The organism is Moraxella sp. TY6 (assembly GCF_048551375.1).
In the GTDB taxonomy this organism is placed as follows: domain Bacteria; phylum Pseudomonadota; class Gammaproteobacteria; order Pseudomonadales; family Moraxellaceae; genus Faucicola.
The window spans coordinates 57,672-173,014 of record NZ_JBLYZJ010000004.1 but is presented as its reverse complement, the minus strand read 5'-3'; the positions used below and the strand labels follow the sequence as shown (position 1 = coordinate 173,014).

General features: G+C 42.9%; 114 protein-coding genes, 1 other RNA gene and 2 riboswitches (2 of these 117 cut by a window edge). Of the genes, 47 read left to right on the top strand and 68 right to left on the bottom strand.

The features are described 5' to 3' along the window. Positions 1-308, bottom strand: the beginning of a protein-coding gene (dnaQ, locus tag ACK1U4_RS04675) for a DNA polymerase III subunit epsilon (protein ID WP_419400268.1). The gene continues 1,408 nt to the left of window position 1, outside the view; 308 of the gene's 1,716 nt are visible here — the first part of the coding sequence; its start codon is at positions 306-308; its stop codon lies beyond the left edge, outside the window. A gap of 121 nt (positions 309-429) precedes the next feature. Between dnaQ and ACK1U4_RS04670 the strand changes: the two genes are divergently transcribed. The 3 genes from ACK1U4_RS04670 (at position 430) to ACK1U4_RS04660 (ending at position 2,807) form a co-directional block, all read left to right on the top strand. Then, positions 430-1,023: a hypothetical protein gene (locus ACK1U4_RS04670; protein WP_419400269.1), complete on the top strand. Its 594-nt coding sequence runs from the start codon at positions 430-432 to the stop codon at positions 1,021-1,023. 129 nt (positions 1,024-1,152) lie between these two features. Further along, on the top strand, positions 1,153-1,437 hold the full coding sequence (locus ACK1U4_RS04665; RefSeq protein WP_419400270.1) for a hypothetical protein: 285 nt from the start codon (positions 1,153-1,155) through the stop codon (positions 1,435-1,437). Positions 1,438-1,574: 137 nt separating this feature from the next. Continuing rightward, positions 1,575-2,807: an LD-carboxypeptidase gene (locus ACK1U4_RS04660; RefSeq protein WP_419400271.1), complete on the top strand. Its 1,233-nt coding sequence runs from the start codon at positions 1,575-1,577 to the stop codon at positions 2,805-2,807. 274 nt (positions 2,808-3,081) lie between these two features. On the opposite strand, the gene apbC is transcribed toward ACK1U4_RS04660, so the two are convergent. Then, positions 3,082-4,290, bottom strand: a complete 1,209-nt coding sequence (gene apbC / locus ACK1U4_RS04655; RefSeq protein WP_419400272.1) for an iron-sulfur cluster carrier protein ApbC — start codon at positions 4,288-4,290, stop codon at positions 3,082-3,084. 224 nt (positions 4,291-4,514) lie between these two features. On the opposite strand from apbC, the gene metG reads away from it, so the two are divergent. Continuing rightward, the gene (metG, locus tag ACK1U4_RS04650; protein ID WP_419400273.1) at positions 4,515-6,596 is read left to right on the top strand and encodes a methionine--tRNA ligase; all 2,082 of its coding nucleotides are present in this window, start codon (positions 4,515-4,517) and stop codon (positions 6,594-6,596) included. A gap of 77 nt (positions 6,597-6,673) precedes the next feature. On the opposite strand, the gene rnpB is transcribed toward metG, so the two are convergent. The 7 genes from rnpB to ACK1U4_RS04615 form a co-directional block, all read right to left on the bottom strand. Further along, positions 6,674-7,023, bottom strand: an RNA gene (gene rnpB / locus ACK1U4_RS04645) — RNase P RNA component class A. A gap of 17 nt (positions 7,024-7,040) precedes the next feature. Continuing rightward, entirely contained in the window at positions 7,041-7,223 is a 183-nt protein-coding gene (locus ACK1U4_RS04640) for a PDDEXK nuclease domain-containing protein (protein WP_419400274.1), read from the bottom strand. Next, complete coding sequence (locus ACK1U4_RS04635) at positions 7,217-7,762, bottom strand: DUF1016 N-terminal domain-containing protein (protein ID WP_419400275.1); 546 nt, start codon at positions 7,760-7,762, stop codon at positions 7,217-7,219. Before ACK1U4_RS04635 ends, ACK1U4_RS04640 begins: the two co-directional genes overlap by 7 nt. A 19-nt stretch (positions 7,763-7,781) precedes the next feature. Continuing rightward, positions 7,782-8,039, bottom strand: coding sequence for a YfhL family 4Fe-4S dicluster ferredoxin (locus ACK1U4_RS04630; protein ID WP_419400276.1), 258 nt, complete (start codon positions 8,037-8,039; stop codon positions 7,782-7,784). 36 nt (positions 8,040-8,075) lie between these two features. Continuing rightward, positions 8,076-8,621 carry a pantetheine-phosphate adenylyltransferase gene (gene coaD, locus ACK1U4_RS04625; protein WP_419400277.1) on the bottom strand — a complete coding sequence of 182 codons (546 nt, stop codon included), beginning with the start codon at positions 8,619-8,621 and terminating at the stop codon, positions 8,076-8,078. A gap of 272 nt (positions 8,622-8,893) precedes the next feature. Continuing rightward, positions 8,894-10,093, bottom strand: coding sequence for a ribonuclease D (locus ACK1U4_RS04620; RefSeq protein WP_419400278.1), 1,200 nt, complete (start codon positions 10,091-10,093; stop codon positions 8,894-8,896). 180 nt (positions 10,094-10,273) lie between these two features. After that, positions 10,274-11,125 carry an NAD(P)H-binding protein gene (locus ACK1U4_RS04615; RefSeq protein WP_419400279.1) on the bottom strand — a complete coding sequence of 284 codons (852 nt, stop codon included), beginning with the start codon at positions 11,123-11,125 and terminating at the stop codon, positions 10,274-10,276. A 106-nt stretch (positions 11,126-11,231) separates the two neighbouring features. Here ACK1U4_RS04615 and ACK1U4_RS04610 point away from each other — a divergent pair, with 106 nt between their 5' ends. Then, entirely contained in the window at positions 11,232-12,152 is a 921-nt protein-coding gene (locus ACK1U4_RS04610) for a LysR family transcriptional regulator (RefSeq protein WP_419400280.1), read from the top strand. 3 nt (positions 12,153-12,155) lie between these two features. Here the strand turns inward: ACK1U4_RS04610 and recR are convergent, their stop codons facing one another. The 3 genes from recR to ACK1U4_RS04595 all read right to left on the bottom strand — a co-directional run bounded on the left by recR (position 12,156) and on the right by ACK1U4_RS04595 (position 14,479). Beyond that, a complete protein-coding gene (gene recR, locus ACK1U4_RS04605) occupies positions 12,156-12,764 on the bottom strand; it encodes a recombination mediator RecR (protein ID WP_419400409.1) in 609 nt (202 codons plus the stop codon). Between the two features lie 113 nt (positions 12,765-12,877). After that, complete coding sequence (locus ACK1U4_RS04600; RefSeq protein ID WP_419400281.1) at positions 12,878-13,207, bottom strand: YbaB/EbfC family nucleoid-associated protein; 330 nt, start codon at positions 13,205-13,207, stop codon at positions 12,878-12,880. 33 nt (positions 13,208-13,240) lie between these two features. Then, entirely contained in the window at positions 13,241-14,479 is a 1,239-nt protein-coding gene (locus ACK1U4_RS04595; protein ID WP_419400282.1) for an O-succinylhomoserine sulfhydrylase, read from the bottom strand. Positions 14,480-14,875: 396 nt separating this feature from the next. Between ACK1U4_RS04595 and ACK1U4_RS04590 the strand changes: the two genes are divergently transcribed. From ACK1U4_RS04590 to dusA, 3 genes are all read left to right on the top strand, one after another. Next, the gene (locus ACK1U4_RS04590) at positions 14,876-16,624 is read left to right on the top strand and encodes a phospholipase D family protein (RefSeq protein WP_419400283.1); all 1,749 of its coding nucleotides are present in this window, start codon (positions 14,876-14,878) and stop codon (positions 16,622-16,624) included. Positions 16,625-16,757: 133 nt separating this feature from the next. Continuing rightward, a complete protein-coding gene (locus ACK1U4_RS04585) occupies positions 16,758-18,086 on the top strand; it encodes an MFS transporter (protein WP_419400284.1) in 1,329 nt (442 codons plus the stop codon). A gap of 2 nt (positions 18,087-18,088) precedes the next feature. Continuing rightward, complete coding sequence (gene dusA / locus ACK1U4_RS04580) at positions 18,089-19,066, top strand: tRNA dihydrouridine(20/20a) synthase DusA (RefSeq protein ID WP_419400285.1); 978 nt, start codon at positions 18,089-18,091, stop codon at positions 19,064-19,066. Between the two features lie 327 nt (positions 19,067-19,393). Here the strand turns inward: dusA and ACK1U4_RS04575 are convergent, their stop codons facing one another. The 15 genes from ACK1U4_RS04575 to ACK1U4_RS04505 form a co-directional block, all read right to left on the bottom strand. Beyond that, positions 19,394-20,032 carry a hypothetical protein gene (locus tag ACK1U4_RS04575; RefSeq protein ID WP_419400286.1) on the bottom strand — a complete coding sequence of 213 codons (639 nt, stop codon included), beginning with the start codon at positions 20,030-20,032 and terminating at the stop codon, positions 19,394-19,396. Positions 20,033-20,166: 134 nt separating this feature from the next. Then, on the bottom strand, positions 20,167-20,919 hold the full coding sequence (locus tag ACK1U4_RS04570; protein WP_419400287.1) for a CPBP family intramembrane glutamic endopeptidase: 753 nt from the start codon (positions 20,917-20,919) through the stop codon (positions 20,167-20,169). A gap of 177 nt (positions 20,920-21,096) precedes the next feature. Continuing rightward, positions 21,097-21,921 carry an alpha/beta fold hydrolase gene (locus ACK1U4_RS04565; RefSeq protein ID WP_419400288.1) on the bottom strand — a complete coding sequence of 275 codons (825 nt, stop codon included), beginning with the start codon at positions 21,919-21,921 and terminating at the stop codon, positions 21,097-21,099. A 181-nt stretch (positions 21,922-22,102) separates the two neighbouring features. Further along, positions 22,103-22,852 (bottom strand): phosphoesterase, encoded by a 750-nt coding sequence (locus ACK1U4_RS04560; RefSeq protein WP_419400289.1) that lies wholly within the window; start codon positions 22,850-22,852, stop codon positions 22,103-22,105. Between the two features lie 13 nt (positions 22,853-22,865). Further along, the gene (locus tag ACK1U4_RS04555; protein WP_419400290.1) at positions 22,866-23,654 is read right to left on the bottom strand and encodes a hypothetical protein; all 789 of its coding nucleotides are present in this window, start codon (positions 23,652-23,654) and stop codon (positions 22,866-22,868) included. A gap of 26 nt (positions 23,655-23,680) precedes the next feature. Beyond that, positions 23,681-25,174: an RNA ligase gene (locus ACK1U4_RS04550; RefSeq protein WP_419400291.1), complete on the bottom strand. Its 1,494-nt coding sequence runs from the start codon at positions 25,172-25,174 to the stop codon at positions 23,681-23,683. A gap of 581 nt (positions 25,175-25,755) precedes the next feature. Further along, on the bottom strand, positions 25,756-27,435 hold the full coding sequence (locus ACK1U4_RS04545) for a formate--tetrahydrofolate ligase (protein WP_419400292.1): 1,680 nt from the start codon (positions 27,433-27,435) through the stop codon (positions 25,756-25,758). Between the two features lie 37 nt (positions 27,436-27,472). Then, a complete protein-coding gene (locus ACK1U4_RS04540) occupies positions 27,473-27,826 on the bottom strand; it encodes a gamma-glutamylcyclotransferase family protein (RefSeq protein WP_419400293.1) in 354 nt (117 codons plus the stop codon). Next, a complete protein-coding gene (gene hisG / locus ACK1U4_RS04535) occupies positions 27,826-28,470 on the bottom strand; it encodes an ATP phosphoribosyltransferase (protein WP_419400294.1) in 645 nt (214 codons plus the stop codon). The genes ACK1U4_RS04540 and hisG overlap by 1 nt, the downstream gene beginning before the upstream one ends. 12 nt (positions 28,471-28,482) lie before the next feature. Next, a complete protein-coding gene (locus ACK1U4_RS04530) occupies positions 28,483-28,884 on the bottom strand; it encodes a PIN domain-containing protein (RefSeq protein ID WP_419400295.1) in 402 nt (133 codons plus the stop codon). Then, positions 28,881-29,234, bottom strand: a complete 354-nt coding sequence (locus ACK1U4_RS04525; protein WP_419400296.1) for a hypothetical protein — start codon at positions 29,232-29,234, stop codon at positions 28,881-28,883. The genes ACK1U4_RS04530 and ACK1U4_RS04525 overlap by 4 nt, the downstream gene beginning before the upstream one ends. Positions 29,235-29,346: 112 nt before the next feature. Further along, positions 29,347-30,624, bottom strand: a complete 1,278-nt coding sequence (gene murA / locus ACK1U4_RS04520; protein ID WP_419400297.1) for a UDP-N-acetylglucosamine 1-carboxyvinyltransferase — start codon at positions 30,622-30,624, stop codon at positions 29,347-29,349. A gap of 10 nt (positions 30,625-30,634) precedes the next feature. Next, positions 30,635-30,880 carry a BolA family protein gene (locus tag ACK1U4_RS04515; protein WP_419400298.1) on the bottom strand — a complete coding sequence of 82 codons (246 nt, stop codon included), beginning with the start codon at positions 30,878-30,880 and terminating at the stop codon, positions 30,635-30,637. A 131-nt stretch (positions 30,881-31,011) separates the two neighbouring features. Beyond that, positions 31,012-31,416, bottom strand: coding sequence for a YraN family protein (locus ACK1U4_RS04510; RefSeq protein WP_419400299.1), 405 nt, complete (start codon positions 31,414-31,416; stop codon positions 31,012-31,014). Positions 31,417-31,419: 3 nt separating this feature from the next. Beyond that, entirely contained in the window at positions 31,420-31,977 is a 558-nt protein-coding gene (locus ACK1U4_RS04505; protein ID WP_419400300.1) for a hypothetical protein, read from the bottom strand. A 68-nt stretch (positions 31,978-32,045) separates the two neighbouring features. Here ACK1U4_RS04505 and rsmI point away from each other — a divergent pair, with 68 nt between their 5' ends. Both rsmI and rsfS read left to right on the top strand, forming a co-directional pair. Continuing rightward, on the top strand, positions 32,046-32,915 hold the full coding sequence (gene rsmI, locus ACK1U4_RS04500) for a 16S rRNA (cytidine(1402)-2'-O)-methyltransferase (RefSeq protein ID WP_419400301.1): 870 nt from the start codon (positions 32,046-32,048) through the stop codon (positions 32,913-32,915). 89 nt (positions 32,916-33,004) lie between these two features. Next, positions 33,005-33,355: a ribosome silencing factor gene (gene rsfS / locus ACK1U4_RS04495; RefSeq protein ID WP_419400410.1), complete on the top strand. Its 351-nt coding sequence runs from the start codon at positions 33,005-33,007 to the stop codon at positions 33,353-33,355. 140 nt (positions 33,356-33,495) lie between these two features. On the opposite strand, the gene ACK1U4_RS04490 is transcribed toward rsfS, so the two are convergent. Further along, positions 33,496-33,732, bottom strand: a complete 237-nt coding sequence (locus tag ACK1U4_RS04490; RefSeq protein ID WP_419400302.1) for a hypothetical protein — start codon at positions 33,730-33,732, stop codon at positions 33,496-33,498. A gap of 3 nt (positions 33,733-33,735) precedes the next feature. Further along, positions 33,736-34,947 carry an RtcB family protein gene (locus tag ACK1U4_RS04485; RefSeq protein ID WP_419400303.1) on the bottom strand — a complete coding sequence of 404 codons (1,212 nt, stop codon included), beginning with the start codon at positions 34,945-34,947 and terminating at the stop codon, positions 33,736-33,738. Positions 34,948-35,413: 466 nt separating this feature from the next. Here ACK1U4_RS04485 and ACK1U4_RS04480 point away from each other — a divergent pair, with 466 nt between their 5' ends. Then, the gene (locus tag ACK1U4_RS04480; protein WP_419400304.1) at positions 35,414-35,548 is read left to right on the top strand and encodes a hypothetical protein; all 135 of its coding nucleotides are present in this window, start codon (positions 35,414-35,416) and stop codon (positions 35,546-35,548) included. A 722-nt stretch (positions 35,549-36,270) separates the two neighbouring features. Here ACK1U4_RS04480 and lysM read toward each other — a convergent pair. The 8 genes from lysM to ruvC form a co-directional block, all read right to left on the bottom strand. Beyond that, entirely contained in the window at positions 36,271-36,759 is a 489-nt protein-coding gene (gene lysM, locus ACK1U4_RS04475; protein ID WP_419400305.1) for a peptidoglycan-binding protein LysM, read from the bottom strand. A gap of 237 nt (positions 36,760-36,996) precedes the next feature. After that, on the bottom strand, positions 36,997-38,100 hold the full coding sequence (locus ACK1U4_RS04470; protein WP_419400306.1) for a calcium:proton antiporter: 1,104 nt from the start codon (positions 38,098-38,100) through the stop codon (positions 36,997-36,999). 125 nt (positions 38,101-38,225) lie between these two features. After that, positions 38,226-39,653, bottom strand: coding sequence for an MFS transporter (locus tag ACK1U4_RS04465; protein ID WP_419400307.1), 1,428 nt, complete (start codon positions 39,651-39,653; stop codon positions 38,226-38,228). 162 nt (positions 39,654-39,815) lie between these two features. Next, entirely contained in the window at positions 39,816-40,175 is a 360-nt protein-coding gene (locus ACK1U4_RS04460) for an MmcQ/YjbR family DNA-binding protein (protein ID WP_419400308.1), read from the bottom strand. A gap of 9 nt (positions 40,176-40,184) precedes the next feature. Continuing rightward, a complete protein-coding gene (gene purU, locus ACK1U4_RS04455) occupies positions 40,185-41,045 on the bottom strand; it encodes a formyltetrahydrofolate deformylase (RefSeq protein WP_419400309.1) in 861 nt (286 codons plus the stop codon). Positions 41,046-41,303: 258 nt separating this feature from the next. Next, positions 41,304-41,573 (bottom strand): hypothetical protein, encoded by a 270-nt coding sequence (locus tag ACK1U4_RS04450; RefSeq protein WP_419400310.1) that lies wholly within the window; start codon positions 41,571-41,573, stop codon positions 41,304-41,306. 11 nt (positions 41,574-41,584) lie between these two features. Beyond that, entirely contained in the window at positions 41,585-42,196 is a 612-nt protein-coding gene (locus ACK1U4_RS04445) for a hypothetical protein (RefSeq protein WP_419400311.1), read from the bottom strand. 195 nt (positions 42,197-42,391) lie between these two features. Beyond that, on the bottom strand, positions 42,392-42,994 hold the full coding sequence (gene ruvC / locus ACK1U4_RS04440; RefSeq protein ID WP_419400312.1) for a crossover junction endodeoxyribonuclease RuvC: 603 nt from the start codon (positions 42,992-42,994) through the stop codon (positions 42,392-42,394). Between the two features lie 308 nt (positions 42,995-43,302). On the opposite strand from ruvC, the gene ACK1U4_RS04435 reads away from it, so the two are divergent. From ACK1U4_RS04435 to ACK1U4_RS04420, 4 genes are all read left to right on the top strand, one after another. Beyond that, positions 43,303-43,980 (top strand): FxsA family protein, encoded by a 678-nt coding sequence (locus tag ACK1U4_RS04435; protein ID WP_419400313.1) that lies wholly within the window; start codon positions 43,303-43,305, stop codon positions 43,978-43,980. 228 nt (positions 43,981-44,208) lie between these two features. Next, positions 44,209-44,916, top strand: coding sequence for a CoA transferase subunit A (locus ACK1U4_RS04430; RefSeq protein WP_419400314.1), 708 nt, complete (start codon positions 44,209-44,211; stop codon positions 44,914-44,916). Positions 44,917-44,926: 10 nt separating this feature from the next. Next, positions 44,927-45,556 (top strand): 3-oxoacid CoA-transferase subunit B, encoded by a 630-nt coding sequence (locus tag ACK1U4_RS04425; protein ID WP_419400315.1) that lies wholly within the window; start codon positions 44,927-44,929, stop codon positions 45,554-45,556. A 116-nt stretch (positions 45,557-45,672) separates the two neighbouring features. Beyond that, entirely contained in the window at positions 45,673-46,908 is a 1,236-nt protein-coding gene (locus ACK1U4_RS04420) for a tetratricopeptide repeat protein (protein ID WP_419421663.1), read from the top strand. Between the two features lie 120 nt (positions 46,909-47,028). On the opposite strand, the gene rnt is transcribed toward ACK1U4_RS04420, so the two are convergent. The 3 genes from rnt to ACK1U4_RS04405 all read right to left on the bottom strand — a co-directional run bounded on the left by rnt (position 47,029) and on the right by ACK1U4_RS04405 (position 50,763). Continuing rightward, positions 47,029-47,736, bottom strand: coding sequence for a ribonuclease T (rnt, locus tag ACK1U4_RS04415; RefSeq protein ID WP_419421662.1), 708 nt, complete (start codon positions 47,734-47,736; stop codon positions 47,029-47,031). 88 nt (positions 47,737-47,824) lie between these two features. After that, positions 47,825-48,907 carry a dihydroorotase gene (gene pyrC, locus ACK1U4_RS04410; protein ID WP_419400318.1) on the bottom strand — a complete coding sequence of 361 codons (1,083 nt, stop codon included), beginning with the start codon at positions 48,905-48,907 and terminating at the stop codon, positions 47,825-47,827. A 350-nt stretch (positions 48,908-49,257) separates the two neighbouring features. Continuing rightward, positions 49,258-50,763: a hypothetical protein gene (locus ACK1U4_RS04405; RefSeq protein WP_419400319.1), complete on the bottom strand. Its 1,506-nt coding sequence runs from the start codon at positions 50,761-50,763 to the stop codon at positions 49,258-49,260. A 323-nt stretch (positions 50,764-51,086) separates the two neighbouring features. Between ACK1U4_RS04405 and ACK1U4_RS04400 the strand changes: the two genes are divergently transcribed. Next, positions 51,087-53,369, top strand: coding sequence for a hypothetical protein (locus ACK1U4_RS04400; protein ID WP_419400320.1), 2,283 nt, complete (start codon positions 51,087-51,089; stop codon positions 53,367-53,369). A 61-nt stretch (positions 53,370-53,430) separates the two neighbouring features. On the opposite strand, the gene ruvB is transcribed toward ACK1U4_RS04400, so the two are convergent. Together ruvB and ACK1U4_RS04390 are read right to left on the bottom strand one after the other, a co-directional pair. Further along, positions 53,431-54,471: a Holliday junction branch migration DNA helicase RuvB gene (gene ruvB / locus ACK1U4_RS04395; protein WP_419400321.1), complete on the bottom strand. Its 1,041-nt coding sequence runs from the start codon at positions 54,469-54,471 to the stop codon at positions 53,431-53,433. A 110-nt stretch (positions 54,472-54,581) separates the two neighbouring features. Next, entirely contained in the window at positions 54,582-55,034 is a 453-nt protein-coding gene (locus tag ACK1U4_RS04390; protein ID WP_419400322.1) for a hypothetical protein, read from the bottom strand. A 213-nt stretch (positions 55,035-55,247) separates the two neighbouring features. Then, a riboswitch (glycine riboswitch) is annotated at positions 55,248-55,355 on the top strand. 15 nt (positions 55,356-55,370) lie between these two features. Beyond that, positions 55,371-55,581: riboswitch (glycine riboswitch) on the top strand. Positions 55,582-55,655: 74 nt separating this feature from the next. Here ACK1U4_RS04390 and gcvT point away from each other — a divergent pair. The 9 genes from gcvT to ACK1U4_RS04345 all read left to right on the top strand — a co-directional run bounded on the left by gcvT (position 55,656) and on the right by ACK1U4_RS04345 (position 64,725). After that, positions 55,656-56,786, top strand: coding sequence for a glycine cleavage system aminomethyltransferase GcvT (gene gcvT, locus ACK1U4_RS04385; protein WP_419400323.1), 1,131 nt, complete (start codon positions 55,656-55,658; stop codon positions 56,784-56,786). A gap of 353 nt (positions 56,787-57,139) precedes the next feature. After that, positions 57,140-57,523, top strand: a complete 384-nt coding sequence (locus tag ACK1U4_RS04380; RefSeq protein ID WP_419400324.1) for an MliC family protein — start codon at positions 57,140-57,142, stop codon at positions 57,521-57,523. Positions 57,524-57,541: 18 nt separating this feature from the next. Beyond that, positions 57,542-57,922 (top strand): glycine cleavage system protein GcvH, encoded by a 381-nt coding sequence (gene gcvH / locus ACK1U4_RS04375; protein WP_419400325.1) that lies wholly within the window; start codon positions 57,542-57,544, stop codon positions 57,920-57,922. A gap of 101 nt (positions 57,923-58,023) precedes the next feature. Next, entirely contained in the window at positions 58,024-58,758 is a 735-nt protein-coding gene (locus tag ACK1U4_RS04370; protein WP_419400326.1) for a nitroreductase family protein, read from the top strand. A gap of 32 nt (positions 58,759-58,790) precedes the next feature. Beyond that, positions 58,791-59,072 carry a hypothetical protein gene (locus tag ACK1U4_RS04365; protein ID WP_419400327.1) on the top strand — a complete coding sequence of 94 codons (282 nt, stop codon included), beginning with the start codon at positions 58,791-58,793 and terminating at the stop codon, positions 59,070-59,072. 101 nt (positions 59,073-59,173) lie between these two features. Beyond that, on the top strand, positions 59,174-62,035 hold the full coding sequence (gene gcvP, locus ACK1U4_RS04360; protein WP_419400328.1) for an aminomethyl-transferring glycine dehydrogenase: 2,862 nt from the start codon (positions 59,174-59,176) through the stop codon (positions 62,033-62,035). Between the two features lie 250 nt (positions 62,036-62,285). Next, positions 62,286-63,230 (top strand): transporter substrate-binding domain-containing protein, encoded by a 945-nt coding sequence (locus ACK1U4_RS04355; protein WP_419400329.1) that lies wholly within the window; start codon positions 62,286-62,288, stop codon positions 63,228-63,230. A 230-nt stretch (positions 63,231-63,460) separates the two neighbouring features. After that, on the top strand, positions 63,461-63,934 hold the full coding sequence (gene smpB, locus ACK1U4_RS04350; RefSeq protein WP_419400330.1) for an SsrA-binding protein SmpB: 474 nt from the start codon (positions 63,461-63,463) through the stop codon (positions 63,932-63,934). Next, complete coding sequence (locus ACK1U4_RS04345) at positions 63,931-64,725, top strand: methyltransferase domain-containing protein (protein ID WP_419400331.1); 795 nt, start codon at positions 63,931-63,933, stop codon at positions 64,723-64,725. Before smpB ends, ACK1U4_RS04345 begins: the two co-directional genes overlap by 4 nt. Here ACK1U4_RS04345 and ACK1U4_RS04340 read toward each other — a convergent pair. Continuing rightward, on the bottom strand, positions 64,712-65,899 hold the full coding sequence (locus ACK1U4_RS04340) for an extracellular solute-binding protein (RefSeq protein WP_419400332.1): 1,188 nt from the start codon (positions 65,897-65,899) through the stop codon (positions 64,712-64,714). The genes ACK1U4_RS04345 and ACK1U4_RS04340 overlap by 14 nt on opposite strands. Positions 65,900-66,013: 114 nt before the next feature. Beyond that, positions 66,014-66,772: an esterase/lipase family protein gene (locus ACK1U4_RS04335; protein WP_419400333.1), complete on the bottom strand. Its 759-nt coding sequence runs from the start codon at positions 66,770-66,772 to the stop codon at positions 66,014-66,016. Between the two features lie 83 nt (positions 66,773-66,855). Between ACK1U4_RS04335 and ACK1U4_RS04330 the strand changes: the two genes are divergently transcribed. Beyond that, complete coding sequence (locus ACK1U4_RS04330) at positions 66,856-67,668, top strand: rhomboid family intramembrane serine protease (protein WP_419400334.1); 813 nt, start codon at positions 66,856-66,858, stop codon at positions 67,666-67,668. 291 nt (positions 67,669-67,959) lie between these two features. On the opposite strand, the gene ACK1U4_RS04325 is transcribed toward ACK1U4_RS04330, so the two are convergent. After that, positions 67,960-68,310 carry a DUF4298 domain-containing protein gene (locus ACK1U4_RS04325; RefSeq protein WP_419400335.1) on the bottom strand — a complete coding sequence of 117 codons (351 nt, stop codon included), beginning with the start codon at positions 68,308-68,310 and terminating at the stop codon, positions 67,960-67,962. 137 nt (positions 68,311-68,447) lie between these two features. On the opposite strand from ACK1U4_RS04325, the gene ACK1U4_RS04320 reads away from it, so the two are divergent. Continuing rightward, a complete protein-coding gene (locus tag ACK1U4_RS04320; protein WP_419400336.1) occupies positions 68,448-69,977 on the top strand; it encodes a fumarate hydratase in 1,530 nt (509 codons plus the stop codon). A gap of 383 nt (positions 69,978-70,360) precedes the next feature. On the opposite strand, the gene ACK1U4_RS04315 is transcribed toward ACK1U4_RS04320, so the two are convergent. Beyond that, a complete protein-coding gene (locus tag ACK1U4_RS04315) occupies positions 70,361-70,582 on the bottom strand; it encodes a PspC domain-containing protein (protein WP_419400337.1) in 222 nt (73 codons plus the stop codon). A gap of 244 nt (positions 70,583-70,826) precedes the next feature. Here ACK1U4_RS04315 and nadR point away from each other — a divergent pair, with 244 nt between their 5' ends. The 3 genes from nadR to ACK1U4_RS04300 all read left to right on the top strand — a co-directional run bounded on the left by nadR (position 70,827) and on the right by ACK1U4_RS04300 (position 74,277). Then, positions 70,827-71,882 carry a multifunctional transcriptional regulator/nicotinamide-nucleotide adenylyltransferase/ribosylnicotinamide kinase NadR gene (gene nadR, locus ACK1U4_RS04310; RefSeq protein WP_419400338.1) on the top strand — a complete coding sequence of 352 codons (1,056 nt, stop codon included), beginning with the start codon at positions 70,827-70,829 and terminating at the stop codon, positions 71,880-71,882. 319 nt (positions 71,883-72,201) lie between these two features. Then, positions 72,202-72,975: a nicotinamide riboside transporter PnuC gene (gene pnuC, locus ACK1U4_RS04305; protein ID WP_419400339.1), complete on the top strand. Its 774-nt coding sequence runs from the start codon at positions 72,202-72,204 to the stop codon at positions 72,973-72,975. A 162-nt stretch (positions 72,976-73,137) separates the two neighbouring features. After that, positions 73,138-74,277 (top strand): Fic family protein, encoded by a 1,140-nt coding sequence (locus tag ACK1U4_RS04300; protein WP_419400340.1) that lies wholly within the window; start codon positions 73,138-73,140, stop codon positions 74,275-74,277. On the opposite strand, the gene ACK1U4_RS04295 is transcribed toward ACK1U4_RS04300, so the two are convergent. The 3 genes from ACK1U4_RS04295 to ACK1U4_RS04285 all read right to left on the bottom strand — a co-directional run bounded on the left by ACK1U4_RS04295 (position 74,251) and on the right by ACK1U4_RS04285 (position 77,728). After that, complete coding sequence (locus ACK1U4_RS04295; protein ID WP_419400341.1) at positions 74,251-76,467, bottom strand: heavy metal translocating P-type ATPase; 2,217 nt, start codon at positions 76,465-76,467, stop codon at positions 74,251-74,253. The genes ACK1U4_RS04300 and ACK1U4_RS04295 overlap by 27 nt on opposite strands. Positions 76,468-76,637: 170 nt before the next feature. Beyond that, entirely contained in the window at positions 76,638-76,844 is a 207-nt protein-coding gene (locus ACK1U4_RS04290) for a heavy-metal-associated domain-containing protein (RefSeq protein ID WP_419400342.1), read from the bottom strand. Between the two features lie 137 nt (positions 76,845-76,981). Continuing rightward, complete coding sequence (locus ACK1U4_RS04285; protein WP_419400343.1) at positions 76,982-77,728, bottom strand: DUF305 domain-containing protein; 747 nt, start codon at positions 77,726-77,728, stop codon at positions 76,982-76,984. Positions 77,729-77,820: 92 nt separating this feature from the next. Here ACK1U4_RS04285 and ACK1U4_RS04280 point away from each other — a divergent pair, with 92 nt between their 5' ends. Continuing rightward, positions 77,821-78,228: a MerR family DNA-binding protein gene (locus ACK1U4_RS04280; protein ID WP_419400344.1), complete on the top strand. Its 408-nt coding sequence runs from the start codon at positions 77,821-77,823 to the stop codon at positions 78,226-78,228. Positions 78,229-78,268: 40 nt separating this feature from the next. Here the strand turns inward: ACK1U4_RS04280 and kdsA are convergent, their stop codons facing one another. The 8 genes from kdsA to rlmE form a co-directional block, all read right to left on the bottom strand. Next, positions 78,269-79,132: a 3-deoxy-8-phosphooctulonate synthase gene (gene kdsA, locus ACK1U4_RS04275; protein ID WP_419400345.1), complete on the bottom strand. Its 864-nt coding sequence runs from the start codon at positions 79,130-79,132 to the stop codon at positions 78,269-78,271. A gap of 143 nt (positions 79,133-79,275) precedes the next feature. After that, positions 79,276-79,530, bottom strand: coding sequence for a hypothetical protein (locus ACK1U4_RS04270; RefSeq protein ID WP_419400346.1), 255 nt, complete (start codon positions 79,528-79,530; stop codon positions 79,276-79,278). Between the two features lie 110 nt (positions 79,531-79,640). Beyond that, the gene (locus tag ACK1U4_RS04265; RefSeq protein WP_419400347.1) at positions 79,641-81,269 is read right to left on the bottom strand and encodes a CTP synthase; all 1,629 of its coding nucleotides are present in this window, start codon (positions 81,267-81,269) and stop codon (positions 79,641-79,643) included. Positions 81,270-81,381: 112 nt separating this feature from the next. Then, positions 81,382-82,347, bottom strand: coding sequence for a porin (locus ACK1U4_RS04260; RefSeq protein WP_419400348.1), 966 nt, complete (start codon positions 82,345-82,347; stop codon positions 81,382-81,384). A 324-nt stretch (positions 82,348-82,671) separates the two neighbouring features. Then, positions 82,672-83,730 (bottom strand): porin, encoded by a 1,059-nt coding sequence (locus ACK1U4_RS04255; RefSeq protein WP_419400349.1) that lies wholly within the window; start codon positions 83,728-83,730, stop codon positions 82,672-82,674. A gap of 194 nt (positions 83,731-83,924) precedes the next feature. Then, entirely contained in the window at positions 83,925-84,797 is an 873-nt protein-coding gene (folP, locus tag ACK1U4_RS04250; protein ID WP_419400350.1) for a dihydropteroate synthase, read from the bottom strand. A gap of 64 nt (positions 84,798-84,861) precedes the next feature. Then, complete coding sequence (gene ftsH, locus ACK1U4_RS04245) at positions 84,862-86,763, bottom strand: ATP-dependent zinc metalloprotease FtsH (RefSeq protein ID WP_419400411.1); 1,902 nt, start codon at positions 86,761-86,763, stop codon at positions 84,862-84,864. 405 nt (positions 86,764-87,168) lie between these two features. Continuing rightward, positions 87,169-87,801 (bottom strand): 23S rRNA (uridine(2552)-2'-O)-methyltransferase RlmE, encoded by a 633-nt coding sequence (rlmE, locus tag ACK1U4_RS04240; RefSeq protein WP_419400351.1) that lies wholly within the window; start codon positions 87,799-87,801, stop codon positions 87,169-87,171. A 127-nt stretch (positions 87,802-87,928) separates the two neighbouring features. On the opposite strand from rlmE, the gene ACK1U4_RS04235 reads away from it, so the two are divergent. From ACK1U4_RS04235 to ACK1U4_RS04225, 3 genes are all read left to right on the top strand, one after another. Next, the gene (locus tag ACK1U4_RS04235; protein WP_419400352.1) at positions 87,929-88,246 is read left to right on the top strand and encodes a YhbY family RNA-binding protein; all 318 of its coding nucleotides are present in this window, start codon (positions 87,929-87,931) and stop codon (positions 88,244-88,246) included. A gap of 91 nt (positions 88,247-88,337) precedes the next feature. Continuing rightward, entirely contained in the window at positions 88,338-89,525 is a 1,188-nt protein-coding gene (locus ACK1U4_RS04230; RefSeq protein ID WP_419400353.1) for an AI-2E family transporter, read from the top strand. Positions 89,526-89,617: 92 nt separating this feature from the next. Next, complete coding sequence (locus ACK1U4_RS04225) at positions 89,618-90,103, top strand: FKBP-type peptidyl-prolyl cis-trans isomerase (protein WP_419400354.1); 486 nt, start codon at positions 89,618-89,620, stop codon at positions 90,101-90,103. A 462-nt stretch (positions 90,104-90,565) separates the two neighbouring features. Here the strand turns inward: ACK1U4_RS04225 and ACK1U4_RS04220 are convergent, their stop codons facing one another. Further along, positions 90,566-92,746: a carboxy terminal-processing peptidase gene (locus ACK1U4_RS04220; RefSeq protein ID WP_419400355.1), complete on the bottom strand. Its 2,181-nt coding sequence runs from the start codon at positions 92,744-92,746 to the stop codon at positions 90,566-90,568. 249 nt (positions 92,747-92,995) lie between these two features. After that, positions 92,996-94,756, bottom strand: a complete 1,761-nt coding sequence (locus ACK1U4_RS04215) for a proline--tRNA ligase (protein WP_419400356.1) — start codon at positions 94,754-94,756, stop codon at positions 92,996-92,998. Positions 94,757-95,020: 264 nt separating this feature from the next. Here ACK1U4_RS04215 and ACK1U4_RS04210 point away from each other — a divergent pair, with 264 nt between their 5' ends. The 6 genes from ACK1U4_RS04210 to ACK1U4_RS04185 all read left to right on the top strand — a co-directional run bounded on the left by ACK1U4_RS04210 (position 95,021) and on the right by ACK1U4_RS04185 (position 102,147). Then, the gene (locus ACK1U4_RS04210; protein ID WP_419400357.1) at positions 95,021-95,719 is read left to right on the top strand and encodes a DUF4230 domain-containing protein; all 699 of its coding nucleotides are present in this window, start codon (positions 95,021-95,023) and stop codon (positions 95,717-95,719) included. A gap of 206 nt (positions 95,720-95,925) precedes the next feature. Next, a complete protein-coding gene (locus tag ACK1U4_RS04205; RefSeq protein WP_419400358.1) occupies positions 95,926-97,311 on the top strand; it encodes a hypothetical protein in 1,386 nt (461 codons plus the stop codon). Between the two features lie 121 nt (positions 97,312-97,432). Beyond that, the gene (locus tag ACK1U4_RS04200; protein ID WP_419400412.1) at positions 97,433-97,966 is read left to right on the top strand and encodes a GTP-binding protein; all 534 of its coding nucleotides are present in this window, start codon (positions 97,433-97,435) and stop codon (positions 97,964-97,966) included. Between the two features lie 100 nt (positions 97,967-98,066). Continuing rightward, positions 98,067-98,477, top strand: coding sequence for a roadblock/LC7 domain-containing protein (locus ACK1U4_RS04195; RefSeq protein WP_419421661.1), 411 nt, complete (start codon positions 98,067-98,069; stop codon positions 98,475-98,477). Between the two features lie 261 nt (positions 98,478-98,738). Further along, a complete protein-coding gene (locus ACK1U4_RS04190; RefSeq protein WP_419400360.1) occupies positions 98,739-101,177 on the top strand; it encodes an ATP-binding protein in 2,439 nt (812 codons plus the stop codon). A gap of 7 nt (positions 101,178-101,184) precedes the next feature. Further along, complete coding sequence (locus tag ACK1U4_RS04185; protein WP_419400361.1) at positions 101,185-102,147, top strand: response regulator; 963 nt, start codon at positions 101,185-101,187, stop codon at positions 102,145-102,147. Positions 102,148-102,388: 241 nt separating this feature from the next. Here ACK1U4_RS04185 and glyA read toward each other — a convergent pair whose 3' ends face one another. The 3 genes from glyA to ACK1U4_RS04170 form a co-directional block, all read right to left on the bottom strand. Continuing rightward, entirely contained in the window at positions 102,389-103,642 is a 1,254-nt protein-coding gene (glyA, locus tag ACK1U4_RS04180) for a serine hydroxymethyltransferase (protein ID WP_419400362.1), read from the bottom strand. A gap of 217 nt (positions 103,643-103,859) precedes the next feature. Continuing rightward, the gene (locus ACK1U4_RS04175; protein ID WP_419400363.1) at positions 103,860-104,294 is read right to left on the bottom strand and encodes a hypothetical protein; all 435 of its coding nucleotides are present in this window, start codon (positions 104,292-104,294) and stop codon (positions 103,860-103,862) included. A gap of 136 nt (positions 104,295-104,430) precedes the next feature. Further along, on the bottom strand, positions 104,431-104,964 hold the full coding sequence (locus ACK1U4_RS04170; protein ID WP_419400364.1) for a chorismate--pyruvate lyase family protein: 534 nt from the start codon (positions 104,962-104,964) through the stop codon (positions 104,431-104,433). Between the two features lie 122 nt (positions 104,965-105,086). Here ACK1U4_RS04170 and ACK1U4_RS04165 point away from each other — a divergent pair, with 122 nt between their 5' ends. Together ACK1U4_RS04165 and ACK1U4_RS04160 are read left to right on the top strand one after the other, a co-directional pair. Then, a complete protein-coding gene (locus ACK1U4_RS04165) occupies positions 105,087-105,710 on the top strand; it encodes a pseudouridine synthase (protein WP_419400365.1) in 624 nt (207 codons plus the stop codon). 219 nt (positions 105,711-105,929) lie between these two features. Further along, positions 105,930-106,430 carry a YfbM family protein gene (locus ACK1U4_RS04160; protein ID WP_419400366.1) on the top strand — a complete coding sequence of 167 codons (501 nt, stop codon included), beginning with the start codon at positions 105,930-105,932 and terminating at the stop codon, positions 106,428-106,430. On the opposite strand, the gene ACK1U4_RS04155 is transcribed toward ACK1U4_RS04160, so the two are convergent. Beyond that, entirely contained in the window at positions 106,431-106,811 is a 381-nt protein-coding gene (locus ACK1U4_RS04155) for a DUF333 domain-containing protein (protein ID WP_419400367.1), read from the bottom strand. A 255-nt stretch (positions 106,812-107,066) separates the two neighbouring features. Further along, positions 107,067-107,711 (bottom strand): OmpA family protein, encoded by a 645-nt coding sequence (locus ACK1U4_RS04150; protein WP_419400368.1) that lies wholly within the window; start codon positions 107,709-107,711, stop codon positions 107,067-107,069. A gap of 351 nt (positions 107,712-108,062) precedes the next feature. Here ACK1U4_RS04150 and ACK1U4_RS04145 point away from each other — a divergent pair, with 351 nt between their 5' ends. From ACK1U4_RS04145 to minE, 5 genes are all read left to right on the top strand, one after another. Beyond that, positions 108,063-109,040, top strand: a complete 978-nt coding sequence (locus tag ACK1U4_RS04145; protein WP_419400369.1) for an acyltransferase — start codon at positions 108,063-108,065, stop codon at positions 109,038-109,040. Between the two features lie 37 nt (positions 109,041-109,077). Then, entirely contained in the window at positions 109,078-110,151 is a 1,074-nt protein-coding gene (locus tag ACK1U4_RS04140; protein ID WP_419400370.1) for a hypothetical protein, read from the top strand. Beyond that, positions 110,148-111,101 (top strand): septum site-determining protein MinC, encoded by a 954-nt coding sequence (minC, locus tag ACK1U4_RS04135; protein ID WP_419400371.1) that lies wholly within the window; start codon positions 110,148-110,150, stop codon positions 111,099-111,101. Before ACK1U4_RS04140 ends, minC begins: the two co-directional genes overlap by 4 nt. Positions 111,102-111,180: 79 nt before the next feature. Then, complete coding sequence (minD, locus tag ACK1U4_RS04130) at positions 111,181-111,993, top strand: septum site-determining protein MinD (RefSeq protein WP_419400372.1); 813 nt, start codon at positions 111,181-111,183, stop codon at positions 111,991-111,993. A 3-nt stretch (positions 111,994-111,996) separates the two neighbouring features. Beyond that, a complete protein-coding gene (minE, locus tag ACK1U4_RS04125; RefSeq protein WP_419400373.1) occupies positions 111,997-112,272 on the top strand; it encodes a cell division topological specificity factor MinE in 276 nt (91 codons plus the stop codon). A 331-nt stretch (positions 112,273-112,603) separates the two neighbouring features. Here minE and ACK1U4_RS04120 read toward each other — a convergent pair whose 3' ends face one another. The 4 genes in view from ACK1U4_RS04120 to ACK1U4_RS04105 are tightly spaced (at most 36 nt apart) and all read right to left on the bottom strand, a layout consistent with a single transcriptional unit that may run on beyond the window. Further along, complete coding sequence (locus tag ACK1U4_RS04120) at positions 112,604-113,167, bottom strand: cytochrome b (protein ID WP_419400374.1); 564 nt, start codon at positions 113,165-113,167, stop codon at positions 112,604-112,606. A gap of 36 nt (positions 113,168-113,203) precedes the next feature. Further along, positions 113,204-113,752, bottom strand: coding sequence for a hypothetical protein (locus tag ACK1U4_RS04115; RefSeq protein WP_419400375.1), 549 nt, complete (start codon positions 113,750-113,752; stop codon positions 113,204-113,206). 32 nt (positions 113,753-113,784) lie between these two features. Continuing rightward, complete coding sequence (locus tag ACK1U4_RS04110; protein WP_419400376.1) at positions 113,785-114,789, bottom strand: chemotaxis protein CheB; 1,005 nt, start codon at positions 114,787-114,789, stop codon at positions 113,785-113,787. Positions 114,790-114,809: 20 nt separating this feature from the next. Next, positions 114,810-115,343, bottom strand: the final stretch of a protein-coding gene (locus tag ACK1U4_RS04105) for an Hpt domain-containing protein (RefSeq protein ID WP_419400377.1). Its footprint extends 6,351 nt past the window's final position; 534 of the gene's 6,885 nt are visible here — the last part of the coding sequence; its start codon lies beyond the right edge, outside the window; its stop codon occupies positions 114,810-114,812.

Here is a 115,343-nt window from a genome sequence, read left to right as displayed (position 1 = left end):
TTGACATTTTTCCAATTTTTGGCTTTCCAACCTGTCATCCATTCAGTAATGCCTTTGATGACATAACTGGAATCTGACCAAATTTGAATTGGCATATCAGTTGGGCTATTTTCCAAAGCAACAATCGCCCCCAACAGCTCCATACGGTTATTGGTGGTATTGGCTTCACCACCGCTCATGTCGATTTGGTCGCCATTCGGCAAGATAATCACCGCCCCAAATCCACCTTTTCCGGGGTTGCCTCGGCACGCCCCATCGGTATAGGCAAGCACAAAATTGGGCTGGGGTTGTAACAGATGTTTGGGCATAAATAGACTGATAAAGAAATAGCGAAAATTACGGTTAGTATAAGAAAAAAACCCAAAAAAATCCACGTCAAAGCGATTATAATAGCCCAACTGACTGATAAAGCTATGTTAATGGAAAAATATGATGTCGATTGCCGATTTGCCTAAAAATTCACTGCCTACCCCACGCCAACGAGCCTTGGCAAAGCGATTGCCGATAATGCTAATCAGTTTTATGGGCGTGGGCGGTTTGGTCGGCTGTCAACAAGCCAAACAACCCTCACAAACCGCTGAAAGCTCGGCTCAAAGCCAAAATACCAATGCTAATATCGCTAACAATGATAACCTTGTCGGTTGCTATACGGTCAGCCATAGCGAGCCTGCACAAATCAAAATCAGCAAAGCAACTACCAATGGTGACAACAATAATACTGACGGCTATGCCATGCAGATGCGACAATTTAACGACCCTAGCAAAGACTGGGACAAGCCAGAACCGATGCAAGTCTTAGCAAATAACAATAGCGACATCCAAAAATACTTTGACATCAAAGCTGACGAAAATAAATATTTGGAAAAGGTCATCGCTCGCCCAGACCGTATGTTTGTATTGGCAAAAGTCACTGAAGGTTTTGCCAATTTAAACCCACAATTTGACAGCCCTTACCTTGGCTACATTTATAAAGGTAGCAATACCGTATATAAAGTCAGTTGTGATAATACACAGCAGTTGTAATACATAATAATTTTGCTAAACCCCCTCTAACTCCCCCTTAACAGGGGGAGAACAGTTCCCTCCCCTGTTAAGGGGAGGGCTAGGGTGGGGTTATAAATATTGGTAGTTTGAACCTTATTAGGAAAAACAATGAGTTTTATTCAATGGTTAATACTAGGATTGGTGGCGTATGCCAGTGGGTTTGGTGTGCGTCATTACCGCTATGACGGCAAAACCCCCAGTCGTGAACGTGTGATACAATTTAGCCTAGCGTGTTTTGCGGTGGCTGTGGTGGTATTTACCGCCATCAATTTATTGGGGTTAAAAAAAGCCCTTGACCTTGCGTTTATTGGCGTGTCGAGCCTTGTTGCCACAGGGATTTTTTATTATGGCTTGACCACCGATACCAATAACACCATGCAATTGCCTGATTGATGGCTTTAAGGCTTATCGTAGGGTGTGTTAGCCGTCTTTTTAGCGTAACCCACCGAAGCCTTATTAAATTTAAATGTGGGGTTACGCATTTGCTAACCCACCCTACAAAATAAAAAACAATAATAAGGAACACCGCCATGCCAACCTCTTTATCTCGCCGTGGTTTACTCAAATCCAGCCTTGCCTTGACCGCTTTGGCAACCCTTAACAGCCGTGCCGATTTAAGTATCGGTGGGCAGACCATCAGCCAACCGCCCATGACCACTGGTGATAGTTTTGGCGAGGTGACAGGCAACAGCACAGGCGAAGCCAGTTGGGGTGAGCCGAGTGTACCAACTTTTGACTTTGCTACCATCAAAGCCAACTGCGAGGCATTAAATGGGCGTGGCGTGCCAGTCCATTTACTTGCTCCGTCTGGGTTTGGCAGTGATGAACAACGCAATCTATTGGCTATCCATCGCCTTACCCAAGCAGGGTTTTATATTTACAATCCAGAAGTGATTAGTCGGCGTTATTTACGCTTTGCAGGGTCAGATGCCGAACGCTTGGGCGATATCACTGCCCTACTCCATCAGCCTGTGGCGGATTTGCCCAAAATCTTGCTCGGGGTACGAGGGGGTTATGGGGCAATGCGATTACTGAACCGTCTATCCGACAGCCAATGGTATACCTTGACCCAAAAGCTAAAACAACGTGGCACACTGTTGATGGGGTTTAGTGATTTTACGGCGGTGCAGTTGGCGATGTTTGCTCAAGGCGGTTTGCCGTATGTGGCAGGATGTATGCTCGGCAGTGATTTTGGTAAAGCCACGGTCAATAGAGACACTATCCAAAGTTTTATCAATTTATGTCAACAAAATCAACTCACCATCCAAATCCCCGAAACGCAAAATTATGGTATTAAGCCACGTCTGACAGGCAAGCTATGGGGCGGTAATTTAAGCGTATTATCGGCAATGGTCGGCTCGCCCTATATGCCAAAAGTGGATAATGGGATTTTGTTTTTGGAAGACACAGGCGAACAGCCATACCGCATTGAGCGGATGCTTCAGACCCTGTCACTGTCTGGAGTATTAGCAAAACAGCAAGCAATTGTGTTGGGTAAGTTTAATTTTAGTGGCATTAGTGATGCTTACAATGGCGATTATACCTTTGATACGGTGCTAAGGGCGATACATGAGGCGACTCGCCTGCCGATTTATACGGATTTTCCATTTGGTCATGTGGCAAGGCGAATCAATGTGCCGTTGGGCGTGCCTGTGACGCTTGAGGCGATTGGTAATGGCTATCAAGCGACTTTTAATGAATTTTATAATTTGAAAAATGAAAAAAACTTTGGGAATTTGGATTTTTCAAAATTATTGATGTAAAAAACTTAGGACTTACGCAAAAGAGCTATCTGTAGGTTGGGTGGAAGAATGACACCCAACATAAACGATTGAAAATGTTGGGTTTCGCAAACTCAACCCAACCTACAATACTTTTGATTTTAAACACTGGGCTTATGCAATAAGCCCCTACAACATCACAAACAATAGACCTCTTTCCAAACCACAAAGTAGCGTGGGTTAGCAAAGCGTTACCCACGATATATTGTGTTAAAAATCAGATACGGAAAGAACTTTAACAGGCTATTTTTTGGCTTTAAAATATTCTATTGTTATCATGTGATTTCGCAAATTTCCCAATATTCGCTTCAATATTTTTAGCAATATTCAGATAATATTCGGCAAATTCATCATTTACTAACACAGACGGCTCGCCCTTGTCCGCTTGCTCACGAATCCCTTTAGCAAGTGGCAACTGCCCCAATAACGGCACTTGATAATTTTCTGCCATTTTTTCACCACCGCCCTCACCAAAAATCGCTTCGGTATGACCGCAGTTGCTACAAGTATGCAACGCCATATTTTCCACCACGCCCAGCACAGGAATGGCAGTTTTGCGGAACATCTCAATGCCTTTTTGTGCATCCAACAACGCAATGTGCTGTGGGGTCGTCACCACCACCGCCCCAGTCACAGGAATGCGTTGGGCTAGGGTCAGTTGAATATCGCCCGTCCCTGGTGGCATATCAATCACCAAATAATCAAGGTTTGGCCAGTTAGTTTGGTTATACAGTTGCATCAACGCTCCAGTGGCTTTCGCCCCACGCCATGCAATCGGCGTATTGTCATCGGTCAGCAAACTACCAATCGACAGCATCGGCATGCCTTGTGCATCAATCGGCACAAACTGCTCATTTTCTAACGTGGGTTGCACGCCTGCCACGCCTAGCATGGTTGGTATGCTAGGGCCATAAATATCGGCATCCAGTACGCCGACTTTTTTGCCAAGTTTTTGCAAGGCTAAAGCGATATTCACGGTCGTCGTGGACTTGCCAACACCGCCTTTACCAGAGGCGACCACGATAATGTGCTGAATACGTGGGTGTGGTGTTAAGTCACTTTGAGCGGTGGCTTTTTTGGTGATTGGTGGTTCGTCTGTTTCGGTGGTGTGGGCTTGGGCTTGAGCTTGAACTTTTTTGGGTTGGGGCATGGCGTTGGTAGTTTTTGGTAAAGTTTTGCTATCGCCTTTTTGAGGATTTTCTGTTTTGAGTTCTGCTTTGAATAACGTCACGTTCATGTTAATTTCGGACACGCCCAATAAATGCAAGCGTTGGCTTAATTCGTGGTGGATTTGCTCGGCATTGCAGTCGTCTGGTAGGCGTAAATCAAGGGTTAAAACCGTGCCGTTTTGCGTGGTTTTAGTCAAAAACTCACTCAAGGGCGTGCCATTGACAAGGTGGTTTTGTAGCACGTTGTCAATTTCGGCTTGATTTAAGGTAGGTTTATTTTTTTTAAAGTTAAACATGGGAATCTCTTTTTTTGGCAAACATTTTATCAAACGTAGGCTTAACTTTAGCCCAGCAAATTTGGCAGTGTTGTTGAAAGCTGGGCTAAAGCCACAGCCTACAACGAAAATCTTGTTTAACAGTATAACACAGCCCATTTTTATCCATGCAAAAAAAGCCAAATTAGGCTATCATAGCCCATAAATTTGATGAATAGCTATTTTAGAAATTGAAAAGGTCAGCCATGAGAAAAATCCTTGTTACCAGTGCATTACCCTACGCCAACGGCCCTATCCATTTGGGGCATTTGGTCGAATATATCCAAACCGATATTTGGGTACGAGCCATGAAATCCTTGGGTCACAAAGTCACCTATGTGTGTGCCGATGACGCCCACGGCACGGCAATTATGCTCAAAGCCGAAGCCAATGGCGTGACCCCAGAACAACAAATCGCTGATGTCAAAGCCTCACACGAAAAGGACTTTGCAGGGTTTTATGTGGGTTTTGACAACTACTACTCGACCCACAGCCCAGAGAATGAGCAGTATTCACAATTTATTTATCAACGCCTGTATGAAAACGGACATATTTCGACCAAAGACGTTGAGCAGTTATTTGACCCAGAAAAAGGGTTATTTTTGGCAGACCGCTTTGTCAAAGGTGAATGTCCAAAATGTGGGGCAAAAGACCAGTATGGTGACAACTGCGAAGTATGTGGCACGACCTACAATGCGACCGAGTTAAAGAACCCTTACTCAACCTTATCTGGGGCGACACCAATTCTCAAGACATCGACCCATTATTTCTTTAATTTGCCGAATTTCAGCGAGTTTTTACAAGACTGGACACGCAAAGAAGGACGTTTACAAAGTTCAATCGCCAATAAATTGCAAGAATGGTTTGATGCAGGGCTTGCCAACTGGGATATCAGCCGTGATGCCCCGTATTTTGGCTTTAAAATCCCCAACACGGACGACAAATATTTTTATGTGTGGCTCGATGCCCCAGTCGGCTATATGGCAAGTTTCAAAAACCTGTGCGACCAACGTGGTGCGGAATTGGGCTTAAACTTTGATGAATACTGGGCAAAAGACAGCCACCACAATACCGAAGTTTATCATTTTATTGGCAAAGATATCGTGTATTTCCATGCCCTATTTTGGCCTGCGATGCTTGAGGGAGCAGGTTTCCGCACACCGACTGCGGTCAATGCTCACGGTTTCTTAATGGTGAATGGCGAAAAAATGAGTAAATCTCGTGGCACATTTATCAAAGCCGAAACCTACCTTGAACAGCTAAATCCTGAGTATTTACGCTATTATTTTGCCAGTAAATTGTCTGATGGTGTCGAGGATATCAACCTTGACCTTGACGATTTTATGCAAAAAGTCAATTCGGATTTGGTCGGCAAAGTGGTGAATATTGCCAGTCGTTGTGCAGGTTTTATCCATAAAAATCATGGCGGTAAACTTGCCCTTGAACTTGCCGAACCAGAACTGGTGCAAGACATCATCAACGCAGGGGACGAAATCGCCCAAGCGTATGAGGCACGAGAGTTTAGCAAAGCCATGCGTCTGATTATGGCGTGTGCCGACAAAGCCAACGAATACATTGATGATAAAAAACCGTGGTCGCTCAATAAAGAAGACGGCAAACAAGCCGAAGTGCAAGCCGTGTGTACCGTGGCATTGAATATCTTCCGTCAGCTGATGGTATATCTCGCCCCTGTGTTGCCGATGATGAGTGAAAAGGCTCGCATTTTCTTAAACATTGATAGCCTTGACTTTGATAGCCGTCACGAATTGCTACTGGGTCATACTATCAATGCCTTTAGCCCACTGATGCAACGTGTGGAAAAAGACAAAATTGATGCTATGGTAAATAGCTCAAAAGAAGATTTGGTAAAACAGCCACAGGTTACAACAGACAAAAAATCTGACGCTAAAAAAGTGGCAACTGCCGAAACCGCTCAAACTGGCGAATTTATCGGTATTGATGATTTTGCCAAAGTCACCATGACGGTGGCAAAAGTGCTGGAATGTAACAAGGTTGAGGGAGCGGATAAACTGCTACAATTTACCCTTGATGTTGGTGAAAAGGATGAAAATGGTAACGCCAAAACTCGCAATGTGTTTAGTGGCATTGCCAAGTTTTATCAGCCAGAGCAGTTACAGGGCAAAACCGTGGTATGCGTCACCAACCTCGCCCCACGCAAGATGAAGTTTGGTATTTCTGAAGGCATGATTTTATCAGCAGAAAAAGACGGACAGCTTACCGTTGTGATGTTGGATGATAACATCCCTGCAGGGGCGACTTTGGCGTAACTGCTTGATGGGCTTCATATGACATAAAAAAGGGCGTAAAATTACGCCTTTTTTTATGCTATTGCAAAGTGTAAAAATAAAATGGCAAACCGATAAGCCGGGTTCTGTCGAGGACGAACATTCATCTAGGCGTATCATCGCTAATACGCTCAAGCAACCTACCCGTGTCCAATGCGGGCCGCACCGTGTGGACACCTATTTGGTCTTGCTACGAGTGGAGTTTACCATGCCATGAACTGTTGCCAGTCATGCGGTAGGCTCTTACCCTACCCTTTCACCCTTACCATTTAACAAGTTAAATGGCGGTCTGCTCTCTGTTGCACTGGTCGTAGGCTTACGCCCCCCAGCCGTTAGCTGGCACTCTGCCCTGTGTAGCCCGGACTTTCCTCCCTCCACTAATGTGGACAGCGTTCGTCTGGTCTGCCAAGGGCGTATTATAAATGATTATGGCAATAAAATCATGCGTTTTTGTGCGATAAGAGTTGTTTGGCGAGCAATAAAACTAAACCCTGCTCCCATTTCAAGCAAAAACTGTTCAATTTCTCGTAAAATTGCATCTTCTAAATCTTTTTCGAGATAACGGTCATTAAGTTGCAGAAAGTCCAAAATATAGGGGTCTTTTAACAACAAAATCGGCTGATAATCCCTGTTTCACGCAATTGAGCCAACTCTGCGACAATCATCTCATCAGGTTTTTTTGACAGTGCGGTACGTTCAAACAATAATGACCCAATCCGCTCATCAAGCGTGCGTGTTGACCAACGCTCTTGGCTTGCTAAGGTCGCATAAAAATCTCGTTTAATTGGGTCTTCAATGTAAGCCAAAAGTTTAAAATGTGTCCAACTCAATTTTTCACGCAGTGCGTGAACAATGTTGATATCACAAAATTGTTGGTAAAATTTAACACAATAATTCAGATGGTTTTTACTCCACCCTTTACCAAATTGCATTGTTAATGATTCAGATAAATTCGCAATGACTTGCTTGCCATAATCCGCTCGCTCACCTTGCAAAATGGCATTATGAATCCGTTCACCAACGTGCCAATATAGCAGGGTTAGCTCGGCATTTACTGTGGTCGCAACACGGCTTTTGGCTTGCTGAATTAAAGCAATAACCTCGGTGACAAAACCTTGATTAACTTCACAAACAGAGGCGTTATCCATTAGTTTTATCCACTTAGTCTTAGTTTTGCTTACCTATTAACCGCTCAAACTTCGCCATCAATTCATCTTGTGTTTCGGCATGATTGGGGTCTTTGGGAATACAATCAGGCACAGGGCAAAATAGCGAACATTGCGGTTCATCAAAATGCCCCACGCATTCCGTGCATAAACTGGGGTCAATTTCATAAATCAACTCACCCACATAAATCGCCTCATTGGGACACAACGGCTCGCACACATCGCAATTGATACATTCGTCAGTAATTTTTAATGCCATAATATTTTAACAAGTCAAAAAAACCTATTTTACCACTTATTGCCAACCATTTTGGCGTTTTTGCTCAAATGCTTCTAACACACAATGCGGTACAAACTTGGTCACATCACCATCAAGCTTGGCAATTTCTCGGACTAAAGTCGATGAAATAAATGAGTATTGTTGTGAAGGGGTCAAAAATACCGCTTCAAAATTGGGGTCAAGCTCTCGATTAATATTGGCAAGCTGAAATTCATACTCAAAATCGGACATCGCACGCAAGCCACGTAACACGCCTGTGGCTTGATGGGTTTTTGCCAAATCTACCAATAATCCCTCAAAACCTATCACTGTCAAATTCGTCAAGCCTTGAGCTTGAGTCGATGCCTCGACCAAATGAATGCGTTCTTCTAACGTAAATAAGGGTTTTTTATGATGCCCAAGTGCCACCGCCACCACGACTTCATCAAATAATCGGCACGCACGTTTGATTAAATCCAAATGTCCACGAGTGATGGGGTCAAATGTACCGGGGTACAGAATTTTGGTATAAGTCGCATGGGTATGGGGTTGGTCAGTAGGAGTCGCTGGGGTCAATGACATGGCTATCGGCTCATTTGAAATAAGAAGATTATTAAAATGATATAGTAAAACGCTTTCCATATCTAGTTTTTCACGCAATATATCGTGGGTAACGCTTGGCTACCCCACGCTATTAAATATAGGACTTACGCAAAAATGCCATTTGTAGGTTGGGTGGAAGCATGACACCCAACATAAACCATTGAAATTGTTGGGTATCGCAAGCTCTACCCAACCTACGATTTGGTTAAATGCGTAAGTCCTAAAATAGTTTGGCAAGATGTCTAATGGCTCTATGACTCATCTTCACTGATTTCTTGGTTTTTATCAATCACTTGCACCAAAATCGGCACAAGCTCTGCCACGACCCATTCATACCGCCAGCCCATCAGATACTTTGGTAATGGATACGCATTATCAAGGCTATAGGCATACAGCTCGGACAGCCATTTTTTACGGATTAAAATATTTTCGCCAATGCCCAATATTTCCGCTTTGGCATTGGTCGCTTGTTGTAGCTGATTTTGCACCGAATCGGATAGGCTACGATACGGTAACGGCAACACAGGCGGATAACTGCTTGGCTCGGCTTTTCGCACCCCATCAATTAGGCTTAAAATCTCTTGCCCATACATCCGAATGACATTGGGCTTGGTCGAGGTAAAACCCAGTTGCTTCATGCTATGTGGTGGTTTTTCGATAATCTCACGCAAGGCTTGCGGACGCAAAATCTGCGTGCGTGGGCGATTAATCGACTTTGCCAACTGCTCACGCCATTCACACAGCACCTGCAACATGGCTAACTGCTCTGGCGTATCCCGAAAATCCGCCACATTCAGATATTGTTCATCATCAGGTGTGACAAAATGGGCATACAGCTCTTGGGTATAGCTTTGGCAATCTTCCACCGCCAACTCCCAAAGATTTTGGGCTTGTAACTGGCGTTTGATTTCATCAAACATGGGTAGTAAATACCGCACATCATCAATGGCGTATTGCTCTTGCTCGTGGGTCAAGGGGCGTTGTAACCAGTCGGATTGACTTTCGCCTTTATCGACATGAATATCAAGGGTTTGATTGAGCGATTTTTGGTAGCCAAGCGACCCCTCACCTGTCAAAAACCCTAAGCCGATTTGGGTGTCAAAGACATTGGTCAAGGCAGGCAGGTTTGATAGTAAATAATAAATCCCCAAATCCTCACCGCAGGCGTGTAGCACCATCATTGGTACATCGGCGATGACTTCCCAAAATTCCTCAAGGTAGAGTTTGGGTGCATCAAGTAAGTAGATGGCGTTGCCTGTGTTGATTTGGATAAGGGCGAGAATGGGAAAAAAGGTATCTCGTTTAATAAACTCGGTATCAAGGGTGATGGTGTCAACGCTTTCGATTTCGTCCAATAAGGCGAATAAATCGTCTTGGGTTTTGACCCATTTGACAGGTAAATCTTTGAGGGCTTGTAATTGGGGCGGTGATAAGGGTTGTTGGGTGAGCATTTTATTTCCAAAATTTTTTTGTTTATTGTATGTCAAATTTGGAAATGTTACACGCATTTTTACTTATTTAGGACTTACGCATTATATAGAATGGCTAGGTTTCAAGACTGAGAAAAACTTAACATAAAAAAATGCCGTTTTACCTTCATGTTGGCAAACGACATCTAAAACAATCACTTATCACCCAAGCAAAACTTGACGCATCGCATCCGCCAAACTCGGCAATTTCCGACCCAAAATTTCTTCAAATTCAGCAGGTTCAGCCTCATCTTCGCCATTATTTCCTTTAGCTGTAATGTTTTGATAAGTCGTCACAATAAAGCGTGGCAAACCTTGTACTTGTTCATCATCAAGCCATTGTTCCACCGCTTCACGGCTCATGGTTTGAATATCAAGCGGTTGATTATAGACTTCGCTTAATGCTTGACCAAATTCGGCATAAGTATAAGGCTTACCTGTTAAATTGATGATTTCACGGTTAGATTCGCCCAAAATCACCTTTGCCCCAACTTCGGCATAATCGGTTTTTAACGCCCCAGAAATCAGCTTATCGCCTGCGTAATGGTACAACTTGCCAGTTCTATGGGCGAGTTTTGCCAATTCTTCATGCACTTCAAAATACCAGTTATTGCGTAAAAAAGTATGGGCAATGCCTGACGCTTTAATCCATTGTTCGGTTTGTTTATGATTGATTTCTAGCCCACCTTTTTCACCGTCCACGCCAAAAATACTGGTGTAAGCGATGAATTTTACGCCATTGATTTTGGCAGATTCGACCACGTTTTGTTGAACATTCGGTGTCGGTACGGACACGAACAATAAGCGGTCAATGCCTTGCAAGGTTTTTACCATTGAATCGAAATCGGCATAATCACCAATACGAACTTCCACGCCTTGTTCACGCCACTGGCTCGCATATTCTTCTTTACGCACCAATGCGAATAATTTGACTTCTTTGGGGGCAAGTTTTAACAAATGTTGTAATGCCAATTTGCCGTAACCGCCGTTTGCACCTGTTACCATGATGTTCATAATTAATTACCTTGTTTGTTTAAATGATGAAGCTATTTTATACCTTTGAAAAATAAAAATTAATAGCGTAAAATGGGAATATATTTTCCAAATATGAGAATCATAAATGTCAAATATGGACTTAAACGCCGTCCGCTTATTTGTCGCCACCGTGCAAGCAGGCAGTTTATCAAAGGCGAGCAATGAGCTAAATGTACCGATTGCCACTATCAGTCGACAAATCAAACTCTTGGAACAATCCTTAAATATCCAACTGTTCGACCGCCACAAAACAGGGGTAAAACCCACCGCCCAAGGGCAACAGTTTTATGAGCAAGTATATTTGGATATTGATAATCTACTCCATACTGAGCGTAATTTGCAAACCGATAAACAGACGTTAAACGGTGTTTTGCGGATTTCGACCATCATTGGGGCTGACCATATTTGGAATTTGCTGACAGCGTTTCAAAATCAATTCCCAGATGTACAAGTCTATGTACAAGCCACCGAGCGTGTGGTGGATTTGGTAGCAGATGGGATTGATATTGCGTTTCGTACAGGGGATTTGCAGACGGATAATGTCATTGCCATGCCTTTGATGGCGATGGGTGGGGCGTGGGTGGCAAGCACAAACTTTGTGGCAAAGTTTGGTGAACCCAAAACCCCGCAAGATTTACTGACCATGCCTTGTGCCAGTTTTGGACGTTTGGGGCAAAAAAGCATTGGTTTTACATGGCAAAATAAGCAGGGTAAAAACCAGTCGCTGGATGTGCCATGCGTGTTGTTATCCAATGATAATTCAGCGATTTTGCATCTTGCTAAAACAGGGCGAGCGGTATGTTTTATTTCAGCATATACCGCCAAAGATTTGATTGAAAAAGGTGAAGTTGTGCCGATTTTGGCGGATTTTCCATCAGTGGATATTTATACCACTTATGCGTTATATCTGTCACACCGTCATCAATCGGCTGTGGTGAAGGCTTTCATAGAATTTTTAAAAGGTACAAAATACCCTACACATCATCTACTTATAAAAGAATTGTAAAAATTACAGTCGTCCACGATTTTGCAAAGCTTGCCCCAACGTCATGCTATCAAGATACTCAATCTCGCCCCCCATCGGTATCCCTTGAGCAATCCGAGTGATACTCCCCACATACGGCTTGACTGCCTCACTGACAAAATGAGCCGTGGTCTGCCCCTCAACCGTGGTCGAAGTCGCCAAAATCACCTCTGCCACAGGCTCGCCTGCCTCGTGATGACGCTTTAACAGCCCCACCAATTGCCCAATGCCCAACTGCTCCGCCCCAATCCCATCAATCGGCGACAGATGTCCACCTAGCACAAAATATTTACCATTAAAACTGGCAGTCTGCTCAATCGCCATCATATCCGAAGCGGTTTCGACAATGCACAGCACGCTATCATTACGGCGTGGGTCGCTACAAATCGGGCAGATATCATCATCCGATAATCCTCGGCAGATTTGGCATTGCTTAATCTCAAGCATCGCCGTCATCAAGGCTTCGGCAAGTTGTTGCCCTTGTTGGCGTTTGTAGGTGAGTAGATGCAGTGCCATACGTTGGGCGGTTTTGTTGCCGACACTGGGTAGGACTTTGAGTTGTTTGACCAATTCGTCAAATTTTGGGGTCAGCATGGTGGTGGCTCTATTTTGCACATAAAAACTGTTTTTCACATAAAAATAAGGGCGTATGCAATACGCCCCTACCAAAATGGGTTATGGTAAGACTAGAATCAACCTTTCAACGCTTAGAACAAGCCTTGCATGCTTGGTGGTAAGCCCATGCCACTGGTTGATTTTGCCATTTCAGTTTCGTATAGTTCATCGGCTTGACGCACGGCATCATTGACAGCGGCAGCGATTAAGTCTTCGACCATATCAGCTTCGTCTTGTAGTAGTGATGGGTCGATTGAGATACGTTTGACCACACGGCGACCAGACATGGTAACTTTTACCAAGCCATTACCTGCTTCGGCATACACTTCTTTATTTGCCAAGTCTTTTTTGGTTTTTTCGACATTTTGTTCGACTTGTTTTTGCATCATTTGGGCTTGTTGCATGAGGGCTTGAATGTTCATGTTTTTTCCTTTTTTAAGTTTAACGTCAGTTTATTATAAACTATCCAACCCATTTTTTAAATCATTGATGATGTCATCAACATCTTCTAGCCCCACCGACAACCGAATCAAGCCATCATTGACACCTGCCTCTGCCCTCGCCTCTGCCGTCATGCGAAAATGCGTGGTCGTGGCTGGGTGGGTAATCGTGCTTTTGGCATCGCCTAAGTTATTAGTAATCGAAATCAGCCGAGTATTGTCAATAACGTGCCATGCCTCGGCTTGATTGGCAACTTCAAAGCCGATAATCGCCCCAAAACTTCCGCCTTGTACATTTTTGAGGTCGGTATGTTGGCGTTTTGCAAGCTCATGTTGCGGATTATCCGCCAAACCCGAAAAATACACTCGCCTAACTTTTGGATGATTTGCCAAAAATTCGGCGACTTGATTGGCATTTTCGCAATGGGCTTTCATACGTAGGCTCAAGGTTTCTAGCCCTTTTAGTAGCACCCACGCATTAAATGGCGATAGGCTAATGCCCCCTGTGCGAATCACGGTAAAGGCTTTTTCCATCAATTCATTGTTGCCGACCAACGCACCGCCCAACATCCGCCCTTGTCCGTCAATGTATTTACTGGCGGAATGAATCACGATATCCGCCCCCAATGTCAACGGCTTTTGAATCGCAGGGGTGGCAAAGCAGTTATCCACTGCCAACAACGCCCCATGCTGATGGGCAAGCTGTGCCAAAAAGCTAATATCTGCTAATTGAGCCAATGGATTGCTTGGACTTTCACAATATAAAACTTTAGTATTCGTCTGAATGGCATTTTGCCACGCCGTGTTATCAAAACAATCGACATAGCTGACTTCAATACCCAGTGGTTTAAAATAAGTATCAAACAACGCTACCGATGAGCCAAAAAGCTGTTTGGCACAGAGCAGATGGTCGCCTGCCTTAAGAAATGCCAAACACATGGTCAAAATCGCCCCCATACCAGAGGCAGTCGCCACGCAACGCTCACCACCTTCTAGCACCGCAAGCCGTCTTTCAAACGCTCGCACAGTAGGGTTGGTATGGCGAGAATACACATTGCCAAAAGTCGTGCCGTTAAAGTGGTCGGCAGCGTCTTTGGCATTTTTATAAACGTAGGAACTGGTGGCAAAAATCGCCTCGTTATGCTCGCCCTCATCAGTGCGGTGGTAGCCTGCACGCACGGCAAGGGTTTGGTCGGTGTAGCCTTGGGTAAGGTCAAGATAATCATTGGTAAAATTGGGGTCGAATTGGGGCATGGGTTACCTACTACAAGCTATTATTTCTAAAAATTTGATAAGTCCCTCCATGATAACACAGTGACATGGGTTTTGATTGACCCAAATTGGCATAAGGTTATTTTTAAAGTCCAAATATTAGAACCTGTATTCATAACGTCTTTGCGTTGAAAAATGTGATAAATCGCCAGCTTTTCAAGGCAAAAGCTTGGATGATAGTCATTCTATCAGACAGGTTTTTAACGCAGAAAAGCAAGATTTAGCCATTTTTCATGCAAAAGTATAAACAAAAAACTATTAATTATGCTTAACTTTATGAACGTGATGTTGTGAATACAGGTTCTTAGGTTTAATTTGGCTAAAATATGCTAAAATTGGACGTTAAAACATAAAAATCATTTCACGGACTTTCAAGGCATGACAGCGTTTTCCCTTTATCCTTGGTTATTTCAAATAAGGCAAATCACGACCCTTCGGCAAGCTCAAGGTAAACGATTGTCTGTTAGCCTAATATTGCTATGTTTAGCCCTGTGGTTGACTGCCTGTCAAAGCCTACCGCCCAATCCTCGTTTTAGCCACGCCCAACCGATGACGACTGTTCATTCAGCAACGGCTAACGCCCATTTAGCTAACAATTCAACTGGCAATTTAACTGGCAATAAAGCCATTTTCCAACCGATAAAAACTGATTTGATTGAGCGTATCAGCCGTAGCAATAATCCCAATCCAAAAACGTTATCAGGTTATTATCCGCTACTGGATAGCACGGATGCGTTTGCCTCACGCAGTATTTTGAGCCAAATGGCGACCCAAAGCATTGATATTCAATATTATATTTGGCATAACGATGCCTCTGGGCAGTTATTACTCAAGGATTTATACGACTCTGCCAATCGTGGGGTGAAGGTACGGTTATTGCTCGATGACTTGAACACCAACCCTGCCCTTGACCAACAACTACTGGCATTTGCCAGTCATCCCAACATTCAAGTGCGATTGATAAATCCCAAAGCGGTTCGCTCGTTCACGCCTGCCAATTTTGTGTTGGCATTACCACGTTACCAACACCGCATGCACAATAAAAGCATGACCTTTGACCATCAATTATCCATCATTGGCGGTCGCAATATTGGTGATGAGTATTTGAGAAACGATACTGATAACGAGTTTGCCGACCTTGACGTATTATTGGCAGGCAAGATGGTGGGCGATGTTGAGGCGAGTTTTGAGCAATATTGGCAAAGTGAATTGGCGTATGATATCGAAAATTTGGTTAAGCCGATTGACCCCAATGAGCCTGTATCGCCCATCCGCAGTGCGTTTTTACGTCAACTCAATAAACTTGCTCCCAATTACGGTAGCCAACTGGTCAATAGTTCGCAACTGTACCGAGTCACTAATGGTGCAGTAATTGACCAAAAGTTACTGCATAAAAAAGTAAATTTTCGTTGGCAACCCATCTATTTTTTTGCCGATGATGTCAAAAAACTGCGTAATCAAGATGTCAAATCTAGCCGTTTGGTCAACCAATTACGCACGAAATTAGGCACGCCCAAACACGAATTTAGCATTATTTCCTCGTATTTTGTTCCCAGTCCATTAGGCGTGGCTCAGTTGCAACAACTGGCAAACGATGGGGTGAAAATCCGTATTTTGACCAATTCATTTGATGCCACGGATGTGCCTATTGTGCATGCAGGTTATAGTGAGTCAAGACCCGCTTTACTCAAATCTGGGATTGATTTATACGAATTAAAATCCGATGCTAATCCAGACTTTAGGGAAAAGAAGCGGAATTTCACCCGTGATACAGGCAATACCAGCCTGCATACCAAAGCCTTTGCGGTGGATGATAAATATACCTTTATCGGCTCATATAATGTTGACCCACGCTCTGCCAATATCAATACCGAGCTTGGTGTGGTGATTGCCGACCCTGTATTGGCGAATGCGGTGCATCGAGCTTTTGACGATGATTTGTTAAAAATCAGTTATCGCTTATCGCTCACCGATAACCAACATCTGAATTGGCATACGTATCCCAGTCCTTCTGCCTCACAATCTAACCCAACGCTTCAAACAAAAACCAAAGAACCCCGAATATCACGTCTAAATGCGTTATGGATTAAAGTATTTGCTGGCTTACCGATTGATTGGTTACTGTAATTAAAAAAACTCAATAATTAACAAAAATCAAACATTGTAACCCTCCTTTTTCGTAAAGTTTTATTTATAGTATGCTATTTTTTATAATATAAAGAGGAAGTTAACCTCTACAACGGCAAGTAAGTGAGACATCATGCCTTTTTTTAATCCTGCCTCTGAAGAACTACGTTATCTCAATTCGCATGAAAGAACCATTATCAAACTAACGGTGTTTGGGGCATTTTTTACTTGCTTTGATTTTGTGATTTATTTTTTCTTTAAAGATGCTATTTTAGAAAGTTTGTTTTCTCCCACTGTGTCTAAAGAGATGCAAGCCTTTAGTTTTTTAGTGTTAGTGTTAGTTGGTTATGTTTCTCGCCCATTAGGTGGGCAGATTTTGGCGGATATTGGTGACCGTCATGGACGTAAGCCCGTGTTATTATTCAGTTTATTCCTAGTAGCTTTGTCGACTCTGTGTATTGGCGTGTTACCAAGCTATGCCCAAATTGGTATATTTGCCCCTTTGCTATTAATGGCATTACGTTTTGCTCAAGGGCTTGGCATGGGAGCTGAAGTACCTGCATCATGGAGCTATTTGGCAGAGCATATGCCAGGGCGACAGATTGGAGCAGTCTGCGGTACGTTGATTGCGGTGCAAATTTTATCTGTATTATTAGCCAATATTATGAGCAGTTTACTTGCGAATAGCCTAACACCTAATCAAATGATGAGCTATGGCTGGCGAATCCCCTTTATTTTAGGTGGTGTATTCACCCTATTCGCTATTATCATGCGATACCGTTTATCTGAAACACCGATTTTTTTATATGCCCAAGCCAAAAATCAGTTGATTCCTCGTTTACCACTGCTTCACGCTTTTCATCATCATCGTTATGGCTTAACCATGACCTTTGGGTTATCTTGGTTCGTTTCTAGTGTATTTTTGATTGTTTATCTATTAATGCCTGCATTTAGCATACAGATGTTTGAAATTGATATTAATTGGATTATGATTGCCAATGGTATTGGACTATTATTTGCTAGTCTTGGGGCATTAATGTATGGCTATTTGGCAGATCGTTTTAATTCTGGTAAGGTATTTTCGATTGGTTGTATTACATTAGCATTGGCAACCCTCCTATTTTATACCATTATTAAAAATACCCATGAATTGTTAATGTTAGGCTATGCAATTTTGGGATTCTGCTCAGGTATCATTGGTATCGTGCCTAGTATGTGTGTGCGACTATTGCCAGCGAATGTTCGCATGAGTGGGATGGCCTTTAGTTATAATGTAGCATATGCGATTACAGGTGCAATTACGCCGATATTATTATTAAATTTCTCTAGTAACATCTCATCTATTCCTGTGCTATATTTAGTTTTTTTATGTATTTTGGGTGTGATTATGGGATTGTTTTTGACCAATTTACATGGTTTATACCGCATAGAAGAAAAACCCCATCACACTGAAATGGTTTAATAATGTCTATCCTTACCTCTACTATCATGCGTAATAAACGCCTGTCTACCGCCCCCATGATTGACTGGTCGACACGTCATTATTGTACCTTTGCAAGGCTATTTAATCCGCACACCTACCTGTATACGGAGATGATTAGTACGTCAGCGATTTTGCAAGGCGATACTGATTATCAGTTAAAATACTATCCCAACGAACACCCCATCGTACTGCAACTGGGCGGTGCTAACCCCAGTGAGCTTGCCCAATGTGCCAAAATCGGACAAGACTACGGCTATGATGAAATTAATCTTAATGTCGGCTGTCCGTCTGACCGTGTGCAACATTATAAAATCGGTGCGTGCCTGATGGCAGAGCCTGCATTGGTTGGTGAGTGTGTCACAGCCATGCGTGAGGCGGTGGATGTGCCTGTGACGGTGAAGCACCGTATTGGTATTGATAATTTTGACAGTTATGAATTTATGCGTGACTTTGTGGGGGCGGTGGTCGAGGCTGGCTGTCGTCATGTCATCGTCCATGCTCGCACCGCTTGGTTACAGGGTTTAAGTCCTAAGCAAAACCGTGAAATCCCCCCACTTCGCTATGAGGACGTATATCGACTGAAACAAGAATTTAGCGATATTTTTGTCGAAATTAATGGCGGTATTACCACACTTGAGCAAATCCAAAGCCATTTGCAATTTGTGGATGGTGTGATGATAGGGCGTGAGGCGTATCATAATCCGTATATTTTGGCAGAAAGTTTGGCGTTATGGGGTGAAGTGCCGAAAACTCGTGAGCAGATTTTTGTAGAATTATTGGACTTATTGGCAAGTTTTGAGGCGGAGGGTGTGCCGTTGACGTTGGTGATGCGTCATTATTTGGGGCTATTTCATGGGTTGGCAGGTAGTCGGCAATGGCGACAGGCGATGAGTGGGCAGAAGTCGATTTCGATTGAGCAAGTCAAAAAGGCAGGGGAAGCGGTATTAGAGATGAATTGACTATTGATAACAACAGATAAAAAATTACCACAAACCACCAAACCAGCCTAGTGGAAACTTTGGGTTTAACTTGCTACCCATTAACCATTTTTCTAGGATTTTATCAACTTTTGGCTTTTAATGCTAAACTTTAATGCGTTAAACTTTGAACTTTAAATTTTTAGCTTTGAACTTTTAGCCACGGTTATATACCTATACAGTGCGTACTTCAACGGTTCACTGTCCTTAGTAATATAAGATGATAGCTTAAAAGGCTATTCTTAAATTCAAATCAAGTTAATTACAAGTTATTCGGTTGGGATTTGTGGTAAAAAACGCTAAAAACACTTAATCAAAATTAATCGTGGTTACGGCATTACTTTCACTTAGCACATAATCCACTTCTTCTAAAAAGCTAGTTACCATTTGTTCATAAAACTCTACTGATTTATCAGCGGTTTGGCTAGGGTCAAAAGATAAGATGGTTAATTCTTTGGTCAAACGCACGGTTTCAATTGAGGATTTTACCCGCTCATCAATTTGTGTTTGGGTCAATTCCACGCCTGCATTTGATAAAGTTTTGATAGTTTCTTCTTGGGCTTTCTCAATTTCTTGATTGGCTTTATTTTGTTTATCTTTGGCTTTATGCAATTGGTTTTGCATGATTGAAGCAATATCTTTAAGATAAGTTTGATATAAATACTTTAATTCAATCGCTTCACGAACACTGTAATTCTTCCCATTAATTACCACCTGTGTCGTCAAATTTGACTGCTCAACCGCCAGTTTGATTTTTAAAATTTCATTGACAATATCACGGTTTGCTTGGGCATTGGCAAGTAGTTTCTTTTGCAAATCCATACCGTCAGCACTCTCAATTTTAATGCTATTGATAGTGGCAACATACTCATTTGTGCGAGATTTGGCTAGTTTATCTTTTAAGGCATTAATGCGAGATAATGCACGAGTAATAGTATAAGTGGTCATAAAAATCCTTGTATAACGTATTTATCTAATTTTAGATGATTTTCATTAGTTGTATTAAATATTAATACTTAACATTACAGTATAATTTATTTTAAAATTTTATTATGGCTAAATTACACTTTTTAACAAAATAATTAACCTGCCAAATACTGCCACATTGCCAAACCATTGTTAATAATATGAAGCACAATCGGCAACAGTAGCGACCCCGACACAATCCGAGCCGAACTAAACAACATCGCCAGCACCACAATCGCCCCAAGCTCCACCGCCCCATACTGCCCATGAATCATAGCAAACACAAGGCTTGTCAAAATACTCGCTCCCCAAACGCCCAATTTGGAACTTGCCAGCCCAGTCCACATAAAGCCACGAAACATCAACTCCTCATAAATCGGTGCAAACACCACCATCGCAAGCACCAACAACCACAACGGATTAGCCGTCTTGGCAAGCTCATCCATAAACGCCATCGGCTCACGTTCAAGCCACACAGTAATGCCATTAATCGCCACATTCAGCAACAGCAATAGCCCCACAAAGCCCAAAAACTGTCGCCAACGAAAACCTTTGATTGCCAAATATTCGCCAATACTTGCCTGTTTAGCACGAATCATCAAAGCGATAAAACTCGCCACCGTAACCAACGTAAACACCACCGCCCACGCCATCAATGTGCCGTTATGACTGCCCTGTTGAATTTTATCAGTGATGGTAAAATCTGCCATGTTAGGAAAAACCCAAGAGGCAAACAACGCCACACCTATCAGTTGACTGGCTAAAAATACAATCAGTAATAGCACGGATAACACCAGCGTCATGGGTAAGCCATACACAGGCGTGGGTAATTGTAGGCGAGGATTGGTCAATAACGTTAATTTTGGCATAAGGGCGATGGCTTAAAAGTGGTAAGTTTGAAAAAATCAATCAAAGGTAAGGTGCGTCTAATGTACCGTTATATCGTGAATTAAATCAGAAATGAAACTTTGAAATTTTGGGCGTATGCAATAAGCCCCTAAAAAACTGTCTTATTTCCAGTTTAAACAACTTTACTATTCTGAATATTACTCACTATAAATCCGTTCCTTTATCAAAGCTTTAATGCGATTAACCGTACTAACAGGGTGTTCTAGCGGAAACATATGCCCCCCTTTATGCACTTCAAAATCAATGCCCATGCGTTTTTTCACCAGTTGCGGAAAGCCTCGCTTCATAAATAAACTGTCGTGACCGATGATTTGTTTAGTAGGCATCATGGGTGGATGATTGGGTTTTCGCCAAAACAATGACGGATTGGTGCGAAATACTGCCACTTCCGCCGCTTTGGGAATGGTGAGCGTCACTTTTCCGTCAGCCGTATCCGTCAAACCGTACTGGATAAAATCCGCAAAACAGCGTTCATCAAAGTTTTTATAAAACGCCTTGTGGTGTAGATGGGCGTAGGCTTGCTCACGGCTGTCCCATGTATCACGGCGGCGGTTTGACAACCCTGCTGGGGTCAGTCTATCGACCAGACTTGGGCTAAAACGCTTTGCCCAATGCAACGCCATCGCATAATGCCCATGAATCAGCGGTGGGTCAAGGGTGATGACTTGGCTAAATAATTGTGGTTCACGATAGCTGGCTTGCAAGGTACATAACGCTCCCAGCGAATGCCCTAGCCCAATTACTTGGCTTTGCCCACGTTCGGCTAAATTTTGTTTAATACTATCAATAACTTGCTGAGTCAACGCTTGCCAATGGTTATCGACAGGATAGCGAGGGTCTGTTCCCAATTGGGGAATAAACACCACATCAAACTCATCACTTAGCAGTTCAAACAGGTAGCTGTAAGTTTTTGAGGGAATGCCATTAGCATGGGCAAAGTGGATAAGCGGTTTTGTGGGCATGGCAATCGTCATAGGTCAATTCAAATTGTGGTTTATTGGCAATACTACCATTAGGCGTAGCTAAAATATATAGTCGTTTACATTAGAAATAAGACAGGTTGGTAGGGGCGTATTGCATACGCCCAAAATGGTAAATGATCATTTCTGATTTAATTCACTATCGTGTCGATACACCCAGTTTTCAATCTTGAGATACATTACCCTGTGACATCAAATAATCCAACCGTTGTTTTATCAATGCCTGAATATCCACCACGTTTTGCTGAATCTGCTCATCGGCTTTTGCTACCGCAAAGCTTGGCGAAGTCGCCAACACACTCGGCACAGCCAAATCCGCCACAGGACTATCATCGCTAAAGTGGTCAAGGGTCGGCAAATCCTGCAAATACCCCACCACATCATCAAGGGTCAAAAACCGCCCATGCAAATCAAAGCCAGCATTCAAAATCCGTCCGCCAATCTCTGCCATACGGTCATGAATATGCCCATGTAGATGGTAATAGCCTTTATGACAGCCGTCCCATTCGGCAATCGGATAATGAAATAAAATCAAAGTCTTATCTTCAAGTTTTAGCTTGAGATAACTTTGAGCAGAAGCCAAAATGGGATGTCCATCATGCTTTGTGGTGGTAAGGAATTTATCCACGTTTTGCATGATGATGTCATCATGATTACCAAAAATCAGATGGTGGCGACCGTTTAACTGGCTCAATACTTTTTTGATATGGCGAAGGTTATGCGAAAAACTCAAATCGCCCAAGTTATAGACATCATCATCCACGCCAACGGTGTCATTCCACAGTTCAATCATATAGCGGTCGAGCGTGTCGATATCGCCTGTTTGGGTGGGCTGTGGGCGGGTGTGGGGGCAGAATTTTGCAATATTTCGGTGCGAAAAATGCAAATCTGACGTAAAGAAAGTTTTTTTCATTTATATTCTCTTTTTAATCTGTTAAATCATAAGTCATTAAATCAAACAAATTTTCAACCAAGCCATATCTACCATTCCAAGCATAAAACTCTTCAATCACTTGGCTATCTAAATTTAAAATTTGCTCAATAAAATAACCCTTGTTACTTTCATCATTTAGCCAATCGTCCATAACTTCACGAAATTTTGGCAAATCATCAGCAAATGGGTTTTTGTATCCACCATCACACCAAAAATCCCAATAACTTTCATGAATATAATTAACAATGGCTTGTGGTGTCTGTGTATTTCGCCAACGTTGCAAAAACGGCTGAATATCGATATTTCCTTTATAAAACATCAGCAACACATCAAAAATACTGCTATGCCATTTATAAATCGTTGAATACTCCCAACAATACACCTTTAACATCTCATCCAAATACGCATCGGCAAATTGTTGCCAAACCGCTTGCTCCTTTGGACTAAAGCTATCAGCAGGACAATTGCCCACTCGCTCAAAATACAATTCGGTTGAGTGGTGTAAATATTCACCTTGTACAAATAACTCAATCATTCTTGGTAAGAAATATTTGATTTCATTGGCATTTTGCACTTTATTTAGTGGCGAAGAATTATATCGATAAAAGTGCTTTGCCGTTATTTGTGCTAAAGGTAGCGTTTTCATTTCTTGCTCAAGTTTTGGGTCAAGACACATTGGGCAAGTACAGGCATTTAATGGCTGTGTGGGGCGTAAACATTTACCAAAAACATCATAACAACGGTTAATTTCTTGCCGTAACGTCATTGAAATATCAGTCATTTACTGCCCCTTTTTTATGTTTATTATTAGTCGAGTTTTTCCAAAAATGCTTGCACAAAGGCAATTTTTTGCAATTCATCAAGCTCATTAAACACCTGCTGATTCGCCTTAATATAATCCACCAACGGATAATATTCCTCATCCACATTTTGCTTATTCAGCTTACCGCCCAAACTCTTCGCCTGACTACGCCCAAAAAACTTCGACACCAAATAATACGGCGATTTTAACTTAAACAACAAATGCCCATCGGTATCAAACACCATAAAACCCTCATGTTTTACCGTTTTTAGCAAGGCTTTCAACTCGCCAAAGGCGATATTTTCAAGCGTTTCAGGGCGTTTTAACCCAAATTCCAAGCCGATTTCATCAAGGCGTGCCTCGCTAAACATCTCGCCTGTCTGCACATCGACCACGCCAATCAAAGTTTCGCCAAAATCCTCGGTGATAATATGCACATCGCTAGGGTCAGTGACTTCAAACAAAAACGTATGATTGGGAAACTGCTGAAACACGCTGGTGTACTGCTCGCAGTGGGCTTTGGTCATCTCGGCAAATGAGCTATCGAGTGAGCCTGTGGTTGAGTACAACACTTGTTTATCAAAATCCGCCCCAAGACTGGGATGATTCTCGCCCAAAGCAGTCTTAGCCAAGTCCACATAGGTACATACGCCCAAAAATCCGTTGACTTTTACCACCGCATTGACCAATTTATCATCGGCAATGCTGATGGGATACGGACTGTTTTTGGCGATACGTTCGGAGTAATTGAACACTTTTTTAAACGGACGCACGATGATTTGGTTGTGTTTATCAATCACCAACCCACGCATTTCCAGCAACGCATGGTCAAAACGGTTTTCATAAAACACCTTGCGAGCGTACTTCAACACATACAAATCTGGGTACGTTTTGCTTTGTTTTTTGACAAAGTTTTTACGAGCAAAGTTGAGATAATCCTCGGTCACAAAGGTTTGTTGCACCTCGTCAAACGGCAATTTCCCTTTGGCAAAGGTGTGCATTTTATCGACCAATTTTTGGGTTACCTCATCAATCGGCTTGGTCGCAGGGACGTGGATTTCTTCTCGTAACTTGCTGTTATTTAAGTTGATATAGGCGGTCAGCACATCGGCTTGTTTGACGTTATGATGATTGTCAAAAAAGTTATGTAGGCGATACACTTCGACCTCAAAGCCGAATTTTCTTGCCATTTGCATCAGATGAATACACGCCGAGCCTTTTTGATTGGTGTTGGAGTTGACAATCAACATATCTTGGCTAGGGTTTTGTTGCCCTTGCTTGAGTAGGTTTTTAAAGGTGGTAAGATTTTGGCGTTGGGCTTTATTGACAGCGTCGCCAGACCAACGATATACACCATTATCATCGGTCAAAAGTTTGTCATTTTCGAGATGTACGCAAGTGGCATTGGGATAGTCGTTGGCGAATTCTGCCAGTTTTTGTTGGGCAAAAGTGGTTTTGCCAGAGCCTTGATGACCACGGATTAAGATAAATTTTTGCATATACGTCCTTAACCAAATTTTTCACAAAATTTGATAGATAAAAAGTTGTGACGTGCAAAATTTATGGAATAACTTATTGATTTATAATCGTTTAAATTAGAAACAACACCAAACCAAAAATGTAAAACCGTAGGGGCGTATTGAATACGCCCAACATACCAATATTTAAAATTTCGATGGGGTAAAAATTGTAAGTGCTAATCACGTTGCAAGTCGTAGGGTGCGTTCCACGCACCTTTAACACAAAGTATCTCAATGGTGCGTAAAACGCACCCTACAAGCCGTAGAACTTACCAATTAAACATACCAAAATTTCAAACAGGGCGTAAGCATTACGCCCCTACAGTTGTAGGTTTGGCACTAGTTATAAAATAAATTTTGCAAATAAAACACCAACAATTTAGCCAAAAGCACTAAATTGGGCGTGGGGGCGGGGTCGTAGCTCAGGTATGTTGCGACTATCAATCTTTTATAGTCCAACACTGTAGGATAAAACAAGGGTAAAACAATCACCATTGACAAAAGTAGATACGCTTTTGTCAATGGTCAGATTCTACGCTAAAGGCTCAACGAATGCAAGCCTAAAATAAACCAACAATATTACCATTATCATCCACGTCAATCTGATTGGCGGATGGCACTTTGGGCAAACCAGGCATTCTCATGATATCGCCACAGACTGCCACGATAAAACCAGCCCCTGCGGACAGGGTAATATCACGCACTTGCAAGCGAAAATCGGTTGGACTGCCCAATAATTTTGGGTTGTCACTGAAAGAATATTGGGTTTTTGCCACGCAAATCGGCAATTTATCCATGCCAATTTTTTGCAATTTTTTGATGGTGGCTTGAGCTGTGGTGCTAAAATCCACGCCAGTTGCCCCATACAGTTGGGTGGCAATGGTCGTCATTTTCTGCTCAATCGTATCATTCACATCGTACAAAAATTGGAAATTGTTGGCTTGTTGGTCGATGGCATCAAGCACTTGTTGGGCAAGGTCTTCACCGCCTGCACCACCTTTTTCCCATACTTCGGTCATGGCGACTGATACGCCAAGTTTTGCACAGGCTTCGGTGACTGCCTGTAGCTCGGCATCGCTATCGCTGACAAAGCGGTTCATCGCTACCACCACAGGCAAGCCAAAATGGGTTTTTAAATTGTGAATGTGGCGTTCAAGGTTGCATAAGCCTTGTTGCACGGCGGTAACGTTTTCGGCTTTTAGCTCGTCTTTTGCCACGCCACCGTTGTATTTTAACGCTCGAATGGTCGCCACAATCACCGCCACATCAGGGCGAAGGTCGGCAAGACGGCATTTGATATCGCAGAATTTTTCTGCCCCCAAATCCGCCCCAAAACCTGCCTCGGTCACCACATAATCCGCCAAATGCCGTGCGGTACGAGTGGCGATAACCGAGTTACAGCCGTGGGCGATATTGGCGAAAGGACCACCATGAATTAAGGCAGGCGTTCCCTCGATGCTCTGTACTAGATTGGGTTTTAACGCATCTTTGAGCAAGGCAGTCATCGCCCCATGAGCTTGTAAATCACGAGCATAGACAGGCGTGTTGTCGTAGCGATACGCCACCAACATATTGCCAAGGCGTTGTTTGAGGTCCGCCAAATCTTTGGCAAGACAAAACACTGCCATCACTTCACTGGCAACCGTGATATCAAAACCATCTGGACGCATCACACCATCACTAGGCTTGCCCAATCCACCAATGATATTGCGAAGTTGGCGGTCGTTCATGTCCATCGCTCGCCGCCATAGCACTCGCTTGGGGTCGATTTGTTGTTGATTACCTTGATAAATATGATTGTCAATCAATGCCGATAATAAATTATTGGCAGAACCAATGGCATGAAAATCGCCTGTAAAATGCAAGTTGATGTCTTCCATCGGCAACACTTGGGCATAACCGCCCCCTGTCGCACCGCCTTTCATACCAAATACAGGCCCTAGTGATGGCTCACGCAAGGCAACAACGGTTTGTTTACCCAGTCGATTCAAACCGTCCGCCAACCCAATTGTCACAGTGGTTTTACCCTCACCTGCTGGGGTGGGATTGATGGCGGTGACCAAAATCAGCTTGCCGTTTTTATTGGGCAATTGCTTAATATTGTTAGAATTGATTTTGGCTTTGGTATGTCCGTAGGGAATCACGGCATCATTTGCCAAGCCTAGCTTTTGGGCAATCGCAGTGATGGGTTGCATGGTGGCATTTTGGGCGATTTCAGCATCGGTTAAGGGATGGAACATGGGATAACTCGCTATTTGGCATAAAATTTAGGCTCTATTAATCATTGAGAAACGCATAAACAAAGGTCGTTAAAATCTCACCTGTAGCCAATGTGACATCGACCAAAATCCGCTGATAGCCATCACCTTCAAAGTCATCAATACGTTGCCAATGCTCGCTTAACGCATCGGAACTAAATACCAAGCCTTGAATTACATCGCCCTCTGTCTGACTAAAAGACGGCTCAAGAGCAGGATAGCCCAGACTTTTGCCAATACCATTGGGATATAGCTTGCCACGCACCGAAGCCGATTGCCATGTGCCATTGATAGGGGCGAGAATATGGGCATTCGACTGGTTGGGGGCAAGCGTACCATACACAAACAGATGTTCCATTTGCTTTGTTGACATCAAATGGCTTCCACACTGGTTTTTAGGCTATTCAAAATCGGCTCAAGTAAGGCAAATTTGCGTTTGTAGCTGACTTGATTGACAATCAAACGAGAAGAAATTTGGGCGATTTCTTCCAATGGCTCAAGCCCATTGGCTCGTAAGGTATTGCCTGTATCGACCACATCGACAATCAAATCCCCTAGCCCAACCAATGGAGCAAGTTCCATTGAGCCGTATAGCTTGATGACATCAACCTGCTCACCTCGACTGGCAAAAAATGCCCGAGTGACATTGACATATTTGGTGGCAATGCGTAAACGGCGATTAGGCAAGGTCAAACCGACTTTACCTGCTGTCATCAAACGGCAATTGGCGATTTGCAAATCCAACAGTTCGTAAAGATTGCTAGAACCATGCTCCATCAAAACATCTTTACCTGCAATACCAAAGTCCGCCGCCCCATGCTCGACATAGGTCGGTACGTCCGAAGCTCGCAATATCAACACTCGCACATCTGGATGCGTGGTGGGAAAAATCAGTTTGCGTGATTTATCCACATCTTCAAGCAGTTCAATCCCTGCTTTGGCAAGCATTGGCATGGTTTCTTTGAGGATTCGCCCTTTGGATAAGGCTAGGGTCAAGCCGTTATAGGTTTCGGTCATAAGGCAATAACGTCACGTTAGTAAGGTAAAATAATCGGATTTTGAGGCTTTTTTATCAAAAGTTAAAGTGGTATCGCAGTCATTGGCTTGGGCGATTGCTCCAATCAGCAAATCAGATAAATCATAAGTGTTGGTTTGGGCATAACTTAAACAGCGATGAATCACTGTTGTATATTCTATGTCTAAAACATCCAATGACATGAGTTCTAAAAATAGCTTTACAATGCTTGTTCTGTCTAAATTGAATACGTTATACAATATCCAATTGGTTTCCAAGATGACAACCGCTGGGACAAATAATCGTGTATTTTGTAAAATCGTGTCTTCAAATAATTTTAAGACAATTTTTGTTTGGCGTTCATCATCTTGCATAAGGTAGCGTACTAAGATATTGGTATCAATCGCCTTTTTCATGGTGCATCGCTTCTATTTAGCCTATCATTGGCAATCCACTCTTTTGCAAATTCTTCTTGAACAATCCTATTCATATCTTCAACACTAAACGGTCCTTGATTTTTTGCGAATTTTCTATATTTGCCAGACAAAGCCCGAATCGCAAGTAAATCCTGCTGTTGCTTCTCAGTAAGTAGAGGCGTTTGTGCAATATCAGTACCATTACTAGATAATGAGTGGTTGTTTTTACCCAATAATTGCCTGATATAATCTTTAAGTATTTCACCAATATTGGCATTGTTGCTGTTAGAAAATTTTTCAAGGTCTTGATAAGTTATATCACTTGGTAATTCAAAGGTATAAGTCGCCATAATTTTTCCTTATTATTCGTGAAAAAGTCCAAGCCACTTTACGAAAATGTCATTCAACAAATAAAAGGGACAAGTTTACGTTTGCCCCCTATCTATTTTAACAAGGGTTTATTTAGTCCCCTTTAATCCGCTCGATTTTCACACCCAAGCCACGTAGTTTTTCTTCGACATTTTCATAGCCACGGTCAATGTGATAAATCTGCTCCATCGTGGTATCGCCCTCGGCTGACACCGCCGCCATCACCAATGACATTGACGCACGTAAGTCGGTCGCCATCACAGGGGCAGAGTTTAGTTTTTCTACGCCTTTCACAATCGCCATATGTCCATCAACCTTGATATTTGCCCCCATGCGTTGTAACTCTGGGACGTGCATATAGCGGTTTTCAAAGATATTTTCAATAATGCTACTCGTGCCATCCGCAATACAAGCGACCGTCATCAATTGGGCTTGCATATCCGTTGGGAATGCAGGGTGCGGTTGGGTGCGGATATCCACGGCTTTTGGGCGACCGTTCATTTGTAGGCGAATCCAGTCGTCACCTGTGGTGATGGTTGCACCCATTTCGGTCATTTTGGCAAGTACAGATTGCATGATACTGGCATCGGTGTTATGAGCGGTGATATCACCCTCAGTCATCATCGCAAGGGCAAGGTATGAGCCAGTTTCGATACGGTCAGGTACAACCGAATAGTCACAGCCGTGCAGTTTATCCACGCCTGTGATGGTCATGTAGGCTGTACCGATACCCTCGATTTTTGCCCCCATTTTGACCAGCATATTTGCTAAATCCACCACTTCTGGCTCTCTGGCACAGTTTTCAAGGCGGGTTACGCCCTCCGCCAAAGCTGCCGCCATGATGGTGTTTTCTGTACCACCGACTGTTACCATATCAAAAGTAAAGTCACAGCCTTTTAGACGAGGTACGCCTTTGTCATTTTTTGGGGCTTTGGCTTTAACATAGCCATTTTCGACCACGATTTCTGCACCCATCGCTTCTAACGCTTTAAGGTGTTGGTCAACAGGACGTGAACCAATCGCACAGCCCCCCGGAAGTGACACTTCAGCTTCACCAAAACGAGCAAGTAGCGGACCTAGTACCAAAATTGAAGCACGCATGGTTTTTACCAAATCATATGGGGCGTAGTAGCTGTTAATAGTAGCAGTATCACATTTGACGGTATCGCCATTTTTTTCGATTTGAATACCCATACCTGCAATCAATTTGACCAACGTTTTGACATCTTCAAGCGTAGGAACATTGGTGAGTGTAGTCGGTGTTTCTGCCAAAATCATAGCAGCAAGCAACGGCAATGCAGCGTTTTTTGCCCCAGAAATGATGACTTCGCCCTGTACTTTTGTACCGCCTGTAATTACAAATTTATCCATCATTTTCCCCTTATGCATCTTGCTTGGCTTGCCATTCGGTGGTGGTCAAGGCTTGAATGTTTAACGCATGAATTTCGCCACTAGCAAATTTATCATTGACCAATGCCAATACCGCTTGTTGGCGTTGTACTGGGCGTTTGCCGTCAAAACTATCATCAATGACACGCACGTCAAATTTGTTGCCTTGATTATTGGCTTCGATAGTGGCGTTGGGGAAATGGGGTTGTAAAATGGCGATTAAATCTTGTGCGTTCATGCAGATTACCTAATTATTAAACAATGAGTTATTAAAAAACGAATTGGAATACTGGAATAAAAGAAAATTACTATTAGCATAGCATAAATTTTGTGATTTTTACATGCTAGCTTGTGGGGAATGGGTTTGGGCTAACTGCCGTCAAACGCCCCTTGTAGCCAACTGGGAATCGGCTCGCCTGTGGCGGTGGTGGGGTTGTCGTGGTCAAAACTGACGACATCAAAGCGGATTTCGTGGTTGTCAAATTGCGGATGGGTTTGTAAAAAGGCTTGGGTGGCTTTGAGGATTTTGCGTTGTTTGGCGGTGGTAATGCTGTCAAGGCTTGAGCCATAGTCAATGGTTTTTCGCTGACGCACTTCGACTATGATTAGGCAGGGGGTTTTTGCATTTTCATCTAACATGATAAGGTCAAGCTCGCCGATATTTTTGTAATGCCAGTTTTTGGCAAAAAATGTCAAGCCGTTAGCCTCAAGATAAAGCCTTGCAAGGTTTTCGTAGTGGTCGCCTTGGCGTTGTTTGGGGGCGGTGAGTTTCATGCGTTATTTGGTTTTAGGAAAAGCATTTTCTAATGCACGACAAGTTGGGTATTTTTGTTGCAATTTTGCCAAATAATACGCTTGGTCATTATCCATAAACCCATCCAATATCCCTGCATAGTTTTTACCAATCCCACAACGCCCTTTCTCCCTATTCCAACTTAAAGGCACTACCACAGGCTTTTGCAAAAGTAATTTATCATTTTGACAAGTCAATTTTGCCATTGTATAGACGGTATAATCATGCGGTTTGCCACCGTTTTGATAATCTGCTAATGCTACAATAATATCATTGGGGGCAAAGTTTTTTGTTGCAAAATTCCCCACAAAACTGTTCGCTAACGGTAGCATTAGCCATTGTTTCCAAGTACGAAACACCCATGAATAATCCGTCAATTTTAGTGTAAAAGTATTGGGTGATTGATTGGGTGTTGGCAATTTTCCACCTTGCTGAATGTTTGCAATCCGCCCAACCAAAGCACTGGCAGGTGACAACGGTAAACACGCATTGACATTAATAGCAAAACAACTTATTGCTATTAATAAAATTTTTATTCTCATTGCCATTGCCTTTTTTAGTTTTAAAATAGCTTATAATAGCATTAAACTTTATCAAAATTGAGAAAAAAATGACCCCATCTTTTAGCCAAAATCAAGGTACTTTATATATAGTCGCCACGCCCATCGGCAATTTATCCGACATCACCGCCCACGCCATCGACTGCCTAAAAACTGTCGATATCATCGCCTGTGAAGACACACGCACCTCTGGCAAACTGCTCAACCACTTTAACATCCCCACCAAAACATGGGCGTACCACGACCACAATGCCGACATCCAAACCCCAAAACTTATCGAAGTCCTACAATCGGGCAAAAACATCGCCCTTATCTCGGACGCAGGCACGCCCCTTATCAGCGACCCCGGATTTCGTCTTGTCAAAGCCTGCCATGATGTCGGTATCAGAGTGTCGCCTGTGGTCGGTGCGTGTGCAGGGATTGCAGGGCTATCTGTGGCAGGGTTGCCGTCAGATAAGTTTTATTTTTATGGCTTTTTGCCTGCCAAAACCCACGCCCGCCAAAGCGAATTGGCGTTGGTCAAAGACTTGACTGCGACACTGATTTTTTATGAAGCACCGCACCGCATTGTGGACACGGTAGCGGATATGGCAAGCGTATTGGGCGAAGATAGAAAGGTGACCTTTTGCCGAGAAATTACCAAGACCTTTGAAACCATTTATCCCTCAACTTTAGGGGCGTTAAAGGCGTTTATCGAGTCCGACCACAATCAGCAAAAAGGCGAAATCGTGCTAGTGGTGGGCGGTACGGTGGCGAATGAAGATGATATTGGCAAGCATGATGAATTGCTTAAGCGGTTGTTGCAGGATTTATCGGTAAAAAAAGCCTCACAATTGGCAAGTGATATTACAGGGGTGAAAAAAAATGCCTTGTATGATAGGGCGTTATACTTACAAAAATTGGCAGAAACGACTGTATAAGTTTTACGGTGATTCATGGTATCATGGTAAGTCAATAAGTCAATTATTTAGGAAAAGATTCGCCTATGAATTATGTTGTACCAGAAGTGATGAACACCGAGCGTTTAGATCAATGCCTTACCGTGGTGAATGATGCTCTCGAAGACGTAAAAGCCAAAAATATCACCGTACTTGATGTGGCAGAGTTGACAGACGTGATGGAACGTATCGTGATTGCGGAAGGTACGTCCAATCGCCACCTTAAAGCCCTAGCCGACCATGTGGCTGTCAAAGCCAAAGCCTCAGGTTTTATGCCGATTGGCGTAGAAGGTCAAGGCACAAGCGACTGGACGCTGATTGATTTGGGTTCGGTCGTGGTACATGTAATGATGCCACAAGCTCGCCAGTTTTATGACCTTGAAGGGCTATGGCAAGCCGAAGCACAGCGACAAAGTGCGTAGTCATCTCCTCAATAAAATTGAGGTTGTTGGCGGTTGGTCATTGTTAAGACTCCTGTGTTGGGATTATCTTAACAATGTTTGTTGTGAAAATTGGGCAAATTTTATGGAAAATTGATGGAAAAATTTGCCCTTATTGATGGTTAATCGTGACTGGAGGTCAGCCAATCTTGTTTACGCAGACTTTGTTTGGTTTGACGGCGTTGGCGTTTGCGGGCTTGGTCAAGGTCGTCTTTGTCGTGTAGTCCGCCTTTTTGTAGTAGTGGATTTAACGCCAAATAATTGCGTGATTTGATTGGGGTGTTGGATTGGCTGACAATCGGATTTTTCTCAAGTTGCTCGCCAAGTTTTATTAACTGTTTTTGGTTTTTTGGTTTCATATTTTACCCCTTAATACACATGACTTGTTTAAGCGTATGCACCACTTCCACTAGGTCAGACTGATTCGCCATCACCGCATCAATATCCTTATACGCCTGTGGAATCTCATCCATCACGCCCTTATCCTTACGACATTCTACCCCAGCCGTCTGTGCCTTCAAATCATCAATATCAAAATAACGAATCGCCTTACCACGGCTCATCCGCCGACCTGCCCCATGCGAACACGAACACAACGACTCACTATTACCACGCCCTTTGACGATATACGACTTTGCCCCCATCGACCCTGGGATAATGCCAAACTCGCCCTCATAAGCCGAAATCGCCCCTTTGCGAGTGACATACACATCTTCGCCATAGTGATGTTCTTGACTGACATAATTGTGATGACAATTAATTGCCTCTTTGGTCACAGTAAAATGCGGTAACTCACGTTGTAGCACATTGATAATCAGTCGCATCATCTCACGGCGATTTTCAAGGGCGTAATCCTGCCCCCATTGCACCGCCTCAAGGTAATCATCAAAGCTGTTTGACCCCACCGCAAAATACGCCAAATCACGGTCAGGCACATGACCGAATCGGCTTTGCTGTTCCTTTTTGGCAAGGGTAATAAAATACTCGCCAATACAGTTGCCAATGCCACGACTGCCCGAATGGAGCATCACCCACACGTCATCATTTTCATCTACGCATAGCTCGATAAAATGATTACCACCGCCCAACGTACCAAGCTGTTTCGCCCAAGTACGGTCAAAGTTGCGGAGCATTTTGAGCAAGCCTTTATGCTTATCGGTAATGCGTTTTAGGCGTTTTGCCAATGGGTCAAGCGTGGTCATTTTCACCGTGATTGACTGGTGCTGATTAAAGCCAACTGGGACTTTCGCCTCGATTGCCGAGCGGATTTTGGCAAGGCTATCGGGCAGTTGGTGAGCCTTTAGCGACAGTCGCACCGCATTCATGCCACAGCCGATATCCACACCCACCGCTGATGGAATAATCGCATCTTTGGTCGGAATCACGCTCCCCACAGTCGCCCCTTTGCCGACATGAACATCAGGCATCACCGCAATATGGGAATGGATAAAGGTTAATTGCGATAGTGTACGCAACTGGCGAATTGCCTCATCTTCAATGTCATTAGTAAAGATTTTGACAGGCACGCCTTTTCCTGCTTTTGCATTTTTATTTAATGTTAATTGAACACTCATATATTTTTCTCTTTTAAGGTTTGTGTGTAATGTAAGGTGCGTTCCACGCACCATTTGGGGAAAATCTCTTATTAAATACCGAAAAGACACTGGATTCCTGCATTCGCAGGATGAGAGCCGTTAAAGTAAAACACTGTTTTGCAGGCTCGCAAGACGAGGGCTATGTCCGAAGTAACGAATTTTTAATTACTCGTCACCCCTGCGTAGGCAGGGGTCTAGCGTCTTTCCAAAGAAATGCAAGCTTAAAATTTGCGTAAGTCCTACAACCAAATTCACTCCATTACATACAAAGTATTTTTATTAAAAAATGTTTACTTTTATTAAATTTTAACCAAATAAATCCCTGCCAAAAAACGGTTAATTTTTTCGGAAAAATTTGGCTAAAATTCGTTATTTTGATTAGAAAATTTAAACAATAACAAGCCGTCCAATCTTTAACAAGACTGGATAAAATGACTGACTGTGAATGCGTTTTAAAATGGAAAAATGGTATGCAGGAATTTTAGACAACAAAAAACCCAAAACAGTTTCCATTATCATCGCCAAACAGACGACCGCACACACGCAAAAGCTGATTCGCTTTCAGTCATGGCTTGGTTAATGGATTTGCTTTGGGTTTTCGCTGACAATCAATGATAGTTTCATTATTCTACCTTCTAAATCGCTAATGTTTAAACCGCTTGGTAGTGTGGTTTAGCAAAGCGTTACCCACGAAAGATAGTTTAAAAATTGAGCTTTAAAAGTAGTTTAATGGTGGGTTACGCCATAAAAGATTGGCTAACCCACCCTACGAATTTATCAAAAATTGTATTAGTTGTGACGGCAAGCAGACACATTAACCATATTGTTTAAGTTGTGAGTTAGTACGGACATAATGTATCTCCTTGTTTCCCTGCTAATTAGCATTGTGGGATTTGTGGTTTTGGCGATGGTACTAAACATCGTGATTCCAAAACAGGTTGATGGGATTTTAATTGGGTTCAATTTGCTAAATTTTTATTATTTATTAAAACTTAGTAATTGATGTGCGTAATATAATCCTTTATTTTGGGTTTTGCAAGTATTTTTTCGATTTTTAAGATAACTTTTGTTTTTTATTTTTGATAATTTTACATGGTTATTGAATTATAGTGAATTAAATTAAGAATAATATCTTGAGATTTTGGGCGTATTCAATACGCCCCTACAAAAAAATATCTTATTTCTAGTTTAAAAGACTATACAAAAATTTTAAGCATAAAAAAGGTGGGTTACGCTTTCGCTAACCCACCCTACTGATTTATATCAGTTTATACCACAGCTGGTATCAAGCTTAACCGAAAATTAAGCAGGAATACGAAGCATTTGACCTGGATAGATTTTATTTGGGTCAGATAGCAATGGTTTGTTAGCTTCAAAGATTTTGTTGTATTGGTTGGCATCACCATACATCTCTTTAGCAATGTGCGACAATGTATCGCCTGATTTTACGGTGTACATACGTGATTCTGGCTCTGGTGCATCAACGGTGATGTTGTCTTCTACTTGAGCTACGTGCTGTACGTTACCTGCTGCCAAGATTGCTTTTTCACGGTCAGCTTGGGTCGGTGCAGAACCATTGATAGTTACGGTATCTGTATCGCCATTGTAGTTAACGCTTAGGTTGTTGATAGTAGCGTTTTGTTGGATGCGAGCCAATAGCAAGTTAGCGATTTCTTGAGCTGATGGTTCAGCAGGGGCAGTTGGTGCTGGGGTAGAAGCAGGTGCTTCTTCGGTTTTGTTGCGGTGAAAGATTTTATCGCCGATGTCTTTTGCAAAGCTAAATAGTCCCATTTTTTATTCCTTAATCATTAATTATCGCTGATAAGCGAGTGTTTATATCACTTTTATGGTCAATATTCACGCTAAAACACACCGTCAATCTTGACCCCTCAAAACCTAAAACAGATGATTTAGAGCCATTGCTTTAGTTAGTATTAGATTAACAAAAAGCCTTGTGAGTTGGCATTGATATTTGGTTAAAGATTGTTACCAACTGCAAGGCGATTTTACTACTCTATTGCTAAAAAGCTAAGGTACGATTGAGAAGAAAATAAAGGTGGCAAGCATCACCAAATGAATCACCCCGTGCAAAAATGTCGTTCTGCCTGTACTTAACGTATTCATGGTAATCAGCAAGGTAATGACTAACATAACACTTTCTTTGGCAGACAATCCAAACACCACAGGCGTACCTGTTGCCACTGCCATCATAGCAATCACAGGAATGGTCAATGAGATAGAGGCTAATGCCGAGCCAAGTCCAAGGTTTAGGCTATTTTGGAGTTGGTCATTATACGCTGCTTTCACAGCCGCAATTGACTCAGGTAATAACACCAAGCCAGCAATAATAATACCTAATACAATTTTTGGTAATCCCATAGCGATTAAGGCAGACTCAATTGCAGGCGACAGCATTTTGGCAAGACCGACTACCACGATAAGACTCACGAACAATAATCCAACACTGGTAGTTGTGGTTAATGCATTATCAATATGATGCTCATCATCTTCACCATCCGCAATAAAATAATCACGATGTCGAATGGTTTGGGTAAAGATAAATGCTACATACAAAATCAAGCAACTCACTGCCACAAAGATAAGCTGTGAATTAATCATCCCACCCCCTGCCATTGAGGTGGTGAAATTTGGTAACGTGAAAACCAATAGAGCAATAGCAAATAACACGCTAATCGCAGCTTTGCTACCATGAAGACTGTAACGCTGGACGTAGTTTTTCATACCCCCAATCAGCAAACAAATACCAATAATCCCATTACAAATCAACATCACTGCTGCAAATACCGTATCACGGGCTAACACAGCCGCATCTGCTGGGGGGCTACTACTCATCAAAGCGACAATCAACGCTACTTCAATCACAGTGACTGCCAATGCCAGTACCAATGTACCAAAGGGCTCACCAACTTTATGGGCAATCACCTCTGCATGATGCACTGCGGAAAAAACAGCACCCATCAAAAAAACGCCTGTAAATGTATTGCTTAAGATACCCGATGGATGCCATAGCAAATGCCCTGCCAATAACACCATTGACAATAAAGGGACTAACACAGTCCATAAGGGTAAATTAATTTTAAATCTTCTTTTTAACCAAACTGCTTTTCCCATCGCCCCTCCTACTAATCTGCCATTATAAGTGAAAAATTCTTAAGTTTAAAAATAAAAAATCTCTAATTTATATATAAATTGGTATTATATTATCAATTTTCAAATGTTTGTAGAAAATATTTTTCTTATTTTTGTAATTTATGCCAAAAAGCAATTGGTAGTAAACATATAAAACCAATCAACATACTGATACCAAAATGCCCCACATAACCCAAATAATGTGCCATATAACCACTGGCAAAATGTGCCGAACCGCCCAACACCGTGAGCAAACACACCTGCACGGTAAAGTCACTGCCTGCCTGCTCATGGCGTGCGTAGTGCATGATGGTGGTAAGCATGGCAATCAATGCCAATGAAGCACAAAAATGCTCCAACGCATTGATGGCATATAACCATGCAAAATTGCTCAATAGATGGTGGTAAAACCCATACGCCACCAAGCCATATAGCCCAGTGGTAATGGCTTGGCAAAAGTTAAATAATAGCAACGCTCGAAAACGGCTTAACCGCTTCATCAATACCGTTGCCACGCCTGCCCCCAATAGCGAAGCCCCAGACCCCAAAATAGTCGCCCAAAAACCAATTTGCTGTAAATTCACACCGATATCCACCATCATCGGCTTGACCATACCGCTCGAAATACCGTCAGCGACTTTAAACACTAACAGCACCATAAGCCATGCTTGCATTTCTCGGTTTGACCAAAAATAGCTGTAATGGTGGTTGATATAATTTTTAACCGTTTGAAAATTAACGGAAATCTTTTCGGTAGTATTTGGTAATCTTGGTAAAACGGTTTGCGATTTTGCCAATGTTGGCTCTTTTAACTTTGGTTCTTTAAAAAGTAAAATTGGTATGGTATTTAACACAACTAGCCCTGCCATCGCCAAAAAACTGGTTTGCCAACCAAGTTTATCCAAAAACATCAACAGCACCCCACCGCCAATAATCAAGCCCATCCGATAACCGATGACTTGGATGGCATTGCCTTGGCTTTGGCGGTGTTGATGATTGATAGTTTGTGTAGCTGATGAGGAAGATGAGGGTTGCGTGGTTAAAGTCGGTTCAATAGCGTGTGCGACTTCGTGGGTGAGTGGTTCTTTGGGGTCAAGTGGGGCTTTTAGCAGGCGAGTTGCCAAGCCATCGGTAGCGACATCATGGGTCGCCCCAATCAGACTTAGGCAAAATAATAAACTGTATAAAGTCACAACGGCATGAAATTCGCTGAGATTGTGTGGCTCAAAAAACGCCACCGCCACCAATACCGCAATGGACAACATCTGCATTGGCAAAATCCAACTGCGAGAACGCCCCACCCTATCTGAGTACAACCCATCAACGAAGGTCGCCCACAGGAACTTTAGCCCCCACGGTATCAAAATCAGACCAGACCAACCAATCGCTACCAACGACACTTGATATTGTCGCAAAATCGCAGGCAAAGCTTGAGTGATAAACCCTGCGGGCAAGCCTTGAGCGAAGTATAGGGTTAATAGTAAACCGAGGGTTTTATAATGGGAAATGCTATCTTTAGCTAATTCATTGCTCATCTTTTGCCCATGATATCCCAATTAGGACTTATTCAAAAGACACTGGGTTCCTGCATTCGCAGGAATGACGACAAATTTTAATACCTCGTCACCCCTGCGTAGGCAGGGGTCTAGCGTCTTAATTCAGCTAGTTGAATGCAAAATTGCATAAATCTTACTATTTTATTTAACGGTTAAATCAAAACTCCAATCAACATATTTTGCCAATTCATCATTATCAAAGCGATTATCCAATATTAAGGTAAACCAATGCTCTTTATTCATGTGATAGGCAGGGAGGATTTTGCCCTCTTGTTTGAGCAAATCAATGATATGCGGTTGGCATTTTAGGTTGACAAATTCCACCAGTGTTGGCTCGGATAGCCCTAGTTTATCAGCTTGGATTTCCCCTGCTAAGGCAAACCATTTTTGCTGGCGATTTTGATGGCGAAATACCGCAAAACTGGGGCTTTTTTGCCATAAATACTGTGGCGCAACCCCATATTGATTGGCGATATAAGCCTCTAAAAACTGTCTTTGCATTCGCAGTCCCTAGTTAAAAACCACCGTTTTATTACCAGTGACAATCACTCGATTTTGCAAATGCCACGTCACGGCACGGGTTAGCACGCTACGCTCGACATCTTGCCCAATCGCTCGCAACTCTGGCACGTGTTGACGATGGGTGACACGATGTACGTCCTGCTCGATAATTGGACCTTGGTCGAGGTCAGCCGTGACATAGTGAGCGGTCGCCCCAATTAGCTTCACGCCTTTTTCGTAGGCTTGGCGGTATGGGTCTGCCCCAACAAAAGCAGGCAAGAATGAATGATGAATATTGATGATTTTCATGTGCCATGCCGTGGTAAATTCTGGTGATAAAATCTGCATATAGCGAGCCAATACTAGCAAATCACAGTCTTTTACCAGTGCTTGAATCTCAGCTTCAGCCTCGACTTTGTTGTTCTTGGTCACACTGACTTGATGGAACGGTACGCCAAAGTTTTCGACCGATTGGCGTAAATCATTGTGATTACTCACCACGCAAGTGATGTCGCAGTCAAGCTGACCTTGTTGCCAACGCCATAGTAAATCAAGCAACGCATGGTCGTATTTTGATACCAAAATAGCGACTTTTTTACGCTTACTATTGTCAAATAATTGCCACTCCATGTCGTAGCGTTTTGCCACGGTATGCTCAAAACTGGCGGTGAGATTGTCGATGATGGTAGCTAGGTCGTTGATGGCAAATTCAAGACGCATAAAGTATTGACCGCCCTCTGGCTCAGTGGAATACTGGTCGAGGGTGACGATATTCGCCCCATACCGATAGATAAATTCGGATACGGCTTGGACAATGCCTGCTCGGTCTTGGCATTTGATAAGTAGTGTAGCGTTGGATAATTGAGTCATATTTGGTTCTTATTGATAAAAATTTGAGGCGGTTATTGTAGCGATTTTTACTTTAACAAAGAAGTGTTAAAATTTAAACCTAATTGATTTTGAGTAGAAATAGTGTTATCAGTAAATTAAAATTAAAGGGAAAGTTTCTTTCAAAGTTAAAGCAATCTAAAATTCAATACGTTTTTATTGTTAGGATTTTCATGGATTTGAGTATAAACAGGTTTTAATATTTCCATAAAACCAATCTCGCCAATCGGTTGGTTCTGCTCAAGCATAGCTAATGACGATTTCGTTGTTCGTTGTGTTTTTAAATACTCTAGCGGTGAAACCATCTAATTCTGGGTGAGTCTGTCGCATTGAGCCTGACCCACTTTGGTCATATTTGCCTATAACTGTCCAGCCGTCAGGGACTGGTGTCCAGTTTGAATTGGTGAAGTCGGGGTTGTTAAAATCCCCATCAAAACCTTTTCTTACGTCCCAATAGACGTTATCTGCTAGAATGGCATAAATTGCTTTTTGTTCATTTGATAAATTCATATTAAAATTCCTTAAAATACTGGTCGAACTACTGATTGAGGGTTAGTTTTTTGAATAGTTAATTTATCAGACCAAGATAATTTATTTATACTCATGGTTAAACTATCCCAATCATTTACTTTTTCAGGAGATAAAATGTTATGCTGAATATTTTTCGGCAAATCATTTAAGCTTGCATTCAACTCAAAGTTACCAAGATTATTAATAACTGCTAGCGATCCTACAGCATTCAGTTTTATATAACTATCCTTGATGCAAGGACTTTTGCATTGCGGTGTAAAGCCACCTACATACCATTTGTTATTTACTTTATCAATTAAAGAAATATTTTTAGTAAATTCTAGTGACTTTCTCCCCACATTCGGAAAGCCCGTATCCCAACTAATCTCTACCTCCTTTGCTCCCCAGCCTTTCTCATAGCCTTGAAACCAATTCGATATTTCACGACCATTACTACGCTCATAATGCCGTTTGATATGCACCCATATCATACTGCCATCATGTAGCTTGACCTCCTCATCGTACTCAATCACCTTTGTCTGTGGCTGAAACACAGAACAAGACCCCAATAGTGGTATCATCGCCACTATCGGTATAATCTGCTTGAACAAACTTCTTATCATACAAACTCCTTTTTTATGATACTGATAAAATAAAACCTTACATTAAACAACTATGTAAATTGGCTAATGTAAGGTTTTAAGCGACTTTTGATAGGATATCCTGCTAGAGTAGCTAAATCTCTACCCTCGCTTGATAGCGGATTTCAATAAATGCTAATTGCATCAATCGAAGGATTTTTTGTTGAGAGTTCTCCATCATTTCACATTCCCAAAATCCGCCTCAGTCAATCGCCAGCGTCCTTTTTTCTTACTACGACCGCCACCACTATTTTGCACTAGCCCAGCTTGCCCACCCAACAACTTATTTAATGTCAAACTATGATACGCATGACAAATCGCACAAGCCAAGCCATCCGCCGCATCCGCTTGGGGATGAAATTGCAAACTCAATAACCGTATGACCATCGCTTGAACTTGCTCTTTGTCCGCCGCCCCATAGCCACACACCGCTTGCTTAATCTGCCGTGCGGTATATTCCGCCACCGAGATATCTTTGGCGACCAATGCCGAAATTGCCGACCCCCTCGCCTGCCCTAGCTTTAAGGCGGTATCTGGATTACTTGCCAAAAATACCTGTTCGATACTTGCCATCATCGGCTCATCGGTGTATTTTTGATAATGCTCGACAATATTACTAATGCCTGTAAAAATCCGCTTAAGTCGCTCGGGCATGGTTTCGCCTTGGCTATAGGCATGAATCGTCCCAGCATCCAAAAACTCAAGCTTATCACCCGTATGGCGGATAATGCCGTAGCCTGTCAGCCGAGAACCAGGGTCAATCCCAATAAAAATACTCATAAGCCCCTGTTCCAATTTAACAATGCCAATTTCAAAATAAGTAGCTGGACAAATTTAAACGATAAAAACCGTTCGTGGTGAGCTTGTCGAACCATAACGGTTTTCCTACCCTTCGACAAGCTCAGGGTGAACGGAAAACCATTGATAATTTTGTCGCTTTACTTACCAATAAAAAGGTCAAAAATCCTGCAATTATACCATATCCAAAAAATTACGAAAATTCATGCAAAAATAATTTGATACTTCCCAACATTAACCCCATTATATAAAGTATATTTTCAGAAATTTTATTGAGGAAATCGTCCGTCATGGGAAATATTGTTGGTATTGCCATTGTTTGGCTCATCATCGAAATGTTAGTTTGGTACTTAATCGCCCAATTCGTCAGCGGTTGGTGGGTATTTGGCTGGTTTATCTTGGCTGGCATTATTGGCATGACCTTGATAAAAAAAGGCATCGCCACCCTCAAACCAATGGCAGGTCAAGCCCAAATGGCAATGATGAACCCTGCCATGCGCCCCAACGAAAACAAAGTCGTCAAGGCGGTGGGCTTTAGTATCGCAGGTATCTTGCTGGTATTACCCGGAATTTTGAGCGATATTGTCGCCCTGCTTGTGCTATTGCCAGCGGTACAAACTAAATTCAAAAACTTCGCCACTGACTATGCCAAAAAGAACCCAGAAAAAATCATGCAAATGGTCGCCAGTAAAATGGGCGGTATCGACCCTTCACAAATGGGTGGCATGGCAGGGATGGGCGGTTTAGGTGGACTGGGTGGCATGATGGGTGGTATGGGAAATATGGGTGGCAATCAAAACCCATTTGGCACAAACAACCCATTTGGTAATATGGGTGGGCAAAATCCGTTTGGTAATGCCAATCCCAACCCAATGGCAAAACGTAAATTTGGTGGTACAACGGTGGACGGACAAGCCAAAACCGTCAATCCGAATGTCAAAAAAATCAAATCAGCAAATGATGATTAAGCCAAACAAAATTTTTTTCTAAAAAATATTGTGCTATGATTTATTAAACTTTACACTGTAATCATTTGCTAAATCGATACGCCTTGTCTTATTTTAGGTGTATCAGTTTTAAATTCATTGATAGTAATTTAACATAGCAACAAGATAGGTAGGGGCGTTTGCATATGCCCTTTAACAAGGGTCTTGTTTCTAAATTAAACACGTTGGTTAACAACAAGGAGCGATTGAATGACCAATAAAGTATATAACGATGCCCATTCTGCCCTAGCGGATGTGGTAAAGGATGGACAAACCCTTGCAGTCGGTGGTTTTGGCTTATGTGGGATTCCAGAAGCCCTTATCGAAGCCTTGCGTGACAGCGGTGTCAAAGACTTGACTTGTATCAGCAATAACGCTGGCGTGGATGATTTTGGTCTAGGCTTATTATTACAAACTCGCCAAATCAAAAAAATGATTGCCTCGTATGTGGGTGAAAATAAAGAATTTGAACGCCAATATCTGTCTGGTGAGCTAGAAGTAGAGCTTACCCCTCAAGGCACATTGGCAGAAAAATTGCGTGCTGGTGGTGCTGGGATTCCTGCCTTTTTTACCGCAACTGGTGTGGGTACACAAATCGCAGAAGGCAAAGAAGAACGTGAATTTGATGGACGCAAATACATTCTTGAGCCGTCATTGACTGCTGATGTCGCCTTGGTAAAAGCCCAAAAAGCCGACAAAGCAGGCAATTTGGTATTTAACAAAACCGCTCGCAACTTTAATCCAGATGTCGCTACTGCAGGTAAAATCACCATTGTGGAAGTGGAAGAATTGGTGGAAGTCGGTCAAATTGACCCAGACCAAATCCATTTACCGGGCATTTATGTGCATCGCATCGTGGTAAATGCCAACCCACAAAAACGCATCGAAAAAGTAACCACCAAAGAAAATCAAGGATAAGGATAGCATCATGGCATGGACTCGTGAACAAATGGCTCAAAAAGCCTCACAAGAATTACAAGATGGTTTTTATGTCAATCTTGGCATTGGTTTACCAACATTGGTTGCCAACTATATCCCTGAAGGCGTCAATGTATGGCTTCAATCCGAAAATGGCTTGCTAGGGATTGGTGAATTTCCAACCGCTGACAAAGTTGACCCAGACCTTATCAATGCAGGAAAACAAACCGTAACCACCACCACTGGGGCAAGCTTTTTCTCAAGCTCACAATCATTTGCCATGATTCGTGGTGGCAAAGTGAATTTAGCGATTTTGGGGGCGATGGAAGTCTCTGAAAAAGGTGACCTTGCCAACTGGATGATTCCCGGAAAAATGGTCAAAGGCATGGGTGGTGCGATGGACTTGGTCGCAGGTGTACAGCGTGTGATTGTATTGATGGAACACACCAACAAACATGGCGACCCAAAAGTATTGGCTGAATGTAGCTTACCTTTGACAGGGCAAAAAGTAGTCAATCGTATCATCAGTGAACTTGCGATTATGGACGTAACCGAAAATGGTCTAAAACTGGTCGAACTTGCCGATGGCGTGACCTTTGAAGAATTACAAGCCAAAACGCCTGTGACCATTCAACGTTAAGATTGTTTGATATAACAATTACTTTGGTTTGCATGAATTTGGTAAAAATTCACGTCATAGGGTGGATTAGCCTGTATAATTCACCCTAACGAATATTACCATAATCCGTATTGCCCATGATGTCAGACCAAACCCCTTCACCTCGCCAATCCGTCCATCATTTTTTGGAAACCCCTTTGCCGATGGCTAATTGGGTCACGGATTTGGACAATCCGCTGATAGAACGCCGATACAAGGATGACCAGCCTTTATCCACCCATCACAAAAGCAATGCCGTAAATACCTTTGCACCTGTGGCATATTGGCAAAGTTACGACATACCAAACTTTGACCATCTCAGTATGGCAGAAGATGAGCCAACGCCTGTTAATCTGATGGTTGAAAATACGACTGTTAATAATCAACTAACATCTGATATCAACTTAGCGACTGACTTAACGACTGATAGTGCAAACGCCAATCCTTTACATACGAATAACTTAAACCCTAATAGCTCAAATTCGGCAAATCCATCAAGCCCCAAAGCCACCAACAAACAACGCAACCAAAAACTCAATACCAAATCCTTATCCAGTCGCCAAGCGATTGCCGAAGCCAAACGCCAACAAAAACAACTTGCCCAACAGCAAGCCGAACAACAAGCCCAACTGGCAAAAGAAGCCGAAGCCAAGCGTCAAGCCGAAATTGCCGAAGCCCTTGCCAATCCTCGGATTCACGAAAGTCTACTCAATCAGCGTCATTCCATGGTCGAAACAGGGCGTATTCAGCAAGATACCTTTAGCGAACTTGAGCATGACTTGTTAACGATTGATGTTACAAATATGCTCCAACCGTTACCGCCAAAAGCCCTTGCGACTTATGAAAAAGCAGTCGGACTGTTAAATGAACTCAAAAATGCACAAATTGACAGTGCCGATATTAGCAATTATCAAAAAGCCTATGCTGTCGTGCAAAAGATTGCTGAACATCAATCAAGCGATGCCATGTTACGTCAAGCCTTATACTTATTACGTGGTAATGCGATTTTGGATATTGCTCAATCGCCACAACAAGCCATTGAACTGGTCAAAAATGCAACCAAGTTTCAAGATAATCGAGCCGAAAAACTACTCAGCAAGCTATATTTTAGTGGGGAAATCGTAGGCATGGACAGCGAACAAGCCAAGTTTTGGCTAGCCCAGTCTGCCTCACACGGACACGCCGAAGCCCAACGATTACAACAATCGTTTGCGTTGGTCAATGAACTCAAAGACACTCGCTTGGATGAGGATAATTATTTACAAAAATTGGCAATTGGGGTAGGTGTTTTGGTGGTTTTTGCGTTGATTATTATTTTTGCGGTGAAAATTTAGGGTAATAAAAAATGCAAGTACCGAAACAAAATTATAGTGAATTAAATCAAAAATCAGACTGTAAAATTTTGGGCGTATGCAATACGCCCCTACAGTTTTGCCAACTTGATTGACAATAATTTAATCCTGCTCATCACTCACTGATTCGCTTTCCAAGTCATCATGTTCTACATCATCGCCATCTTCTGCTAACACGGCTTTTGCCAACATAGGATAACTATTTAAAATGTAGCAAAACAATTCAGCAGTCTTTTGGGTATCATACAGGGCAGAATGGGCTTCACTGCCATCAAAGGCTATCCCTGCATATTGACACGCTCTTGCCAATACGGTTTGACCAAATGCCAATGCCGATAAACTCACGGTATCTAGCACTGAGAATTGGTGAAATTGGCTTTGGTTTTTGGTATGGGTGCGTTCGATGACGGCATTTAAAAAACTCAAATCAAACCCTGCATTATGCCCCACCAAAATACACTTGGTACAACCTGCTTGCTGACGCACAGTTTTTAGGTGTTTAAAAATCCGCTTCATGGCGGTTTTTTCGTCTTCGGCAATGGCTTTTCGCATGGGGCTACTGGGATTAATGCCTGTAAATTGCAACGCCCTCGCCTCAAGGTTTGCCCCCTCGAATGGCTCGATATGAGCGTTTACGGCTTCCCCTGCATAAAATTTACCTGTTTCATCCATCAAAATCGGAATACAGGCAATTTCAAGCAAGGCATCGGTTTTGGCATTAAAGCCTGCGGTTTCGACATCCACCACCACGGGCAGATAATTGCGAAAACGTTGGGCAATGCTGGTTATTTCTGTCAATTCAGTCATCATTTGCTCTTATCAATATGACACATTTTTTACCACTATCAAACTGGACGTATTCAATACGCCCCTACCGCTTGTCAAATTAGCTTTGGCATTACACCACAAACCCAAACGGCATGACTTTCCAGTCAATCATTTGCCCTGCTTGCAATGGGGTAATGGTTTTATCACCCAAATAACCATAGCTATCAGGTACTTGCCAAGGGTCACGCACCAAGGTGACTTTATCGCTATTCACAGGTAAGCCATAAAACTTCGCCCCATGCAGACTGGCAAAGCCCTCAAGTTTATCCAGTTTACCTACACTATCAAAGGCTTGGGCATATAAGGCTAAAGCGATTGGGGCAGAATAACACCCTGCACAGCCACAGGCATTTTCTTTGGTATGGGTGGCGTGAGGGGCGGAGTCCGTCCCTAAGAAAAACTTAGGATTACCACTGGTCGCCACATCCAATAGCACTTGCTGATGGCTTTGGCGTTTTAGCACTGGCAGGCAATAAAAGTGCGGTTTAATCCCACCCACCAACATATGATTACGGTTAAATAATAAATGTTGTGGTGTGATGGTCGCACCGACATTTTTGCCCTGAGAAAGCACAAAGTCAGCCGCGTCACTGGTGGTGATATGTTCAAACACGACTTTTAGCTTAGGAAATTTACCAATTAGGCTGACCATGACATCATCAATAAACTTTTTTTCACGGTCAAAAATATCAATATGATTGTGCGTCACTTCGCCATGCACCAATAATGGCAAGCCTAGGCTTTCCATTTTGACAAACACATCCACACAATTATTGATATTGACCACGCCATCAGCAGAATTGGTGGTTGCCCCTGCTGGGTACAGCTTCACGCCTTTGACAATACCGCTATCATAAGCTTGTTGGATATCGTCTGGGGTGGTGGATTCGGTGAGATACAAGGTCATCAATGGTTCAAATTGCTGACTAATACTGTCCTTGGGTACACTTGCCACAATCCGCTCACGGTACGCCATCGCATCAGCTAAGTTTTTGACAGGGGGGACAAGATTCGGCATCACCATACCACGGCGAAACTGGCTAGAGGCATGGGGGACGGTGGTTGTCAGAGCCTCGCCATCACGCAAATGAATATGCCAGTCATCGGGGGCAGTGATGGTCAATGTGTGAATGGATGATGGGGCTTGGCTCATAAGTTCCTCGCAATTTTCTTATCAATGGCTTTACATAAATTAAAACCGAACTATACACCATAAGGTCGTTCGTGGTGAGCCTGTCGAACCTGAGAAGCACTGCTTCGCAAGACGAGCCTAGCGAAGTGGAAGACCGTAACCCTTCGACAAGCTCATGGCAAAAGGTTTGTAAATTTCGGATTAATTCAATGCGGATAAATCGTCATAAAACTTGTGCATGATACCAGTTTTGCGAATAAAACAACATGAAAAAAATGCTCAATCCTCGTGATTTTACACAATAAACGACATTTGGTGTCGTATTATTCGGTTTTAGGGCTTATACAAAACATGCTCTGCTAAAGTCTATCTTATTTTTTAGGGCTATCATTGGTTGAGCTATGGTCTTTATCACTGGTTTTATTGGTCTGTTTATGGCTAGGTTTATCCGTTTTTTTGGTGGGGCTTGTGGCTTTGTTTTTGACAGGGTTATCAGTGGGTTTAGGGGCTTTTTTAGCCGTGGTTTTATCATCCGCTTTTTTTAGCTGAACCTCTTTTGCCTTAACATCTTTTGCCTTAACATCTTTTACCTTAACCTCTTTCGGTTTTTTGGCATCCTCTGTTTTGGCAGTTTTTACCAAAGGCTTGGTGGTAGTGGTAGGCTTTGAAACAGGTTTTGACGCAGATTTTTCAGCAACTTTTTCAACGGTTTTTTGCTTAGGTTTTGATGAAGGCATAGCAGATACAGAAGCGGTGGCTTGATGCTTTGCGGTGCTAGCAGTTGGCTCAATGACTGAGGCAGTAGAAGCCACTCGAACAATCGCAACATCTTGATAAATCGGTGATTGAGTGGCGTCATTAGCAGTTTGTGTTGGGGTTTTTGTGGGGCTATTATTTTTGACCAATAACCCAATACCGCCTAACACAATGGTAGAAAGCAAAATTGCCGTGGCTATCCAATAACGCTGTAAAATATCTATCCAAGTATGCGATGGCTTGGCAACGGGTTGAAAAATATCCTGCGTCATCATCGACTTTGTCTGAGGTGTGGCAGGTGTAGGTTTGCTAGATTTCGCTAGTTGACGCAACTGACGAGGTACAATCGCCATAGGCTGACTAGCAACAAATGCCTGTAATGCTTGACTAAAGGCTTGTAATAACGCTCGTTGTTTGGTTTCGTCATACCCTGTAAATAATGGCAGGATTTGCTGTTTTGCCCAATCTTGCCGTTGTGCCACCAAAGCACGCAATCCCATAGGTGACTGATAGCCCAATGCAGTCGCAATCGCTTGATGCTCCATGTCCGCCAATAACGGTGGTTGAAGCCCAAGCCATGCCGACAAAGCTGGCACAGTAGGCAATGGTAGTTGGGGAAGCGACTGATATAATTTGTGCAACGCCAACACGCTCAAAGTCGTGCCCCATTGCGTGACTGCGACCAGTTGAGCCAAATCTAACGAAGTTTTCGCCATCAGCACGCCCATCAAGGCATAAAACCTTGAGGTATCGTCAAACACCCCTTGCATAATCTCATTCACATAGGGCTGTAGCTGGTGTATCACTTTTAAGTCCAACCCTTGACTCATCGCTAATAATTCGGTTGGTATCGGTGCGAATAACTCGTCAAAAAATAGTGGATAATTGGCAGATGAATGCGAATATTCATCACTTTTTGGGTTTTGAATAGTCAACAATAACTGATAAGTCACCCCCCTTGCTACTAAAGGTAACACCTGCTGTACGGCTGTGATAGGCAAGTGACAATTATCTGCAATTAGCGGTAACGTTGGTTGTAAGGTTTGCTGTAAAAACTCAACGCTATTTAGACGCTGAGTCAGCAAAAGTGGCTCATCGGAAAAATATGAAGAATAAGTCATAACGGATAATTTTACTAAAGTATTAACGGTTTATATGAATTAGGTAATTGATAATGTGTAATATTTGTAACAATCCACGATATGCCAATCATTTTAACACCCTTTCAGTCGTTATTTTTACTTTTTGTTAAAATTGGGTATATAAAAGGTTGTAAGTTGTTTGCAAAATAGGTAAAGTTAGCATAGCAAAATAGTCTAAGTTTTGAGTTTTTTCTACAATTACAGTTTATAACATCAATAGATTTTAGTTTAGCGAGTTGTTGTTTCTCAATTTTGTTGGTTGCAACATCTGTTTTAAATATCTATCACATAGGAAGATAGCTATGGCAATTTCTACATTGTTTGCAAAACCATTTCAATTATCAGCATTGGCATTAGCCGTCACATTGGCTGGCTGTGGCGGTGGTGGTAATGATACTTTAGCACCGCCTATTAATGGTGGGAATGGTGAAAGTGGCAACTCAACAACAACTGCTTCCTCAAAACTTAATATCACTGCCGTTAGTCTAAAAGATCCTACTGGTAATAATACCACTACTATTGATAGTACAGGTGCAAATGCGTCTGTTAAAGTAACAGATGGCGAAGGTAAACCTGTAAGTGGTACGATTGTGACATTTAATGCAACAGGTGGTGTCAGCTTTGGCACAACAAATGGTTCAGTCCTTACAGATGCCAATGGTTTAGCAACGATTTCTGTTAAACCCACAAATGGGACGGATACAGGGGCTTACTCATTATCTGCTACAACTACTTATAATGAGGTAACTGCTACCTCACCGAACTATAACTTTTCATTACAAGCCCTAAATCTGACATTATCAGATATCACATTAGCAACGAGTCAGTTAGAAGTAGGTGGTTCTACCAACGTTACCCTTATTACCAAAGATGCAAATGGTACAGTCCAACCAAATATTCCAATCACTTTTACTGCCTCATGTGGTACATTTACCAATACTTCTGCAACTTCTAATACTTCAGGGGAAGTATCAACTACCTATAAAGCCATTGATGCCAATGGCAATTTATGTACAGGTGGTTCAGCAAAAATCACTGCTTCTACGACCACAGGCACGACTAAATCTGCAACTGTAACCATTGCTTCAATACAAGCAAGTTCAGTCGTATATACATCAACGGGTGAAGTTAAACTGGGTGCAAGCAATAGTGGTTCATCCTCCTCTGGACAAATTGAATTTACGGTATATGCCAATGGCAAACCTGCTGCCAACCAAGAAGTTATTGTTAGTCGAGTGTATGCACCAAACGACTTTAGCTTCATTTCTTTGGGTAACAATCAACCCAAAACCTTAAAGAGTGACTCTGAAGGTAAAATCAGCGTAACCTTATATCCCGGTGCATTACCTGGACCTGTAGAATTAAAAGCAACATTAGTCGCTGATGCCAATGTCACAGCTTTATCTAAGGATGTGTCTGTTGCTACAGGTCGTGCTACTCAAAATGGCATGAGTGTATCACTAGGCAAAAACACCCTTGCGATTGGCGTAGATGGTGATTCTACCAGTGTCAAAGTGATGTTGGTTGACCGTGTTGGTAATGCTGTTCCTGATGGTACTGTCGTAAGCTTCGTATCAGAAGGTGGTAAAATTACACCAAATTGCTCAACAAAAAATGGTGAATGTGAAGTAACCTTTACCACCCAAAACCCACGAAGTGATGGTAGACTATCAGTGGTTGCGTATGTAGAAGGTGATAAATCCTACATTGATAGTAATGGCAATAACAAATTTGATATTGGCGAGCCATTACAAAATAATATTGGTAGTTTTTATCGTGATGATAATGAAAATGGGCAACATGATTTTGGTGAATATGTTTATATTCGTCCAATCACTGGCTCACCAATGGCTTGCTCTACATCAAATTATGCTCAACCTAATTTGATTACACAAATATTAAGTACCAATCCACTACAAACCGTTACCCATCAATGCGATAATCAATTAGCTGCAATATTACGTTATGAATTTGTATTGGGTCTTGCGGGCAATGTTCCTGTATTTGTACCGCCATTTACAACACTAACCCCTAATACTATCAAAGATACGCCTATAGAATACGAGTTCAAAATGTATGGCAATGGCAGTAAGACTGTTTCAATGCCAGCTGGAACAACGATTAGTGTATCTACCAAAGATAACACCAACTTTACACCAACCGCAACCCTCGTAGACATTAAAGAGACACAAAAAAACACTACAACAGGTGAGTCAACTGAGGTTGTAGTAGCGAAAAGATTAGATATAGCCAATGCTGAACCAAATAGTGTTGTCAAGGTAAATGTCGGAGGAACAATAAAATCAATCGCTGTAAACTCAAATGGAGTAGCTTCTGAAACAGTTGATAAATCAGTAGCTTCTGTTACGCTTGTTGATACTAACCTTGCATGTACCGCAGAATTTACTAGTGGTAACTTAACCGTTCCGGCACTAGTAGATTTAAGCAATGGTAGAGTTTCGGATAATGATGTTTCCTACATCCTTAGTTATAAAAACTGCCAACCTAAAGATGAAATCCGTATAACAACCAATGCTCCTGCTCCTGCTGCAAATACCGTGACTAAAATCGTTTATGTCAAATAATCTTAACCAAAAAATAAAAACCCCTTACGCAATGTAAGGGGTTTTTATTTGGCTTAAAATTTTATTTAGCAAGCTGAGCTTTAGACATCTCCGTCAACATCCGCCCCCTTGCTGTCCTTACAATAAACCCTTGCTGTATCAAATACGGCTCAATCACATCTTCAAGCGTACCACGGTCTTCCGCCAAGGCAGCCGCTATCGACTCGACCCCTGCAGGTCCACCATCAAACCGCTCTGCCAATACCTCAAGATATCGCCTATCCAAATTATCCAGCCCTCGTCTATCCACCGCCAACATATCCAACGCACTGTGAGCAATCTCAGCCGTCACCGTGCCATCGCCCTTGACTTGGGCATAATCACGCACACGCCGAAGCAAGCGATTGGCAATTCGTGGCGTACCACGAGAACGCCTTGCCACCTCCACTGCACCCTCTTGGGTCATGGGGACATTCAGTAACCTTGCCGAACGAACGACAATAGTCGTCAAATCCTCAACGCTATAAAACTCAAGGCGTTGCACAATGCCAAAACGGTCACGCAAAGGGGAGGTCAACAGTCCAGCACGAGTGGTTGCTGCGACTAATGTAAAAGGTGGTAAATCCAACTTAATCGAACGTGCCGCAGGGCCTTCACCTATCATAATATCAAGCTGAAAATCTTCCATCGCAGGGTATAAAATTTCCTCAATCATAGGGCTAAGTCGATGAATTTCATCAATAAATAGCACATCCCCTGCTTCAAGGTTGGTGAGCATGGCTGCCAAATCCCCTGCCCGTTCTAGCACAGGGCCTGAAGTCGAGCGAAGATTACCGCCCATCTCTCGAGCGATAATATTGGCGAGCGTGGTCTTGCCCAAACCGGGTGGCCCGAAAATCAAGGTATGGTCAAGGGCTTCTTGGCGAGTGCGAGCCGCATGGATAAACACCTGCATTTGCTCTTTGACCACAGGCTGTCCGATATATTCACTGAGCAGACTGGGACGAATTTTATTATCGCTATGGTCTTCTGGTCGACCAACAGGGCTGATAAGGCGTTGCTCACCGATAGAGCTGGCTTGACTATGATTAAGCGGTTGAGATTTTGAAAAAGTAGGTATCATAATTTTATCAATATTATCCGTCATAGGCATTACGCAAGCATCATACAAACGTTCGCCCTGAGCCTGTCGAAGGAAACGTTAAGCTTGCTGATATACTACATTATTTATAGTTAAGGCAACACTCGGTGTAGGGTCATATCGCATTTTTTACCCTCACCATCGGCACACCATTGCATGGTATTGCCTGTTTGTTTGACATACGCTACCAAAATATCGCCTGCTTGGTCGATTTTTTTACCAGAACAGTCTTCGGCATTGTTATCGTATTTGGTCTGAATTGCCAAAGCAGGCAAGCCCTCACTGACCACACTATACAGGTATTTACCATAGGTCAATTCTTCACCACTTGACCCCAAAAATAGTTGGTCACGCCCAAAGTTATAGCGTTCTTGACAGCCTGCTTTCGCCTCGGCTAAATCCAACTGCCATTGTCCTGCAATCGGTGGCAAGGTATAGGTCGAAATTTTGGCGACTTGTTCGGGTTCGGCATTCGCACCGCCTAGCCCCTCGGTCATCGCCAACATGGATAAAATACTGGCAAAGCTCACACTCATAAAATCCATGATGTATCCTTATTATTGATTTTAAAGTTATTGGTTTAAACAAGATTGTGTTACAACTAGGGCTAGTTTAGCATATCTTGTCGTTCAAAGTTTTGTAAAAATATTGCATAGATTGTTTTGTCAAAACAACTATCATGCCATTTTATCCAAGCCATTTTTTAGCAAAATATGGCAAAAAATCCTTGTCAAAAATACCAAAACACCGCATAATAGCCTTTCATTTCAGGAGAGTATTAGCCGTTTTAACACCCTTAAAACCGACTAATCACCGAAGGCGTAAAAACCCTATAATCGCTCAGGTAACAGGACTGGAATCGACATTTGATACCACTATCAAATAACAAATCTGGAGAGCGTGTTTTTTATTATAGCCATTTAATATAGCAATAAATAGATTTTGTAGGGGCGTATTGCATACACCCTTTGATAAAAATTTTATTGTTAATTAAATTACCTATAAAAAACACCACCGAAGGGGAAAAGGTTTATTTACTTTTATTTTAGTAAATTAACTGAAAATCTCAGGTAACAGGACAGATGGGGCAAATAAATCATCAGTATCGCACTGATTTTTTGTTGTGGCTATGTTGGTCGCAACGCTTTGCCTATCAAGGATTTGTTATGTCAACTACCCTACAACGCACCCCATTTTACCAATCTCATGTCGATAATAACGGCAAAATCGTGGATTTTTCAGGTTGGGAATTACCCATTCATTACGGCTCACAAATTGCCGAACACGAAGCCGTGCGTACTGACGCAGGGATGTTTGACGTATCGCACATGGTCGTCACTGACATCGAAGGCGTAGATGCCAAAGCATGGTTACAAAAACTCCTTGCCAATGACATCGCTAAAGCCAAATTTGTCGGTAAAGCCATCTATTCTGCCATGCTCAATGACAATGGTGGCGTGATTGACGACCTTATCGCCTACCGCATGAACGAAGCCGAAACCGAGTATCGTATCGTATCAAACGCTGCGACTCGTGATAAAGACTTAGCACAATTTAACAAAGTTGCCAAAGATTTTAACTTCACTGTCACCATCACCGAACGCCCAGAACTTGCCATGCTTGCCGTACAAGGCCCGAAAGCCATTGAAAAACTCGCCAAAGCCAAACCAACGTGGGCGGATAGCTTATCGGCGTTAAAACCGTTTGTTGGTAAAGATTTGACCGAGATTGAAGGTCAAGATTGGTTTGTTGCCAAAACTGGCTATACAGGCGAAGATGGCGTGGAAGTGATATTACCTGCCGATAGTGCTTCAGCATTTTTTGATTTGTTAAAAAATAACGGTATCGTGCCAACGGGTCTTGGGGCAAGGGATACGCTACGCCTAGAAGCAGGTATGAACTTATACGGTCACGAAATGGACGAAACCATCAATCCGTATGAGTGCGGTATGGCGTGGACATTGGCGGTGAAAGATGAGCGTGACTTCGTTGGTCGTCAAGCGATGCAAGATAAACAAGCCACAGCCGTTGCCGATGGTAGCGATGTCATGCAAGTGGGCTTGGTGTTAGAAACTCGAGGCGTACTGCGTGATGGCATGACAGTAACCTTGGCGAATGGCAAAACAGGCGTGATTACTAGCGGGACATTTAGCCCAAGCTTGAAACAATCGATTGCTATTGCTCGCATTCCAAAAACCGAAGATACCACTGCTAATGTTGATTTGCGTGGTACAGCAACGCCTGTGCGTATCATTGCATTGCCATTTGTACGAAATGGTCAAAAACAATTTGACTAAAATTGAATGTTGTTACTATTAAACCTGTTTCCAAATTATAAAATATCATTAAAATTTGTTGTTTAACCCCTCCCCAGCCCTCCCCTTAACAGGGGAGGGAGCAGTTCTCCCCCTGCAAAGGGGGAGCTAGAGGGGGTATGGAAAGAGGTTTAGTGTTAAACGTATTTTGGCATGACTGGTTAGACAAATTTTTAACTAAACGATAATGTAATTGACGCTTTATCGGTGCTATCATGCCATTAACGCCAAAAAGCTGTTTTAACCATATATTAATTCTCATTAACGTGGGCGTTTTGCCAATGATTATCAAGGCAATGCGTTAATTACAACAACATCCATAAAAAGGTATTATTATGAAAACATTATTAGCCCTTGTGCCTGCATTTGCCGTATTAACTGCCTGTACTTCAGCTCCAATTGCCCAACCTACCCCTGCTCAAGTACAAGCCGTACAAGCCAATTCACAAGTTTATAAATGCGACAATGACACTCAAGTCAGTGCATTTTATGCCACACAATCACAAGACAACGTGGCAAATGTCAAAATCACCTCGCCAATGCTTGGCTTAAACCAAGTGGCAATGGTGCTAAAACAAGATGTCGCCGCCTCTGGCGAACGCTACACCTTGACTACCCCTGCAAAAACCACTTACGAGTGGCACGTTAAAGGTAACGAAGGCGTGTTGTCAGTCAGCACCCAAGGCAAAGAATACAACTTTGTCTGTAACTCACTATAATTTTGAGAGGAATTTCACATGAGCAATATCCCAGCCGAACTAAAATATGTCGCAAGCCACGAATGGTTACGCCAAGAAGCTGACGGCACAATCACCGTGGGTATTACCCACCATGCCCAAGATTTGTTGGGTGACATCGTATTCGTTGAGCTACCTGAAGTGGGCGAAACAGTGGAAGTGGATGCTGAAGTTGCCGTGGTAGAATCAGTTAAAGCCGCCTCTGACGTGTACGCACCGATTGAAGGCGAAATTGTCGAAATCAACGAAGCCTTGGTTGATGCCCCAGAAATCATCAACGAAGACCCATATGGCGAAGGTTGGTTCTTCAAAATCAAACCAACCAATGCGTCTGATTACGACAGCTTGATGGACGCTGACGAATATCAAGATTCTTTGTAATTGATATTTAGTTAATTTGATTTTAATAAGATAAGGGCGTATTGATTACGCCCTCATCTTTCAAACCGCATTAAATTTTAAAAAATTTATCGAGAAACACCATGCCGACCCTATCACCGATTGCCAACCCAAAACAAGTGAGTTTCCATGACGTTGTCACCAGTCGCCGTGCGGTACGGCGTTTTACCGATACCCCGATTCCTGATAACGTGCTAAACGCTTGCCTTGATATGGCGATGCTTGCACCGAGTTCGAGTAATTTACAGCCGTGGCAATTTTTTGTGATTGATTCCAAAGAAAAACGCCAAAAAGCCAATCAATATTGCATGAACCAAAACGCCTGTCGTACTGCCAATCGCTTGATTGTGGTAGTCGCTCGCACCGATACTTGGCAACAAAACGCCAAAGATAATATCAACCACTACCCTGTCAAACCTGTACCCAAAGCCGTCAAAGATTATTATGGCAAACTGATTCCTGTGACCATGACTCGTGGGGCGATGAATGTGTTTGCCCCTGCCAAATGGGCATTGACCCAAGCCGTGCGTCAAGTCAAAGGGGCGATGGTTGAGCCGATTTATAACGCCGAAGACCTTAAAAATTGGGCGTTAGTGAGTACGTCATTGGCGTGTCAAAACTTGATGCTCGCTTTTCGTGCGTATGGCTTTGATAGCTGTCCGATGGGTGGGTTTGACGAACCACAGATGAAGAAGCTATTGGGACTCAATGAGCATCAGCATATTTGTATGGTGATTGGGGCAGGTGAACGTGATGAGCGTGGCATTTATAGCGAACAATATCGCTTTGAACGTGAGCGTTTTATCAAAACGGTTTAAATTTATTGGCAAAATATGGGGAGATAGACGATATGACCACGTTAAATCTTAATCAAACCTTTAAAGATATTCAATCACTACCCTATTCGCAACAAAGCCAAGTTGCTAATTTTGTTAATTTTTTAAAAAGCGACTACCAAGATAACCCTATTGCCAAAAAGAAGCCAAAAAGTACAACAAATAAAGCATCATCTGCAAAAATTATTAATGACATTACGGCTAGTTTTGGCATTATTAAAGCAAAAAAAAGCGTCAGTTTGGAAGAAATGCAACTTGGACGTTTGATAAAAAGCTCAGTAAATCGAATGATGTGAACCTACTAACCAAAGAAAACCTGCTGTTATATATGCTTTAAAATTTTGTTCAACACACTTCTCACCTTTTTTGGCACTTGTCATTGATTAAGGAAACACAGATGACCCAAAACTTTTCAACTTTCACTGATGTCTTTAACCCATCAGAATTTATCAACCGCCATGTTGGCATTGACAGCCAAGAGCGTGATGCCATGCTAAAAACGGTTGGGGCAAAAGATATGGCAGATTTTATCAGCCAAACCGTCCCTGCCTCGGTGCGTTTAAACAAAGAACTGGACTTGCCACTTAGTATGCCAGAACACGAAGCCATCGCCAAATTGCGTGGCTTGGCGGACAAAATTAAAGTCAACAAAAGCTATATCGGCATGGGCTACTACCCTACTCGTGTGCCTGCGGTCATTCAACGTAACGTCCTTGAAAACCCAGGTTGGTACACGGCTTACACCCCTTACCAAGCCGAAATCGCCCAAGGTCGCCTTGAAGCCTTGCTAAACTTCCAACAAGTATGTATCGACCTGTCAGGCTTAGAAATGGCAGGTGCTTCACTACTTGACGAAGCGACCGCTGCCGCCGAAGCGATGGCAATGGCAAAACGCATTAGCAAAAGCAAATCCAACCAATTCTTTGTTGATAGCCGTATCTACCCACAAACCCTAGATGTGATTCGCACTCGTGCCAAATACTTTGGTTGGGATGTTGTAGTCGGTGATTTTGACGTAGCCAAAAATGGTGATTTCTTTGGGGCGATTTTCCAATATGTCGGCACAAATGGCGATGTCGTTGATTTAACAGACATTATCAGTGCGGTAAAAGCCAACGGTGCGATGGCGATTGTGGTCGCTGATGTGATGAGCTTGGTATTGCTAAAATCACCTGCTGACATGGGTGCGGATGTGGCTTTGGGTAATACCCAACGCTTTGGCGTACCGATGGGCTTTGGTGGCCCGCACGCTGCTTACTTTGCCTTTAAAGACAGTGCCAAACGCTCTGCCCCCGGTCGTATCATTGGTGTATCGGTCGATGCCCAAGGTAAGCCTGCCCTGCGTATGGCGTTGCAAACTCGTGAACAGCATATCCGCCGTGAAAAAGCCAATTCAAACATTTGTACTTCGCAAGTCTTGTTGGCAAATATGGCAGGTATGTATGCCGTGTATCATGGGGCAACAGGGGTAAAACGTATTGCTACTCGTATTCATGCGTTGGCGACTGCTTTTGCTAAAGCAGTACAAAATGCTGGTATGACAGTTGTTCATTCACAATTTTTTGATACGGTATTGGTAAAAACGGACGGTCAAACTGAACAGCTTTATCAAAATGCGTTAAATGTTGGTTTTAACTTGCGTAAAGTCGATGACAGCCATTTGGCAGTTGCCTTTAGTGAAGTCAGCGATAGCCAAGATTTTGCCATTTTGACCCAACTTTTTACAGGTTCTTCAGTCGAATTGGGCGATACTTTGACCTTGTCATTGGGTGACAGCTTATTGCGTAAAGATGCGATTTTAAGCCATCCTGTGTTTAACAGTCACCACACTGAACACGAAATGTTACGCTACTTGAAAAAGTTAGAAAACAAAGACTTAGCGATGAATCACAGCATGATTTCATTGGGTTCTTGTACCATGAAATTGAACGCTACTAGCGAAATGTTGCCGATTACTTGGAATGAATTTGCCAATGTCCATCCATTTGCCCCTCGTGACCAAGTCGGTGGCTACCTTGAGATGATTGAAGGCTTGCAAGACCAACTCAAAGCAATCACAGGTTTTGATGCCATCTCAATGCAACCTAACTCAGGTGCGTCAGGCGAATATGCAGGACTATTGGCAATTCGCCGTTACCATGAAAGCTTGGGTCAAACCGACCGCAATATCTGCTTAATCCCACGTTCGGCACACGGTACCAACCCTGCGACCGCCCACATGATGGGTATGGATGTTGTCGTTGTGGCGACTGATGAACAAGGTAACGTGGACTTTGCCGATTTGACCGAAAAAGCCGAAAAACACAGTGCCAACCTCGGTGCATTGATGATTACTTACCCATCAACACATGGCGTGTTTGAAGAAGGGATTCGTGATATTTGTGATTTGATTCACAAACATGGCGGTCAAGTGTATATGGACGGTGCGAACATGAACGCCCAAGTTGCCATGATGCAGCCTGCGGACGTGGGTGCGGATGTGCTACACATGAACTTGCACAAAACCTTCTGTATCCCACATGGCGGTGGTGGTCCTGGTATGGGTCCTATCGGCATGAAGTCGCACCTTGCCCCATTTATCGCTAACCACTCGGTTGCCGAAGTGCCAAATGGCGGTAAAGGTATGTCAGCGGTATCGGCCGCACCGTTTGGTTCGGCAAGTATTTTGCCAATTTCATGGATGTACATCACCATGATGGGTAAAGATGGCTTAAAACAAGCCACCGAATCAGCCTTGCTAAACGCCAACTACATGGCAAATCAGCTAAAAGATGATTACCCTGTGCTATACAGTGGCAAAAACGGTCGTGTCGCCCATGAGTGTATCATAGACATTCGCCCACTCAAAGCCGAAACAGGCATCACCGAAGTGGATATCGCCAAACGCTTGATGGACTATGGTTTCCACGCACCAACGATGTCATTCCCTGTTGCAGGTACGTTGATGATTGAGCCGACTGAATCTGAAAGCAAAGAAGAACTTGACCGCTTTATCAGTGCGTTAAAGCAAATCAAAGCCGAGGCGATGAAAGTCAAAAATGGCGAATGGACGCTTGAGGATAACCCATTGGTCAATGCCCCACACACCGCCCAAGTGGTGATGGGTGAATGGACTCGTGGCTATAGCCGTGAAGAAGCCGTGTATCCGCTTGACTATATCCGTGCCAATAAATTCTGGCCATCGGTGAGCCGTGTGGATGATGTATATGGCGATAAAAACTTGGTATGTAGCTGTCCAAGTACCGACAGTTATGAGTAAACAATAGTCTTTTAAATGAGAAAAAAGATAGCATTTGTAGGGCGTATTGTATACGCCCCTACTTTTCAAGTCTTATTTCTGATTTAACTCACTAAGCCATCAAAAGATTATATCTCATTGAAATTGATTGTATTTTAACCAATGTTTCACTTTTATGACAACCACCCTACCACTGGGTGGTTTTTTTATCGTAAACCCCATCCTATTTTTGTAAAATTAGCGATTTCGTGGGTTATTTTAAGGGAAAATTATGTTATCAACGATGTTTGTCAAATATACAGGTACTGCGGTATTACTATCTTCATTATTACTCACGGCTTGTAGCAAAAATGAAGCCCCATCTGCCTCTAGCCAACCGAATCAAGCGAGCCAGCCCAGCACACAAACGAAAACGCAAGCAACACCTGCATCTTCAACTGCCACAGCCTCATCTACAAGCATCGACCCAAAAATGCAAGTGATTACTGTCGGTGTAGAAGCCACCTATCCGCCTTACGAATCGTTGGATGAAAAAGGCAGTGTCGTTGGTTTTGATAAAGATATTTTGGATGCCATTGGCGAAAAACAAGGCTTTAAAGCCAACTTTTTACCCAAATCTTGGGATGGTTTATTGGATGGGGTTAATACCAATAAATATGATTTGGCCATGTCTGCGGTCAGTCGTGATGAAGAACGTGAACAAGCTTATTTATTATCAAATACCTATGCCTATGACAGTGATGCCATCTTAACCAAAGACAGCGTTACCGATATCAAAACCTTTGATGACCTTAAAAATCGCAAAGTCGCCGTACAAAAAGACACACCCACTGCGGATGATTTATTTAAACTGCAAGGAGAAGACAGCCCAAATATTATCCAAAAAACCTCTAGCTATTTAGCCATCAAAGCCGTGATTCAAGGTGAAGCTGATGCAGTGGTAGCAGACAGTGGTTTACTGCATTATCATGTTAAATCTATACCTAATATGAAATTTTTTATTGGTGGAGAGGGTGATTATTTTGCTCCTTATGAGATGGTCGTAGTTGCCAAAAAAGGGAATACCGCTGTCATTGACAAGTTTAATATCGGCTTGGGACAAATCATCGCTGATGGCACTTATGCCAAAATTTATGAAAAATGGTTTGGTACTGCCCCAACCCCTAAGCAAATACCCCATACCAATACCACCACAGTTGCCTCAGCAACCCACTAAATGATAGTGTTGCGTCAGTCCTAAGTGAATTATGGTGAGTTAAATCAAAAATGAGGATTTGAGATTTTGGGTTTGGTATTATTGCTAGTTTAGACAACTATAAATAACCCATTAAAACACATTCCAATCTTCCTTTTTGATACAATACATTTAATTATTATCAATATAAAATGTCTGTCGCAGGGTACGTCCGCTCGGCAGTCAAGGAAACACCATGAGTAGGAAACCGTATGAGTAAAAAACCCAAAGCCATGCCCAGTCTGATTGCCAGTAACAAAAAGGCTCGCCATGAATATTTTATCGAAGAAAGCTTTGAAGCTGGGCTAGAACTGCTCGGCTGGGAAGTCAAGGCAATCCGTGCAGGCAAAATGCGAATTACCGAAAGCTATGTGATTTTTAAGGACGGTGAGGCATTTTTGTTTGGCTCGCACATTCAGCCATTGTTGCAAGCCTCTACGCATATTGTCGCTGACCCACTGCGTACTCGTAAGCTACTGTTGCACCGCCGTGAGATTGATAAATTGTTTGGTATGGTCAATCAAAAGGGACATACTTGCGTAGCTCTCAAGGTATATTGGAGTCATGGGCGTGTCAAATGTGAAGTGGCATTGGCAAAAGGTAAAAAGTTGCACGATAAACGGGCGACACTCAAAGAACGTGACTATCAGCGTGATAAACAGCGTGGGTTTAAAAATTTAGCATGATTCAAGACCGCAATTTTGACGATATTAGCGAACATTTTGAAAAGAAAATCTACGGTGGCTTAAAAGGTCAAATCCGCCTTGCCGTACTTCGCCGTGACATCTTGGAGTGGGTCGCCACCGCCCAAACTCGCCTCAACCGCCCCTTACGAGTGTTAGATGTCGGAGCAGGATTGGCTCAAATTAGCATTGAACTTGCCAAAAATGGATATGACGTTACCATCAACGACATCTCTGCCAATATGCTCGACATTGCCAAACATCATGCCAAAACCGAGCTTGGTGACTTGACAAACAATATCACTTGGCACACTTGTCCTTACCAAGACTTAAATAACAAACTAAGTGGTAAATATGACTTGATTCTTTGTCATGCTGTATTGGAATGGCTCGCCTCGCCTGCCGATATCATGGACTTTTTTGACAATTGGCTTGCCGATGACGGTGGGCTGTCGTTGTGTTTTTATAACCCTGCCAGTTTTGTATATCGCAATCTAGTGATGGGTAATTTTAATTTGTTAAATAAAACCGATTTTGAAGCGGATAATAAAAGCCTGACACCCAATAACCCTGTGGCAAAAGATGAGGTTTTAGCATGGCTTGCCAAAAGGAATTATCGTATCGTGCGAAGTTCTGGCTTGCGAGTATTTCACGACTACTCACCGCTTAAACGTGGCGGACATACCAACCCACAAGCGGTGATTGAGATGGAAGTCAAATATAGCGACCAAGAACCGTATAAATGGTTGGGGCGGTATTTGCATTTTATGGTGGAAAAAGTTAAGGATAGCTAATATCTTTTAACAAATCGACTGCCATTTTTTGTTTTTCGGCATAGTCATTGACAGGCATAGGGTTGATTTCAAAGTCCCCCCAAGATTTGAGCAGTACCGAGGCTTCGGTATTTTTATCCATCGGAAAAGTTTTGCTTAGACTGGCATATAAGGCTTGTTGGGGCTTTTGGGCAAGCCATTCTATCAAGGCAAGGGTGGTTTCTGGGTGTTTGGTATGTTTGGGAATGGCAACGCCTGTGATATTGGTATGAAGTCCGCCATAGCCTTTGTTTAGCCATGTGAGTTTGATGGGCGTGGTCGGATGGGCTTGTAGATAGTCGCCATAGTGGTGGCTGTTGACGATACCGACTTGACATTGCCCTTTTTCGATGGCTTGCATGACGGCATTGTCGTCAAGCACAGGGGCGACCGCCACATTTGCTAGCCAGCCTTTTAACACTTCGGTGGCTTTTTTCTCACCCAAATTATCAATCAAATTCACCGCCAACGCTTGATTGGGGATATAACTGGCTTGGCTAATACAAAGTTTTTGAAACCATTTTGCTTTGGCAAAATCAGCATAGCTGATAATATCTTTGTTAATGAGCATTCGACTATCATACACAGCGGTGCGAGCGTAATACGATAGGGCGAGCCAGTTGCCATTGGGGTCACGGTAACGTTCTGGTACGTTGGCAACCGATTTATCCGAGCTAAAGGCTTGTAATAAGCCCTCTTCGACTGCATGATGAAACACACCAACATCTTCAGTCAATAACATATCTGCAGGGCTATTTTCGCCTTCAGCTTTGAGGCGAGCCAGTAATGACATGGGTTCATCTTGGGTGACAACGACCTTGATATCGGTTTTTTTGGTAAAATCAGCTAATAAGGGGGTTAATGCTTTTTTATCAATCGAGGTATAGAGGTTAATTTGGTGTGTTATGGTTTGGGGTACAGAAGCCGTGTGGACTGATGAGGCAATGGTAGCAGGGGTTGGGGTGGATACCGAGGTCATTGAGGGTTGGCTAGCACTGGTTTGACTGGTGTCTTGAGTGGTCGCTGGGGTGTCATTGCTTTGACTACAAGCCGTTAAACCACCTGTTAGCATGAGCAGTAAGCCAATACATATATCGTTGATTTTATTATTATTTGTATATTGCCCATCAAATTTTGCCAAAACCCAACCGCCCATAACTTGCCTTTATGATGACCCTAACCATGATGTTGCAATTATAACACTGATTGAGCCAGTTTTTTTATATTTTAGCCAAAAACCTACTTTATCGTCTGACCAACCTTGATTTAGCTATGAAGTTTTTTTAACATCTGTGTTGTCAAAAGGTCGATAAAATTGTTCATGGATCAAAAAATACGCCACTTGTTCTGCCACGTTGGCATCAAATATCATGCCTGTATGCGACACAGGTAAAACAATATGGTCTTTGGCATTGGCAAGGCGAGTTTCTGACACAAAGACTGTGCCGTCATTTTGTCCATCGAATGGCTCATATAGGTCATTGGCTATGTTTGCTAAATTAGGGGTTAAATGAGCTTTTGGCAAAATCACCTTGCCCAAGCCTGCCGAATGCGACCCTGCAATACTTCCCAATGCGACCCCATTTTTGAGGGGCGGTGCAGTACCATCCAGCCCAGCTTGATAAGAACGCCCAATAAAACTGGGGGCTAACTTCATTACGCTATCTGCGGATAGACTGCCATTGTGCGGAGTGCCGAGTGTGACACAGCGAGCCACTTGCCACGCTGGATAACGGTGCAGAAAATCCCGAATCACCAATCCACCAAGACTATGCCCAACCAAATATAATGGCGTATCTTTGCTAAACCTAGCACTAAGCCACGCATCTAGGCGTTGGCTATGGGTAGGCAGGAGATGTAATAGACTATAATAACCGAACCTTTGTACGTCAAATCCTTGTTTTTGTAATCGCTTGGCAAGGGGCTTCATCGCCCATTTGTGCATATATAATCCATGCAAGATGATGACCGTGGGTCGCTGATGATTCGGTATATCATGGGCGTTATGTGTTGTTTTATTGTCAGTCATTGGCAATACTCACAGAGGATACATTGATTTTTTAGTTTGAATTTGCTATTTGTAGCAGTTGTTATTCTATTATGGTTATATCTATGTCCGCTGACACGCCGTTTCAACCCCCTATCAACCGTCAAAACCACAGCCTGCCACCGATTCAGCAAGCCATGCGTTTTTTTCCATGTACGCTGGTACTGTTGGTGATGTGTGTGGGCTTATTTTTACTCCAAGTCTTAACAGGTGTCAACCCCAGTCAGCCGACCACAGAGGCATTATTGACATGGGGTGCAAACTTTTTGCCGTTTAGCTTGGGCAATCAGCCGTGGCGATTGGTGTCGAGTTTATTTTTGCATATTGGGCTGTTGCATTTGATGTTTAATATGTTTGCCCTGTATTATTTTGGACAAGTGGCAGAACGGATGGTCGGTTCGCTAAATTTCTTGCTGTTGTTTATTTTGGCAGGGGTGGGCGGTAATTTATTAAATAACTTTTTGGGTATGATGGACGTAATACAGGGTATGATGCCTGTTGTGAGTGCAGGGGCTTCTGGCGGTATCATGGGCATTGGCATGATGTTGTTGGTGGTCGCACTTCGCAAAAAACCCATCAACGGCATGATGCTAAGTGTCAAATCGCTGATTTGGGTGATGGCGATTAATTTGGGTTATGGGTTTTTGGTCGGTGGCATTGACAATGCAGGTCATGTCGGTGGGGCTGTGACAGGGGCGGTTTTGGCAATATTATATAGCCTTGGTCAATCCAAATATGGCACATTGCACGCTCGCCAGCCGTTAATTTTGGCAGGGTATGTGGTGATAATCGTGGGGTTTTTGGTAATCTATTGGTATTTACATAGCCAATTTTTGGCATTGACCATGATAAAAAGTGGTATTGTATCGGCGATATAAACCATTTTATTAGGACTTACGCAAAAGACACTGGATTCCTGCATTCGCAGGATGAGAGCCGTTAAAGCAAAACACTGTTTTGCAGGCTCGCAAGACAAGGGCTATGTCCGAAGTAACGAACATTTAATTTACTCGTCACCCCTGCGTAGGCAGGGGTCTAGCGTCTTTATTTAGCAAGATAAATTTACAATTTGCGTAAGTCCTATTTATAGCGTAGCTTGAAAATAGGCGTTCTTGTAGGGGCGTAATGCTTACGCCCTTTGATAAAACAATGCTGTTAAACTGAATAATTTATAAATGATTCGCCAAAACCTTTAACAAATCAATGCGTAATTGCCGAGTGGTACTCAAGGTATTCCAAATGGTATCTTCACCCAATACCGAATGCCCTTTAGGTTCAGCTTGGCGGTTGATTTCTGCCAAATCCGCTTCACTGATTTCTTTGTCGTAATATTTCCCCCAATCTTTGAAATAGAATTTTTCCAGTTCTTCTATCATGGGTAGTACGTTATTAAGTTCTTCATACATCTCGATAAGTTTATCATTGTGTTGATGAATGCGGTCGTTGAGGCGTTGGGCGTTAACGAGTTGCTCGATTTGCCGAGGGGTAAACGGTTTTGGGATTTTGGTGGATTTGGTCATTGGTATGCCTGTTATTTTGTGGGAGTGATAAATTTTTACATAGCTCAAATGGCTATTTTACGCTAAAATTAGCCTAGCGTTAAATTATCGGATGTATGAAAATTTAAGTATTTCCCCCAACTCAAAAAGGACTAGCCATGACCGTCATCAAAAAAGACGATTTTATCAATTCAATCGCCAATGCCTTTCAGTTTATCAGCTACTATCACCCCAAAGATTTTGTCGATGCCGTGTATGAAGCATGGCAAAAAGAAACCAACCCATCTGCCAAAAATGCCATGGGACAAATCCTTGTCAACAGCCGTATGTCAGCGATGGGTCATCGTCCGATTTGCCAAGACACAGGCAGTGCGGTGGTGTTCCTTGATATCGGTATGAATGTACAATGGGAAACGGATATGACCGTGGAAGACATGGTCAATGAAGGCGTTCGCCGTGCCTACAACAACCCAGAAAACCCCTTGCGTGCCTCGATTTTGGTTGACCCAATCGGCAAACGCCAAAACACCAAAGACAACACACCAGCAGTCGTCCACATGAACGTGGTCGCAGGCGATAAAGTCGATGTTATCTGTGCTGCCAAAGGCGGTGGTTCAGAAAATAAAGCCAAATTTGCCATGTTAAACCCATCAGACTCGGTGGAAGAATGGGTATTAAAAACCATCCCAGCAATGGGTGCAGGTTGGTGTCCACCGGGGATTCTTGGCATTGGCGTGGGCGGTACACCCGAAAAAGCCATGATGCTTGCCAAACGCTCATTGATGGAACACATCGACATTCACGAGCTACAAGCCAAAGCTGACAGCGGTGCAGAACTAAATACGGTTGAGCGTTTCCGCCTCAATATGTTTGAAAAAGTCAATGAATTGGGCGTTGGCGCACAGGGCTTGGGCGGTTTGACCACTGTATTAGATGTTAAAGTATTAGACTTCCCAACCCACGCCGCCAGTAAAGCGGTCGCCATGATTCCAAACTGTGCCGCCACTCGCCACCTGCATTTTACCCTTGATGGCAACGGTGAAGCGGATATGCCTGTGCCATCATTATCGGATTGGCCAGAAGTGTCATTCGGCTCGGACGATGTTATCAAAGTCAACGTCAATGACCTTACCAAAGAGAAACTCAGCCAATTTAACATCGGTGACACGCTGTTATTAAGTGGTAAAATCTTGACAGGTCGTGATGCCGCCCACAAACGCATGGTTGATATGCTTGCCAAAGGCGAACCGCTACCTGTTGAGCTAAACAACCGCTTTATCTACTATGTCGGGCCTGTCGATGCAGTGGGTGACGAAGTGGTCGGACCTGCGGGCCCTACGACCTCAACTCGTATGGATAAATTCACCGATACCATCCTTGACCAAGGCTTGATTGGTATGATTGGTAAATCTGAGCGTAGCCCAGCCACTTGTGAAGTGATTGCCAAACATGGGGCGATTTATCTGATTGCCGTGGGTGGTGCAGCCTACCTCGTGTCAAAAGCCATCAAATCTGCCAAAGTGTTGGCATTCCCAGAGCTTGGTATGGAAGCGATTTATGAGTTTGACGTGGAAGATATGCCTGTGACCGTGGCGGTTGATAATCAAGGTAATAGCATTCACCGTTTTGACAAAGTCGCTGAACGTGCTAAAGAAGTAATTGCCGAACCTGTGCGTTTTGTGCCTTAATTTTTATCCTTAAATTTTTTCATTTAAAAGGCGTGTTTGCATAACACGCCTTTTTTTACATTAGGGCTTACGCATTTATACCTATCGTAGGTTGGGTTGAGGTTACGAAACCCAACATTTTCGACCTTTTGTGTTGGGTCTCATGCTTCCACCCAACCTACAAATGACATTTTGCGTAAGTCCTAATATAAAATTTTTTGGATAAAAAAATACCCAAATGCAATCACATTTGGGCAGGAGGAAAAGCAAGTAAAGTGTTGGTTATTATTTTTAATTATTGTTATTGGCTAATAAACAAACTATTCGTTTTTGTTGGGTCAGCTATGCCGATTAATGAATTATTTTTATTTTGAGGTTTTTTGTTTAAAAAAACTTAATAATTATTAATAGCTATGGTATGATGCCACGGTCGCTTGGGGCATCATAATCCAAAGGATGATGTAAATTAAAATGCCCGGTACTGCCACACTCATGGTTGAGATGATGACGAATAATAGGCGTACTAGCGTTGGACTCCAGCCCAAATACTCAGCAACGCCTCCCATAACCCCAGCAATCATACGGTGGTTGGTGGAACGATGAAGCTTAACGAGTTTATTTGACATAATCGTGATGAATTTCCTAAAAGTTATCTGGGTATTCAAAATTTAATACTTTAATTACAAGGCATTATAACCGATTGGAATCAATTTCTTCCGACTATCTTGTTTGGCTTTGGTAACGATTTCAGACATCTTGGTTACAACTTGTGAATTAGTTTAACTCACGACATTTTATTATGCCATTGCATAAAAAATAAGCTATCATAGGTCATTTTTTGATAAACCAAATCAATCATTGGAATACGCTATGCAACAGACAGGGATAATTATTGGGCATTTTGAGCCATTACATTTGGGGCATGTGCGGAGTATTTTGCATGCTTGTGGGCAAGTCAAGGATTTATACCTGTTTGTCACCCCTCACCCTCGCCCCAATCCAAATTTTAACATTAATTTAAAAGATAAAGTCCGTTGGCTCACGATGGCGTTTGCGGATTTGCCATTTGTGCATATTGAGTTATTGCCAGATGTGGTCACGCCCACGTATGAGGACGACCATCAAGCGATTTCTCAAGATAAAGTCAATGGCGTGCTAACCAACTTATTGCAACGCTTTCCGCATCTGACCAGTGGCATAGAACAGCCGATTTTATTTATTGATGAAACCCATCCGCTAAACCAACTTGAGCTGATTGTGCCTGTCCTTAGTACCCCTCGCCATCCAGCATTTAATAGCGATAAAATCCATGCCAATCCTGCTTTATATTGGTCTGCCATTCATCCGCAAGCCCGCCCAAGCTATACCAAAACCGTGGCGATTGTCGGTGGTGAAAGCTCTGGTAAAACCACGCTGTTGCACAAATTGGTGAATTATTATGGGGCAAGCTATGCGTTAGAAATGGGGCGAGTGTTTGTGCAAACGGATTTGGGTGGCACAGAGCTTGGCATGCAATATGACGACTATCCGCTGATGGCAACCGACCATGAGCAGGCGATTCGTGTGGCAAAACAGCTTGCCCCTGCCCCATTGACTTTGGTGGATACCGATTTTGTCACGACACAGGCATTTTGTGAAGAATATGAGGGCAAAACCCACCCATTTTTGACCGCTTGTATTGATGAGTTTAGGCTCGATTACACCATCATGCTTGCCAATAACACGCCTTGGGTCGCTGATGGGATGCGGTCACTTGGGTCAAGTGAACAACGTGAGCGTTTTGAAAATCGCCTCAAGCAAATTTTTGCTCGTCACAATATTCAGCCATTGTTTGTCGATAGCCCAGATTATCATCAACGCTTTTTACAGGCAGTGGCATTGATTGATGAGTTGATTTTTCATGGTTATCAAGATTTGACCAAATAGCTAATCAAATAGCTAAGATTGGCATACTGCCATCAAATACTTTTACCATTTTCAATGAATGTTATACCGTAGGGCTTAATAGACCTCTTTTTAGCCCCCCCTCTAACTCCCCCGTTGCAGGGGGAGAACCGCTCCTTCCCCTGTTAAGGGGAGGGCTGGGGTGGGGTTAAATAAAGATTTTTGATTGATTTTTACAGTTTAGAAAGAAGTCTAATATCTTTAACTAATAGGACGTAAGCATTACACCCTTATTATGTGGGTTTGGTATTACAACAATTGTTAAATGAACATTGATACATTTTTTATAAGAGATTATACCATGCGAATTGAATTATTGGATAAAATCACAGGCGAATGGTCGCAAGAATGGACGGTTGCTTGGTTCTTTTTTGGTGTCATCGCCTTGAGTACAGGGTTTTGGCTTACCACAGACCATTCATTGCTCAACTGGTTTTATTTAGGGGTATCACTGATTGGCTTGATTTGCGTGGTATCATTGAGTTTTCGCCGTAACGTGGCAGGCAATGGCTTTGGCATGATGGCAACGGCAGGCGAAACCATCGTGCAAGGCACATCTGGGGCAGTTGGCTTGATGCTTGCACCGATGTTTAACTTTTTTACCCATTTATATGGGATGTTTTATTGGACTAAAAATACCGATGGTGATGGTAATATGATTCCCAAAGAAGCTAATAAGGCGATTTGGGGCGTGACGTTGGTATTTATTGTGATTGGTTTGGCGTTATTCCCAACAGTCAATCAATGGTTGGCTTCGATGGGGTATGCGGTCGTGGCTGATGATGGTAGTAAATTTTTAGGCGTGATTGACTTTTTTTGGATTAATGTATTGGCATTTGTGCTGTCAATTACTGCCCAAGCGACCATGATTTTGCGTTATTCATTCAACTGGTGGTTGTGGATTGCGGTGAATTTTGTGTGGTTGATTGTTAATTTGATGACAGGCAATTATATTTTTGCCATTCAAACCATGGTGTATCAAATTAATGCGTTTGTCGGTCTATACGAATGGCATCGCAGTGAAGAAGATAATAAATTGAAAAACCAAGGCAATCCGAATGGATTGATGGCATGATATTGATTAACAATGATAAAAGACTGGCTTGGGCTGGTCTTTTTTTTGTAGCAGAAATGCGTTGAATTATGCTATGATTCAACGCATAATTTGCGGTGAATAAGCGATGTTTTACCGCATGACTTGTATTAATTAGGCTAAAATAACCATAAACGTATTTTGATGACGCATTTTCCTTTATATATTCATCAGCAAGCCAGTTGGACAGATTGGCAATATGATAGCCATGCTTTGTTGCCGTTGGTTAGTGAGATTCGCCTAAAGCAAGGGCAATTGATGGGGCGTTTGCAAAGTATTGGTTTTGAACTCAATCTTGAAGCCCAACTCAATGCGGTTACCCTTGAAGTCATTAAAACCTCTGAAATTGAAGGCGAATTACTCAATCAACAACAAGTTCGTTCATCAGTGGCTCGGTTTTTGGGCGTGGCAACGGTGGGTTTACCGACACCTAGTCGAGAGGTGGAAGCCGTGGTTGAGATGTTGTTAAAAGCAACTTTTGATTTTGCTAAACCATTAACATTAGATGAGTTATTGCCATGGCATCGAGCGTTGTTTCCAACAGGCTTTAGTGGGCTATATGCTGTCAAGACAGGTCAGTTACGAGATGATAGCGAAGGTGCTATGCAAGTAGTATCAGGCGGTTATGGGCGTACGAAAGTACATTTTGAAGCCCCATCTGCCGAACGCTTAATGGACGAATTGAGCCAATTTTTAGCATGGTTTAATACCCCTATCAGTGAGCAACCAAATATGGATTGGCTTATTAAAGCAGGTATTGCTCATTTATGGTTTATAACGATTCACCCATTTGATGATGGCAATGGTCGGCTGACACGAGCAATTACTGAACGTGCTTTGGCAAATAGTGACGGTAGCCCTCAGCGATTTTATAGTTTATCCGCCCAAATTTTGCTTGACCGCAAGAGCTATTATGAAATACTCGAAAAAACTCAAAAGGGCGATAATCATATTACTGATTGGTTGGTTTGGTTTTTGACGACACTAAATCATGCCCTCATCCATGCGTTGGTCGCCACTGATAAAATCATGTTCAAGGCAAAATTTTGGCAAGTACATAGCAAGGTGAGCTTTAATGATAGGCAAACCTTGATGTTAAACAAGTTATTGACCGATTTTTATGGCAGTTTAACCACCAAAAAATGGGCAATCATCACCAAAGTATCTGCGGATACCGCCTTACGAGATATCAATGACTTGATAGATAAGGGGGTTTTGCAAAAAAATTTGGGCAAAGGTAAAAACATCACCTACCAATTAAACCCTAAACCGTGTCAAGCGTAACGCATTCATCAACACCGAAATTGAGCTAAGTGCCATCGCTAGTGACGCAATCATCGGATTTAACAACCCCAACCCTGCCAACGGAATACCAATACAATTATAAATAAACGCAAAAAATAAATTTTGTTTGATATTGCGTAAGGTAGCACGAGCAATGGCAACCGCATAGCCAACGTGCTTGAGCGAATCACCCATTAAGCGTGCCGAAGCGGTATGTTTGGCGATATCCGTACCGCCTTCCACCGCAAAACTCGCTTGTGCCATTGCCATCGCAGGGGCATCATTGACCCCATCACCGACCATCGCCACTTTTTTGCCTTGTTGTTGCAGTTGGGCGATATTATCAGCTTTATCACGAGGGGAGAGTTGTCCAAAGGCTTGGCGAATCTTGGTTTGTTGGGCGATATAATCCACCACAGATTGTTTATCACCACTCATCAACATCACACTTAAGCCTTGTTGTTTAAGCGACTCGATAACAGCGATACTATCGACTTTTAGGCTATCCGCCAACGCAAACGCCCCCAACGGCATATCATTGACACTCACCGCCACTTGACTGGCAATGTGCCAAATACTATCCGTGGCTATATCATCGCCTAACATGGCTTCATCAAAATTAGCAAATTCAAACGTGCCGATTTTGACTTGACCAAAGCCGTCAATATTGGCTTGTACGCCCTGCCCTTGCACGGTTTTGACATGGCTAACTGGTAAAAACTCAAGGGTTTTGCCTCGCTCTTTGGCAAGATTTTGAGCCAGTTGCACAAGGGTACTGGCAAGCGGATGATTGGCATGACGTTCGACACTCGCCACAAGGGTCAAAATATCACCAAATTTTAGCTGATTATCCATCAGATAATGAGCGACCAATTTGGGCTTGCCCTCGGTCAATGTGCCTGTTTTATCCAGTACCACGGTATCCACCGAGCCTGTGGCTTCAAGGGCTTGAGCATCCTTAAACCACACGCCATGCCGAGCCGATACGCCCATCCCTGCCATAATCGCTGATGGCGTGGCAAGCCCCAACGCACACGGACAGGCGATGACCAATACCGACACCGCTCGCATCAGAGATTCGTTCAAGTCATATAGCCAATAAAAATTCAGCCCAAAGGTAAGCAACGCAATCGCCACCACCACAGGCACAAACACGCCTGCCACCTTGTCGGCAAGCCGTGCGATGTTGGCTTTTGTGCCTTGAGCATCGTGCAAGGCTTGAATCATATCGCCCAACCGAGTTTGCTGTCCTGTGGCGGTGACTTGGTATTCAAAACTACCATTTGCCACCATTGCCCCTGCCATCACCTTGCTACCGATACGCTTGGCAATGGCTTCAGACTCGCCTGTCAGATGGCTTTCATCACACCAGCCCTCGCCTGCCGTCACCACGCCATCCGCCCCAATGCGTCCGCCTGCTTTGGCAAGGGCAATTTGACCTTGTCGCACCTCTGCCATCGGGGTGGCTTGCCATTCGCCATTGGCTTGTTGAATCTCAAGGCTTTGGGGGGTTAAATCAAGCAACAGATGAATGCTGTTAAGGCTGTGTTTTTTGGTGCGATGCTCAAGGTATTTACCCAACCGCACAAAGGCAATCACCATCACACTGGCTTCAAAATATACAGGCAACGAGCTGTGAGCAAGGTGGCTCAAGGGGTGGCGTTGGATAAAATCAAATAAAATATAGGTCGAATAGCCCCAAATCGTCAGCGTACCAAGCACCACCAACACATCCATATTAGCAAGTCCGCCCTTGATACTCGCCCACGCACTTTTATAAAACGGCAATGCCAAGCCCAACTGTACCACGGTCGCCAACACAAACTGCCATTCAATCGGTAACATCAAATTATGGTTACCGAGCCACATGCCAACCATACCCACCAAAAACGGCAACAAGCACAGCCAAATCGCCCACAGTTGCCAAGAAGGGGCATCGTCTGTCAGCGTGGAATTGGTCAAATCTTCGGCACGTTGGACATGGGCGGTAAAGCCTGTTTTGGCGACCCAATCAAGGATTTCATCAAGGGTGGTTTCGCTATCGTCAAAGCTGATATGAGCCGATTCATTAGCAAAATTGACACTTGCCTCGCTGATGGCGGATTTTTTGTTCAGGACTTTTTCGATACGAGTGGCACAGGCTTGGCACGTCATACCATCAATGGCAAGATTTAGGGTTTGGTTGGGCATTTTGCTGGGGCTATTGGTAAGGGCTATTGAAATAAGGTTAAGTATCGCCGACTAAATCAAATTAGAAATAACACCTTGGGATTTTGGGCGTATGCAATACGCCCCTACCAATCTATTTTATTGCTAATTTAAATGACGATACCATATACCCAACTAAAATAATGAGCGGTCTAGCTTACCACATCGAAACCTGCGTCTTCAATGGCTTGGGTAAGTTTATCCATGTCAATTTTGCTGTCGTCATAGTCAATCGTGGCGTTTTTTTGCTCAAGGCTGACGCTGACGTTTTGCACGCCGTCTAATTGGCTAAGGGCAGTTTGCACGCTTTTGACACAACCGCCACAGGTCATGCCGTCAATATTGATAATAGTTTGCATAAAAATTCCTCTGATTGAATTTTATAGTGAATTAAAATTGAAATCATACTTTAGCATTTTGGGCGTATACAATACGCCCCTACAAAAACCATCCTATTTCTAATTTAAAAGATTTATACTTGATAAAAATACTTAGGCTATTTTAGACCTTTTTTGGTAAGCCAATTTTGCATTTGCTGAATTTCTGGATTTTGGGCATTTTTGATTTGTTCGGCTAGTTCTCGCATGGCTTTGTCTTTACCATATTTTAGCTGAACATCCGCCATATCCACCGCCCCTTGATGGTGCGGTATCATGCCTTTAACAAATGCCACATCCGCATCCTTGTCCATCATACCCTGCATCATGGCGTTATGGCTTTTGCCATTGCCTGCTTGATAGGCTTTTACCACCGCTTGCAAATCCTCTGTATGATTTGCCAAATGGCTGTCTTGCTTTAGCCAATCTTGCATGAATTGAATTTCACCTTGTTGGGCGTCAATGATTTTTTGGGCAAGGGCTTTCATCTCGGTATCTTTGCCATATTGCAACTGCACCTTTGCCATTGCCACTGCCCCCTCATGGTGCGGAATCATACCTTTGGCAAACATTTCATCGGCATTGTTGGCTTGTAGCCCTGCCGTCATGTCGGTGTGCATAGCACTCATGCTAGCCATATACGCATCAATATGAGATGGTTGGCTCGCTGTACTTGTAGTAGCACTTGCGATACTAGCATGGTCATGGTGCATGGCTTGAGTTTGTGCGGGTATGGTTGAACTCGCTGTTGCACTGGTCGTGTTCGTTGGATGCTCTGTTGACTGGGACTGTTTTTGGTTTTGGTCACAAGCACTCAAAGCCATACTAACAGCAAGTACAATCGATAAAACGTTGAAAGATTTCATAATGACACTCTTGTTTATTCGTCAAAAAACACTTGATTTTTCATCATTGTATCCAATATAAACCCTAACACTATGTTAAGGTCAAGCAAAAAATGAATATTAATGAAGTAACAAAACTTACAGGATTATCCGCACGTCAGATAAGGGAATATGAGAAACTAGGGTTATTACAATCAATAAACCGCACTGAGTCAGGTTATCGGATTTTTAACCAACCACAAATCACACGTTTGCAATTTATAAAACATGCTCGAGATGTAGAATTTTCGTTAGCTCAAATCCAAGCCTTGCTATCTATGCAAGACAACCAACAACGTAACAATGCTGATGTAAAAGCCTTGACTGGTCAGCATATTGAGGACTTAAACCAAAAAATCGAACGTTTGCAAGCGATGAAGTCAACCTTACAGGCATGGCATGATAGCTGTATGGGTGACGGCTCACCGCAATGTCGTATTTTAGAGGGCTTGATGATGGGAAACGCCTGTCACAAACAGTAGAAAGGCTAAATACTTCAATATGCTAACTCAAAATTAGCGTTTAATGCGTATCCAACACCGCAAAACCTTTGACCAAATCATCAATTTGTTTTAACTGTGCCAAAAACGGCTCAAGCTGATTCAATCGCAATGCACAAGGGCCATCACATTTGGCGACTTCTGGATTTGGATGAGCTTCCAAGAACAATCCTGCCAATCCCACCGCCATACCTGCCCTCGCAAGCGTGGTAATCTGCTCACGGCGACCACCTGCACTGTCCGCTCTCGCCCCAGGTTGCTGTAAACTATGCGTCACATCAAAAAACACAGGCACGTTCATCTGCTTCATGGTGTCAAACCCGAGCATATCCACCACCAGATTATTGTAGCCAAACGCACTGCCACGCTCACACAAAATCACCTTGTCATTGCCTGCCTCAAGGCATTTATTGATGATATGCTTCATCTCATGTGGGGCAAGGAATTGGGCTTTTTTGACATTGATAATCGCCCCAGTTTTTGCCATAGCTTCGACAAGGTCAGTCTGACGGCTCAAAAACGCAGGCAACTGGATAATATCCGCCACCTCAGCGACTGGCTCGGCTTGGTACGGCTCATGCACATCGGTAATAATCGGCACATTAAAGGTTTTTTTGATATCCGCTAGCCATTCCAAGCCTTTTTCCATCCCATGCCCACGGAATGAATACAGGCTTGACCGATTGGCTTTATCAAAACTGGCTTTAAACACATAGCCGATGTTAAGGCGTTTGCAAATATCAATATAAGTTTCGGCAATTTCAAAGGCAAGGTCACGGCTTTCGAGTACGTTCATACCACCGAATAGCACGAATGGTTGGTCATTTCCCATGATGATGTTGTTAAGGGTAATGTGAGATTGGGCTTGGGGAAGTTGTTGGGTCATAGTTTTCTCTTTTATTTAAAAGGGTTAATAATGGTGAGCTGTCCATTGATGGTCTGCATGTGGTGCATATCTTCGGAATATAAGGTATCAACGCCACTGGCTAAAGCGGTTGCAATAATAAGGCTATCCCAATCTGATGTGACTTATCTAGCATTGGCTTCTTCTCTATCGAATTTATAATCAGCAGGTAATCTCCCTTTCATGGTATTAAATAATTCTTCTAGCGTTAAAATCTTCTCACCAGCATCATTTAATCGAACTACCTCTGCCTTAGCCTTCTTTCGTGGTTTTTTTGACTTTATAAAATTAAAAAAATTAACCACTTCTAACTGCTCTGTCCGAGATAAAATGGAAAAATCCAAGGTTTCTCCTGCCACTTGAACAACTGAATTTGCCATCACAAACTCCTTTCTGATTATTAAAATACTGTCCTCACTATACCATAACTTTGTCAAAACAAAAAAGCCATCTGATTGAAGTAACAGATGGCTTTTATTGAACATTAAAATTATTTTTTCGCCATTTTGGCAGCCTCTACAAAGCTATTAAACAGCGGATGTCCATCACGAGGCGAACTGGTAAACTCTGGGTGATACTGCACCGCCACAAACCAATCATGGTTCGGAATCTCCACCGACTCGACCAAATGCTGTTTGGCAGAATAACCCGAGATTTTCATCCCTGCATTTTCAAGGTCATCAATATAGCGACCATTCATCTCATAGCGATGACGATGGCGTTCGGTAATCACAGCCGAACCATAAATCTGACGCAGTTTAGTATCTTCGACCAGCTCGGCTTTTTGTCCGCCCAATCGCATCGTACCGCCCAAATCTGACGTATCGCTACGCACTTGTAACTCGCCTTTTTCATCAAACCATTCGGTAATCAAACCAATCAATGGAGCTTTGGTTTTCTTATCAAATTCAGTCGAATTGGCTTCTAGCTTCAAGACATTACGAGCGAACTCAATCACCGCTAACTGCATCCCCAAACAAATACCCAAAAATGGGACATTATTTTCACGAGCATAGGTAATGGCTTTCATCTTACCAACTGTACCACGCTCACCAAATCCCCCCGGTACAAGCACAGCATCAGCGGACTGTACGGCAGTCATTAGACTGTCATCGGTTTCGAGCTTTTCGGCATCAACATAGTCAATTTTGACTTTGACTTCATTTTGAATCCCAGCGGCAAGTAAGGCTTCGTTAATGGATTTATAAGCATCAGGTAGTTCGACATATTTACCCACCATCGCCACGGTCACAACAGGCAAATCACTGGTCAAAGTTTTGGTGACGCTATCCCAGTCTGACAAATCAGCTTCTGGGGCGGTAATACCAAAACGCTCACAAATCAAATCATCCAAATGTTGGTCGTGCAGTTTACGTGGGATTTGGTAAATACTTTGAGCATCTTCACACATGATGACCGCACGTTCTTCGACATTGGTAAACAGGGCGATTTTTCGGCGATTGTCTTCATTGATACTGTGTTCGCTACGCAAAATCAGCACGTCTGGCTGTAAACCAATCGAACGCAATTCTTTCACCGAATGCTGGGTAGGTTTGGTTTTGGTTTCGCCTGCACTCGAAATATATGGCACAAGGGTCAAGTGCATGAGCATCGCACGGTTGCGACCCAGTTCCACTTGAAGTTGACGTACCGCTTCCATAAATGGCAAGCTTTCGATATCGCCCACTGTACCACCAATCTCAATCATAGCAATGTCGTAGCCTTTGCCACTTTCGATGATGCGATGTTTGATTTCATCGGTGATATGCGGAATGACCTGCACCGTACCACCGAGGTAGTCGCCACGGCGTTCTTTTTCGAGAACATTGAGATAAATACGTCCACTGGTAAAGTTGTTGGCTTTGGTCATCTTAGAATGGCGTAAAAAACGCTCATAATAGCCCAAATCAAGGTCAGTTTCTGCCCCATCTTCGGTGACGAATACTTCACCATGCTGGAATGGACTCATCGTACCAGGGTCAACGTTGATATAGGGGTCAAGCTTGGTCATGGTGACTTTCAGACCACGGGCTTCAAGGACGGCTGCGACAGAGGCGGCGGTGATACCTTTACCAAGAGAAGACACCACACCACCTGTTACAAAGATAAATTTAGTCATAGGAATTTTCGCTCACAGGTAAAAACGAATTTTACTAGAAAATGGGGGTAAATGGCAATAAAAAACCCACCTCGAAAGGTGGGTCTTTACGATAGCAAGATTCTAAATCAAATTAGAATTTGTATTCGATACCAGTACCAACGCCAAATTGAGTGTCATCGCTACCATCATCAATTGCAGCAGCATATACATGACCAGTAGTGGCTTTATTGAAACCGTATTTTCCACCAACTACTACACGAGTAACATCATCAGCATCTTTAGCACCACCTTGATTTTGGACTAGGTCTAACTGACCATAGGCAGTCCAAGGCGTTGCAGTTTTATAAGTTCCGCTTAAAGCAAAGGCATTTTCTTTTTCAGCAGCACCATCAATATCAAGCATTTGATACAATGCACCAACAGTTAATGCTGGGTTGATGTCATAAGAACCACTGATACGGAAATCTTTTACTAAGTCGCTACCAATACCAATGTAAGTTGCACCTAAACGGTAAGGCTGGTTGGTAGGTTCATACTGGAAACCAACACCATATTTATCATAGTTGCTTAACCCTAATTTAGCTAGGTCATCGTTCGCTTTATCTTGATCGCTATCAAGAGCATACATTGCCAATGCATTAAAGCCATTATAGTTTGGTGATACGTATGCAACTGCGTTATCAGCACGAGGGGCAGAAACTGAAGCCAAAACATCGTCACCACCTAATACACCACCAGCAGTTACGTTAGCATAGTTAACCATGTCATCAATGGCAGTCAAACGACCTGCTAATGCAGTACCGTATTGTTTGTTTGATAGACCTAAGTAAGTATCACGTGAACGAAACTGAGTTTTAGCGTTTGAATCAACATCAACACCATACTCTAATTGATAAACCAAGTCAGTATTGTTAGTTAGAGCTTCTGCACCTTTAAAACCAACTTTAGAACCTGTTGAATTTAAAGCAGTTTTTGATTCATCACCAAAATCTTGATAATCAAGAGTCAAGAATGCTTTACCATATACTTGAGGGGCTGCTTGGGCAGCAGAGATTGAAAGAGCAGCAACAGCAGTCGCTAAAAGTACTTTTTTCATGGGGTTCTCCACGTTAACAAAAAACATTTTTTAGTCTTGGGCTGCTCAAAAGCTCACCCACTGATTGTAACAGGTCATTATACATAACACGACCTATTAAGGTTTAACTCCACCATCTAGCATAAATCAACTAAATTGTGGTTTTATTATAGCAAAGTTTTAGCAAACTTTCACGTCTATTTTATGACAATACTTACTAAACTTATACTTGACGGTATTAGGATAACAACTTTGAAATAATTTGCAATACTTTTTATCTTAAAAACTTAAAAAAAAGACCCAAGAGCGTGACTCATGGGTCTTTTTTTGTATCTAAACCAATAATTAGAACTTATATTCTAAGGCTGTACCTACGATGGTTTTGTCTTCATCTTTAGTACCTAATTTATAATCTTTATTGATTTGTGCAACATACATGTGGGCTTTGGTAGCTTTGTTAAAGCTATATTCACCACCTAACGCAATTTCAGTGGCTTTATCGTCTTTAACACCTTTATAGTTTTCAGTGGTCGCATACTGTGCTTTGATTGCCCAAGGTGTCTCACCAATTTTATACTTACCACTTAATACCAATGATTGCTCATCTTCAGATTTGTTGTAGATATTAGCATTTTGATACATTGCACCTAGAGTTAGACCTTGTACCAAATTCATTTTACCCATGTCCAAAGCACCAGTAATACGCCATGCGTTATCGACATCCACCACATTGCTATCATAAGCACCTGCCACATACACACCATTTTGGTCATAAGCCAATGAGGCTGAATAAGCATTATCTTTTTGTTTGGCTTCGCTTGTGGTGACTGCTTCAGTTTTGACTGTACCATCTGCATTCAAAACTGCTGGTTTAAGCACTTTATTAGCACTATCGTCATTTTCTGATAAGGCAACCGCCGCCATAAAGGTCACTGGATAACCGACAATCGCAGGTGATTTATAAGCTAACACATTGTTGGCACGAACTTCATCTGATAATACTTTACCAAGGTCAGTTTCTTTATAATCTTCGAATTGAGCCACGCTACCTTTTGATAGCTTAAATGGCGTATCATGGCGACCTGCTAAAAGTGTACCATATTGACGGTTGGCTAGACCTAAGAAAGTATTACGAGAGTTGAACTGTGGTGAATTGTCATCAATGTTAATACCGTATTCAAGTTGGTATACTAAATCGGTATTTTCGGTAAGCTCTTCATCACCTTTAAAACCAATGCGAGAAACATGAGATTGTAATAGCGTTTGTTTGGTATCTGAGGCTGTTTCATTATCGGTATTGATGTAGTCAACACCTAGTACAGCTTTACCATAAACCGTTGGCATAGCGTGAGCGGCTGAGATAGAAGCCAACGTGATGGCTGAAGCGATTGCGATTTTTTTCATAAGGATTTCTCCACAGTATCCTAAGTAAGGCTATAGGTTGGCTATAACCCAGTCATTTACAGGTGAATTTTGACAACATTTTGTTACAAAACGATGAAATAAGTAACAAAATAGTGTGTTAAATCTACCATTCTTCCTTGTTTAGTAAGATTAGCGGAGAATTTTACATTTTGCAACATGTTTAATAAAAATATTTATACATTATGGATATGTTGCCACATTGCCAAGGCAGTTTTGGTCTTGGCGACATCATGGGTACGCACGATGCACGCCCCTTGTTGTACTGCCAATAGCCCTGCTACCATGCTGACATTGTCACGCTCATGGACTTCATGGGGTAACCCTGCTTGTCGCAATACGTCACCCATCGAGCGTTTGCGAGAGATTGCCACCATCACAGGTCGCTCAAATTCATGCAAGCGATAAAATTGATTGAGCAAGGTCATATTCTGCTCAAAATTTTTGGCAAACCCAAAGCCTGGGTCAATGATAATATTATGCCGTGGTACACCAGCTTGGGTGATGGCAGTGAGACGTTGCTCTAGCTCATTGAGTACGTCTTCGACCACATTATCGTAGTTATCGAGTTGGTTCATGGTGGTGGGTTCGCCACGCATGTGCATCAGCATGATTGGTATATTTAGCTGACAAGCCATCTCCACTGCTCCCTCACGACTTAATCCTCGCACGTCATTCCAAATCCCTGCCCCCACTTCGCTACAGGCTTGCATGACGGTGGGCGAACTGGTATCCACGGATAACCAAATATGCTTGTCGCTGTTTTGACGTAGTTTTTCGACCACCTTGACCACTCGCTCAAGCTCTTCACTTTCGCTGACTGGCGTGGCATTGGGGCGAGTGGATTCACCACCAATATCAATGATGGTCGCCCCATCTTTTATCATTTGTTCAGCATGGCGTAGGGCGTTGTCAAGGGTGTTATGTTTACCCCCATCAGAAAATGAATCTGGTGTGACGTTCAATATACCCATGATATGAGGCGTGGATAAATCCAATACTTGATGGCGGTATTGAATGTTAAACTTGGGAATTGGGTGTAATTGCATGGTGGTTTGACCTAAGTAAAAAAACCGCTATCAAGGATAACGGTTTTGGGTGGATGCTCATTCATTACATCGCAGGTAATGGCGGTGGATTCAAGGCACTGTTACCTTCGACAGGCAATGCAGGTTTGTCAAAGTTGACTTTAACAGGTTCTTGGTACACTTTTGGTTCACGAGGTGGCAAGCCTGCCATGATGTCTTGGAGTTGGTCACGGTCGATGGTTTCCCATTTCATCAAGGCTTCTACCATGGCGTGCATTTTATCAGGATTGGCTTCGATTAATTCACGTGCAATACGGTATTGCCCTTCCAAAATACGGCGAACTTCGTCATCAACTTTTTGTTGGGTCGCTTCAGAGATGGTGCGAGTCGCCCCACCAAAGTAGCCAGAATTTTCATCCTCTTCGTAGACCATCACGCCCATGGCATCTGACATACCATATTTGGTAACCATCGCACGAGCCATCTTGGTAGCACGTTCAAAGTCATTGGATGCCCCTGTCGACTGCTGATTGATAAACACTTCTTCGGCAATCCGCCCACCAAATAAAATGGCAAGGTCATTGAGCATTTTGGATTTATAGATGCTAGTTTGGTCAAATTCTGGTAATTGCCACGTCACACCCAACGCCCAACCACGAGGCATGATGGTGACTTTATGTACAGGGTCTGTACCCGGTAGCATTTCGGCAACCAGTGCATGACCTGCTTCGTGATAGGCAGTGGCACGGCGTTCTTCTTCACGCAATACCATTGATTTGCGTTCAGGCCCCATGTAGAGCTTGTCTTTGGCTTCTTCAAAGTCATTCATATCAACCGAGGCTTTGTTATTGCGAGCGGCAAATAAGGCAGCTTCGTTGACTAAGTTGGCAAGTTGAGCCCCACTAAACCCCGGTGTACCTCGTGCCAGTGAGCGGATATCCACACCGAGTGTTGATGGTAATTTTTTGAGATGCACACGTAAAATATGCTCACGTCCTTTGATATCTGGCAAGCCAACTTGGACTTGACGGTCAAAACGTCCCGGACGCAATAAGGCTTTATCCAATACATCGGCACGGTTGGTCGCAGCAATGACAATCACACCATCATTGCCTTCAAAGCCATCCATTTCGACCAATAATTGGTTGAGGGTTTGTTCACGTTCGTCATGCCCACCGCCCATGCCTGCCCCACGATGGCGACCGACCGCATCAATTTCGTCAATAAAGATGATACAAGGGGCGTTTTTCTTGGCTTGTTCAAACATATCACGAACACGGCTTGCACCCACACCCACAAACATTTCGACAAAGTCTGAGCCAGAAATTGAGAAGAAAGGAACTTTGGCTTCACCTGCGATGGATTTGGCAAGTAAGGTTTTACCTGTCCCCGGAGGCCCAACCATCAACACACCACGAGGAATGGTTGCCCCTAATTTGGTGAATTTTTCTGGGTCACGCAAGAAATCGACAATTTCAGTCACTTCCACTTTGGCTTCATCACAGCCTGCGACATCATCAAAGGTGACTTTAATTTGGTCTTCAGAGAGCATCTTGGCTTTGGATTTACCAAAACTCATTGGCCCTAAACCACGTCCACCCCCTGCTCCACCGCCATTCATATTTCGCATGATAAATAAGAATAAACCGATAATCAAAATCACAGGGAAACTGGCAATCAATAATTGCATCATCAGCCCTTGACGTTCTGGGCTTGCCCCTTGGACATCGACATTATGCTTGATGAGTTTTGGCATCAATTCGGTGTCAGTGACGGCAGGACGCACGGTTTCAAAGGTTGAACCGTTCTTTTTTTCGCCAATGATTTGTTCGCCATCAATTTTGACGCTTTTGATTTGGTCGGTAGCTACTGCGGTGACAAATTGAGAGTAGTTGAGCTTATCAGGTTGCGTGCGAGTGTCAAAGTTGCTAAAGACTAGCACCAATAAGACAATCACAATCGCCCATAATAAGGTATTTTTTACCATGTCGCTCACGTTGTTTTTCCATCCTTTGCGTTATGGGAGTTGTGGGTAAGAGGGGTTGTTTAATGAAATATTATAATAACAGCACAATATAGCATGATATAGGGTACGAACTTAATATTTACAAGCAATTAATGTGTTATTTTATGGTTAAGGGGTGTTACTTGTTTCTTTATAAGTAAGTGAACAAAATTAAATATGGTTTTCCGTTCGCCCTGAGCTTGTCGAAGGGTAGGAAAACCGTTATGGTTCGACAGGCTCACCACGAACGGTTTTTTATAATTTAAAATTGTTCACCTACTTATAGTGAATTAAATCAAAATAAGACGTGAACATTTTGGGCGTATGCAATACGCCCCTACCACAATGTCTTATTTCGAGTTTAACATCTATCGCTATCTTAGCTTACTATTTGGTCGCCACCCAATACATTTCTTTTGACCTTGCACGAGAGGCGGCAGGTTTGATACTACGTACTTTGCTAAATTTTTGTTGAATTAGCTTACGCAATTCATCCGAGCCTTCGCCTTGGAATACTTTGATAATCAATGAGCCACCGACTGGCAAGACTTGTTCAGCAAAATCTACCGCTAATTCACATAGATACATCATACGTGGCTGGTCTACTGCCGAAAACCCAGAGGTATTGGGGGCCATATCCGATAGTACGACTTCAACTTTTTGGTTGGCAACTTCTGCCATGATTTTATCAAAAATTTCTTGCTCTCGAAAATCACCTTGAATAAAGGTTACATTCTCTAAGGTATCCATTGGTAAAATGTCGGAGGCGATAAGTTTACCTGTATCACCGACCATTTTGCCTGCGACTTGCGACCAACTGCCCGGTGCAGAACCCAAGTCCACCACGGTCATGCCTTTTTTGATTAGACCCAACTTGTCGTTGATTTCGATAAGTTTATAGGCGGCTCTAGCACGATAGCCATCACGTTGGGCAAGTTTGACATAGTGGTCATCAAGGTGTTCTTTCATCCACGCTCGGCTACTTTTGGATAGTTTTTTATTGGTAATTCGGGTTGCCATACAGGGTATCTACCATCAAAAGTTGTTAATTATTAAGAAAATGGCAATATTTTAACATAAAATTGCCCCCTATCGTAGGCTTTGCTATACTACAGAATCATTTACTTATGCGGAATTTTTTATTTCTATGACAAAATCATCTTTGAGCAATGCTGATATCAAACATCTAAAAGGTATTGGACATCAATTAAACCCGATTGTGACCGTGGGCGGACAAGGTCTGACTGATACCGTGATTGAAGAAATCAACCGTGCATTGACCGATCACGAACTCATCAAGGTCAAAATTCCTGCTGGTAGCAAAGACGAGCGTGATGCGGTCAATCAAGCCATCAGCGAAGCCACTGGTGCGATATTGGTCACTAGCATTGGGCGTGTTTGTTTATTGTTACGTGAAAATCCAGAAGCCAATCCAAAACTATCAAATTTGGCAAGATTTGGTTAAAGAAACCCCTTTAACCACACAAAAACGCACAATAATATCATTGGCAATTCGGCTATCAACCACCATACAATAACTTCTAATCGACCATTTTTTGTGTACTGCTACCATGACCGAATCCGCCACACCACCAGCCACCTCGCCTAACACACACTTAACACACATAAATAGTACGTATACAGATAGTACGCACACGGATAGCGATGCCGTCAGTCATCCCCGTGTGTCGTTGATTAAACCCTCCAATCTGCCAGATTTAAAAACCTTTTTCTTTGCGATTGTCAGCGTTATCATCGTATGGTTGCCTGTGTTGTTACTGCATTTGACGTTGGTGATGTTTTCGGGCTTGGTGGTGTATGCGTTGACACGTGGGATTGCCAATATCATTCGTAAGCAAACCCCTCGCTTTTTGCCTAGATTGGGCAAGGCGATGGCTGTCAAACAGCGTGCCGAATCGGTGGGCATTGTGGTGGTGATGGTATTGCTGTTTTTGGGGATTTATATTTTTGGCGATTGGGTCGCAGATAAAGCCAGTGTTGAACATTTTAATAATTTATTTAACCAAATCATGTTGGTGATTGAGCAATTACACCGTTATTTGCCTGATTCGATGTCACGACATTTACCTGTTTCTACCGCATCGTTTAAAACGATGCTGATGGATATTGTCAAAAATCATGCGTCACAACTGCAACTGGCTGGGATTCATACCATACGAGGGCTAGGCTATGTGCTGATTGGGGCGGTGATTGGTGGGATTGTGGCAATTCAAGTGCCTGCTGATGCCAATACCCATACCAAACCACTCACTCGCCATTTCCGCCAAAAATTCGATGAGCTAATGACAGGCTTTAGCGATGTGTTTTTTGCCCAAGTCAAGATTTCGACCATTAATACGATTTTGACTTCGATTTATTTATTGGGGATTTTGCCTGCGATTGGGCAACCCTTGCCAATGGCGTGGACAGTGGTGCTGATTACCTTTGTGGCAGGATTATTTCCTGTGATTGGTAATTTGGTATCAAATACCGTGATTGTGTTACTTAGCCTAACACATGGCTTGGCGGTCAGCGTCATGTCATTGATATGGCTGATGGGTATTCATAAACTGGAGTATTTTTTGAATGCTCAAATCATTGGACATAAAATCCGTGCCACGGCGTGGGAGTTGTTATTGTTTATGTTGGTGCTAGAATCGACCTTTGGAATGGCAGGGTTGGTGTCTGCTCCGATTATTTATGCCCAAATTAAACGAATTTTGACAGATAGAGGTTGGGTGTAATAAAAAATAAATGATATTGAAAAAAAATTACACCATCACCATATAATTACTGTTACAATCAAATTTTACTAACACCTGTATAGGAAACAACCATGACAACTATCGCAAATAACAGCGTCGTCGAATTTAACTACACCCTAAAAGATGACGAAGGCAATATCCTTGATCAGTCACAAGGTCAGCCATTGGCGTACTTACACGGTCATCAAAACATCATTCCTGGTCTTGAAGCCCAACTTGAAGGCAAAACCGTGGGTGATAAATTCACTGCAAGCGTAGAGCCAGCTGATGCGTATGGCGAGTTTGATGATGCAGCCGTGCAAGAAGTTCCTCGTGAAAACTTCCAAGGCGTGGACAATATCCAAGCAGGTATGCAATTCCAATCACAAACGGATGATGGCTTTGTGATGCTAGTGACAGTTAAAGACGTACAAGATGACGTGGTTATCGTGGATGCCAACCACCCATTGGCAGGTAAAAAACTACATTTTGATGTTGAAGTCGTGAATATTCGTGAAGCCAGCCCAGAAGAGTTGCAACATGGTCATGCCCACGGTGCAGGCGGTCATCATCACTAAGATTGATTGATGTGATTTAAAGTCGTAGGGGCGTAATGCTTACGCCCTTTATTTAAAGACATGAACTTGGGCGTATGCAATACGCCCCTACAAAACTTGTCTTATTGCTGATGTAAACGCTGATATTTCTGTAGAACACACAGCAAAAAGCCATATCGTGATGATATGGCTTTTTGCTTGCTATCCTAGCATCGGTAGTCTAATCCTTTAGACCCTCATACGGTTTTGTGAAAATATTGATGTATCCTTTCATCTCACTTCACTTATTTGTCAAACTATCTATCCATGATAATTTCACAAACATCACTCCCTGTTAACGGCTATCTATCCTTAGTTCTCAATCCTTGAGTCATTCCCTGTGCCGTTGAATGTATTATTACAAATTTTAACAGAGGAAAATAGTCGCCAAAACGTCAATGCGTGTAAGCCATAGCTTACAAAAGATAACCGTTAACTATCACCCTATTGACTCGCATTGCTCAAAGGCATGGCATCGAGCATAATCTTGGCAGATTCGATAATAAAGGCTTCGGATTCTGGGAGTTTTGGGCGTTCGGCTTGCTTCATACGGCTACGTACTTCCATTTCGGCATCTTGAGCGGTTTGGTAAGCTGTCCAATCGCTGTAAGGTGCTTCGCCTAAGGCTTGACGTTTGGTATTTTCGGCTTGTAGGGTTTTATTTTCGATAGCAAGGCGATAGGCTCGCACTTTATCAATGTTAAGATTAACAGGTTTTTTATCATCTTCCTCTTTACGAATGGTGTTGAGAGCAGTGATGTAATTAAAGTAAGGGTTGGTGGCTTGGCGTTGTTTTGACAAGTCATTCAGTGTTTTGAGTGTGGCTGGGCTATAGTTGCCAGCAGGTTTGTAAGGGGCAGAACGGATGGTGTCCCATTGCAATGGGTTTTTCATGGTACGTTCGCCATAGTCCAAACCATCATAAATATTGACCAAAGGTACGTCTGGAATCACGCCTTTATTTTGGGTGCTACCGCCTGTGATACGGTAAAATTTACTTTGGGTCAAGGTCGCCGAACCCAAGGCTAAACTGTCAATTTGACGCTGGGCAGAGCCTTTGCCTGTGGTGGTGCTTCCCACGATGATGCCTCGTCCGTAGTCTTGGATGGCAGCGGCAAAGATTTCACTGGCAGACGCTGAACCGAGGTTGACCAGTACGGTCATTGGTTTGCTAAATAGTTGTTCGCCTTGGTCTTGGTCTTCATAGACTTGGATATTGCCACGGTTGTCACGAATCTGTACCAAAGGCCCTGATTTGACAAACAAGCCGATCATTTTGGCAACTTCATCCAACGAACCGCCCGGATCATCACGTAGGTCAACGACCAACCCATCAACGTTTTGGGCATTAAGGGCTTTTAGGGCATTTTCGGTATCAATGCTCACGCTACGGTAGCTTTCACCTGCTCGGCGTGCTTTATAGTTCAGATAAAATGAGGGGATTTCGAGTACGCCAATTTTTTTGTCCACACCGTTGTTGTCCTTGACGCTAATCACTCGATGGGTCACGCCAGATTCTTCTTGTTGAATCACGTCACGCACCAAGGTGACATTCCGCCCTGCACTGTCTGGGGCATTGGGGGCTTTGACACGAATGACCACGGTTGAGCCTTTTTGCCCACGAATCAAATTGACAATTTCACGGGTTGACCAACCCACGGTGTCGACCATGGTTTTACCATCGCTTGCCACACCGATAATGAGGTCATTGGCTTTGATTTGCCCAGAGCGTGAGGCAGGCCCGCCATCGACAAGGCTGACGATACGTGTATAGTCGGAGTTTCTGCGGTCAGGTTGAATGGATACGCCAATCCCCACCAATTCAAGGCTAGATTGGATTTGCATTTCGGTGGCTTGCACAGGGGCAAAATAGTTGCTGTGCGGGTCGTAGGTCGCCATTGCAGAATTTAACACGGTTTCCATGATTTGGTCACTGGTGATACGTGCCATTTGGGCTTGTTGGCGTTTTAGGCGACTTGCCAACACGACATTTGGGGTGCGTTGTTCGTTTTTGACCAGCTCTTGGGCGTTATATTTATCGCTATTGGCTTGTAAAAATTGGTCTTTGGCTTTGTCTTCAGCTTGGTTGATGGTCATGCCAATCAGCTGAGAAGTGAGTTGTTTTTGCCAAAAATCTTGTTGTTCAGCCACAGTTTTGAAGCGTGGTAATTTTTCACGGTTCATTACTACCGTGTCATTGCGTTTAAGGCTGACTGGTTTTTGTAAAAATTTATCGGCAAATTCATAATACGCATTTGACCGTTGGGTAAAGCGTTTATAAATGTCAAACGTTGGAGCAAGGTCGCCACGCTTGAGATAATTGGCAAAATTTTCGCTATATTTTCGTTTAAATTCATCCACGTCAGATTGTAAAAACAAACTACGATTGGGGTCTAAGCTATTGATATAATCATCAAAAATTTGCTGACCTGTCTTAGTGTCCATTCGTTTATCAAGATAGTGACTACGGTCAAGTAAAGAGGCGACTTGATGGGTGACTTGGCGTTGTTCACTGGTGATGTCACTGGCAAGTTCGGCGGCGGTGGCGGATTGGTAGCCTTGAACTAACAGCGTGCCACCAATCGCAAGGGCTAAGACACTGGCGGTAATTTGTGGGTATTTCATGGTCGAGTCCCTGTGAAATATAACTAAGCAACATATAACTAAAAATTACGCTATCTTAGCATTATTCAAGGACTGAAAGTATTGGTGCGGTGTAACTTTTTCTTAATTGGAGGACTTACGCATAAGCCACTGGATTCCTGCATTCGCAGGAATGACGAAAAATTTATGGAATCGTCACCCCTGCGTAGGCAGGGGTCTAGCGTCTTTATTCGGAGAAATGAAGTTAAATTTGCGTAAGTCCTATTGATATTATTTCACGCCAATTTTTGCCAACACATCACCCAATGCCAGCATTTGCTTTTCGCCATCGGCACGGCTGACATATTCATAGGTGACTTCGCCATTTTCGCTGATATTTTTCTCAGAAATCACGATACGGTGTGGAATCCCTACCAATTCCAAATCAGCAAACTTCACGCCTGCCCGCTCATCACGGTCATCTAGAATCACATCCACACCTTTGGCTTTAAGGTCGGCATATAATTTTTCTGCCAATTGCATCGCTGTATCATTTTCGGCATCTTTCATTTTGCCTTTAATCATTGGCACAATCGCCACGGTAAAGGGAGCGATGCTTTCGCCTGTTGAGCTGGTTTGCCAAATGATACCATTGTCGTCATGGCTCTGCTCAATGGCGGCCGCCACGATACGAGTCACGCCAATACCATAACAGCCCATGGTGGTAATCACAGGTTTACCCTGCTCCCCCATCACCGCACAGTTCAATGCTTTGGCGTATTTTTCGCCCAATTGGAAAATATGCCCCACTTCGATACCACGGCGGATTTGCAGTGTCCCTTGTCCGTCTGGGCTTGGGTCGCCCTCGACCACATTACGAATGTCAGCGACTTGGGTAATTTGGGCATCACGTTCCCAGTTGACACCTGTGGTGTGGTAGTCAGGCTTATTCGCCCCACTGACAAAATCTGCTAACACAGAGGCACTGCGGTCAACAATCACAGGCATATTCAAATCAAACACGCCAATAAAGCCTTTATGCAAGCCAGCATCAATCATGGCTTGTTCGCTTGCCATCGTGAGTGGGACTTTGACTTGTGGCAGTTTTTCGGCTTTGATTTCATTTAAGGTATGGTCGCCTCGAAGCACCAAAGCGACTAACGTTGGCTTGCCATCTTCTGTTGGTTCCCCCTCTACGATAAGGGTTTTGACTGTTTTTGCTAAAGGTAAACCCAAATGTTCGGCGACTTGCTCACAAGTCGGCATATTTGGGGTGGCAACATCAGTTTTGGCTTGGGTGGCTTGCCCACGTTCACCGCCATTGTCACCCACTGTCACTGCCTCGGCAAGTTCGATATTGGCAGCATAATCTGAGCTATCCGAAAACACGATATCATCTTCACCACTATTGGCAAGCACTTGAAACTCATGTGACGCAAAGCCCCCAATCGAGCCTGTATCGGCTTGGACTGGGCGAAAATCCAAGCCTAAACGTGTAAAGATATTGTTATAAGCACGGTACATATCGTCATAGGTTTTTTGCAACGATGGCTGGTCGATATGAAATGAATACGCATCTTTCATAATAAATTCACGGGAACGCATCACGCCAAAACGTGGGCGGATTTCATCACGGAATTTGGTTTGTACTTGATAATAGCTGACTGGCAATTGTTTATAGCTTTTGAGCAAATTACGAGCGATGTCGGTAATCACTTCTTCATGTGTTGGGCCTAGCACAAAATCACGTTGGTGGCGGTCTTTAAAACGTAGCAATTCAGGGCCATAATCTTCCCAACGTCCAGATTCTTGCCATAATTCAGCAGGCTGTACCACAGGCATCAATAGCTCTTGGCAATTAATGGCTTGCATTTCTTCATGGATAATTTTTTCGACTTTATTAAGGACTTTTAGCCCCATCGGTAGCCATGTATACAGCCCTGACGCAAGTTTACGAATCAGTCCTGCTCGGAGCATAAGTTGGGCGGAAATAATGTCCGCATCGGCTGGGGTTTCTTTGAGGGTAGCAAAGGTAAATTGACTGGCTCGCATGACACACCTTATTGGATAAAATTTTAAGTAACATGATATCTTATTTTATGCGGGGTAGTCGTGCAAGTTTTTTTGTTTTATCAGCGATAAAAAAATGCAAAACTTTAAATCTTGATAAATCAACACCATATTTTAGCTAATACAACCTATCAATTTTGTGGTCGTTTAAATTAGGAATAAGACGGAGTTTGTAGGGGTGTATTGCATACGCCCAAAATTTCATCGTATTGATTCTGATTTAATTCACTATAAGGGGAACACGCCATGACCAACCCATTGCCACCCATCACCCCAACCCAACACACCTCATCACCCACCCCAAAATCACCCAAACGCCCTTTTTTTTGGCTCTCACTGGTATTATTTGCCATTATTTGTGGATTAATCACAGGATTTTGGCAATATCAACAAAACCACAAGCCCAAAATCCAAACCCTTAGTCGTGACGGTGTGATTCAAAAAATCCAAACCTTAAACCGCCTACAAACCGTTGCCTACAGCGTGGATACCGTGATTCAAAGCCACAAAGAAGGCTCTTGGCAAAAATTATGGACGGACGAGCAAAAAGGCTTATTCGTGGCTCATGGGCGAGTGCAAGCAGGTATTGACTTAAACCAATTGACCGCCAATCACGTCATCATCACAGGCGACCCCAACGACAAAGACCATCCCACACCACAAACCATCAGCATTACCCTCCCCCCTGCCCAAGTGTTTGACACTTACCTTGATAATATCGAAGTATATGACATCGAAACAGGCATGTTTGGCATGGTGGACATTGACCCACAGATTTTTGCCCAAGCCCAAACCGTAGGGAAACAACAAATTTTGACAACTGCTTGTCAAGCAAATATGCTAAAATTAGCCACAGATAATGCCCAGCACCAAATTCAAAGTTTATTTGCTTTAGCCAATGTATCTGTGCAAGTCCATACCGTTGCACCGAAAGCTTGTCATTAACTATAAAAGATAAAAGGTAGAAAATCCCCCCTTTACCGTCTATGCTATTGGCTAGAATATTGTTAAAATTTGATACTCATTAATAATAGCGTAAAAACATTATTTTACCACTTTTAAGTACCCTATTTAGTATAAATAGGTCTTACATAGCTCAATAAAAATTGAGTTTTATTTAGCGTTTTTGTGAATAAAGGAGTAGATTCTGCATGAGTTCAGTGACCAATTCTGACCGTCTAACCAAAGTCATGCGGATTGCTTTAGTCGGTATTCGTCCAGCCGACCAAGTGATTTTAAAAGGCTATTTGCGTATTTTATTACGTCTAGAAGCAGATTTAGAATGGGTTTCTGCCAATCATCATGTTATTGATTTGTTTATGATTAATAATGAGTTTCAACATGCAGACAGCATTCAAAAACTTATCAATAATAATACTCATGCTGCCACCTTATACATTACTCGTGATAGCCGTGAAGAAGGCGACTTGGTTGGTAATTTACTTACTCTACCCCTCAAACAAAACGACATTGATATTCTAAACAAATGGTTACTAAGAAACATTGCCTTACTGGGTGGGCAAAGTCAACAATATACCCAAACAGCATCATCCACATCATCTGAGCCAAACCGTTTATCGGAAAATGAGTCAACTACCAGACCAATTACACGCCAGTCCCTTGATGATATTATTGCCAGTCGTGCGAATGGCAATAACGCACAAAACCTCACTACCACACCTAACATCACGTCATCAACCACACCTGCCCCAACCGCTGACAGCACACAAACCACCCAGCAATTTATCATAACCTTGGTCAATATTTTACAGCAGTTACAGCTACGTGAAGATGGCTTATTTAGCATCACCGACTCTCAAGGCAAATTGTTGGGCTATCTCCACCCAAAACGCCAACGCATCTGGTTAACCAATGCCCAAACCAGTTTACTCAAAATCAGTGCTATCAAGCCGATTCCCATGTCCAGTCTGATTGATAACCTAACACCTGAAGACTTGGTACAATGGCTATGGCAACAAGCCACCCAGCAAAGCGATTTATTGGCATCTTTGGTCATGCCAAATTTACCTTATCATTTAACCAGTTGGGTCAAACCCAATGATTCTGAATTACGCCATGATCAGCTCAAAATTCAAAGCGTACTAGAAAAACGCTCGGTGAATTACCAACAATTAGTGAGCCTATCGCAATGTGATGGTAATGCTTCCGTGGTCACCCAAACCTTAGTCGGATTGATAGTCGCAGGGGTTATGCCAAAAAGCTTTTATACCCAATTGGCTGAACAATTAAAAAATGCCCAAACCACCACCAGCCATACAGAAACCAGTTTCACATCGCTAACCAACCACACCACTTACCCTCATGCGACCAGTCCTCATGCCACAACATCCCCGTCAATGACCAACCACAGCGTAGGACAAACAGGCTCATCAACCATGCCTAGCTCATGGGGTACAGCAAGCGATTCAACAGCAGAACAACCGACCCAACCTACGGCGACAGCACACGCTGAAGAGTCAGAAGACCATGGTATGAAAGGCTTTTTATCTCGTTTACGCCGTAAACTTGGCTTATAATTTTGCCAAATTGATTTAGTACAAAAGTCGTTTTTAGTGTATGATAGTGAAATAATGCTCATGCACTAACCTTCTTAAAACTACCAACTCTAATAAAAATTTTGATATATAAAAAAGGCTAATTTGTATGCAACGTCTTAAAATCGTCTTTAGCGGTCCGATGGGTGCTGGGAAAACCCAAGCCATTGCTAGCTTATCTGACATCCCAGTCGTGTCAACCGAGGTCAAAAATACTGACTTACACATTAATACCAAAGCGTTGACGACTGTAGGTATGGACTATGGCGAGTTGGTGCTAGATGGCGGTGTCAGTATTGGGCTGTATGGTACACCCGGACAGGAACGCTTTAATTTTATTTGGCCGATTCTATCCCAAGGGGCATTGGGTGTGATTATCCTAATCGACCATTCATCTGCTGACCCTGTGGCAGATTTGGCAAGCTACTTGGACACTTTCTCTAAAATCTATGATGGACGCATCGTGATTGGTGTTAGCCAAGTGGATAAGATGCCAGAGCGTGATTTTGCCATTTATCGTGATTGGCTAGATAGCCAACAAAAGAACATTCCTGTATTTGCTGTAGACATGCGAAAACGTGACGATGTATTGCTTCTAGTCGATACGATTATTGCATCATTGGAATTGAATACTTAAAAATTGCCTGCTTAAAAATTGAATATTTGGTTTGTCACTCATTGTTTTTAATGTTAATACGAATTTATTGGATATAATTATGAATGAAAAGCTGTTTCAAATGGAAAGTCGCATCAAACCCAGCGATAAATTTATTTCTTCCTCAAATGAAGTATTGCATGAGTTAGTGCATACCACCAGCGGTATTGATGGGGTACTACTCGCTTCTACGGATGGTTTTGAGGTCAATTCTATTTTCCAAAAAACCTATGATGGTGGCAAGCTGTCAGCGGTTGGTAGTTCGATTTTGGCATTGGTACAGGCGTTGACCAGTGAAGCCCAATTGACAGGTTGTCGTTCGGTGATTTTGGATGCCGAAAACGGTAAAATTATGATTAGTGCCGTACCAAACCAACATCAACCGATGATTGTGATTGTCGTCACCAAGCAACAAGTGCTATTGGGTCAAATCATGCACGGTATGAACAAAGCCATTCATAGTTTAATGGAATTGGATAAAGAATTACATTAGGCTTTACGACTCGGATTGATACCCAAACACCGACCCTGCTGTCGGTGTTTTTTTATGCCACACATCATGTCATTTTTATACAACTCTCCGTTTATCGCCATATTTCATCAATGTGTCATATTTGTGTAATAACATACACAAAATTTTTCCGTTTATAACAAAATCTGTACATTTTAGCGTCATTTATCGCCTTATGCCACCTTTGTCTTATATAGCAAAGTTGGCAAAAATCAACGGTTTCTTGGACATATTGAGAGTATAATGCCCAACCTATTTTCTAGCCTTACCACCCGTATTATAATGGTATTATTGGTGGTATTTGCCATCTGCTTGGCAATGATATATTGGATTATTGCCGAGCGAGGTAAGCCTGAAGTCAACCAATTGGCTTCTTCGACTGTGATTGAAACAGGAAATGAAGCGGTCAATGGCTTGTTGGTACGGATGCAACAAATCGACAGTATGGCAACGACCAGTAGCCAAATGGTTGGTAGCTTACCAAAACAGGCGGAGGTAATCGAAGGGGCATTGGCAAATGTGGTCAAAAATACCGATAGCCGTATTATTGGTATGGGCATGTGGTATGAGCCGACCATGTTTAACCCTACTCAAGAACAACAAGCCTTTGTGTGGGAGCGTAATGCCAAGGGCGAGATGAGCCTAGACCCGCATTATCAAGCCATTAATCCCAATACAGCAAGCCGTGCAACTGCCCTTGCTAGCCAAAACACTGCCACAAATGCGACTACGCCCACCTCAGCGAACGCCTCAAAAACCCCAAAAACATTGGATACACCCTATCATCGTGAATGGTGGTATGTGCCTGTTAGCTACGCCAACCATGATAGGTGCGTGTGGAGTCGTGCCTATATTCACCCTACCTCAAAAATCCCTGTGACCACCTGTGCCAAAGCGGTTTTTAATGCCAAAACCAATGCGTTTGAAGGGGTGATGAGTATTGATACAGCATTGACACGCCTTGCCACGACCATGCAAACATGGCAAGAAAAGACAGGTGGTTATGTGTTTATGGTGGATATGGACAATAACTTTTTGACCTTTCCCAACGAAACCATTGTCAAACAAGTGACAGCAAATAATCCACAAGGCGAGATGATTAATGTGGATACGTTTACCCAGCAACATCATTATTTTCAGCCGATTGCTAAAAGCTTAAATGGCATCAACCAACGCTTGATTACCCAAGCCAAAACCAATGATAACAATCGTTTTGATTTTATTTCCAACCTATTGGTCAGTAGCACCAATTTGCAACGCACCACCCCAAAAGAAGCCCAAATCCTCACCGCCATGCTGATGAAACAAGGCAAATCCGAGCTAGGATTGGCACAAGATAATTTTGTCGAACAAGTCGCTGTGGCACATGATGAACTACTCAATCAGCCTGCCACGGCATTTATTTTTTCATTACCTGCCATCAATTGGAAAATGGTCATCGTCAAGCCCAATGCCGAATTGACAGCATTTGCGAATCGTTTAGGTAAACAGCTACAATGGTATATGCTGTTGGGATTTTTACCCATCTTGTTATTAAGTGCGTATTTATTCCGTCAAATGTTGGGTCGCCCACTGGTGAGAATGGCAAAAAATATGCGTCAAATGGGCGAACTTATCGAACAAAAACGCTATCTTGCACTTACTCAACATAAACTTGCCCCATCTCGTGTTGGTGAAATCAATGTCATCTCCGATGCGATGAACCAACTGATTGACCGAGTGGTCGAAAATGAAGGCACACTGGCACAGGTCAATGAACAGCTTGAACTTAAAGTCAAACTTCGTACCAATCACCTACAACAAGCCATCAAAGACCTCAAAGCCTCACAAGTACAACTGGTACAATCCGAAAAAATGGCAACCTTGGGTCAAATGGTCGCTGGTGTCGCCCATGAAGTCAACACGCCATTGGGCTATGTTCGCAGTAACCTTGAGCTGATTGACGATAATCTACAACGCTATGATGCACTGGTACAAAGCACCCAACACCTCAAACAAGTCTTCCAACAACCCAGCGATGATGCCGATATCGAACACGCTCTGACACAAACCTTGGCATATAGTGATGAATTGGTTGCCGATGATGTCAACGATGACCTCAAAGCCCTAATCAGCGATGCCCAATTTGGCGTGGGGCAGATTTCAGAATTGGTGCTGAGTTTGAAAGACTTCTCTCGTTTGGATGAAGCCAAAATCAAATCGGTCAATATCAATGACTGTATTCACAGTGCGTTGACCATCGCACGTAATAACCTCAAACACCTAGAGGTAATCACCGAATTGCAAGCGGTATCTGCTATTAGCTGTAATCCATCACAAATCAATCAAGTATTATTAAATCTACTAAATAATGCCTCGCAAGCCATGCCCAATCAGCATGACGGCAAAATCAAAGTCACTAGCTTTGAAGACAGCGACAATGTCTATATCAAAGTCATTGACAATGGTCTAGGCATGCCACCTGAAGTGATGCACAATATCTTTGAGCCATTTTTTACCACCAAACCTGTGGGTGAAGGCACAGGCTTAGGACTAGCGATTTCTGCCCAAATCATGGAACAACACCGTGGCGAAATCACCGTAGAATCCCAACAAGGCACTGGCACACGCTTTACCCTACGCCTGCCCAAAACCTCGACTGAGCCTCATACCGCCCCCAAACTTGCCATTGAAATGGAGTGAGTAACCCATGAATAAACTAACAACCCAACTGAGCATCGACATCCCAATCAAACATACCAAGCCCAAAATCGCCTTTATTGATGATGAAGAGCGTATTTTACGTAGTCTAAAAATGCACTTTCGTGACACCCATGATGTTTTCATCACCACCGACCCACAAGCTCTCATTAACTACGTCAGCACCCACGATGTCAAAGTCGTGGTCAGCGACCAACGAATGCCAAAACAACTGGGAACAGAAGTCTTGCGAGCGGTCAAAGAGGCTTCTCCGCATACCGTGCGAATTTTATTGACAGGCTATGCCGACCTCAATGCCGTGATTCACTCGATTAATGAGGGTGAAATTTTTCGCTATATCACCAAACCTTGGCATACCGATGAACTCAAAAATGTCGTGCAACAAGCCACTGATATTGCCACCCAAACCAAACAAGCCTTTGATGAAACCATCCAGACCTCTACGCAACCCTTAGCCTTACGCCGAGTATTGGTGCTAGATGATAATGAGCTGGTCTATCAGCAAATGCGTCAACAATTTGGGCATTTAATCATTGACTGGGCGTATTCACTGGAGCGTGCGGTGCAACTGTTAGAACAGCAACAATATGGCGTGGCGATTACCGATGTGAGTTTGGGTGGGGAAAATATCTCGCCTGTGATTTTTAACCTAAAACAGCAATTTCCAGAACTGGCGGTATTGGTATTAACTGAGCTAAAAGATGCTCATACCTTGATTGATTTGATTAATAAAGGGCAAGTGTACCGCTATTTACCACGCCCCACCAATCTGCCCATGCTCGAACTGAGCATTCAGCGAGCCTTTGACTATCATCAAGCCTTGGTCAATCAGCCCAAACTACAACTTCGCCATACCGTGAGTGAAATCACCGAAACTGAAAAAGTGACCTTGTCGGATAAAGTGAAAGGCTTTTTTGCTCGCTTTCGTGGGCGTAAAACTACAATGGCTTAATAATCATGGCGTAGTGTCGTCATAGCCCTCTATTTCTTAGACCAAACCCAATAAATATCGTATTGTAGGGGCGTATTGAATACGCCCAACATTTGACATCTTAAATAGGGCGTAAGCATTACGCCCCTACGACTTTAACTTTTTGGTTTGGTATTGAAGATGGCATTCGAGGTAGATTCAAAAAATTAACCCATCAAAAAATCGCTCCATTGAGCGATTTTTTATGTCAAATTAAACGATATTATGCTTGTTGATACACTGGGAATTTGGCACAAATTGCTGTGACTTTCTCACGCACTTCGGCAAGGACTTTTTCGTCACCACGACTATCTAACACATCACAAATCCAACCTGCCAATTCTTTGACTTCGGCTTCTTTAAAACCACGAGTCGTTACCGCAGGCGTACCGATACGGATACCCGAGGTCACAAAGGGTGATTTAGGGTCGTTTGGCACAGCGTTTTTATTGACAGTGATATACGCATCGCCCAACCATTTATCCGCTTCTTTACCTGTGATGTCTTGTTTGATGAGGCTGATTAACATCAAGTGATTTTCTGTCCCACCTGACACGATATCATAGCCACGAGCCATAATGACTTCTGCCATCGCTTTGGCATTTTTTACCACTTGTTGTTGGTAGGTTTTGAAGTCATCGCTAAGGGCTTCCTTAAAGCAAATCGCTTTGGCAGCGATGGCGTGCATCAGTGGACCACCTTGATTACCGGGGAACACCGCAGAGTTGAGTTTTTTCTCAATGTCTGGGTTGGCTTTGGCAAGAATCAAGCCTGAACGTGGGCCTCGCAAGGTTTTGTGGGTAGTAGTGGTGGTCACATCAGCGATTTGCACTGGATTTGGGTACACGCCTGCCGCCACAAGACCTGCCACGTGAGCCATATCCACCATCAAATACGCACCAACACTGTCAGCGATTTCACGGAATTTTTGCCAATCCATCACTTGTGAATACGCTGAAAAACCTGCAATAATCATTTTTGGTTGATGTTCTTTGGCAAGGCGAGCCACTTCGTCATAATCCACCAAACCATTTTCATCAATACCATAATGCACGGCATTGTAGGTTTTGCCCGAGAAGTTGACGCTTGCACCGTGGGTCAAGTGTCCTCCATGAGCAAGGCTCATACCCAATACCGTGTCGCCTGCCTCTAGCAATGCCAAAAATACCGCACTGTTTGCTTGGCTACCTGCGTGTGGTTGGACGTTAGCATAGTCTGCACCAAATAATTGTTTGGCACGGTCGATGGCAAGTTGTTCTACCACATCAACGTATTCACAGCCACCATAGTAACGTTTGTTTGGGTAACCTTCGGCATATTTGTTGGTCAATTGGCTACCTTGGGCTTCCATCACGGCTGGTGAACAGTAGTTTTCTGAGGCAATCAGCTCAATATGGCTTTCTTGACGCTGTTCTTCATTGTCCATCGCTTGGGCAAGTTCAGGGTCAAATTGGTGAATGTTGATATTTTGAAACATGGCAAATTCCTTGGCAAACACAAAAAGAGATAGGGAAAATGGGCAAAACAAAAAAGTCTGCTTAGTGTAACATGAATTGGTTTTTAAGTTATAGCCCATTCCGCAACATTAGCTGAATTTCTCTCAACAAAAAAGACAGCCCTCCAATTGTAAAGGACTGTCTTTGGTATTAAATGGCATTTTTGCGATTGGGTTACTGTTGATTTAAACAACCATATTATTGTTTATTAACCAACGGTTTTTCGACCCAACCTTCCCCTTTATCGGTGGTCACCAATAAAAATCCATTTTTTTCTTCACCCATATATACCAATTGGTCAGCTTGGCTAAGGGTGTTGATGACTTGCTTTTTATTGCTATTGGCATATAGTTTGACAGAATTAAGCTTGCTCACCAACATATCACCGCTTTGCAATCCACCATCTGTGGCGGTATCGGCTTGCTTAGCAAACACTTTATTAACCCCTAACGAGTCCGCCATTTCTTTGGTGGCATTTTTTGCCCCTGTCACGGTGTTTGCTGTATAGCCAATCTCGCCCACCACATTGCGGATGGAGTTAATACTATCCAAAAAACCTGCTTGGGCAGAACTCATCAGACCCAAAGTTATTGTAACAAATGCTAATTTTTTTGCCATATCCGTGATTTTCATAGATTACTCCAACTTTTATGTTTTGGGCGTATGTAGTACACCCCTACAAAATATACTTATTTGTCATTTAAACAAGTATCATCCAACGTTTATGATTATAAATTTTATTTTAGTATTGGTAAATAGAACAACTTATTTATACTAAAATATTTTTTGTAAATTCAGCCAAAAATAATTCACTTATCAATAATTTACGTCCTTGCCAATCGTATAATGTGGTACGTTGCCAGCCTTTCTCAGTTTTATCAAACCAACGTTTATCCAACACCGCCCCACCTCGCCCAAACATCACATAACCGATGGGCGTTGTCCCCAAATTGGCAAGTTGGCGTGCCTCACCTGTCAGACTTACAAACGGAAACACCGACCGAGCTGATACCCACGCCTCGCCATCGGCTTGCCCATACAGCAATGCCTCACGCACCCATGCACTGTGTGGACGGTTGGCGGACAGTCCGAGTTGTTGGGCTTCAACACGGCTTAACCGCTCACGCCCTTCAAATTGCGGACGCACCGTCAACCGTTCACCTGTCAAGGCTTCGATTTTGGCAGTCAATGAGCCTTGAGCCATCAGCCAAGGGCGTAATACAGGCAGTATCTGCTGAAGATTGGCATGGGCGTGGCAATCCATAGCGGTCAATGACAAAAAAGGTGTGGGTAATCGCCCCATAATCGCAAGCCTTAATAACGGTAAATAAATCCCCTATTTTACCCAATACAGCATTTTTTTTGTGTTTTTTTGACAAAACTTTGCTACGCTATTACCAATTTCTTTGATTGCCAAAATACCAAATGCCCAAGCTAATTTTATTTAACAAACCCTTTGGGGTTTTAAGCCAATTTCGCCAAGATGATAACAATACATTTGCCACACTGGGTGATTATTTTCGTGATAAATCCTTGCGTGTGGCTGGGCGACTGGACGCAACATCCGAAGGGCTGTTGTTATTGACCGATGATGGGCAAGTCAATAAAGCCCTTACCCACCCACCCAAAGCCAATCAAGGCAAAAAGCAAGGCAAAACCTACTGGGTGCAAGTCGCAGGGTTCGCCACTGCCGAGCAGTTAGCACAGCTTCGCCAAGGCGTAGCACTCAAAGACGGCTTGACCTTGCCTGCCCAAGTCGAGGTACTAGACAGTGAAGCGGTGGAAGCCCAAATTTGGCAAGCCCCTGAGGGGGTCGGTAAACGCAAAATCAATACATGGCTAGCCATCACCATCTTTGAGGGCAAAAATCGCCAAGTCCGCCGAATGACTGCCCATGTCGGTCTACCGTGTCTACGTCTGATTCGTATGGCAAGCAGTGGCTTTGAATTAGGGCAACTGGGCGTGGGCGAATCACGGCAAATTGCCCTCACCGCATTGGAGTTACAGCGATTGGGGATAGCAAGTCAACAATGCAAGCCTATTGATTAACATGGCTTCCAATTTGATTGGGTCATAAACCAACAAAAATTTATATTTTAAGATTGATGTATTTTTATACATCGTAGGTTGGATTGAGTTTACAAAACCCAACAATTTAATGTTTATGTTGGGTGTCATACTTCGACCCAACCTACAAATAACGATGTTTAAATCTCTCCCAACCTCCTCTTTATGAAAGAGGGGGCTTTTGAACTGCAAGGAATTTTTATGATAGCCGTATATTTTCAAGTGGATAACACCACGCTAGACCAACTCAAACAAGCCCAAGGCGATAACCTACTCCAACAAATTGAGGCGTTAGAGGGTCAAGCCAACATTCCCCAAGTGGATATTGGTAAATTATGGGACGTGATGCACTTTATCTTGACCGAAAAATCCGCCAGCACCCCTGTGCCAGACAGCCCATTTAGTGAAATGTTGGTAGGCGTTGAAACCTTTAGCGATGATGAAGACGCTGATTTTATCGCTTATTGTACTTGGGCGGAGATTGCCGAAATCGTTGAAGCCTTAGAGCAAGTCAACTTTGCCAAACGCCTTGAGAAAATGAAGCTCAAATCCTTACGTCAAGCCAAGCTATTTCCAGAAGGCATTTGGAATGATAAAAAACCCAATCTTGATAAAGAACTATTGGCTTCATTTAATGAGTTAAAGGCGTTATATGAAAACGCCCTTGATGGTGGGGATAATGTGGTGGTGACGATTTTGTAGTTAGTTTTTACGAGAGTGTTTATAAGCTTGATTATAATACTGCCACTCATCGACTTCATCACCGTTACTTAGCTGGCAGATGACGTAGTTTTTACCTTGCTTATCTTGACGAATCAAAGAGATACCGCCTGTTTTGCTACAATAGGCTCTGGCAGGATTGGCGGTCACTGAATCACGACCACCACTGTTCTCATTCGCATCATTAGTATTGGTGCGACTCAATAGGGAAGATTGTGATGAACTAAAATTATTCGTCAGCATAGATGATTGACTTTGACAGCCCACCAATAACAACATGGCTAAGGCAGATAGGCTATTTTTTAAGTAAAATACCCAACGGCTTTGACGGTTGGCTGTATCAGTTGTTGCAATATCACGCATAATCGCTCCCTTGTATTAAAACTCAATCAATAAATCTACCAAAATAATAGACTTAAATCGACAATATACGAATACATATATTATACAAGAAATCAGGAAGCGATGACACACTATCACTCAATAAAAAATCCATAAAAAAGCAAAGTTACCAAACACATTTAAAATTTGCTTGATAACTTTGCTTGATAACTTTGCTTGGCGTTTTATATTACTATAATTGCCAATGAAAACAATTGACAATCAAAAGCTGTTATATTAGTTAACGCTTTGTGGTGCAAGAATGGTCATTTCTACACGGCGGTTTTGTTCGTATGATGAACCAAACTGGGTAGTCGCACCACGACCCACTGAGCTGATACGGCTTGGGGCAACACCTTGGTTAACCAAATACTGAGCCACTGCATTGGCACGGTTTTGTGACAATGTTTGGTTAGCAGCTGCATTGCCTTCTACTGACGCATAGCCATTCACTTGAATTGAGCTTTGGTTGTAGGTATTTAGGGTTGATGCCACTTTATTTAGGGTAGGATAAAAACCTGATTTGATATTGTAACGAGCCACATCAAAGGTAATCGCTTCTGGGATAGACAAGTTGATGTTGTTGGTCACTGGGTCACGGGTCACTTCGATACCTGTACCTGCCGTTTGTTCACGTAAGCGAGCTTCTTGTTGTTGCATGTAGTAGCCAACGCCTGCACCCAATACTGCACCAATCGCAGCATCACGACCTGTTTTTTCGCCACCAGTGGCTTTTGATACGCCTGCACCTGCAACTGCACCCAATAGACCACCGATAGCGGCTTTATTTTGTGCATTGATGGTTGTGCCTGTTGGGCTAGTGGCACAGCCAGTTAAGATAACACCTGATGCTAAAGTGGCTACTAATAATTTAGTACGCATGAGAATACTCCTCAAGTTTTGGGTAGATTAGATAAATTATATCACTGTATTATTAATATCAATAAATGGAAACATTATATAAGGTGCTTTCCATCTACTTAGTTGGCATCAACTAACCAAATTAAAATTGTAAGATTTATTCGCTAAATAAAATGATTAATCTGTGTTAGTTCTTGCTGATGTGATTATTATGCCGTAATTCACCTTGCTGTTTGTAATATTTTGTCATACCTTATGGTATCATTGGTTAATTTGTTACAAAATATGTTTTTCTATGGTGACTGTTCATCACAACATGGCTTTGTTACACTAACCACCATGATTTCACCCTATCATCGTTAGGATTGCCCCATGACTTGCCCAACTGCCTCGACAAAAGCCACGCCCACTTTTTTCCAATCTGCCCTAAGTAAGCTTCGTGAAGTCGCTCCACCAGTAGCAAAAGCCACCACATTTGTGACGACAGCAGGGACGATTACCAGTAATTCCTTGTTATTGGGGTTGCCATTGTGGAGTATGGGGGCGATAAAAGCGTTAACGGGTAGTCAAGTAGCAGATAAATCCGTACTAAAAATGGCTAATTATTGGATTCGCACCAATAACCATTTGATTAATAAGCTATTACCGCAAATTGATTTACGAGTCAGTATGCCTGACAGTGTGTCAGAAAATGGCAAGTATATTCTGTTAAGTAACCATCAATCATGGGTGGATACCACACTGATTCAATATATTAGTGATAAACGTTTGCCATTGACCCGTTTTTTTACCAAGCATGAGTTATTGTATATCCCTGTGGTGGGACAGGCGTTTTATTTTTTGGATTTTCCGATGATGAAACGCTACTCTAAAGAAGCGATTGCCAAAAATCCTGCCCTAAAAACCCGTGATATCGAAGAAGCCAAACGAGCGTGTCATTTATTAATGGGTAAACCTTTTACTTTGCTGAATTTTATTGAAGGGACTCGCTTTACCCCCCAAAAGCACGCCAAACAAAAATCACCCTATCAGCATCTCCTCAAGCCAAAAGCAGGGGGCGTGGCATTGGCTTTGGGGGCATTGGGCGATAAAGTGGATGGCGTACTGGATATGACGATTGTTTATCCAGATGGCATTCCGACTTATCAAGATTTATGGCAAGGCAATATTCGCCGAATTGGGGTGGATATTCGTCCTATCGAAGTGCCAAAGGATTTGTTAGACCGTTTGTTAGCAGGGCGTTTTAGTGATGATGCTCAAACCAAAGCCGATGTGTATGAGTGGCTAGACCAACTATGGCAACAAAAAGACCAACGTATGCAAACCATGTTGGCAGAATTTAACAACTAAATCTCCATTTTTATGATGCCCCAATTTTGAGTAGCTTATGAACCCAACCATGCCTAATACGCCTAATACCTCCAACGATACAATCCCCCTTATCCCCACACCCAACCAAAGTCAAACACCGCCTAGCCGTTGGCAGTTGATTTATGATATGGCGATGTTGGTGTTAATTGTCATTGATTTATTTTTGATGGGGCTAGACAGCCTATTAACCAGTACCTTTATGGCATCCATTGGTCGATGGCTTGGTTTTGCTGATTTATTAATGGCGTATCAACAGCATATTCATGGCCCGCTCAAAACATTGGGCGGATTTTTCACCATTTTCTTGGTGGCGGAATTGGTGGTGCGTTGGGGGTTAGCAATTTACCAAAAACGCCATTACCGTTGGTTTTTCTTCCCCTTTGTACATTGGTATGAGGTGTTAGGCTGTTTACCGCAATTACGTGCATTGCGTTTGTTACGTGCAGGGGTGATTGGCTATCGTTTGCACCAAATGGGCTATAAAGTCGTCCCAAAAAGCTGGCTAAAAACTGCCAAATTTTATTATCACGTGGTATTGGAAGAGATTTCTGACCGTGTGATTTTGACAGCAATTGAGAATATCCGTAGCGAATTGCAATTCACCAATGGTCGGTTGGTACAAAATATCATTGATAAACACCGCCTTGAGATACAAACCGTGATTGTCGAGCTACTCGAACAAGAAGTGACCCCCTTACTTAGCACCCCTACCAATCAACCGCCCAAATTTGCCGAACCACTTGCCAAACAAGTCGGTGAAGCCATCCAACAAGCCTTGGTCAACACCCCAGAGCTACGCCGTATCATGCGGATGATTCCCATCGCAGGCGGGCTGATAGAAAGCCAAATGCTAGGGCTTGGGCAACATATTGGGGAAAATCTCACCTTATCGTTAAGCAAAAATCTGACCCAACCCGATACCCTCAAAACGGTATATCAAGAAATTGCCGAACAACTTTCCAAAGTTGACACCACCAGCCCTGCCCTTGAAAAACTAGTCGGCTCAATTATTGAAGAAAGTTTGACAGCCCTCACCGAGCAAGTCAAAATACAACAATGGAAACATCAAGCAACTGGAATCAAACTGTGAGCACAACCGTGACTGCGACCGAATCAACCATCAACAATAATAGTAAAGATAACAGCAAAAATAACAGTGAAAAAAATGCCATCACTGATACCCAACCCCTTGCTGTGACCGATAAAACCAGTGATACCTTACCTGTTAAAATCAAACTGACAGGGCGTATGCTGAGCTTTAGCCGTCTAAATATCGAAGGGGACGATATCGAAAAAATCCGTGATAAACTCACCCAAAAACTGGGCAAGCAACACCAAACCAATTTACCCGTTTTGGTCAGTTGTCAGCACTCTCTCGAACTTAAAAAACTATGGGAGATGCTGTGGCAACTGGGGTTGCAACCGATTGGCATCATCACAGGCTTATTGGATGAACAAGCCAAAAACCTCAAAATCGCCATCTTTCCTGCCGATGGTGAACGTATTGATGGCAAGCATAAAACAAAAGCCAAACAACCCACCGAATCAACCCAAACACTAACAGCCACACTGGCTCAACCAACCACTGCCCCCAACCCAGCTACCACCTCAGACACTGATAGCACCCCCTTTGAACCAACCAATACAAGCCTTACAGATGGCGATAACTTTTTACAAATCCCCAATCATTATGGCTCACACGTGGATGGCGACCTTGTTTGTCAATATATGCTCCGCTCAGGACAAAGCATCAATCATGTGGGCGGTGACGTGATTTTGACTCAAGGTATCAACGCAGGGGCAGAAGCCATCACCGACTATAGTCTACACGTCTATGGCAAAGCCGAAGGGCGTTTGGTGGCAGGGGCAACAGGCGACAAAAATGCCAAGATTTTCTGTTTACGCTTTAATCCGTCCTTGGTATCGGTCGCAGGCACTTACTGCCTAAAAGAAAATATCCCCAGTGAATGTATCAATCAAGCCGTGCAAGTCAGCTATCAAGACGGAAAAGGCTTGGTATTTAGTCTGATGAATAATTAGGCTATGATGGATTTTTTTATGATAAACTAACACTTTATCACTATCCAACCTATATCGCAAAATAATAGGAGAACGCCACGTGGCAAAAATTATTGTTGTAACTTCTGGAAAAGGTGGCGTGGGTAAAACCACCACCAGTGCGTCATTTGCCACAGGATTGGCATTACGTGGTTTTAAAACAGTCGTCATTGACTTTGACGTAGGACTACGTAATCTCGACTTGATTATGGGCTGTGAAAATCGCATCGTGTATGACTTTGTCGATGTCATCACAGGTAATGCTCGCCTGTCACAAGCCTTGGTCAAAGATAAAGAACTGAACAACTTATTTATCCTCCCTGCCAGCCAAACTCGTGACAAAGACGCACTCACTGATGAGGGTGTGGCAGAAGTCATGGCAGAACTTTCCAAACAATTTGACTATATCGTGTGTGACTCTCCTGCAGGGATTGAACGTGGGGCTCAACTCGCCATGTACCATGCAGACGAAGCCATCATCGTCACCAATCCTGAAATCTCCTCCGTGCGTGACTCTGACCGCATCATTGGTATTTTACAAAGTCGCACCAAAAAAGTCGAAGAAGGCACAGGTTCTGTACGTGAACACCTTGTCATCAACCGCTACAATGCCGAACGTGCCGAACGTGGCGAAATGATGGATATTGATAGTATCTCCAAAGACATTCTAAAAGTTGCATTGTTGGGCGTAATTCCTGAAAGCAACAGCGTGCTAGAAGCCTCCAACCAAGGTGTACCTGTCATCATGGACAAAGACTCCAAAGCAGGGCAAACCTATGATGATATGGTGGCTCGGTTTTTGGGTGAAGACCGTCCCTACCGCCATATTGATGTGAAAAAGAAAAGTTTCTTACAACGTTGGTTTGGGGGTTAAGATATGAAAAAAGGATTCTGGAGTAGCCTTTTTGGTAGCGAACACAAATCAAACAGTGCCAATACCGCTGCCGAACGCCTCAAAGTCATCGTAGCCAGTGAAAACCGCCTACACAACCGTCTCACCCCTGAGCGTATCGAAAAAATGAAGCGTGAAATTCTTGCCGTGGTGAATACCTATGTATCTGGCGTACAAATTGATGATGTCAACATTCAGCATCATACCGAAGCCAATATGGAAGTATTGGAAATGAACATCAACTTGCCAGAACGGCTGTGATTTGAATGGTGTAGGTGCGTCATACGCACCTTTTAACACCTTGAATTTATAGCAAAATTCCTGTAACACAGGACAAACTATAGCGTGGGGTAGCCGTCTTTTTGGCGTAACCCACGGAATTTAAATGCAGTAAGCAAACTAAACAATATTATACCAAACCCAAAAGGTAAATTCGTAGGGGCGTATTGCATACGCCCTGTTTGCAGTGCTAAATCTTGGACTTATGCCTTGCGAAGTGGAAGACCGCCACCCTTCGACAGGCTCAGGGCGAGCGGTGTTTATTATAACTTCAGAATCACTATACAATACGATGAATTGATAAAACGATATCTTACCGCATCCGTTTGATTAAATTGTCTTTTTGAATAAACTGATGATATAACGCCCCACCAACATGTAATGCAGTAAATACCAACAGCAATGCCCATAATAAATTCTTGTGCATTTTTTCAAAGAAATTCTCTAAATCACCATTTTCACTCACAAACGCTGGGATATCAAACAAGCCAAAAAAGCTCACACCTTCACCCGAAAACATCACGGTCAACCAACCTGCGATTGGCATGGCAAGCAAAATCACATACAACATCAAATGGGTAAAATGCGAAATACCTGTTTGCCATTTTGGCATTGGGACAGGGGCAGGGATTTTTTTGAGTGTCAACACACGATTCACCAAACGTGCCAACGTCCACAGTAATACGCTCAAACCAAAGGCTTTATGATAGTCCAAATAGGTATCATCAATGGCATCATCATTCATTTCAATCATCACCCAAGTGACGAATAGCAGTATCAAACTCGTCCAATGAAACACCCGTGTCATCAATGACCATTTGGTAATACCATGTGACTGTAGGGGTTGACTCGTGGGTAATGGTGCGTGTAATGTCATAACAAATTCTCAAAAATAAAATAGGGCTATCTCAAATTAACTATCAAGGTCAACCAAGAAATGTGATAATTTATCTAAGTTGGGTATGATACACAGTTCGTCTTGTAAAATCACTGGTTGATAGACAAAATCATGTTCTGTTACTTTAGTTTTATACCCAAGCTTTTCTGATTCAGCAGGAGCTTGAATATTTTCCAACATTTTTGGGTACAGTGTCGCAAGGGTCTGATGATATATTTCATCATCAGCATCTTTGAGATCCGCAATACGTACCGAATGAAATTGTACTTCACCCGCAATTTGTAAGCCAACCCGATGCACATCAGTGGCACTTTCTAGAACTAGCAGATAGTCTGATTGTTGTTCTTTAGGCAGTAATTGATAGACAAATACTTCTTGTCCTTGCCATAAATACGTCCAAATTCGCTCATGATAGGGTGTGATAGCCAAGATAAGTGATTTGGGAATAATCCAATCAGGGCCTTCAACCACAGGAATACGAGCAATATCTAAATGCCCTTTGGTGACACTCAGTAGACCAATACTATCATGTCGACTTATATCATCTATTAAATCATTTGCCATAGGATTCTCGTTAATTATTTAGGAATAACTATTTAGCAACAGCCATCTAAGGCATTATCTTTAGGCATCCGTTTGGTTTTGCAGAGGGTAATCAAGGCTTGAGCCATTTCTTTTGGCGTTGCCACATAGTCGACTTCCCCTGTATCAATCGCACTTTGTGGTTGACTGGTACAGGTGCTACCAATGGGATTTTGCACCCAAATGCTACTGCCATTATGTTTGGCGTATGGAACGGCATCTTGCCCATCATTGCCCATACCCGAAAAGATAATATTAATCAAATTATTACCAAAAGCATCACTACAGTTGTGAATAACTTGGCTAATATTAGGCTTATAGATGCCTTGCCACGGTACTTTTTGGATAATCACTCGCCCATTCGAGTCGCATACGATGGATTGCTCAATAGGTATAATATGACATCGCCCTGATAATAATTGTTGAGTTGTGGTAACTACCTCGCAACGCCAATCATTATGACGATTCAGAACACGTGGTAAAGTATTGAGCATATTTTGGTTAAAATGTTGGGCTAATAAAATCGTAATTGGCAAGCTTGCAGGTAGTTCATCCAAAAACTCTTTGACCGCTAAAGGTCCACCCATTGAAGCCCCCAATAATACCACATACCGCCAAGGCTCAATACCACAAATATTTTCTTCATCTTTGGGTAATAAATCGGGGCGTAGCAAGGTCTGAGCTAATTTGCGTTTGAGTTGACGTTGCCATTTGGCGTAGGGTTGGCTTTCATTAATATAAGGAGCTGGCACAAATCCGACTAATACCACATATTTATAGGTAGCTTGAACCGTCTGCTCAATGGTCTGCAATACCTCATAATCTGCTTCGGTATCCACCAACCACACGTCTACAGGTTGTTGAAAGTGTTTTGCAGTCAGTTGCTCAGTTGATAAACAATCAATCAAATCAAAGCCCCACTCACGAATGGTATCGCTAAAAGCCAAGCGTTGCTGATTACTTTCAGCAACGACAATGAACTTTAGGGGTGGATTGGTCTGTCCTGCGACTTCATACATGAGGCTACCATCACCTTAGCTTATGATTGGGCTTCATTGGTTGGGTGACTGTCAGGTAGCAGTTCTGCCATAGTATCCAATAGGATTTTTTCTTGGAATGGTTTACCAAGGTATTGATTGACCCCAATTGCCAAAGCACGTTCACGGTGTTTTTCGCCTGTCCGTGAGGTAATCATAATAATGGGTACGTCTTTGAGACGAGGATTATGTCGTACTTGATTCGCCACCTCAAATCCGTCCATACGAGGCATCTCGATATCTAACAACATGATATCTGGGGTTAATTGTTGTAGTTTTTCTAGGGCATCGACACCATCGGTCGCAATTTGAGTTTCATAGCCATTACGCTCAAGTAAGCGAGAGGTTACCTTACGTACCGTAACCGAGTCATCAATAATCAACACAATAGGCTTACGGGTGGATTTGCGGACTGGGGTGGCTTTTTTGTGTTCGGAACGTTGGATGACTGAAGCATTACGCATCAAAGCGATTAGGTCTAAAATCAGCATCACCGAACCATCCCCCATAATGGTCGCTGATGAAATCCCTGCCAC

Coding starts and splice junctions, on each gene's coding strand:
- rsfS (WP_419400410.1), top strand. CDS start 33,005: ATGAACACCGAGCGTTTAGATCAATGCCTTACCGTGGTGAATGATGCT.
- ACK1U4_RS04340 (WP_419400332.1), bottom strand. CDS start 65,899: ATGGGCGGTTGGGTTTTGGCAAAATTTGATGGGCAATATACAAATAAT.
- ACK1U4_RS04380 (WP_419400324.1), top strand. CDS start 57,140: ATGAAAACATTATTAGCCCTTGTGCCTGCATTTGCCGTATTAACTGCC.
- ACK1U4_RS04120 (WP_419400374.1), bottom strand. CDS start 113,167: ATGACATTACACGCACCATTACCCACGAGTCAACCCCTACAGTCACAT.
- kdsA (WP_419400345.1), bottom strand. CDS start 79,132: ATGACCCAACAACTTCCCCAAGCCCAATCTCACATTACCCTTAACAAC.
- glyA (WP_419400362.1), bottom strand. CDS start 103,642: ATGTTTCAAAATATCAACATTCACCAATTTGACCCTGAACTTGCCCAA.
- ACK1U4_RS04560 (WP_419400289.1), bottom strand. CDS start 22,852: ATGAAAAAAACTTTCTTTACGTCAGATTTGCATTTTTCGCACCGAAAT.
- ACK1U4_RS04205 (WP_419400358.1), top strand. CDS start 95,926: ATGAGTTCAGTGACCAATTCTGACCGTCTAACCAAAGTCATGCGGATT.
- ACK1U4_RS04260 (WP_419400348.1), bottom strand. CDS start 82,347: ATGAAAAAAGTACTTTTAGCGACTGCTGTTGCTGCTCTTTCAATCTCT.
- ACK1U4_RS04175 (WP_419400363.1), bottom strand. CDS start 104,294: ATGAAAATCACGGATATGGCAAAAAAATTAGCATTTGTTACAATAACT.
- ACK1U4_RS04255 (WP_419400349.1), bottom strand. CDS start 83,730: ATGAAAAAAATCGCAATCGCTTCAGCCATCACGTTGGCTTCTATCTCA.
- ACK1U4_RS04345 (WP_419400331.1), top strand. CDS start 63,931: ATGATTCAAGACCGCAATTTTGACGATATTAGCGAACATTTTGAAAAG.
- hisG (WP_419400294.1), bottom strand. CDS start 28,470: ATGACCGAAACCTATAACGGCTTGACCCTAGCCTTATCCAAAGGGCGA.
- ACK1U4_RS04110 (WP_419400376.1), bottom strand. CDS start 114,789: ATGTATGAAGTCGCAGGACAGACCAATCCACCCCTAAAGTTCATTGTC.
- ACK1U4_RS04485 (WP_419400303.1), bottom strand. CDS start 34,947: ATGAGTGTTCAATTAACATTAAATAAAAATGCAAAAGCAGGAAAAGGC.
- ACK1U4_RS04510 (WP_419400299.1), bottom strand. CDS start 31,416: ATGAAACTCACCGCCCCCAAACAACGCCAAGGCGACCACTACGAAAAC.
- rlmE (WP_419400351.1), bottom strand. CDS start 87,801: ATGGCAACCCGAATTACCAATAAAAAACTATCCAAAAGTAGCCGAGCG.
- apbC (WP_419400272.1), bottom strand. CDS start 4,290: ATGTTTAACTTTAAAAAAAATAAACCTACCTTAAATCAAGCCGAAATT.
- ACK1U4_RS04365 (WP_419400327.1), top strand. CDS start 58,791: ATGACCACGTTAAATCTTAATCAAACCTTTAAAGATATTCAATCACTA.
- ACK1U4_RS04300 (WP_419400340.1), top strand. CDS start 73,138: ATGACGCATTTTCCTTTATATATTCATCAGCAAGCCAGTTGGACAGAT.
- ACK1U4_RS04165 (WP_419400365.1), top strand. CDS start 105,087: ATGCCCAAGCTAATTTTATTTAACAAACCCTTTGGGGTTTTAAGCCAA.
- ACK1U4_RS04425 (WP_419400315.1), top strand. CDS start 44,927: ATGGCATGGACTCGTGAACAAATGGCTCAAAAAGCCTCACAAGAATTA.
- ACK1U4_RS04355 (WP_419400329.1), top strand. CDS start 62,286: ATGTTATCAACGATGTTTGTCAAATATACAGGTACTGCGGTATTACTA.
- ACK1U4_RS04270 (WP_419400346.1), bottom strand. CDS start 79,530: ATGGCAAATTCAGTTGTTCAAGTGGCAGGAGAAACCTTGGATTTTTCC.
- ACK1U4_RS04670 (WP_419400269.1), top strand. CDS start 430: ATGATGTCGATTGCCGATTTGCCTAAAAATTCACTGCCTACCCCACGC.
- ACK1U4_RS04565 (WP_419400288.1), bottom strand. CDS start 21,921: ATGCCCACAAAACCGCTTATCCACTTTGCCCATGCTAATGGCATTCCC.
- minE (WP_419400373.1), top strand. CDS start 111,997: ATGAAAAAAGGATTCTGGAGTAGCCTTTTTGGTAGCGAACACAAATCA.
- ACK1U4_RS04585 (WP_419400284.1), top strand. CDS start 16,758: ATGCCTTTTTTTAATCCTGCCTCTGAAGAACTACGTTATCTCAATTCG.
- ACK1U4_RS04665 (WP_419400270.1), top strand. CDS start 1,153: ATGAGTTTTATTCAATGGTTAATACTAGGATTGGTGGCGTATGCCAGT.
- ACK1U4_RS04555 (WP_419400290.1), bottom strand. CDS start 23,654: ATGACTGATATTTCAATGACGTTACGGCAAGAAATTAACCGTTGTTAT.
- gcvT (WP_419400323.1), top strand. CDS start 55,656: ATGTCAACTACCCTACAACGCACCCCATTTTACCAATCTCATGTCGAT.
- ACK1U4_RS04450 (WP_419400310.1), bottom strand. CDS start 41,573: ATGAATTTATCAAATGAACAAAAAGCAATTTATGCCATTCTAGCAGAT.
- ACK1U4_RS04540 (WP_419400293.1), bottom strand. CDS start 27,826: ATGTCAACAAAGCAAATGGAACATCTGTTTGTGTATGGTACGCTTGCC.
- pyrC (WP_419400318.1), bottom strand. CDS start 48,907: ATGAGCCAAGCCCCATCATCCATTCACACATTGACCATCACTGCCCCC.
- ACK1U4_RS04215 (WP_419400356.1), bottom strand. CDS start 94,756: ATGCGAGCCAGTCAATTTACCTTTGCTACCCTCAAAGAAACCCCAGCC.
- ACK1U4_RS04370 (WP_419400326.1), top strand. CDS start 58,024: ATGCCGACCCTATCACCGATTGCCAACCCAAAACAAGTGAGTTTCCAT.
- ACK1U4_RS04545 (WP_419400292.1), bottom strand. CDS start 27,435: ATGTTCCATCCCTTAACCGATGCTGAAATCGCCCAAAATGCCACCATG.
- ACK1U4_RS04330 (WP_419400334.1), top strand. CDS start 66,856: ATGTCCGCTGACACGCCGTTTCAACCCCCTATCAACCGTCAAAACCAC.
- ACK1U4_RS04295 (WP_419400341.1), bottom strand. CDS start 76,467: ATGCCCAACCAAACCCTAAATCTTGCCATTGATGGTATGACGTGCCAA.
- ACK1U4_RS04115 (WP_419400375.1), bottom strand. CDS start 113,752: ATGGCAAATGATTTAATAGATGATATAAGTCGACATGATAGTATTGGT.
- gcvP (WP_419400328.1), top strand. CDS start 59,174: ATGACCCAAAACTTTTCAACTTTCACTGATGTCTTTAACCCATCAGAA.
- ACK1U4_RS04285 (WP_419400343.1), bottom strand. CDS start 77,728: ATGAAATCTTTCAACGTTTTATCGATTGTACTTGCTGTTAGTATGGCT.
- pnuC (WP_419400339.1), top strand. CDS start 72,202: ATGCGAATTGAATTATTGGATAAAATCACAGGCGAATGGTCGCAAGAA.
- ACK1U4_RS04480 (WP_419400304.1), top strand. CDS start 35,414: ATGCGTTTTAAAATGGAAAAATGGTATGCAGGAATTTTAGACAACAAA.
- ACK1U4_RS04210 (WP_419400357.1), top strand. CDS start 95,021: ATGACCAACCCATTGCCACCCATCACCCCAACCCAACACACCTCATCA.
- ACK1U4_RS04465 (WP_419400307.1), bottom strand. CDS start 39,653: ATGAGCAATGAATTAGCTAAAGATAGCATTTCCCATTATAAAACCCTC.
- ACK1U4_RS04335 (WP_419400333.1), bottom strand. CDS start 66,772: ATGACTGACAATAAAACAACACATAACGCCCATGATATACCGAATCAT.
- ACK1U4_RS04150 (WP_419400368.1), bottom strand. CDS start 107,711: ATGCGTACTAAATTATTAGTAGCCACTTTAGCATCAGGTGTTATCTTA.
- ACK1U4_RS04405 (WP_419400319.1), bottom strand. CDS start 50,763: ATGACTTATTCTTCATATTTTTCCGATGAGCCACTTTTGCTGACTCAG.
- folP (WP_419400350.1), bottom strand. CDS start 84,797: ATGCAATTACACCCAATTCCCAAGTTTAACATTCAATACCGCCATCAA.
- ACK1U4_RS04265 (WP_419400347.1), bottom strand. CDS start 81,269: ATGACTAAATTTATCTTTGTAACAGGTGGTGTGGTGTCTTCTCTTGGT.
- ACK1U4_RS04435 (WP_419400313.1), top strand. CDS start 43,303: ATGGGAAATATTGTTGGTATTGCCATTGTTTGGCTCATCATCGAAATG.
- rnt (WP_419421662.1), bottom strand. CDS start 47,736: ATGATGACTGAATTGACAGAAATAACCAGCATTGCCCAACGTTTTCGC.
- ACK1U4_RS04490 (WP_419400302.1), bottom strand. CDS start 33,732: ATGAAACCAAAAAACCAAAAACAGTTAATAAAACTTGGCGAGCAACTT.
- ACK1U4_RS04660 (WP_419400271.1), top strand. CDS start 1,575: ATGCCAACCTCTTTATCTCGCCGTGGTTTACTCAAATCCAGCCTTGCC.
- ACK1U4_RS04515 (WP_419400298.1), bottom strand. CDS start 30,880: ATGAACGCACAAGATTTAATCGCCATTTTACAACCCCATTTCCCCAAC.
- metG (WP_419400273.1), top strand. CDS start 4,515: ATGAGAAAAATCCTTGTTACCAGTGCATTACCCTACGCCAACGGCCCT.
- dusA (WP_419400285.1), top strand. CDS start 18,089: ATGTCTATCCTTACCTCTACTATCATGCGTAATAAACGCCTGTCTACC.
- ACK1U4_RS04460 (WP_419400308.1), bottom strand. CDS start 40,175: ATGCAAAGACAGTTTTTAGAGGCTTATATCGCCAATCAATATGGGGTT.
- gcvH (WP_419400325.1), top strand. CDS start 57,542: ATGAGCAATATCCCAGCCGAACTAAAATATGTCGCAAGCCACGAATGG.
- ACK1U4_RS04620 (WP_419400278.1), bottom strand. CDS start 10,093: ATGCTCACCCAACAACCCTTATCACCGCCCCAATTACAAGCCCTCAAA.
- ACK1U4_RS04615 (WP_419400279.1), bottom strand. CDS start 11,125: ATGAACATCATGGTAACAGGTGCAAACGGCGGTTACGGCAAATTGGCA.
- ACK1U4_RS04235 (WP_419400352.1), top strand. CDS start 87,929: ATGACAAAATCATCTTTGAGCAATGCTGATATCAAACATCTAAAAGGT.
- ACK1U4_RS04525 (WP_419400296.1), bottom strand. CDS start 29,234: ATGGCGACTTATACCTTTGAATTACCAAGTGATATAACTTATCAAGAC.
- ACK1U4_RS04635 (WP_419400275.1), bottom strand. CDS start 7,762: ATGGATAACGCCTCTGTTTGTGAAGTTAATCAAGGTTTTGTCACCGAG.
- ACK1U4_RS04145 (WP_419400369.1), top strand. CDS start 108,063: ATGACTTGCCCAACTGCCTCGACAAAAGCCACGCCCACTTTTTTCCAA.
- ACK1U4_RS04170 (WP_419400364.1), bottom strand. CDS start 104,964: ATGGGGCGATTACCCACACCTTTTTTGTCATTGACCGCTATGGATTGC.
- ACK1U4_RS04470 (WP_419400306.1), bottom strand. CDS start 38,100: ATGGGAAAAGCAGTTTGGTTAAAAAGAAGATTTAAAATTAATTTACCC.
- ACK1U4_RS04185 (WP_419400361.1), top strand. CDS start 101,185: ATGAATAAACTAACAACCCAACTGAGCATCGACATCCCAATCAAACAT.
- ACK1U4_RS04530 (WP_419400295.1), bottom strand. CDS start 28,884: ATGAAAAAGGCGATTGATACCAATATCTTAGTACGCTACCTTATGCAA.
- ACK1U4_RS04195 (WP_419421661.1), top strand. CDS start 98,067: ATGGAAAGTCGCATCAAACCCAGCGATAAATTTATTTCTTCCTCAAAT.
- ACK1U4_RS04575 (WP_419400286.1), bottom strand. CDS start 20,032: ATGACCACTTATACTATTACTCGTGCATTATCTCGCATTAATGCCTTA.
- ACK1U4_RS04140 (WP_419400370.1), top strand. CDS start 109,078: ATGAACCCAACCATGCCTAATACGCCTAATACCTCCAACGATACAATC.
- ruvB (WP_419400321.1), bottom strand. CDS start 54,471: ATGATACCTACTTTTTCAAAATCTCAACCGCTTAATCATAGTCAAGCC.
- ACK1U4_RS04590 (WP_419400283.1), top strand. CDS start 14,876: ATGACAGCGTTTTCCCTTTATCCTTGGTTATTTCAAATAAGGCAAATC.
- ACK1U4_RS04420 (WP_419421663.1), top strand. CDS start 45,673: ATGATGTCAGACCAAACCCCTTCACCTCGCCAATCCGTCCATCATTTT.
- lysM (WP_419400305.1), bottom strand. CDS start 36,759: ATGGGACTATTTAGCTTTGCAAAAGACATCGGCGATAAAATCTTTCAC.
- coaD (WP_419400277.1), bottom strand. CDS start 8,621: ATGTCATTGACCCCAGCGACTCCTACTGACCAACCCCATACCCATGCG.
- ruvC (WP_419400312.1), bottom strand. CDS start 42,994: ATGAGTATTTTTATTGGGATTGACCCTGGTTCTCGGCTGACAGGCTAC.
- ACK1U4_RS04325 (WP_419400335.1), bottom strand. CDS start 68,310: ATGACCAAATCCACCAAAATCCCAAAACCGTTTACCCCTCGGCAAATC.
- ftsH (WP_419400411.1), bottom strand. CDS start 86,763: ATGGTAAAAAATACCTTATTATGGGCGATTGTGATTGTCTTATTGGTG.
- ACK1U4_RS04190 (WP_419400360.1), top strand. CDS start 98,739: ATGCCCAACCTATTTTCTAGCCTTACCACCCGTATTATAATGGTATTA.
- ACK1U4_RS04430 (WP_419400314.1), top strand. CDS start 44,209: ATGACCAATAAAGTATATAACGATGCCCATTCTGCCCTAGCGGATGTG.
- ACK1U4_RS04160 (WP_419400366.1), top strand. CDS start 105,930: ATGATAGCCGTATATTTTCAAGTGGATAACACCACGCTAGACCAACTC.
- ACK1U4_RS04550 (WP_419400291.1), bottom strand. CDS start 25,174: ATGCAAAAATTTATCTTAATCCGTGGTCATCAAGGCTCTGGCAAAACC.
- ACK1U4_RS04445 (WP_419400311.1), bottom strand. CDS start 42,196: ATGATAAGAAGTTTGTTCAAGCAGATTATACCGATAGTGGCGATGATA.
- rsmI (WP_419400301.1), top strand. CDS start 32,046: ATGACCCCATCTTTTAGCCAAAATCAAGGTACTTTATATATAGTCGCC.
- ACK1U4_RS04280 (WP_419400344.1), top strand. CDS start 77,821: ATGAATATTAATGAAGTAACAAAACTTACAGGATTATCCGCACGTCAG.
- ACK1U4_RS04600 (WP_419400281.1), bottom strand. CDS start 13,207: ATGAACATTCAAGCCCTCATGCAACAAGCCCAAATGATGCAAAAACAA.
- ACK1U4_RS04155 (WP_419400367.1), bottom strand. CDS start 106,811: ATGCGTGATATTGCAACAACTGATACAGCCAACCGTCAAAGCCGTTGG.
- ACK1U4_RS04390 (WP_419400322.1), bottom strand. CDS start 55,034: ATGGATTTTATGAGTGTGAGCTTTGCCAGTATTTTATCCATGTTGGCG.
- recR (WP_419400409.1), bottom strand. CDS start 12,764: ATGCTGACCCCAAAATTTGACGAATTGGTCAAACAACTCAAAGTCCTA.
- ACK1U4_RS04320 (WP_419400336.1), top strand. CDS start 68,448: ATGACCGTCATCAAAAAAGACGATTTTATCAATTCAATCGCCAATGCC.
- murA (WP_419400297.1), bottom strand. CDS start 30,624: ATGGATAAATTTGTAATTACAGGCGGTACAAAAGTACAGGGCGAAGTC.
- ACK1U4_RS04400 (WP_419400320.1), top strand. CDS start 51,087: ATGGCAATTTCTACATTGTTTGCAAAACCATTTCAATTATCAGCATTG.
- ACK1U4_RS04315 (WP_419400337.1), bottom strand. CDS start 70,582: ATGTCAAATAAACTCGTTAAGCTTCATCGTTCCACCAACCACCGTATG.
- ACK1U4_RS04225 (WP_419400354.1), top strand. CDS start 89,618: ATGACAACTATCGCAAATAACAGCGTCGTCGAATTTAACTACACCCTA.
- ACK1U4_RS04610 (WP_419400280.1), top strand. CDS start 11,232: ATGTCAAATATGGACTTAAACGCCGTCCGCTTATTTGTCGCCACCGTG.
- ACK1U4_RS04570 (WP_419400287.1), bottom strand. CDS start 20,919: ATGCCAAAATTAACGTTATTGACCAATCCTCGCCTACAATTACCCACG.
- purU (WP_419400309.1), bottom strand. CDS start 41,045: ATGACTCAATTATCCAACGCTACACTACTTATCAAATGCCAAGACCGA.
- ACK1U4_RS04595 (WP_419400282.1), bottom strand. CDS start 14,479: ATGCCCCAATTCGACCCCAATTTTACCAATGATTATCTTGACCTTACC.
- ACK1U4_RS04290 (WP_419400342.1), bottom strand. CDS start 76,844: ATGCAAACTATTATCAATATTGACGGCATGACCTGTGGCGGTTGTGTC.
- nadR (WP_419400338.1), top strand. CDS start 70,827: ATGCAACAGACAGGGATAATTATTGGGCATTTTGAGCCATTACATTTG.
- ACK1U4_RS04220 (WP_419400355.1), bottom strand. CDS start 92,746: ATGAAATACCCACAAATTACCGCCAGTGTCTTAGCCCTTGCGATTGGT.
- smpB (WP_419400330.1), top strand. CDS start 63,461: ATGAGTAAAAAACCCAAAGCCATGCCCAGTCTGATTGCCAGTAACAAA.
- ACK1U4_RS04630 (WP_419400276.1), bottom strand. CDS start 8,039: ATGGCATTAAAAATTACTGACGAATGTATCAATTGCGATGTGTGCGAG.
- ACK1U4_RS04505 (WP_419400300.1), bottom strand. CDS start 31,977: ATGAGAATAAAAATTTTATTAATAGCAATAAGTTGTTTTGCTATTAAT.